Raw genomic sequence first — 91,512 nt, 5'->3', positions numbered from 1 at the left:
CAGGCAGCGGCCCTCGGGCCGCTGCCTGCGAGGCGACGGTACGTTTCTTCTTCATGATCGGCATATCCATGATTTCCATCCTTCATGATATGCCCCGCCCACGAAATTACGGATAGGTCCGGCCGATACCCACACTGTACGAGTGGCCGCCAAGCTTATCTGAAGACAGCGATAAAGATTCGCTACGTCTTGTTGATCATTTGGGTCGCGCCGATGACATTCCTGTTCTTCGTGAAAGCATTTCCCTGACTTTTCGATAGCGCAATAACCGCGTATCTCTGAGACGTTTGGGTGGACCGACCTAACCGTCATCCCACACAATCCGCCCAAAAATCGCCTTCAACTTCGCCCCCCTTACCGCATTCAACATCCCAGCATGCGCAACCCTCCCCGCCAGATGCGCCCGAAAATCCTCATGCCCCTCGCGATTCTGTGAACCCGGCCCATGCCTCACGCAGTTCGTCAGCACCGCCTTCAACGCATCAAACTCCGTCCGAGCAAGATTCGCATGACTGTTCACCACAACCCCCGCCAACTGCTGCCTTCCACCTCGCCGCATCACCCGCGTCTTCCTTAAATTAACCGCAAACCCTTCTTCAATAGCAATCGCCGCCACACGAATCTCAAGCCGCCGCGCCATCCGCGCGAGATCCTCCCCACCAGAAAACGCCAGATCATCGGCATACCGCGTATAAGTCGCCCCTAAAGACCGCGCCAACCCAGCCAGTCTCAGATCCAGCCGAAACGCACACAGATTCGCCAACGCCGGGGAAGTCGGCGCCCCCTGCGGCAAATGTCGGTTCCGATACCGCTGCCGTTCCTGCCAATCGATCCTGTCGCGCACATCCGGCGCCACCAGCCAACCACTCGGCACACGATTGGTACACAGCCCAGTCAACGTCCGCGCAACATTCACCGGATAACCCAAAGCACGTATCACGGAGTAAACGCGCCCTGCATGCACAGACGCAAAAAAATCCGTCAAATCAAAGCGAATCACAACCGCTTTACCCGCATGAGGCGCCGCGAACGTCACCGTATTCCGCCCACGTCGAAAACCATGCACAGCATCGTGAGCAGGAACCCGATCGAGCAAACCGTGAAGCACTTTCCTCTGCAAAGCCCGCAAACGCATTTTGGGCACTTCGATAATCCGACACCGACCGTCGCGCTTTTCGATCGCCTTGTACGAATAATGATGAAGCGGCGTCACCGCACTCTGCGCCGACACACGCCAGCGATCGGCAAACCAGTCCAGCTCGTCCGGCTCAACTTCGAGCCATGCAGCCAGATCACCAAGCGTCGGCAACTGCGGCAACGCCACGCCGTGCAACCAGGGCGGAGGCGGCCGCTGAACAGGCGGTCGAGGTAATACGCGCACAACCCGCGGCCGGCTCTCACCCCTCCAGGCCGAGACAAAACCCGTGTTCTCAGCAACAACCTTCGACAACTCTTTACTGTCGACGCTGTCCCATCGCGCGCCAAATCGCTTCGCAATCCCGCGCGCCAATCCATTCATCCAATCCGCGCGTTCGCCCAACACAAGTGTCATCCGTTCGACCATCGCGGCGGCCTCGGGCGGCCCGGCCAGCATGGCATCGGCGATCGCGTAGGTGACAAATTGCAGGGAAGATTGCGGCATAGAGCAGAGGTAGGGGCGGGCCAGCCAGTCAACGCGTCTTGTGCTGCGTGAGCTCGTTTGCGTAACGCGCAAGTCACGCTCATGCGACGAACTGCGGAGGCCATTCTGATCCACGGGGTAACCCCGTAGTGCCCGGGACGAATACTGCCCGTACCTTGGCAAGCTTGACCAGCCGACCCGCGAGTCGAAGATAAGCGACGCGGCCAGGCGCTGTCAACGCATTGGCACTACGAAACAATCTTTCGCGACAAAGTTTCACACAAGTGTCGATTGAACGACACGTGCACAAACATCCCCTCCGCTTGTTACCCTGTCATAACAAGCGACCTAGCCCACCGGCAAGGAGTCACCCACTTATCCACACCCCCCTCTGGACAACTTTTGTACAAGCCACCTGACACGTTGTGGGCGAAACTTTGATAAATCCGCGACCTCGCGCGGCGAATCAAAAGTTTTCCCTAGCTCCGCCTCGCTGTGCGCCCGCCCTCCGCAGGGTTATCGATTTCGCATCCCCTTGATCCGTAAGCGAAGATCCAGGTTATCCACAGAAAAGCAGGGTGCTTGTTAACTATTACTACGTATACATATACAAAGACTATAAAAACCAGAGAGGCATCCGGAAAGCACGCTGCGTAAACATGCACAAAGCGGACAGAACAAACAGAACCAGGCCAAAGCCCTCAAACCAACGGCAAACAAATCTCCGTCAGCAACTCCGCAGGCGCAGTCTCCTTCGGACTATTCAGATACTCCTCGAACACCGGCGCATCCGCAGCCTCACGCCCCGACTGCACGAGCCACGTCCCATACAACCACTCATAAGCCGCCCGCATATCGCTATACGGTCCCTTATGCCGCAACACCGCGTACTCCCCACCTTTCACATGCGCCACCGAAACCGGCGGACTCACCGTCACCGAAGCTTGCACCGGATGCGGCAACAACACCCCAGCCTTCGAGCGCAACTCATCCTCAGCAACAACTCCAGGATCATCGTAGTAAATCCCGATCATGCGCATCTGCCCTGCCAGCAAATTATGTTTCGCCAACCAGCCGAACAAGCCATCGAACGCCTTTCCGATCTGCATATACGACCCCACGTGATCCACCGACAAAACCTCCATCGGCTCAACGTGGTGAATCACCACTTCACGCATCGTCATTTGATCGTCTCCTGAAAGTGCCGGACGAAACCGGCTATGCGTACCCTGCTTGCGATACTGCGCCGGCGGGACGCCAAAAACCGCGCGAAATGTGCGGGAGAAAGACTGCAAGCTGCTATAGCCCGAACGCTCGGCAATTTCCGCGATCGGCATCGAGCCATTCGCCAGATATCCCGCCGCGCGATGCAGTCGCAAGCGCCGCACGGTTGTCGCGACCGTTTCGCCATACATCGCCTGATAGATGCGATGCCAGTGATACGGCGACATGCAGGCAAGCTCCGCCAACCGTTCGATATCCAGCGGTTCGTCGAGATGATCGTAAATATGGTCGAGTACGCGGCTCAACCGCGTTTCGTAGCGCGCCCGATTGTCCGACGGGTTCATGACTAAGTGGCCAATAAAGAGAAGATTGCCGAAGGGATGCGAACCAAAGTACCACGTCCCCATTTACCAAATCCTGCGAACATCGCCAAAGCACGGGTGAACGGAATTAAGCATCCGCTCACACAATCGCCCCCAAACTTTGCCGAATTTCGATAACACCTCGAATAATGGCTCACTACCATCGGCTGAAGCCTGTCCGCCCGTGCACCGCAAAGCCTTGCGGCGTCGAGCAAGCGGCAACATCAGGAGGGTCCGATGAAGTCAGAATCCAAAAGTCAGCACGTCGGTAAAGTCACGCATCTCGAGTTGAAGCAGACGCTCGGCACGTGGCAACTGTGGGGGATCGCGGTCGGACTGGTCATCTCCGGCGAGTATTTTGGCTGGAGCTACGGCTGGGCGAGCGCCGGCACGCTGGGCTTTGTCATCACGGCGATTTTTATCGCGGCGATGTACACCACCTTCATTTTCAGTTTCACCGAACTCACCACATCGATTCCGCATGCTGGCGGCCCGTTCGCCTACGCGCGTCACGCGTTCGGTCCGACCGGCGGTTATCTGGCGGGTGCGGCGACCCTGGTCGAATTCGTCTTTGCGCCACCCGCCATTGCGCTCGCGATCGGTGCATACCTGCACGTGCAGTTTCCGGGACTCGAACCGAAACACGCGGCCATGGGCGCGTATCTGGTGTTCATGGCGCTGAATATCGTCGGCGTGCAGATCGCCGCGGCCTTCGAGTTGTGCGTGACGCTGCTAGCGATCTTCGAATTGCTGGTGTTCATGGGCGTGGTGTCACCCGGTTTTCAGTGGTCGAACTTCACGAAAGGCGGTTGGTCCGGCGCGGACACGTTCAGCATGGGTTCGTTTCACGGCATGTTTGCCGCGATTCCGTTCGCCATCTGGTTTTTCCTTGCGATCGAAGGCGTGGCGATGGCTGCCGAAGAAGCCAAAAATCCCAAACGTTCGATTCCGATCGCCTATGTCGCCGGTATTCTGACGCTGGTGCTGCTCGCGATCGGCGTGATGGTGTTCGCAGGCGCCGCCGGCGACTGGACCAAGCTGGCGAACATCAACGATCCGCTGCCGCAAGCCATGAAATTCATCGTCGGTGAACATAGCGGCTGGATGCATATGCTGGTGTGGCTTGGGCTGTTCGGGCTCGTCGCGTCGTTTCACGGCATCATTCTTGGATACTCGCGCCAGATCTTCGCGCTGGCCCGCGCCGGTTATCTGCCGGAGTGGCTCTCCAAAGTGCATCCGCGCTTCAAGACGCCGCATCGCGCGATCATCGCGGGGGGCGTGGTCGGCATCGCCGCGATCTACAGCGATGAATTGATTCAGTTCGGCGGTCAGACGCTGACGGCGAACATCGTGACGATGTCCGTATTTGGCGCTATCGTGATGTATATCATCAGTATGTTGTCGCTGTTCAAGCTGCGCCGCTCGGACCCGAACATGGAGCGGCCATTCCGGGCGCCGCTGTTTCCGTTCTTTCCGGCGTTCGCGCTGGTGGCCGCGGTGATTTGTCTGGCTACGATGGTTTACTTCAATTTTCTGGTGGCCATCGTGTTCGCGATCTTCCTCGCGCTGGGCTACGTCTACTTCCTGTTGACGCGCCATCAACGCGAAGCAGCACCGTCGGACGCCTTGCTCGAAGAGTGACGGATCGAGCCGCTGCGTGAGCAGCGGCGATGGAGTCGTAAAGATGAGCTACACCGAGACAATCGGCAGCCGCACATATCGTTTCGCCGACCTGAAAACGCTGCTGGCAAAAGCCAGTCCGCAGCGTTCGGGGGACCAGCTCGCGGGCGTCGCGGCCGCGAGCGAGGAGGAGCGCGTCGCGGCCAGGATGGCGCTCGCGCAGGTGCCGCTGCGCGCGTTTCTCAACGAAGCGTTGATTCCGTACGAAAGTGACGAGGTCACGCGCCTCGTGATCGACGATCACTCGCCGCAGGCGTTCGCCGAGATCTCGCATCTCACGGTCGGCGATTTTCGTAATTGGCTGTTGAGCAGCACGACGGATGCCGACGCGCTCACGCGTATCACCGCCGGCCTCACGCCGGAGATGGTGGCCGCGGTCTCGAAGCTGATGCGCAATCAGGATCTGATCGCGGCGGCGCGTAAGCGTCCGGTGATTACGCGCTTTCGCAATACGGTCGGCTTGCCGGGCCACATGTCGGTGCGTCTGCAACCGAATCATCCAACCGACGATGTCAAAGGTATCGCCGCCTCAATGCTCGACGGTCTGATGTACGGTTGCGGCGACGCGATGATCGGTATCAATCCGGCCAGCGACAATCTCGCCGCGATCACCAGGCTGCTGCTGATGATCGACGACTTTCGCCTGCGCTACCAGGTGCCCACGCAGTCTTGCGTGTTGACTCACGTCACCAACACGATCGCTGCGATCGAGAAGGGCGCGCCGGTCGATCTCGTGTTTCAGTCGATCGCGGGAACGGAGAAAGCGAATGCAGGTTTCGGCATTTCGCTTGCGCTACTGCAGGAAGCATATGAGGCGGGTCTATCGCTGAAGCGCGGCACGGTTGGCAATAACCTGATGTATTTCGAAACGGGGCAAGGCAGCGCGTTATCGGCAGATGCGCATTTCGGCGTCGATCAACAGACGTGTGAGGTGCGCGCCTATGCCGTGGCGCGCAAGTTCAATCCGTTCCTGGTGAACACGGTGGTCGGTTTCATCGGACCTGAATACCTATACGACGGCAAGCAGATCACGCGTGCGGGTCTTGAAGATCATTTCTGCGGCAAACTGCTTGGCGTGCCGATGGGTTGTGACATCTGCTACACAAATCACGCCGAAGCCGATCAGGACGACATGGATAACCTGCTCACGCTACTCGGCGTAGCGGGTATCAACTTCATCATGGGCATTCCGGGTGCGGACGATGTGATGCTCAACTATCAAAGCACATCCTTTCACGACGCTCTTTACGTGCGCGACGTACTCGGCCTGCGCCGTGCACCGGAATTCGAAGAATGGCTGGAGTCGATGCAGATTACCGACGCACGTGGCGCGTTGCTGAGTGCCTCGCCGCATCAACCGTTGCTGGAAGGCGCGAATGACTGGATGGGCATCGTATGAGCGAATTCCTCGAAAAGAATCCATGGAATGCGCTGCGGCAGTTCACCAACGCACGCATCGCGTTGGGCCGCGCGGGCAACAGTTTGCCGACGGCGCCACTACTGGCGTTTAACCTGTCACACGCGCAAGCGCGCGACGCCGTGCATCATCCGCTCGATACAGACGTGCTGCACGAACAACTGCGCGCGCAAAACTTCAGCACGCTGGATGTGCACAGCGCCGCGCCTGATCGCGAGCATTATTTGCGACGGCCCGATCTCGGCAGGCGTTTAAGCGATGAGAGTCGCACAGCGCTTGTGCAACTCAAGGCTGAATCCTCCGACGTGGTCTTCGTGATCGCCGACGGCCTCTCGGCATTCGCCGCGTCGAAACAGTCGATCCCGCTGCTGCAAGCCGTCTGCGCAAAACTGGCTGACTGGAAGATCGGCCCCGTCGTGGTCGCGCGTCAGGCTCGCGTCGCGCTTGGTGATGAAATTGGCGAACTGCTCAATAGCAAACTGGTTGTAATGCTGATTGGCGAGCGTCCGGGATTGAGTTCGCCGGATAGTCTTGGCATCTACCTGACGTACGCGCCGAAAGTGGGTTGCAGCGATGCGCAACGCAACTGTATTTCAAACGTGCGGCCTGAAGGTCTTAACTACGAGTCGGCCGCACACAAGTTGCACTATCTGCTGACGCATGCCCGACGCCTGGGATTGACCGGCGTCGGCTTGAAAGACGACAGCGATGCACTGCTTGCGAGCGCGCCGGTAACGCCCGCAGTCAGCAGTAATCCGAACGAAGGCGTCACATAAAAACGCTAGGCACCCACCCGCTCCACCGGATGCGCTTCAAGCCACGCATTCTCAGCGTCCTCGAAGAGCCGCGAGCGCGTCAAAAATCGCAAGCCACTCGGCCGTTCCAAAGAGAACATCCCGCCATTGCCGGGCACCGCGTCGATGATCAATTGTGTGTGCTGCCAGTATTCGAACTGCGACTCGCTCATGTAGAACGGCACACCGGCAATCGCGCCGAGTTTCACATCGGACGAACCGACCATGAACTCACCCTGAGGGAACATCATCGGTGCGCTGCCGTCGCAGCATCCGCCGGATTGGTGAAATAGCACCGCCCCATGTTCAGCGCGTAGCTTCACGATCAATTCGACCGCGGCAGGCGTGGCGATCACGCGAGCCACTTCCTTCACATCAGCCATCACATGTCCTCGCTGAAAAATAGCGAGCCGCGCAATGCGGCCCGCCCGGACAGAGTCGTTACCGCTTAGAAGAAACCAAGCGGCTTGTCGCTATAGCTGACCAGCAGGTTCTTGGTCTGCTGGTAGTGATCGAGCATCATCTTGTGATTTTCGCGGCCGATGCCCGATTGCTTGTAGCCACCGAACGCGGCATGCGCCGGATACGCGTGATAACAGTTGGTCCACACGCGACCCGCCTGGATTTGCCGGCCGAAACGATAGGCACGCGTGCCGTCACGCGTCCATACGCCGGCGCCGAGGCCATAGAGGGTATCGTTGGCGATCTCGAGCGCTTCGTCTTCGTTCTTGAAGGTCGTCACGGAAACGACCGGTCCGAAGATTTCTTCCTGGAAGATGCGCATCTTGTTGTGGCCGCGGAACACGGTCGGCTTCACGTAGTATCCCTTGCTCAGTTCGCCGCCGAGCGTATTGCGCTCGCCGCCGATGAGACATTCAGCGCCTTCCTGCTTGCCGAGATCCACGTACGAGAGGATTTTTTCCAGCTGTTCCTGCGAGGCTTGCGCACCGATCATCGTTTTCGTGTCGAGCGGGTGGCCTTGCGTGATCGCCGCCACGCGCTTCAATGCGCGTTCCATGAAGCGGTCGTAAATTTTTTCGTCGATCAACACACGTGACGGGCACGTGCACACTTCGCCCTGATTCAGCGCGAACATCGTGAAGCCTTCGAGCGCCTTGTCGAAATAGCTGTCGTCTTCGTTCATCACGTCGGCGAAGAAAATGTTCGGGCTCTTGCCACCGAGTTCCAGCGTCACCGGAATGATGTTCTGGCTTGCGTACTGCATGATGAGGCGACCCGTGGTCGTCTCACCCGTGAAAGCGATCTTCGCGATGCGTTTGTTCGACGCGAGCGGTTTGCCGGCTTCGAGGCCGAAGCCGTTCACCACGTTCAGCACGCCCGGCGGCAGCAGATCGTGGATCAGTTCGAGCAGCACGAGAATCGAGGCCGGTGTTTGCTCGGCCGGCTTCAGCACGACGCAGTTGCCGGCAGCCAATGCGGGTGCGAGCTTCCACACTGCCATCAGGATCGGGAAATTCCACGGAATGATCTGGCCGACCACACCGAGCGGTTCGTGAAAGTGATACGCGACGGTGTCGTGGTCGATCTCGGAGATGCCGCCTTCCTGCGCACGCACGGCGCCGGCGAAATAGCGGAAATGATCGATGGCGAGCGGGATATCGGCAGCCATCGTTTCGCGTAGCGGCTTGCCGTTGTCGATCGTCTCGGCCACGGCGATGCGTTGCAGATTCGCTTCCATCCGGTCGGCGATACGGTTCAGGATGTTCGCGCGTTCGGTGGTCGACGTTTTACCCCACGCTGTTTTCGCGCGATGCGCGGCGTCGAGAGCGAGTTCGATATCGGCTTCGCGTGAACGCGGGATCGACGTGAACGGCTCACCGGTGATCGGCGATATGTTGTCGAAGTACTCGCCGCCCACGGGCTTCACCCATTCGCCGCCGATAAAATTCGCATACTGCTTTTTGTACGGGAATTCGGTAGTCAGAAACTGCATCTCTGCGTGATTCATCTGTGTGCTCCTCACATGATTGAATGGACTATATTCGGCGCGATATTTCGCTTGGCCGCGAGAAGCTAGAGCCAGAACTGTGCCAATGCACCGCGCTGGTGAGTGGTGCACGCGCAGCAGGCACGTCTGCGAGGCTGTGGCTCGCAGCATGGATCAGGGTGCCGAGGGATGAACGTTTCGTTTCTGACCAGTGTGCGCAGCGCTGTTCAGAAATTGAACAGGTTGTGAGCACCGGTTTGCGAGATCGTGGCAAAGTGAGAAGGAACCAAAGCGGCAATGCCGTTCGGCATGGGAATTGCCTTCCTTCTCGCCTCGATACTTCGTTTTCGCAGATCCGGTATGACGATTGAATTCCGCAACGACAGCCAGACAGCATCGACACATGCGCAACAGCCGAGTTTTTGCGTGCAGACCCGCGTCGCTTATGACGCCGACGAACAGGCTCGCAATCTCCACGGCTGGAACCAGACCTACGACCAACTGACGGCGGGCCGCTTCGTCGGCGGTTTGACGGAGCTGTGTGTCGATCACATGCAGGTGTTCGTCGAAACCACGAGCCATACGCTGCGGCAAACCTGCGAGGTGCAGAAGGACGCCTACTGGTTCGGCATTCCAATGTGCCCCGAGGGTTCCGGTCGGATCGACGGGCAGGTTATCGCGGACGATGCGCTCGCCGTTCGTCCGGGCGGTATCGAATTCGAATTACTGACCTCGGCGGGTTACGAGATTTTCGGCGTGGTGGTGAAGGGTGAGGTGCTGCGCCGATATGCGGCCGAAGTCGAACGCGTCGGTTTGGCCGATCGTTTGCCGGACATGGAAATCGTGTCGATCGGCACGGCTCGTAAGGCGCGCCTGTGCACCTCGCTGCGGCAGCTTCTCGATGACGGCGCGGCGAGCGGTGCGCCACTGTCCGCGTTCGCGCGCAATAATTTGCAGGCGTCGGTGCTGGCTTCGTTGTTCGACGTCGGCGCATTACCGTCCGATGAACTGATTGAAATGCCCACGCGTGGGCGCCGTCAGTCGATCGTGTCGGAGGCGCGAGAGTATGTGCTGGCTCATCGCGACCGCGCGATCAACGTGCCGGAGTTGTGCGAGCGTTTGCATGTGAGTCGTCGCACGTTGCAATACTGCTTTCAGGATGTGCTTGGAATGGCGCCCGCCACCTATTTGCGGACGATTCGCCTGAACGGCGCGCGGCGCGATTTGTGTAATGCGTCGCTTGCATCACGTTCGGTGCAGGATGTCGCCGCGGCGTGGGGTTTCTGGCATCTGAGCCAGTTCGCGACCGATTACCGGAAGCTGTTCGGCATGCGGCCTTCCGAGACGTTGAAGGCCGCGCCTGGCGCACACCTGCTCACGGGTGACCGCTCGTCTGCGCACTGAGGCGAGCCTCGCGCTATTTGCGCAGCAGCCGCAAACCGTTCGCCACCACCAGCAGGCTCGCGCCCACATCCGCGAACACGGCCATCCACATCGTGCCCAGACCCATCACCGTCAGCACGAGGAACACACTCTTGATGCCGAGCGCCAGTGTGATGTTCTGCACCAGCACCGAATGCGTCGCCTTCGAGAGACGGATGAACTGCGGAATCTTGCGCAGATCGTCGTCCATCAAGGCGACGTCGGCGGTTTCGATCGCGGTGTCGGTGCCCATTGCGCCCATTGCGAAACCAATATCGGCACGCGCGAGCGCGGGGGCGTCGTTGATGCCGTCGCCAACCATGCCGACCGTCGCGCCGTCTTTCGACCAGCCGTCCACGGCGCTCAGCTTGTCCTCGGGCAACTGATTGCCGCGGGCTTCCTCGATGCCGACTTGCTGCGCGATCGCGGCAGCCGTGTGCGGATTGTCGCCGGTGAGCATGGCGGCATGCACACCGAGGCGCTGCAATTCGGCAATGGCGGCGCGGCTTGTGTCCTTCACCGTGTCGGCGACGGCAAACAGCGCGAGCACGCGTTCAGCGTCCACCAGCATCACGACGGTTTTGCCTTGTGCTTCGAGCGTGTCCAGCCGCGCTTCGAGCGACGCCGAACAGCGCCCGAGCTCTTCGACCAGCCGATGATTGCCGAGCCAGTACGGCAAGCCGTCGATTTCGCCACGCACGCCACGGCCTGCGAGTGCCTCGAAGACATCGACCGTGGCACGGGTGACGCTGTCGTTTTTTGCCGCTGCGGCGATTGCCATCGACACCGGATGATCCGAACGACCCGCTAGGCTGGCGGCGAGTGTCCGGCAACGCACGACCTCGACGTCGGCGAGGATCTCGAACTCGGTTTGCACGGGTTTGCCGTGCGTGAGCGTGCCGGTTTTGTCGAGCGCGAGCCGGCTCAGCTTGCGGCCCTGCTCGAGGTAGGCGCCGCCTTTGATCAGGATGCCCTTGCGCGCGGCAGCCGCGAGGCCGCTGACGATCGTGACCGGTGTCGAGATCACCAGCGCGCACGGACAGGCGATCACCAGCATCACGAGTGCCTTGTAGACCCATTCGTGCCACTGTCCGCCGAGCAGCAGCGGTGGCAACACCGCGACCGCGAGTGCGGTCGCGAATACGATCGGCGTATAGACGCGGGCGAACTGGTCTACGAAACGCTGGGTCGGCGCCTTGGTGCCTTGCGCTTCCTCGACCGCGTGAATGATGCGTGCGAGCGTTGTGTTGCTGGCGGCGGCCGTGACGCGGTAGTCGAACGAGCCGGCCTGGTTGATCGTGCCGGCGAACACGGCGTCGCCCACGGTCTTGTCGACCGGCAGGCTTTCGCCGGTGATCGGCGCCTGATCGACGCTCGAACGGCCGGCGACGATTTCACCGTCGAGCGCAATCCGCTCACCCGGCTTCACGCGTACCACTGCGCCGAGCGCGATCGACTTGAGGTCCGTGAGCTGCCAGTTGCCGTCGGCCTGCTGCACGCTGGCCTGTTCGGGCGTGAGTTGCATCAGCCCTTTGATGGCGTTGCGGGCGCGGTCCAGCGATTTCGCCTCGATCAGTTCGGCGATCGTGAAGAGCACCATCACCATTGCGGCTTCCGGCCATTGCTGGAGGACCAGCGCGCCGGTCACCGCAATGCTCATCAACGCATTGATGTTCAGGTTGCCGTTGCGGATCGCCACCCAGCCCTTTCTGTACGTCGTGAGGCCGCAGGCGGCGATCGCTAGGATCGCCAGACCCGCAGCCAGCCAGGTGGAGGCGCCAAGCCAACTGGCCGCCTCTGAGCCCACCGCGGCGACACCGGCGAGCGCCAGCGGCCACCACGGTTTGGACGGCGCTTGAGGAGCGGCGGCTGGCGCGGCCGGGTTCGCGTCCGCCAGTTCAGGCGTGAAGTCGAGCGAACGGATTGCGGCGAGGATCGTTTCCAGTGCGTCCGGCGCGTGCACGACGGTGAGCACCCGCTGCATCAGGTTGAAGTCCATGCTGCGCACTTGCGGCATCCGGCTGAACTTCTTGCGGATCAGCGCCTCTTCAGTCGGACAATCCATCTGCATGATGCGGATTGCGGTGCGCCGGTCGTTGCCGACGGCTTCCGATTGCGGGAGCTTGACCGGTGCGGCGGCCGCGTGCGCCGTGCCGCAGCAGCCTGCTTCGGCGTGCCGGTGGGCTTGATGAGCATGCGCATGACCATGGCGGTGCGCTTCCCGGTCGTGAGCGTCGTCCTCCAAATGCTCGTGAGCATGCCCTTCGTGCCCGTGGGCACAGGCTTTGGCTTGTTCCGGGCGATCTGCTTCGGCGAGGTCGGCGTGTGGCATGGCTGGCTTCCTGGTTCGATTTGTGGTCTAGTAAACACCTTGAAGCCACTACAAGGTCAAGGCCGCAATCGGGAGGGTCCATGAAAATAGGCGAACTGGCGAAAATCGCCCATTGCACGACCGAAACCATCCGTTTCTACGAAAAAGAGGGCCTGTTGCCCGAAGCGGAGCGCACCGAGGCCAATTACCGCAGCTATACGGCGAAGCACGTCGAACGCCTGCGCTTCATCCGCAATTGCCGCGCGCTCGACATGACCCATGACGAAATCCGTGCATTGCTGCGTCTGACGGACGCACCGGCGGATGGCTGCGGCAGCATCAATGCCCTGATCGACGAGCACATTGCGCACGTCGACACGCGTATCGAAGAACTGAAGCAACTGAAAGTGCAACTGACCACGCTGCGCGAGCAATGCCACGGCGAACAGGCCGTTGAAGACTGCGGCATCGTCCAGGGTCTCAACGAGATGGACGTGAGCGCGACGCGGGTGCGGCATACGCATCTGGGTTGAAGCGCTCGGCCTGTGCTGACGGCGGCGCCGACCATGGCAGTGACGGCATTCACGGCTGGGCCATTGATCCGGCTCGCCCAATAAACAATCGAATCCTGTTGGAGAATCAACGTGTTTACCTGTAGAAACCAGCCCTGCGGCGAGCAGTGGGAAATGTCGGACGTCGTCATCAAGAATGAAGGGCAGGGACTTCTGTTCCGTTGCCCGATGTGCGGCGCGCGCAATTACGTCGAACGTTTCGACGGCGAAGATGGCTCGGTGCTGTACGAGCAGATCGAAGGCCGGCCCGCTACCGGCCCGATGGCCGAATAGTCCCTGGCCTTCGGTCCCTTCGGTCCCATCAGCCTCTTCAGTCGATAGCGAGCCCTCACCCTATGAACACTCCCACTCAAGCCGGCGCGCCGTTTAGCCAGCTACCGCTACCGCCCGCGACGCTCGCCAATCTGACGCAGCTTGGCTACGTCGAGATGACGCCGATTCAGGCCGCAAGCCTGCCGATCGCGCTCGCCGGCAACGATCTGATCGCCCAGGCGAAAACCGGCAGCGGCAAGACCGCGGCGTTTTCGCTGGCGCTGCTCAACCGCCTCGACGTGCGCAACTTCGCCGTGCAGGCGATGGTGCTGTGCCCGACACGCGAACTCGCCGATCAGGTCACGCAGGAAATCCGCCGGCTGGCGCGCGCCGAGGAAAACATCAAGGTGCTGACGCTGTGCGGCGGTACGCCGATGCGTCCGCAAACCGCCAGCCTCGAACACGGTGCGCACATCGTGGTCGGCACGCCGGGCCGGATCATGGATCACCTCGAGCGCGGCAGCCTGCCGTTGCAATCGCTCAATACGCTGGTGCTCGACGAAGCGGACCGCATGCTCGACATGGGTTTCTTCGACGATATCGCGACCGTCGTGAAGCAATGCCCGAAAGAGCGGCAAACGCTGCTCTTTTCCGCCACGTACCCCGACGGCATCGTCAAGCTGAGCCAGCAATTCCTGCGCAATCCGAAGGAAGTGAAACTCGCCGAGCGGCACGACAATACCAAGATTCGTCAGCGTTTCTACGAAGTGACTGAGGATCAGCGTCTGCATGCGGTGGGGCTGTTGCTGAATCACTATCGTCCGGTGAGCACGCTGGCGTTCTGCAACACCAAGCAGCAATGCCGCGATCTGCTCGACGTGCTGCGCGCGCAGGGTTTTCATGCGCTCGCGCTGCACGGCGAACTCGATCAGCGTGAGCGCGATCAGGTGCTGATCCAGTTCGCAAACCGCAGTTGCTCAGTGCTGGTCGCCACCGACGTCGCCTCGCGCGGCCTCGACATCGCGGAGCTCGAAGCGGTGATCAACGTCGACGTGACGCCGGACCCGGAAGTCCATGTGCACCGCATTGGCCGCACGGGGCGCGCCGATCAGGAAGGTTGGGCGCTCAGCCTCGCCAGCATGAACGAGATGGGCCGCGTGGGCAGTCTCGAACAGGCGCAAAAGCGGGAAGTCGAGTGGCACAAGCTAGCCGACCTCAAGCCCGCGAGCAATGAACGCCTGCTGCCGCCGATGGAAACCCTGCAGATTCTCGGCGGCCGCAAGGAAAAGATCCGTCCCGGCGACGTGCTCGGCGCGCTGACCGGCGAAGCCGGCTTCGCCGGTTCGCAGATCGGCAAGATCAACGTGACCGAAATGTCGACCTATGTGGCCGTGGAGCGCAGCATCGCGCGCGACGCGCTGCGTAAGCTCAGCGCCGGCAAGGTGAAGGGCAAGAAAGTCAAAGTCCGCATGATGGACGACGCCTGAGCGTCGGTTAGTCAGCTAGCCGGCTGCGACCGCCCGGTCGCAGCCGTTACTCTCGCATCACATTACGTCATACCTCGGCTGTTTTGCGCGCTTGCTGCGCGCTGCATTTTCTTCCGCTAAACCCCCGAATTCATTGCCATAGGCCGCCCCAGCGCCGTATTGCGCGAGCCATGACGTAAACGCATGCCGCGCATGACAAAGTTTCGATTGTGACGGTTCTTTGGCTGATGCCTAATCCATCAAACCGGATGGAGAAAGGGAGAACGCCTTATGCAGAGCGCCATGCAAGCCCGCTCGAAACTGCCTGACGTAGGCACGACGATTTTTACCGTGATCGGCCAACTGGCCGCACAGCACGATGCGCTGAACCTGTCGCAAGGCGCGCCGAATTTCGCGCCCGACGCAAAATTGGTCGAAGGTGTCGCGCAAGCCATGCGCGCCGGTCATAACCAGTACGCGCCGATGGCCGGCATCGCCGCGTTGCGCGAAGCGCTCGCTGACAAAGTCGAGACGCTGTACGGCGTACGCTACGACCCGTCAAGCGAAGTCACCGTGATCGCCAGCGCCAGCGAAGGCCTGTATTCCACGATCAGCGCGCTGGTGCATCCCGGCGACGAAGTGATTTACTTCGAACCCTCATTCGACAGCTACGGTCCGATCGTTCGCCTGCAAGGCGCGACGCCGATTGCGATCAAACTGTCGCTCACCGATTTTCGGGTGAACTGGGACGAGGTGGCCGCCGCGATCACGCCGAAAACGCGCATGATTATCATCAACACCCCGCACAACCCCACCGCGACGGTGTTCAGCGAAGCCGACATCGCGCGCCTGAAGGCGGTGACGCGCAATACCGATATCGTGATTCTGGCCGACGAGGTTTACGAACACGTGGTGTTCGACGGCGCCAAACATCAAAGCATGGCATGCGATGCCGAACTCGCGGAACGCAGCGTGATCGTGTCGTCTTTCGGCAAGTCATATCACGTGACGGGCTGGCGTGTCGGCTATTGTCTTGCCCCGGCGGCACTCATGGACGAAATTCGCAAAGTCCATCAGTTCATGGTGTTTTCTGCCGATACACCGATGCAGTACGCGTTCGTCGATGCGCTGGCCAATCGCGATAGCTACCTGGGTCTGTCCGCGTTTTATCAGAAGAAGCGCGATCTGCTCGCCCATGCGCTGCGTGAATCGCGCTTCGAGTTGTTGCCGAGCGAAGGCAGCTTCTTCATGCTGGCGCGTTTTCGCGGCTTCTCCGACGAAAGCGATAGCGATTTCGTGCTGCGCCTGATTCGCGATGCGCGGGTCGCGACGATTCCGCTGTCGGCGTTTTATACCGACGGCACGGATTCCGGCCTGATTCGGCTGAGTTTCTCGAAAGATGATGCAACCTTGATCGAAGGCGCCCGGCGCTTGTGTGAAATCTGATTTATCGAAAGAAAAGGGACCTGCTATGAATGTGCTTAAGCCTCTATTGGCGCTGGCCTGCGTATTGACTGCGATCGCCGCATCGCCGGCTGCTCTTGCCGCGGACACCTCGACGCTGCGTTTCGGACTCGAGGCGCAATATCCGCCGTTCGAATCGAAAGGGCCGAACGGTGAACTGCAGGGTCTCGACATCGACGTCGGCAATGCTGTTTGCGCCGCGGCGCATATGACGTGCAAATGGGTCGAAACCTCATTCGACGGTCTGATTCCCGCGCTGCAGGGACGCAAGTTCGACGCGATCAATTCGGCGATGAACGCGACCGAGCAGCGCCGTCAGGCGATCGATTTCACCACCGTCGTGTATCGCGTGCCGACGCAACTGATCGCGAAACGCGACAGCGGGTTGCTGCCGACGCCGGCGTCGTTGAAGGGCAAACGCGTAGGCGTGTTGCAGGCGTCGATCCAGGAAACCTTTGCGAAGACGCATTGGGAGCCGGCCGGCGTCATCGTCGTGCCGTACCAGGATCAGAACCAGGTGTACGCGGATCTCATGGCGGGCCGGCTCGATGCGACGCTCGTTCTCGCGCCGGCTGGACAGACAGGCTTTCTGTCGAAACCTGACGGCAAGGACTACGCGTTCGTCGGTCAACCGGTACGCGACGACAAGATTCTCGGCAGCGGTATTGCCTACGGGATTCGCAAGGGCGACACCGCGCTGCGCGATCAACTGAACGCGGCGATTGCGAAAGTCCAGGCCGACGGTACGGTGAAGACGCTGGCAGCGAAATATCTCGGCAATATCGACGTGAGCGCGAAGTAACCGCTCGATCGCGTTACTGACCGGGCGCGGTTGCCGCCGCGCCGCGGTTATGACGATCGACGCCGCGAAATTCATTCTCGGCGTCGATCATGCGACGCTTGAGCATCGGCACATTGTTCACCACGCGCAAGGTGGTGCGCATTGCGCTCAGCGCCATGCGTCCGACCACCGGCCGATGCAGTGCGCCGCTTGCGTCGAACTGCTTGCGCGATTCCGCGACCGCGTGGAAGCCGTAGCGGCGCATCTCCTCCTCGTAACCCGCGACCGCGGCGCGTCCCGACAGCTTGCCCTGTTGCGCATCGGCCAGACGTGAGGCGAGCAGCGCGGCATCGCGCAGCGCGGTGTTCGCGCCCACGCCGCGGCCCGGCGTCATCAGATGGACCGCGTCGCCCAACACGGTGACATTGGTGGTCGGCCATGCGTCGACGGGAACCGACGTGCGCACATCGACACTGAACGCGGTGGACGGATCCGACGCGCGAATCAGCGCGCGCAGATTCGGATGCCAGCCTTACTCCTGCCAGACAAAGACCGCCCATTTCGAAGCATCGAATCGAACTGAAAGCCGTTAGCTGCTGCGAGAAACAGTAGCAGCTGGCTTTACTTTACGAACGCCTTAGGTGCAACGCGCGCTCTCCATGTGCGCGAAGACGCGGCGAGCATCAAGCAGTGGCCGGATCAGCCGGGATAAAATCACTCGAAGCGAAAAGAGCGATCGTTTATTATTTGTTATCCTTTTTTTCGACCGAAATCAAACGCTCCGGTCTGACGTTAATCGCTTGTATGTCAACCCCTTCAAAGCTCGCGCGCGTTAGATCCGCAGCGGAAAATCCAGGCTTCTGTTTGAACTGGATGTGGTCGAGCCGCGCGTTCGACAACTTCGCGCCCTTGAAATTGGCTCGTGAAACCTCGGCACCCGTAAAATCAGCCCCGGTAAGGTCGGCATCAGAAAAATCCGCGTTCCGAAGTTTTGCATTCCGGAACGATGCCCGACTGAGATGCGCGTGCGTAAAACGGGCATTTTCAAGCTGAGCATTTGAAAAATCAGCCGAAGGAAAAATTCCTCCGCTTGCCGAAAACGAATAGGCTGTCACGTCTCTAAAATCTGCCTCTCGACCCACGGCACGTTCAAATGTGGCCAGATTCAATGCTGCTCCGCGAAACAGTGCATTTCCAATGCTACTCGCGTAAAAATCGGCCAAATCAAGCGTCTGCCTAGAAAAATCTATCCAGCCGAGTGAACGAAGTGGTAGCTCGGACTTGGGCCCCGTCCGTTGGGGCACAACGGAGCGCAGGAATGTTCCGAATGAATTACTCGCGACAAAGTCGAGACTAACAATAGTCTCGCAGGTAATCGCCAAAAGATGTGTAGTGACCAATAAAGCCTCCTTCGCATTTCTGGCTTGAGCAGCAAGCTCGCGATACGTCAAGGCCCGCAGCTTGCTCATGGGAAGATCACGGTTTATTGCATGAGAAAGTAGCGTTGCCATTTTCTCCAGCCATCTTTTTCGTAAGTCCGTGTCCTGCAGTGCAAACTCGCTAGATAGAAACTTTGAGATGTACGGAGTCAAGGCAGATGGACCCGTTAAACTGATCCAATGCTCCAGCGCTGCATCCAGATCCCAACCGTCATCGGGGTCGGATTTCCTCCGATCGAGTTGGATGCAGATTCGGTCAACACCTCGACGCAGCCGAAGCGCCGTTAAATATTCGCCAAAGCTTTTGTGCGTGAACACAAATGCGGCACGCCCTTCTGCTGAGCGATTATGTTGTCTAAAGAAAAAAGCCGCCAGTAGGCGAGTCACGCCGTATTCCGCACCTTCTCGGAAGATTTCGAGCAGCCCGCCAAGGCCGCTCTGTTCACAATGTCGCAGAATGTCGTCCACGGACGTTGATCGGCCATCACTGCTTTGCCATGCGGCCAAGCCAATTTCTTCTAAAATCCGACAAAAATCTGCTTTTTGCATTTGCGCGATCGGTCGATAAAGGCGGTGCTTCTCGTATCCGCGCTCATAAACTGCCGACAATAGATCCCCGTAGACATTATTAAGCGAGATCTCTTTGGAAAAATCGACCGATCCTCTATTGAAACTTAGAGCTACCAGGTAGCTTAACAACGGCTGAGACGTGATCTCGACCAGTTCGTCCTTGTTGAGCGCCTCAGGGAGCGTCGCAAAATTGCGACCTGTTAGCGTGGCATACTTACTCCACCATATTGCCCGGAGATCTGTATCCAGCAATTTCGTCGGATCGTGAAAGTCCTTTCTTTCATGTTGAGCTGTGAAATATGGGAGGATAGTTAAAACCTCGCCAGGCTTTCTGAACGAAGTCTCATTTTCCTGCACAACAAGCTCGCGGCCGCTTAGCAATGCCCTTAGCCGGAGATCACGTTGATTTCTTCGCATAAGCAAAAGCTCGACTGCGGCAACGAAGTCTTTCGCTACATTCCGGGCAGCAGCTCCTTGGCTGGCCAGTTCGTCTAGCCCGTCGAAAACGAGCAATAGATTTTCCTCGGCGGCCTTAGGATCGACGGGCGACGAGGAAAACGTCCCTTCATCGCGAAGGTAGGCACTCACCTCATCGGCCACGTCTTTCGTGGGATCGATTAGGTGGAGCGGTATATATAGCGGTTTGTATTTTCCATTCTCGGCGAGCTTCGCGCAAAATACTCGAAGGAATGAAGATTTTCCGCTCCCGGGCCCGCCACTGATAACGCGAAGTGCGTCGTCTTTGTCCGCGCTATCCAGCCATCGAGTTAATTCAGCATCAAGATCTACGGCAACTTTCGCATCTTTTTTTGGCTGGCGGGCGCCAATTTCAAGAGTTGGCGAGTGGCCATCCGAATCGCCTTTTACGACGGTGTACGCATGCAGAGGCACATATATTTGTGACAATCCAAACGGTTCGTTGAAAACATTTTCTTCGATCCGACGTCGCAGTTCCGAGAAGTAGGCGGACCACTCAGAAAGCCGCTCAAGCGCTCCATGAAACGGTCCATTCACGACATCGAATATGGCTTCGTAATCGGATCTTCTTGATTTCCACTCCTTATGTAGCGCGTAAACGAAATAGGACGGAAAGCGCGAAGATATCGATTCGGCAGCATAAGGCGCTGCGCCTATATCAATCAGCCATTGCGAAAGGATGGGAATATATTTCGAGACAACGTCTGACCGGTCGGGCGCTCGAAGAAAATCCGAGTTTATAATGACAGTGATATCGGAGAATGTTCCTTCGATAGCCGCGTTAAGCTGGCCCGCACTTTGCGCGTTTCCATCTGCGAGAAAATTGAGCGCGTCGAAAGCAAGATCATAGCTACCACGCGCCAGTGACCGCTCGATAAGCTTGTATGCCCGTTCGTCCGTCGTTGGTGCAATGTTTAACGCCCCCAGCGCGTCAACCACATCTATCGGTACATCGGTCACCTTGCCAGAGAGCGCATGGAGAACGCCTTTGCCTACCGCTTTAAGCAGTGGTGTAGTGTCGATTTTTATTCGTTTCCAAGTCGCGTCAGGAGGTGTGGCGACAACGTCATCTTGCTTCCCCGATTTCATTTTCTGGTCCCTTGGAGTTGTGATTTATCAGAGTATTGTATCGCCTCGCGTTGACTCATTGTCTTCTTGGTACCGCATCGGCGCATCGTCCTTCTCTTCTGCCGAGGACGCCGAAACAGCGTCGCACGTTATCGTTGGCCACTTCGACCTGCGCCAGAACCCGCTGCAAGACATTGTCCTCTGTGATGAAGGTCCAGCGATCCGGGCACTCAGTCAGCGACACTGCGGGGCTGCCGGCGGCTCGATGGATATGTGGCGACCATCGTTAAAGCGCGGCTTCTCGTAGAGTATTTTCGTCGTCACACTAGAACCCTTATAAGAGCCAGAGCATCGCGGCGCCCGGTGCGCTTGCGATCGATGTAACGATTGGTGTGACTATTGCGCCGATCCAATGACCGTTGATTTTTGTTCAAGATCAACGGCACTGCCGCGACGAGCGCAAGTGCGCAGTAAAAGCACCAGTATGAATCCGGCCACTACGGACAATACCTTGGTCTCGTAAGTCATTTGTATAGCTAAAACGTCGATGTCGGTTCAGGGTTTTCTGACATTCTTTCCGCCGCTTTGCGCGGATTGAAGTCGACACAGTCGTCACGCGACTAGGCGCGCCACGCTTCGCCGAGTAACAATCAAGGACGCTTACAGCAGCTCCCACAAGAGCAAGAAGCCAAGAGCGTTACTGTTATCCGTTCCGATCGCCGAGGCGGCCAGCGATACTGGTGCGCCGAACAGACTGGGCTGCACAGCGAGCGACGCTTTTCGTGTCAAAAAATGGTCAGCGGAGGCCGCATCGAGCCATGAAACGTTATCGAGGAATTAGGTGAGGTGGCTATGCGGTGCGCGACGAATCGGGCGGTTTCATGAACCCCTTTGGCGGGGAAGTCGGATTGCGCTAGCGCTATCAAAACGCGACGTCGGACACGGGACGGCGCTTGTTGGCTCGCGTTGACAAAATCGGGTTACACGGTGGTTACATGAACGCCAGAAAACAAAAAGCCCGGTCGCAGTGACCGGGCTAAGTGCTTGATTTCTTTGGTGGGGCGTGAGTGACTCGAACACTCGACCTACGGATTAAGAGTCCGCTGCTCTACCAACTGAGCTAACGCCCCCAACAGAAGCGAAATTATGCCGAAACTTTCCGAGATTGCCAAGCCCCTTTAGCAGATTTCTTAAAAATTCCGGAGCAGAGGGCCCCGTATCCGGAGCTCGTCGTCGTCAGGCGCCTTGAAGGCATAGGGATCACCGTCCCGGTATCATGTCGCGGATACCTGCCGCTCGAAGCCTCGCGCGGCGTTCGACCGGGGGACCGCCATGGATGACAAAGAGATTAACGAGTTGCTGGACCGCATCCTTGCGCCCTGGGTCCGTGCGCTCACGCTGACCCCGGTCAAGGTCGACGAAGAAAGCGCGACCTTGCGCCTGCCGTTTTCCGGCGGCCTGCGCCACTCGGGCGGTGTGATCTGCGGGCAAGTATTCATGGCGGCCGCCGACACGGCAATGATCGTCGCCATCTCGGCCGCGCTCGGCGGCTTCAAGCCGATGAGCACGGTGTCGCTCAACATCAGCTTCATGCGTGCGGTCCGTAACGGTGACGTTCTGATTACCGCGCGCGTGCTGCGCATGGGCCGCAATCTTGTGTTCGGTGAAGTCGAGTTATTCGACGAAGCCGGCAACATGGCCGTCCACGCCACCACCACCTACGCGCTGCTCGACTGAGGCCCAAAACGGGTTTGCAAGCTGTATTAGAGGAAAAAGCCAAGATGTTCGATCAGGTCGTATTCGCCGGCGGCGGCAATCGCTGCTGGTGGCAGGCGGGGTTCTGGGACGTGGTGCAGCCGGAACTGGCTATCCGCCCGCGCGTCATCACCGGCATCTCGGCCGGCGCCGCTACTGCGTGCATGCTTTACACGCGCGATTCCGACTGGGTCATGCGCTATTACGAAGGCGCGCTGCGCAACAATACGCGCAACGCGTACTGGGGCAATCTGCTGCGCGGCGAATCGGTTTTTCCGCATTACCGGATCTACCGGCAGGCACTACTGGACATCTACAGCGACAAATTCTCCACGCTTGCCGACGCGCCCGAAATCCGTATCGGCGTATCGCACCTGCCGCGCTGGCTCGGCGCGCGAAGCGCGGTCGCCGCCGGCCTGATTGCGTACAACATTGAGAAATACGTGCGGAAAACGCTGCATCCGACGCTAGGTCAGACGCTCGGTTTTCATCCGGAATTCGTGCGCGCGCAGGATTGCGCGACAGTCGAGGATCTCGCCGATCTGATTCTGCAATCCTCGAGTACGCCACCGTTCACGCCGGTTTTGCGACGCAATGGCCGGCCGGTGCTGGATGGCGGAATGGTCGACAATGTGCCGGTCGGTGCGCTCGACGCAGAAGCGCCCGGTAACGTGCTGGTCATGGTCACGCGTCTTTACCCGCGGCCGCAGATGTTCGTCGTGCCGCACGGTGTGCAGCAACGGCTGTATGTGCAGCCGTCGCGCAAGGTGCCGATTTCGAGTTGGGATTACACGAGTCCGTCGCAGATGGTGCACGCGTACAACCTCGGCCGAACCGATGGTGAGACCTTTCTCGAGCGTATGCCCGATCTGCTGGAAGCCGGCGCGCACGAAGCGCGCTGAGCCGTGATGGGCACCGGCGCCGCGGCGCCGAAGATTAACGCCGCCGCCCGCCCTGCAAGGCTTCCGGATTCGCGACGCTGGACGTATCGCCGGCGTCGAAAGCCAGAATGTTCTGGAACGCCGCGGTGAAATACAACTCGTAGCTCTCGCGTTCCACGTAGCCAATGTGCGGCGTGCAAATCACATTTTCCATGCGCAGCAGGCTGTAGCCCTGCAGAATCGGCTCGCTTTCGTAGACATCGATCGCGACCATCCCCGGACGGTTGTGCGACAGCGCGTTCACCAGCGCGTTTTCGTCGAGCAATTCAGCGCGGCTGGTGTTTACAAGCAATGCGGTCGGCTTCATCCGCATCAGATCTTCCTGCTTGACGATGCCGCGCGTGTCGTCGTGCAGACGCAGATGCAACGACAACACGTCGCTCTGCTCGAACAGCGCTTCGCGGCTCTCGGCCACGCTATATCCGTCAGCGCGCGCTGCTTCGCGCGAATGCTCGCGCCCCCAGATCAGCACGTTCATGCCAAACGCCTTGCCGTAGCCGGCAAGCAGGCGGCCGATCTTGCCGTAACCCCAAATTCCCAGCGTCTGGCCGCGCAATACCTGGCCGAGACCGAAGTTCGGCGGCAGCGCCGACGTCTTCAAACCGGACTGCTGCCAGGCCCCTTGCTTAAGGTTTGCTACGTATTGCGGAATCCGTCGCTGAGCCGCCATGATGAGTGCCCAGGTCAACTCGGCCGGCGCGATCGGCGAGCCGCTGCCTTCCAGCACGGCGATGCCGCGCTCGGTACAGGCCGCCAGATCGATGTGACTCGAGACCTTGCCGGTCTGACTGATCATGCGCAAACGCGGCAACTTGTCGAGTAATTGCGAGCTGATGCGGGTGCGTTCGCGAATCAGGACGAGGGCGTCGACTTCGGAAAGACGGCTCGCCAGTTGACCGAGACCGCGTACCGTGTTGTTGAAAACTTTGACCTCGTGGTCGGCCAGCAGTTGAAAGCAATCGAGCTTGCGGACGGCGTCCTGGTAATCGTCGAGGATGGCAATCTTCATGGTATGTGTCTTGCGACGCACCATAGCGGTGCGGAACGGAGTGTTATGCTGACTGTCCCACCATGTGACCCAGGTCACATGCCGGTCTGGCTGAATGCCTTACTGTAGAAGCTGCCGCGAAGAACGGAAGCGCCACGGTAAGGCCGATTGACATCGTTTTTAACAGTTTGTTGCGTGTTGAGGCAAGCCGCTTTACAGACGGTTGCAGACAAGCCGTCGGCAAAACGGTGTATCGGCGCCTCCGCGCAACGGGCTGTGTGGCCCACGATGACCTGCACAATACCGCGTCGGCTTGTAGAAATGCCGTCGCGACGAATTGAACGCCTCTCGCATGCAGCGTCTCTGGGCTTGTACCGTTTTTCTATTGCTTTCAAAACGGAGACAAGTCGATGAATCATCCCTCATTCGAAGGACAGCCCAACGTCGAGGTGTCCGCAGCGGCGCCCTCGTGGGTCAAGCACCGAAAATTGATCGACTGGGTCCAGCGCGTTGCCGCCATGACCAGGCCCGATAGGATCGTATGGTGCGACGGTTCACAGGAGGAATACGACCGCCTCTGCGCCCAGATGGTCGAGGCCGGCACCCTCAAGAAGCTCAATCCCGCCAAACGTCCCAATTCTTATCTCGCATGGTCCGATCCGTCGGACGTGGCGCGTGTCGAAGACCGCACCTTCATTTGCGCGCAGCGTCGTGAAGATGCCGGCCCCACCAATAACTGGATGGAACCCGCCGAAATGCGCGCGACGCTCGACGGCCTGTTCGACGGTGCCATGCGCGGTCGCACCATGTACGTTGTGCCGTTTTCGATGGGCCCGCTCGGTTCGCCGATCGCGCACATTGGTGTCGAGTTGAGCGACAGTCCGTACGTGGTGACCAACATGCGCATCATGACGCGTATGGGCCGCAAAGTGTACGACGTGCTGGGCGAAGAAGGCGAGTTCGTGCCGTGCGTGCATTCCGTCGGCGCGCCGCTCGCGGCGGGCGAGAAAGACGTGCCGTGGCCGTGCAACAAGACCAAATACATCGTTCATTTCCCCGAGTCGCGCGAAATCTGGAGCTATGGTTCGGGGTACGGCGGCAATGCGCTGCTCGGCAAGAAGTGCTTCGCGCTGCGCATCGCCTCCACCATGGGCCGCGCCGAAGGCTGGCTCGCCGAACACATGCTGATTCTCGGCGTGACGTCGCCGGAAGGGCGCAAGCATCACGTCGCGGCGGCGTTTCCGTCGGCGTGCGGCAAAACCAACTTCGCGATGCTGATCCCGCCGGAAGGCCTGAACGGCTGGAAAATCTCCACGATCGGCGACGACATTGCGTGGATCAAGCCGGGTAAGGACGGCCGCCTGTATGCGATCAATCCCGAGGCTGGCTATTTCGGCGTTGCGCCGGGCACGAGCGAGAAAACCAACTTCAACGCGATGGCGACGCTGAAGGAAAACGTCATCTTCACGAACGTCGCGCTGACGGACGACGGCGACGTCTGGTGGGAAGGCATGACCGACGAGCCGCCCGCGCATCTGATCGACTGGCAGGGCAAGGACTGGACGCCGGCGAGCGCGAAGGAAAGTGGGCGCAAGGCCGCCCACCCGAACGCACGCTTCACGGCGCCGGCCTCGCAGTGCCCGTCGATCGATGCCGACTGGGAGAACCCGGCGGGCGTTGCGATCGACGCGTTCATCTTTGGCGGCCGCCGTTCGACGACCGTGCCGCTCGTCACTGAAGCCCGCAACTGGGTTGAAGGCGTCTACATGGCGGCGACCATGGGCTCGGAAACCACCGCGGCGGCGGCGGGGCAGCAAGGCGTGGTGCGCCGCGATCCGTTCGCGATGCTGCCGTTCTGCGGCTACAACATGAGCGACTACTTCGGACACTGGCTGAAAACCGGTGAGCGTCTCGAGCAACTTAACGCCAAACTGCCGAAGATCTTCTGCGTCAACTGGTTCCGCAAGGGTCCGGACGGCAAGTTCGTCTGGCCGGGCTTTGGGGAGAACATGCGTGTGTTGAGCTGGATGGTGGGGCGCATCGAGGGCAAGGCGCAGGGCCAGGAGCATGCGTTCGGCGTGTCGCCGCATTATGAGGACATCGACTGGAGCGGCCTCGAGTTCAGCCGCGAGCAATTCCAGCAAGTGATCTCGGTCGACGACGCGGCCTGGCGCGACGAGCTTGAACTGCATGCCGAACTCTTTGATACATTGCAGCAAGGTCTGCCTCCTGCTTTGACCGAGGCAAAACGCGCGTTTGAAGAAAAACTCGCTGCGTGACTATGTGAGTCTTCACTTCGCATATCAACCGCCTTCGGGCGGTTTTTCTTTGCCATATCGCGCGGGAATCCCCATTTCTTCTGATTTCGCAATGCCGGGCCAACCTTTGCATCTGTTCGAACAAAAAAGACAGTGCAAGCTGCGGCGCAGCAGATTGTTTCCATTGCTGGAACAATCGCCGCTCATGCCCCACGCCGGGGAGCACAGTGGCACAAATATCGACAATATTTCGCCTTTCACGGGCAACTTCTGCACGATTTCGCGAGTCGTAGGAGAATTCCAAGTTCGCTTCACTGGTTTTCACTAATTGTCAGGAAGCTGTAACACGGCAGGAGTTGTCCCATGGATCATTTGCAGTCGATGCGAGTTTTCGTCAAAGTGGCGGATCTCGGCAGTTTTGCCCGCGCTGCGAGCGCGATGGATATTTCCAACGCAGTTGCCACCCGTCACGTTGCCGATCTCGAAGGCCGTCTTGGTACACGGCTGCTTAATCGCACAACCCGCAGCTTGTCCCTGACCGAATCCGGCCAGGTTTATCTCGAGCGTGCCCGTCAGATTCTCGACGAACTGGAAGACGTCGAGCAGATGGTGGTCGCGCGCAATCACGAACCCGTCGGCACGTTGCGAATCGTCGCGCCGGTGGTGTTCGGGTTACATAACCTTGCGCCCGTGTTGCAGACATACGCGGAGCGCTATCCGAAAGTCATCCCCGATGTCACGCTGGTCGACCGTCAGGTCGATCTGGTCGAAGAAGGTTTCGACGTGGGCGTGGTGGTCACCCGGCAGATGCGCAGCGCAAGCATTGTCACGCGGCGTTTGACCACGGGTTGCATGACGGTGTGTGCAACGCCCGCCTATCTGGAGAAGCACGGCACGCCGACGCGTCCTGAGCATCTGCTCGAGCATCCGTGTTTGAGCTTGCCCTCCGAATATTGGGGCGACGAACGTGTGTTCACGGGTTCCGAAGGCGAAGTGCGCGTACGTCCGTCTAACGTGATCGTGGCGAACAACACGGAAATGCTGCGGCAGTTTGCGTTGCTCGGTATGGGCATCGCGATTTTGCCGAGTTATCTGATTGGCCGCGACATGACGCGCGGCAGGCTCGTGCGCTTGCTCGGCGATTACCGTTTGCCGCAGGTCGAGATCAACATCGCGTATCCGAGCCGCCGTCACCTGCCGGCCAAGGTGCGTACGTTCATCGATCATCTGGTCGAGCATTTCAGCCAGACGCCGAACAGTCTGCTCGGCGAGCAGTGGATCAAGGACGGCCTTGAGAGGCCTGCCACGTCCACCGCGCCCGATGCCGTGGATCACATGCCACCGGAAGCGTTCGATGGCGCTGAGCCGCTGTCACGGCTGCTGGACAGCGAACTGTCGCCGATGCCGAAGACGTTGGCAAAGACGACGAATCGTCCACGGCCTACCGCCATATCGCCGCTGTAACTTATTTGGCCGACAAATAAAAAGGCGCAGTCACGGAAGTGACTGCGCCTTTTTTACTGGCAATTTCGGGAGCTGACCGGAAGCTGAGCGTGTTTCCGGTCACGCACTCCCGAGAATTACGACCCGGTTTTGCGGGCTGCCGTTTTCTTCGCGGGTGCTTTTTTGGCCGCTGCGGTCTTCGTAGCAGCGGCCTTGGTGGCGGGCGCCTTCTTCGCCGCAACCTTCTTGGTGGCAGGCACAGCCTTCACTGCGACCGATGCATCTTCGTCGTCCGACTCGGGCGCCGCCTTCGCTGCTGCCTTGGCCGCTGCGGTCTTCGCAGCCGTTTTGGCCGAAGGCTCTTTCTTCTCGAACTCGAAGCCGATCTTGCCGTCGTTCTGCTTGACGAGAAACGCCTTGAAGTTACGACCGGTACGCGACGACTTGAAGTTCGTCAGCAGATCAGTGCGTCCTTCTTCGAGCAATTTAGCCATCTGCTCGCGGGCGATTTCCTGCTGCAGAATGACCTTGCCCGAGCGGAAGTCACAAGTCTTCGGATTGGCGACCGAGTTCTCGCAGACATAGCTCATGCCGTGTTCGAACACGCGACCTTTGCACTTCGGACATGCGCCGACCGGCTGTTGATCGGAGAAGTCAGGCGGTTCACCGTCCTCACCACTCGAATCCTGACCGAAGTCGAATTCGAGCTTGTAGTTCTTGATCTCGTCGTCGAGCGAGAGCTTCAAGATCGCGGAGAACGGACGGCCCATCTTGCTGCGGAAGCCCGACAGCGGTCCGATTGTCTTGTTCTGCAAAAGCTCTTCAACTTCCGGAATTTCGAACTGACGACCGCCCGGAATCTTGGAGATTGAGAACTCGCATTTCGAGCACGCGAAGCGCCGGTAGTTTTCCTTCACCTGGCCGCCGCAATTCGGACACGGCGTCTGCAACGTCGCATAATCGCCCGGGATCGTGTCCGAATCGTATTCCTTCGCGCGCTTGACGATGGTCTGCGTCATGCGGGCGATTTCCTGCATGAACGCGTCGCGCGGCAGGTTGCCCCGCTCCATTTGCGAGAGTTTGTATTCCCACTCGCCGGTCAATTCCGGCGCAGTCAGTTCTTTCACACCGAGACCGCGCAGCAGGGTCATCAACTGGAAAGCCTTGGCGGTCGGGATCAGATCGCGGCCTTCGCGGACCAGATACTTTTCGCCGAGCAGCCCTTCGATAATGGCGGCGCGCGTGGCCGGCGTACCGAGCCCCTTGGCCGCCATGGCTTCGCGCAATTCGTCGTCTTCAACGAGCTTGCCCGCGCCTTCCATAGCCGACAGCAGCGTTGCTTCGTTATAGCGTGCGGGTGGTTTCGTCACCAGTTGCTGGGCGGCGATCTTGTCCGTCTTGACCTTCTCGTCTTTCTGCACCGGGACCAGGTTTGCGTCTTCACCGCCGATTTCGCGACCGTAGATCTGCAACCAGCCCGGCTCAACCAGCACCTTGCCTTCAGTCTTGAAGTGATGGCCGACCACTTCCGTGATCCGGGTCGTCACACGGAATTCGGCAGCCGGGAAGAATACCGACAGGAAGCGCTTCACCACCAGGTCGTAGAGCTTCTGTTCCGGTTCGGACAGATTCTTCGGCGCCTGCAGCGTGGGGATGATTGCGAAGTGGTCGCTGATCTTCGAGTTGTCGAAGATGCGCTTGTTCGGCTTCACCCAGCCCTTGTCCAGCACCTGCTTGGCAAACGGCAGATAGTTGTTGCTCTCCTTGAGCATGCCGAGCGTCTGCTTGACCGTATCCATATAGTCTTCCGGCAACGCGCGCGCGTCGGTCCGGGGATAGGTCAGCACCTTGTGCTTTTCGTACAGCGCCTGGGCAAGACCGAGCGTGTTCTTGGCAGAGAAGCCGAAGCGGCCGTTGGCCTCCCGCTGCAAGCTGGTCAGGTCGAAGAGCGCCGGCGACAGTTGCGTGGACGGCTTCGATTCTTCCGTCACCGTGCCAATCTGGCCGCGGCAGGCCGCGACGATCGTTTCGGCGGCGGGCAGCGCCCACAGGCGCGAATCGCGCTTTTCGGGGTCGAACTCGTCGCGCTTGAATTTCGGATCGAACCAGCGCCCCTCGTAGAAGCCGGCCGCGCAGACGAACTCCGCTTTCACTTCCCAATAATCGCGCGGCACGAAGCGGCGAATCTTTTCTTCGCGCTCGACCACGATCGACAGCGTCGGCGTTTGCACCCGCCCGACCGTGGTCAGGAAGAAGCCACCGCCCTTGCTGTTGAACGCGGTCATGGCCCGCGTGCCGTTGATCCCGACCAGCCAGTCCGCTTCGGAGCGGCAGCGCGCCGCATCGGCGAGCGGCTGCATTTCTTCGTCGCTGCGCAGACGGGCAAAGCCGTCGCGGATCGCGCCCGCCGTCATGGATTGCAGCCAGAGGCGCTGCACCGGCTGCTTGGCTTTTGCGTGCTGCGCGATCAGGCGGAAAATCAGCTCGCCCTCGCGCCCCGCGTCACATGCGTTGATCAGGCGATCGATATCTTTACGCTTGAGCAGCTTGGTCAGCACCTTCAGGCGCGACTCGCTCTTGGCGATCGGATTCAGATCGAAATGCGGCGGAATGACGGGCAGATTGGCGAAGCTCCACTTGCCGCGTTTGACTTCATAGTCTTCGGGCGCGGCGATTTCCAGCAAGTGGCCGACTGCTGAGGAAAGGACGTACTCGTCGCTTTCGTAGTATTCGTCATGCTTGGTAAAACCGCCCAAAGCGCGCGCGATGTCGTTCGCGACGGAAGGCTTTTCGGCGATGATCAGTGCTTTGGACATGACTCGATGTGAGGTTGGTAGATCCGGGTTGATGGCCTTGAGTGCGCTTTTGCCAGCGCGACCCTCGTTTGCGACCTTTGCGACCCAATAACGACCGCTTTATAGCACACGGCGCGAGAGCGGCGTGTCAAGTGCCATAAAAAGCGCGCCATGATAATTGCGCGCTCAGCAACCGTGCAAGCTGCGGAAAACGCGCCGTGTGCCGCTCGCAACGCCCGTGCCGCAAGGTTCAGCGGGCGGTGGCCACATTCACGCGACGGTCAGCGCGGGCCGCAGTTTGGGCGCGCCGCTGATGCCCGGCACAGCCGTCAGGTCGGACAACATCCGCTCCACAATCGCCGCCTGCGGCAAAACCGTGCCAAAAAAACGTGTCGTTACTGAGTCTTCGATCAGGATGGTCGGGAAATTCTCGACGTCCAGATCGTCGAAGCGGTCCGCATGGGTTTCGATGTCGATCCATGCGAAACAGATATCCGGATGTTTATCCGCCAGGCGGTTGAAGGCTTCCCGATAGTCGCGGCAGGTTCCGCACCACTCCGCGCACAGGCAGGCGACGAACAGCGTGTCGGGTTCGTTGACGCGCTCGGCAATCCGGTCTTGGTCGGTGTCGAGATTCAGCGCGGGCATGGTGGTTCCTTGCGTACTTTTATCAGGTGCTTTGGCGCGAATGTAGCATGGCCGATTCCAAATCGCGGTCAACCCTGGTCAATGCGGGGTCAGCCGAGGGTCGCCCGTGTAAAGCGGCCGCCGGGCAGCGCGGTCACGTGGCCGGCGAGTTCGAGTTGCAGCAGCGTGTTTTGTAATGCTGCGTCTCCCATCTCGGTGCGGGTGGCAAGAATTTCAAGCGTGGCGGGGGCGTGACCGAGTGCGTCGAGGAGTTGCAGCGCCTCGGTGCTCATGATTGGCTGTGTTTCTACTGACGATGCGGGCGCCGTAGCTGACCCCTGCTGGATCGCCATCGAGTGCGCCGCTGGCAAATCTCGCTGAATACCTTCCGACGTAGGCGTTTTGCGCGATTCAGGCGCGTCCGTACCGTTCCAGAGAGCCACCTGCTGGCCGGCGCCCTTCGCTGCCACAGGCTTGCCGAAACCCAACTCCTCCAGCACCTCGTCCGGCGTCTCCACCAGCTTTGCGCCCTGCTTGATAATCCGATGACAACCGCGCGACAACGGCGCATGGATCGAGCCCGGCAACGCGAAGATATCGCGCCCCATTTCATTGGCGAGACGGGCTGTGATCAGCGAACCGGAGCGCATTGCGGCCTCGACGATTACAACCCCGCTGACGAGGCCCGCGATCAGGCGGTTGCGTTGCGGGAAATTGGCGGCGCGCGCGGGCGTGCCGAGCGGCCACTCCGAAAGGATCGCGCCTTGCGCCGCGATCTGCCGCGCCAGCGCATGATGCGCGGCCGGATACACGAGATCCGCGCCGGTGCCGATCACCGCCACCGTGCTGCCGACACCTTCGAGGCCGCCCCGGTGTGCGGCGCCGTCGATACCCAGCGCCAGCCCCGACACGATAGTGACGCCCGCTTGTGAAAGCTCACGCGCGAAGCGCTCGGCGTCTTCGGCGCCCTGTGGGGTTGCGCTGCGGCTGCCCACCAGCGCGACCGCTCTGGCGTGCAGCAGATTCAACCGGCCCTTTATATATAGTAGCGGTGGCGGATCAGGCATGGTGAGTAACGCCGGCGGGTAGGCAGGATCATCGAGGGTCACCACATGGTTGCCGGACAGCTTGCGCCACGCGATTACCGCATCGAGTTGCGCGTCGAACTCCAGGCTGGGCGGTGTCAGTACAGCACGCGCCGCAGCTTCGCCTGCAACCCCGGCAAGGACCTCGAACGGTTGATTAAAAATCGCTTCCGGCAGTCCAAAAGCGCTCAGCAGTAGACGCAGCGCGGCGGGTTTCAGCCCTGGCGCAAGGGAAAGCCGCAGCCAGGCGGCGAGTTCAATATGGGTTGCGGGCAAGGTACGCATTGAGAGTCGATCCTCTTATAGCGCCAGCGGGCAGGCGGGCGCCATGCTAAAATTTTCATCATCCGAAATAACTGCAGCGCCGCGCCCACCCGCGCGGGCCCGTCGTTTAGCGCACGTGGCGCGTTGAATCGAACCGGTTCGACACCATCTATCGTCTGCGTAACGCGATGCGTCCACAACCTGGCCGAATGGCCAACGCTAGCCTTCCACCGGGCAGCGGCGCCTATAAAACACACTCAAGATCATGGCTTTACTCAACATCCTCAATTATCCGGACAAGCGGCTGCACAAGATTGCGAAGCCGGTCGAAGCGGTCAACGACCGCATCCGCCGGCTCGTCGCCGACATGGCCGAAACGATGTACGCCGCGCCGGGCGTCGGCCTCGCGGCGACCCAGGTGGACGTGCATGAACGCGTGGTCGTGATCGACGTGTCGGAAACGCACGACGAACTGCTCGCCTTCATCAACCCGGAAATCATCTGGTCGAGCAACGAAAAGAAGCTCTCGGAAGAGGGCTGTCTCTCGGTGCCGGGCATTTATGACAACGTCGAGCGCGCCGAGAAAGTGCGCGTGCGGGCGCTGAACGAAAAGGGCGAGACTTTCGAGATCGACTGCGAAGGCTTGTTGGCCGTGTGCATCCAGCACGAAATGGATCACCTGATGGGCCGCGTGTTCGTCGAGTACCTGTCGTCGCTGAAGCAGACGCGCATCAAGAGCAAGATGAAGAAGCTCGCCCACGCGATGTAATGCGCGTCCACCTCGCCTACCGCACCCGTTCATGAGTCATTCGTTGCGCGTCATCTTTGCCGGTACGCCGGAGTTCGCCGCGGCCGCGCTGGCCGCGATCCACGGCGCCGGTTTTCCGGTGCCGCTCGTGCTGACCCGGCAGGATCAGCCTGCAGGAAGGGGGATGAAATTACAGGCGAGCCCGGTCAAACGCTATGCGCAGGAGCATGGCATTGCCGTCGCGCAGCCGCCTTCGCTGCGTCGCGCCGGCAAATATCCGGCCGAAGCCACCGCTGCGATCGATCAACTGCGCGCCACGCCTCACGACGTGATGGTAGTGGCCGCCTATGGTCTGATCCTGCCGCAGGAAGTGCTCGATATTCCGCCGCTGGGCTGTATCAACATTCACGCATCGTTGTTGCCGCGCTGGCGCGGCGCCGCGCCGATCCACCGCGCGATCGAAGCGGGTGACGCCGAAACCGGCATCACCCTGATGCAGATGGACGCCGGCCTCGATACCGGCGCGATGATCTCCGAAGCGCGCACGCCGATTACAGACAACGACACCACGGCCGTCCTGCATGACCGCCTCGCGCAAGCGGGCGCCAGGCTGATCGTCGACGCGCTAACCGAACTGGAGCGCAGCGGCAAGCTGGCGGCAACGCCGCAACCGGCGGACGGCGTGACCTACGCGGAAAAGATCGGCAAGCACGAGGCTGCGCTCGACTGGCGCAAGCCGGCTGCGGTTCTCGCTCGCCAGGTGCGCGCGTTCGATCCGTTCCCCGGTGGCGTGGGTACGCTGGAAGGCGGTACGTCGATCAAGATATGGGCGGCGGTTCCGGCCGAGGCGCAAGGCGGCAGCGCGCCCGGTGTGATCGTGGACGTCTCTGCCGAAGGCGTCGTGGTTGCCTGTGGCGAGGGCGCACTGCGTCTCACGCAACTGCAAAAACCCGGTGGCAAGCGCTTGCCGGTGCGCGAATTCCTGGCCGGTGCGGCATTGGCGGCCGGTCAGCGTTTCCAGCTTCCCGAAGCAAAATAACCGAGTTGAACCTACCTTGAACATCGTCCATTCGGCCGATGTTCAGGAGCCCCGCCGCGAGCCTGTGGCGCGTTAGAATCCTCTATGCAACGGGCCGTGGGCAGGCCGTGTTTAGAGGATCCCCATGTTTGGTATCACCCATTTCGAGTTTTTCGTCGTCGCGGTCTTTCTGCTGAACGTGACCCCCGGTCCCGATACGGCTTACATCGTCGGGCGCAGCGTCGCTCAAGGGCGTGGCGCAGGGCTGATGTCCGCGCTCGGCATCTCCGCCGGCTGCTGTGTTCATTCGCTGGCTTGCGCGTTTGGCTTGACGGCGCTGCTGGCCGCGTCGGCCACCGCGTTCACGGTTATCAAGTTCGTCGGCGCTATTTATCTGATCTACCTCGGCGTGCGGCTGGTTTTCGCCAGGCCGGCGGCCGACCAGGCCGCGGGCGAAGCGCGCGGTGCCGGCACGCCAAAATCGCTGCGTCAGCTGTTCCTGCAAGGCTTCTGGACCAATGTGCTGAACCCCAAGGTCGTACTGTTCTTCGTGTCGTTTTTTCCGCAATTCGTCACAACCGGCAGCGACCATAAGGCGCTGGCGTTCCTCATGCTCGGCGTGGTCTTCGTCGTGATGAGCATGATCTGGAACAGTTTTGTCGCGTGGATCGCCGGCAGCGTGACCCGTCGTTTCTCCGGCAAGCCGTCGGTGAAGAAATGGCTGGACCGCGGCGTCGGCAGCGCATTCGTTGGCTTGGGCCTCAAGCTCGCCACTGCCTCAAGATGATTGAATTTTCCTCGCGCGCCCATATCTAACAATTCGCTTACAATCAGTCGCCGCGATCATGCGGTGCAGATATGAATCCGCGTTAGGGCAAGGAGTTGCAGACATGTTCAATTGGGTCAAAACCGCGATGTTGATGGCCGCGATCACGGCCCTTTTCATCGTGATCGGCGGGATGATCGGCGGGTCGCGCGGCATGACGATCGCGCTCGTGATCGCGCTTGGAATGAATTTCTTTTCGTACTGGTTCTCGGACAAGATGGTCCTGCGCATGTACAACGCGCAGGAAGTGGACGAAAACAGTGCGCCGCAGTTCTACCGCATGGTGCGCGAACTCGCCACCCGCGCGAATTTGCCGATGCCGCGCGTCTACCTGATCAACGAAGATGCGCCGAACGCGTTTGCCACCGGCCGCAATCCGGAGCATGCGGCTGTGGCCGCCACCACCGGCATCTTGCGCGTGCTATCCGAGCGCGAAATGCGCGGCGTGATGGCGCACGAACTGGCGCACGTGAAGCACCGCGACATCCTGATCTCCACGGTGTCGGCAACCATGGCGGGCGCCATTTCCGCGTTGGCGAACTTCGCGATGTTCTTCGGCGGCCGCGACGAAAACGGTCGTCCGACCAACCCGATTGCGGGCATCGCTGTTGCGTTGCTCGCGCCGATCGCCGGCGCGCTGATTCAGATGGCCATTTCGCGTGCCCGCGAATTCGAGGCGGACCGTGGCGGCGCGCAGATTTCCGGCGATCCGCAGGCGCTCGCCTCGGCGCTCGACAAGATTCATCGCTACGCGAGCGGAATTCCGTTCCCCACGGCCGAGCAGCATCCGGCCACCGCGCAGATGATGATCATGAATCCGCTGGCGGGCGGCGGCATTGCGAACCTGTTCTCCACGCACCCGGCTACCGAGGAACGTATCGCACGTTTGATGGAAATGGCGCGTACGGGGCGCTTCGAGTAACGGGCTCACAGGCCCGGCATCGCGACAGGCGAGTCCGCGGACTCGCCTTTTTTGTTTGATCTCTCGCCCCGGTCCGGGCTCCGCGGCTCCCGTCCCGCACCACGCTACAATGTATGTTGTTTGCGTTGCGCGCACCGCGCGGCCTGCCTTCGCCTCTTTCATGACTCCAAAGCCTTCTTCGCGTTCTGCTACTCCTTTGGCGCGCCCGCGCGAATCCCGTCTGTCGATATTGCACCTCGCGCCCGAATCGCTCGGTTTTGCGCTCGACTGCGCGGGCCAGGCCATCGGCGCCGTACGCCTCGGCGCGGCGTTGCCCGCCGCGCTGCAATCGGTATTCGTGTCCGCGCCTGAAGGCAGCGTCGCGGCCGCGCGCGGAGCCGTGCAGGACATCGCGTACCGCGCCATGCGGCGTCTCGGGACCGCCGAGTGGCTGATCGCGAAGCTGGTGAAGAAGGCGCCGCCGCCGCACGTCGGCCATGTGCTTACCTGTGCGCTCGCGTTGTTGATCGATGATGAAGCAAATGCCGCCTACACGCCGTTCACAGTCGTCGATCAGGCTGTGAGCGCCATCGCTGCACGCCGCGAGTTCTCGTTTGCGAAGGGTCTGGTGAACGCTGTGCTGCGCAGTTTCCTGCGCGAGCGCGAAACGCTGTTGAACGCAGCGCAAGCCGACGAAGTCGCACGCTGGAACTACCCGGTATGGTGGATCGACGCGGTCAGAGCCGCGTGGCCCGACGCCTGGCAAGCCGTGCTCGGCGCCGGCGACACGCAAGGTCCGCTGACGTTGCGCGTCAACGCGCGCCGCTCGACAGTCGATGCCTATCTGCAAGTGCTGCACGACCAGCACATTCGCGCGAGCCGGGCCGGTGAGTACGCCGTCAAGCTCGCGACGCCGATGCCGGTCGACCGTATCCCTGGCTTTAACGATGGCGTGGTATCCGTGCAGGACGCCGGCGCGCAGCTCGCCGCGCAACTGCTCAGCGTGCGTGACGGCATGCGCGTGCTCGACGCGTGCGCTGCGCCCGGCGGCAAGACCGGCCATCTGCTCGAACTCGCCAACTTGCAACTCGTGGCGCTCGAAAGTGACGCATCGCGCGCGCGGCGGATCGGTGAAAACTTGCTGCGGCTCAAGCTCGAAGCGGAAGTGCGTATCGGCGACGCGGGCACACCGGCAAAATGGCACGACGACATCGACCAGCCGTTCGATCGCATCTTGGCGGACGTCCCGTGTTCGGCCTCGGGCATCGTGCGGCGTCATCCGGATATTCGCTGGCTGCGCCGCGCGTCGGATATTCCCGCGCTGGTCGCCGAGCAGCGCCGCATTCTCGACGCGCTGTGGCCGCTTGTGAAGCCAGGCGGCGAGTTGCTCTATGTTACGTGTTCGATCTTTCCTGAAGAAGGCGAGTTGCAGGCACAGTGGTTTGGAAACAAGTATCAGGATGCGGTACGATTGGACGCGCCGGGGCAACTTTTACCTTCAGTTGCCCGCGCGCCCGCCGACACATCGGCCGGGTCCCATGCCGGAGATGTCGCTGAAGATAGCGCCGGCTCGAACTCAGACCACGACGGATTTTTCTACGCGCGCTTTCAGAAACGGTGACCATCAAACGCTTCTTCCCGCTTCGGCTCGCTGCCGTGCTCTGGATCGCGCTGGCCGTGTGGCTTGCCGTGCCGGGCGCGGCGTATGCCGATTCGATTGCGGTCCAGCGCGCCTCGCTGCAATCGGACAACACTGGCTGGAACCTCGACGCGCGTTTCGACTTCGAGTTGAACAGCAATCTCGAAGACGCCGTCAACAAGGGGATCCCGCTCTATTTCACAACCGACTTCGAACTGAGCCGGCCACGCTGGTACTGGTTCGACGAGCAGCCAGTCAGCGTGTCGCAGAGCATTCGCCTGTCGTTCCAGCCGCTCACGCGTGAGTATCGTGTGTCGAGCGTGTCGTCGGGTGGGTTGCAACTCGGCTTCAGCACGCTCAATGACGCGCTCGCCGTGATCAAGCACGTCACGTCATGGCATGTGATCGACCGCAGCCAGGTGCGTGTCGGGGAAACCTACAACGCGTCGGTGCGCATGCAGCTCGACATCGCGCTGATGCCCAAGCCGTTCCAGATCGACGCGGTGAATAACCGCGACTGGAGCCTGTCGTCGGATTGGAAGCGCTTTACCTTCACGGTGACCGAACGTGCTAAATAGAGTGCGCCGCGCCACCAGTGTGAGCAGCATCGTCGTGCGCGTGCTGGTGTCCACGGTCGCCGTGACGGCCGTGCTGCTGCTCGTGCTGCTGGCAGCGGCGAGCGCGAATACCGAGTTTTTCGACCGCTATTACCAGTGGCTGTACGCGGCCAACCTCGTGGTCGCGATGATCTTTTTGCTGGTGGTGGCGACGCTCGTCATCATCATCATCGCGCGGCTCAGGAAAGGTAAGTTCGGCACGCGGCTTTTAGCAAAACTCGCGTTTTTCATGGCGCTGGTCGGCGTGGTGCCGGGCGGCATCATTTACGTCGTCTCGTACCAGTTCGTCTCGCGCAGTATCGAGTCGTGGTTCGACGTGAACGTCGAGACCGCGTTGACGTCGGGTCTGAATCTCGGCCGCGGCATGCTCGACGCGTCGCTGTCGGATCTGCAGACCAAGGGCCGCTTGATGTCCGAGCAGTTGGCGAGCGCGGACGCCGCCGGCACGACACTGACGCTGCTGCGCCTGCGCGATCAGTTCGGCGTGCAGGACGCGACGATCGTCGAACCTACGCGCAGCATGTCGGGCGCGACGCCGGACATGCACGTGGTCGCGCAGGCGTCCGGCAATTACGCGACGCTGGTGTCGAACGACTTGCCCACGCCGCTGATGATCGATCAGGCGCGTGGCCGCGGCTATGCGGCGATCGAGGGTGAAGTCGACGGCGATCCGAACGCGCATGGCGGCAAGGGTGCGCTGCGGCTACGCGTCGTGCAGCGCATTCCCGATTCGAACGCGTCGCTGCTGCAGCCTACCGAACGCTTCCTGCAACTCACGCAGCCGGTGTCGCCCACGCTCGCGCGCAATGCCGACGCGGTGCAGCGCGCCTATCGCGAGTATCAGGAGAAGGCGCTGGGCCGCACCGGCTTGCGCAAGATGTATATCGGCACGCTGACGCTCGCGCTGTTCCTCGCCACCTTCATCGCGATGATGCTGGCGCTCGCGCTCGGCAATCAGCTGGCCCGGCCGTTGTTTCTGCTCGCGCAGGGCACCAAGGAGGTGACCGAAGGCGACTACACGCCAAAGCGCGAAATCAAATCGCGCGACGAACTGGGCTTTCTCACGCAGTCGTTCAATGCGATGACGCGGCAGTTGTCCGAGGCGCGCGCGGCGGTCGAGAACAACCGCATCGCGCTCGAGCATTCGAAGGCCTATCTGGAAAGCATTCTCGCGAATCTGACCGCGGGCGTGTTCGTGTTCGACCGGCAGTTCCGCCTCACCACGGCGAACCGCGGCGCTGAGCGGATTTTCCGCCAGCAGTTTCAGGAAGTGCTGGGCTCGGCACTGGAAAAGATCGGCGTGTTGAGCGAATTTGGCGGCATGGTGCGCAAGGCGTTTGCCGATCGCGAGGCCGCAAGCGGTGACGGTCACGACGATCGCGGCCACTGGCAGCAGCAGTTTTCGGTACAGGTGCCGGGTGAAACGGAGCCGCTCACGCTGCTTGTGCGCGGCGCGCGCCTCGTGTCCGCCACGGATCGCGACGCGGAAGACATGCAGACCTCCGGCTACGTGGTCGTGTTCGACGATATTTCGGACGTGATCTCGGCGCAGCGTTCGATCGCGTGGGGCGAAGTGGCGCGGCGTCTCGCGCACGAGATCAAGAATCCGCTCACGCCGATTCAGCTTTCCGCCGAGCGTTTGCAGATGAAGCTGGCCGACAAGCTGTCGCCGTCGGATGCCGACGTGCTGAAGCGCGGCGCCACCACGATCGTCAACCAGGTCGCGGCGATGAAGCAGATGGTCGACAATTTCCGCGACTACGCGCGTACGCCGCCGGCGGTGCTCGCCCATCTGCAGTTGAACGAACTGGTCAGCGAAGTGTTGACGTTGTACGGTATCGAAGAAGGCAAGGGCGCGATTCAGGTGGAGCTCGCTGACTTGCCGGCGATTCGCGGCGACGCGACGCAATTGCGTCAGGTGATTCACAACCTGCTGCAGAATGCACAGGACGCCGTGGCCGACGTCGAACAACCGCATGTGTTGCTCGAGACGAGGACAGTAGAATACGGAGACCCCGACGCGGAAGGCAAGATACGCGTCGCGGTGCGTCTAACAGTGTCGGATAACGGACCGGGCTTCCCAGCGCGTATCCTCACACGTGCATTCGAACCTTACGTGACAACCAAGGCCAAAGGTACAGGCCTGGGTCTTGCGATGGTCAAGAAGATCGTCGACGAACACGGTGCGCGCATCGACATTCGCAACCGCATGAGAGCGGGCGATGTGATCGAAGGCGCGCAGATATCGATCCTCTTCCTTCAACTGGCAGACGATGCCGCGGCACCTGGAGCAGGGCTGCGGCCGGCGCATGGCAATGCGTCGCAGGGAACGACAAAAGCAACAGTGCAGACAAGGGCAGCGTAAATGGCAACCATCCTGGTGGTAGATGATGAAATGGGCATCCGGGAATTGCTCTCGGAGATCCTGAGCGACGAGGGGCATGTCGTGGAGGCGGCGGAAAACGCGCAGGAAGCGCGCGAGTTCCGCTTGCGTCAGGCGCCGGACCTGGTGCTGCTCGACATCTGGATGCCCGATACCGACGGCGTGACCTTGCTCAAAGAATGGGCCGCGCAAGGGCAACTGACCATGCCGGTGATCATGATGTCCGGCCATGCAACCATCGATACGGCAGTTGAAGCGACCAAGATCGGCGCGCTCAATTTCCTCGAGAAACCGATTGCGTTGCAGAAGCTGCTGAAGGCGGTCGAGCAGGGCCTCGCCCGGGGCAATGCCGCAGCCGCTCCGGGCGGCGCGATCGCCACCAAGCAGGCGCTGCCGGTCAGTGCTTCGACCGTGGCGTCGGCGGCTTCATTGCCGACGCTGTCGTCGGATGGCATGGGCAGCGGCGCATTGGCCGCGCAAACGGCGTCGATCTCGTTCGACATCCCGTTGCGCGACGCGCGCGATGCGTTCGAGCGCGCTTACTTCGAATATCACCTGGCGCGCGAGAACGGCAGCATGACCCGCGTCGCGGAGAAGACCGGCCTCGAGCGCACGCACCTGTATCGCAAGCTCAAGCAGCTCGGTGTCGATCTCGGCAAGAACAAAGGGGAGTAACGGCCGTGTAACGCGTGCCGGGTCGGGCAAGCCAGATTTTTTCGAGAGGGGGCTTGCCGTGCTGCTGACCCTTTGATATCATTTCGTTCTTCGTTGGCCCGGTAGCTCAGTTGGTAGAGCAGCGGATTGAAAATCCGCGTGTCGATGGTTCGATTCCGTCCCAGGCCACCAGGATTCAGCCCCAGGAAATCGCAAGATTCCTGGGGCTTTTCCTTTTGTGGGCGTTCTCGTGGCGGCGTCGCCTGTGTGGTGCTGCGATGGGGCGTGCTCGGCGGCATTGTGCGTCGCGTGATAAAATCGCGCCAGTTCAAGGACTTGCGTGCGGCCGCGCGATTGGCGCGGCACTGCACCAGACATGTCTTTTCGTATCTCGAAGCTGGGCTTTTTTGTGCACGCTGCTGCGGCACGGCAGCGCTGCAACAGGTGCCGAATCCTTCGCCCGACGATTAACGGTATAAGCGCCCAGCGACTCTGCATGCGGAAGGCGCGGCCTATACTGCTTTGGGCCGGCAACAGTGCCGGCACGCGTCGCGCCGCGTTGCTTGCATGGCGCACCTCGCGCAGCGCGACGTGGCACTCATCATTCACGGAGTTTCACGGTGATCCGCAAAGACGCTAAACGTAGCGCTCTGGTGCTGTTTTCCGGCGGCCAGGATTCCGCCACGTGCCTCGCCTGGGCGCTCGAACGTTACGAAACGGTCGAGACGCTGGGCTTCGATTACGGCCAGCGGCACCGAGTCGAACTCGAATGCCGCGAAGGGTTTCGCAACGCTGTGGCACGGGCCTTCCCGGCGTGGGCCGAGCGCCTCGGCGAAGATCACATGATCGACCTGTCGGTGCTTGGTTCGATCAGCGATACCGCGATGACGCGCGAGATCGAGATCCACGCCACCGCCAACGGGTTGCCGAATACGTTCGTGCCGGGCCGCAATCTGATGTTCATGACGATCGCAGGCGCCATCGCGTATCGGCGTGGTTTGCAGGTGCTGGTGGGCGGGATGTGCGAGACGGACTTCTCGGGCTACCCCGATTGCCGCGACGACACGATGAAGGCCTTGCAGGTCGCGCTGAACCTCGGCATGGACACGCGCTTCCTGCTAGAAACGCCGCTAATGTGGCTCGACAAGGCCGACACGTGGCGTCTCGCGCACGAGTTGGGCGGCGAAGAACTGGTCGAGCTGGTACGCGTCGAGACGCATACCTGTTATGTCGGCGAGCGCGCCGAACTGCATGCATGGGGTTTCGGCTGCGGCGAATGCCCGGCGTGCCGTTTGCGCAAGCGCGGTTATGAAGCGTACCTGGCCGGCGAGAAGGTGACCGAGCCGGTCTGACGGTCTCACGGCAGTTCTGCTCGCGCGTTGCTCAGGCATGCGCAGCACAACAGGCAATTATTTTCAGGAACACAAGGCAGACAGCAGCATGACTTACGCGGTCAAGGAAATCTTCTACACATTGCAGGGCGAGGGCGCGAATGCCGGGCGTCCGGCCGTGTTCTGCCGGTTCGCCGGTTGCAATCTGTGGTCGGGCCGCGAAGAAGATCGTGCGGATGCCGTGTGCCGCTTCTGCGATACGGACTTTGTCGGCACTGACGGCGAGAACGGTGGCAAGTACCGTACGCCCGAAGAACTGGTGCAGATGATCGCGTCGCAATGGCCGGAAGGCGAGGGCGAGCGCTTCGTAGTCTGCACGGGCGGCGAACCGATGCTGCAGATCGATCAGCCGTTTGTCGATGCACTGCATGCCGCCGGCTTCGAAATCGCTATCGAAACCAACGGCTCGCTGCCGGTGCTCGAGACGATCGACTGGATCTGCGTGAGCCCGAAGGCCGACGCGCCGCTCGTCGTCACCAAGGGCAACGAACTGAAGGTCGTGATTCCGCAGGACAACCAGCGTTTGTCCGAGTATGCGAAGCTCGACTTCGAGTATTTCCTCGTCCAGCCGATGGACGGCCCGTCGCGCGAGCTCAATACGAAGCTCGCGATTGACTGGTGCAAACGCCATCCGCAATGGCGCCTGTCGATGCAGACCCACAAGTATCTGAACATTCCCTGATTTGCCGTGCTGACGATTACACGAAAACTCGAATTCGACGCGGGCCACCGCATCCCCGATCACCGCAGCCAGTGCCGTAATCTGCACGGCCATCGCTACGTGCTCGAAATTACGCTGCAAGGCGACCTGGTCGACACCGAAGGTGCGCCGGATCGCGGCATGGTGATGGACTTCGCCGACGTGAAGTCGCTCGCGGTCGAGCATCTTGTCGACAAATGGGACCATGCGTTTCTCGTCTACGAAGGCGATACGCAGGTGCGCGGTTTTCTGGAAACCATGGCGGGGCACAAGACCGTCGTGCTCGATCGCATCCCCACCGTTGAAAATCTTGCCGCTGCTGCGTTCGATATTCTCGCGAACGTGTACGACGCGCATTACGGCGTGAATCTGCGTCTGCACAAGGTGCGTCTGTTCGAGACGCCGAATTGCTGGGCCGACGTCGTCCGGGATTAAATCCGGGGCCGCGCGATTCAGCTTCGCGGCCCAACCCCCGCGTTATTGTCACGGTATGATCGCTCCGATAACCACACGGAGCGAGACATGCTGGTCACCGCATTGCGTCGCAGCAAGCAGTCAGGCCGTCAGGGCCCGGGCGTCGGCCGATACCGGCACGCCGGCATTGCCAACCGCGTTTCAGGCGAGGCGTCGCATCGCCATGGGGCGCGGCAATGAGCACCTTCACGAATCCTCTCAAACAACGTCTGAAAGAAGCGGACCCGCTGTTCGGCCTGTGGCTGTCGCTCGGTAGCGATTCCGCCGCCGAGGCGCTCGCGCACGCCGGTTTCGACTGGCTGCTGATCGACATGGAGCACGCGCCAAACGATAGCGGCGACGTCACCTCGCAATTGCGCGCGATCGCCGCCGCGCATCTGCCCAGTGAGCCGGTCGTGCGTGTGCCCGCCAGCGAGGCATGGCTCGTCAAGCGCGTACTGGACGCGGGCGCGCGCACGCTGATGTTCCCGAATATCGAAACCGCTGAAGAGGCGGCACAGGCTGTGCGTCTGACGCAGTATCCGACGGCCGATGCGCTCGACGGTCAGCGTGGCGTCGCCGGCGTGGTGCGGGCGGCGTCGTACGGCATGCGGCGCGACTACGTGCAGACCGCCAATGCGCAGATTGCGACCATCGTGCAGATCGAGTCGGCGCGGGGTGTGCAGGAAGTCGAAAAGATCGCGGCGACGCCGGGCGTCGACTGCCTGTTCGTGGGACCAGCCGATCTGGCCGCGAGCCTCGGCCACCTTGGCGATTCGAAGCATGCCGACGTGCAGGCGGCGATGGCGCGCGTCGTGAGTGCCGCCGATAAGGCCGGCATCGCCAGTGGAATTTTTGCCATGGACGCCGCGGGTGCGAAGCAGCATCGCGATGCCGGTTTTCGTTTTATCGCTCTGGCCGCCGACGTCATGTGGATGTTGCGCGCAACCCGTCAGGCGCTGCAGGAGGTGAGGACATGAAGGGGATGGTGCAGTGCGTCGCGGTAAGGCTGGCGTTCGTGGCGGCGTTGACGGTGAGCGCAACGACGTATGCGCAGGACAATCGCGTCGCAAAGTCGAACGATCCGGAGACGCAGACCGCAGTCGCCGATTACAACGCCGGCAATCTGGGCGCGGCGCTTACCGAGTTTCGTAAGGCGGCGGAGCACGGCAGCCGGCTTGCCGAGTTCAACTACGCAATGATGCTGCTCAACGGCGAAGGCGCGCCGGCCAACGTCGACGAAGGCAAGAAGTGGCTGCGCAAAGCCGCCGACGCCAACATGTCGCACGCGCAGTACGTGTACGGCAAGATGTACGACGACGGCGAGTTCGTCGGGCGCGATCCGGTCGAGGCGCACCGGTGGTTCCTGAAGGCTGCGCAGCAGGGACATGTGCAGGCACAACTCGCGCTGGCCAATCAGTTCCTCGATGGCCGCGGTACGACGCGCGATAACCGGCAGGCGTTCCTCTGGTACAAGAAGGCTGCGCAAGGCGGCGACATGACCGCGCAGTATGTGACCGGTTCGTTCTACGAGCGTGGTGGCGACGGCGTGGACAAGAATCTGAACGTAGCGCGTGCGTACTACGCGGCAGCGGCGGTACAGGGCGATCCGGCGGCGAAACTCAAGTATCAGGAACTGAGCGCGCAATTGCGGGATCAGAAGGAAGTGAAGCCGCAGTAAATGAAAAAAGGGGCGCTCCTGAGTGGAGCGCCCCTTTTGTTTATCCAGGCTTTATTGCGAGGTCCGCGGTGTTTTTTCGCCCGGTGTCTTGTCTGTCGGCGTTCAGCGCGGCAGCCGAAGCGCCACGCCACGCTAGCTCTGCATCAAGCGTTTCTGCCGCGCGATGCTCATGATGAGCCCAATCGCGACCCCCAGCGTGGTCAGCGCGGTACCGCCGTAGCTCATGAATGGCAACGGCACGCCCACCACCGGCAAGATCCCGCTCACCATGCCGATGTTGACGAACGCATAGGTGAAGAACGCCATGGTCAGCGATCCGGCCAGCAGCCGCCCGAATAGCGTCGCACCATTGGCCGCGATGTACAGCCCGCGCGCGATCAGCAGCATATAAAGCGTGAGCAACACGATGCCGCCCGCGAGACCAAACTCCTCGGAAAACACCGCGAAGATGAAGTCGGTGTGCTTCTCGGGAATGAACTCCAGATGCGCCTGGGTACCCTTGAGCCAACCCTTGCCGAGTGGGCCGCCCGAGCCGATTGCAATCACCGCCTGAATGGTGTGGAAGCCCTTGCCGAGCGGATCGGAGGTTGGATCGAGCAGCGTACAGATACGGTGCTTCTGATAATCGTGCATCAGCGGCCATTGCACTTCTGGCTGACAGATCTTGTCCTGGAACACCGCGATCGAGCCCACCGCGATCACGCCCGCAATCAGCACCGGCACGATCAGCTTGAAACTGAGGCCCGCGAAATAAATGACGAAGAAGCCGGCCGCGAACACCAGCACGGCGGTGCCAAGGTCCGGTTGTTTGGCGATCAGACCGACCGGCACGATCAGGATCACGAAGCCGACCAGAAAGTCGTACCAACGCATCACGCCTTCGCGGCGCTGATAGTACCAGGCAAGCATCAGCGGTGTAGCGATCTTCAGAATCTCCGACGGCTGGATCACCACGCCGACGTTGATCCAGCGCTTGGCGCCCTTGCGCGTGAGGCCGAACAGCGCCACCGCCACCAGTAACGCGATCCCGAACGTATAGAGCGGGACCGCGAAGCGCATCAGCGTGGTGGGTGGGACGTTGGCCAGCGCCCACATCAGCACGAACGTCAGCAGGATGTTGCGCAATTGGTCTTCCACTCGCCCGGGCATGTCCAGCGTCGCGCTGTATAGCGTGACGATGCCCACGCACAGCAGCAGAAACACGATCAGGGCGAGCGGCCGGTCAAAGCCCACGAACATCCGCTTGATGCGGTCGAGCCAGGCGCGCTTATCGAATTGCATGCCTTTCTCCTTACTCGTCGATGCCGCCGGAAACCGGCTGGCGTGGCGACGTAGGCTGAATACTGTCGTCCCGCGACGGCAGCGCCGCGGTCGGCGCCGGCTCGCTGGCAGGACGGGGTTTGTGCGGAACGCCGGATTTACGCGGCGCTGCGTTCTTCGCCGTGGCGGACGCCGGCACAGCCGCCGACGCGCCGAACGTGCTGGACGCCGAAGCCGCCGTCGCCGCTGACGACGCTGCCATCGGGGCCGATGCGGCCGCAGCAGCGGAAGCCGCCGCAGCCGCCGATGCCGCGCCCGGCATCGGTAGCGCGGTGAAGCCGGCCGCGATCTTGACCGGCTGCGCTGCGTCTTGCGGCGAGGCCGCGCCACCTACTTCCGGTGCGGATGCATCCTGGGTCGCCGAGGCCGCTGCCGCGACAGCCGCTGCTTCAGCGCCGGGCTTGTTCTTGCCGACCAGGTAGTAATCGAGAACACGACGCGCGATCGGACCGGCTGCTTCCGCACCCCAGCCGCCGTTCTCGACGATCAGTGCAATGGCGATTTTCGGTTGATCGACAGGCGCAAAGGCAATGAACAGCGCGTGGTCGCGCAGATGCTCGGCGATCGCGTGGCCTTTGTAGTTCGCGCCCTGCAGCGAGTAGACCTGCGCCGTGCCGGTCTTGCCGGCGGCCTGATACTGTGCCCCGATGAACACCTTCGACGCCGTCCCGTTTGTCACGACGCCTTCCATCGCGTGCTTGATGAAGTCGATGTCCGATTGCTTCACGGCAATCCGGTCGCTCGGATCGCGCACGACCGGGCGCGTCTCCTTGGTGATCGGGTTTTCGATGTCACGCACCAGGTGCGGCTTCATCACGATACCGTTGTTCGCGAGCGTGGCTGTGGCGTGCGCGAGTTGCAGAATGGTGAACGAGTTATAGCCTTGGCCAATGCCCAGACTGATCGTTTCGCCCTCGTACCAGCGCTGCTGCTCAGGCTTGCGATACGCTTTGCGCTTCCATTCCGTCGACGGCAGGATGCCGCGCGCTTCGCCTGAAATGTCGATGCCGGTGATCTGACCGAAACCCCACGGCTTCATGAAGTTGGCGATGTTGTTGACGCCCAGATCGTGCGCGAGCATGTAGAAATACGTGTCATTCGACACGACGATCGCGCGGTTCATGTCGACCCAGCCCTGGCCCGAGCGCACGTCGTTGCGGAACGTGTGGCCGCCGAACGTATACGACCCCGGATCCTGGAAGCCCCAGCCCGGCGTGCGCTTATGCAGCGTCAGCGCGGCGAGCGCCATGAACGGCTTGTAGGTCGAGCCCGGCGGGTAGGTGCCGTGCAGCGGACGGTTCAGCAGCGGATGGTCGGGCGAGTTGTTGAGCTCGTCCCAGGTCTGCTGATCGATGCCGTCGACAAACGAATTCGGATCGAAGCTCGGCGCGGACACGAACGCCAGCACGTCGCCGGTCGCCGGCTCGATCGCGACCAGCGCGCCGCGGCGGCCGGCGAAGGCCTGTTCGGCGACCTGCTGCAAGCCGATATCGATCGACAGTTCCAGGTTATTCCCCGGCGTTGCCTGCGTGCGCGACAACGTGCGCACAGGCCGGCCGCCGGCGGTTACTTCGACTTCCTCAAAACCGGTCTGGCCATGCAGCTCCGTCTCGTAGCTCTGCTCGACGCCGATCTTGCCGATGTAGTCAGTGCCCTTGTAGTTGTTCGCGTCCAGGCGCGGATCGTAATGATCCGGATCGCTGTCGTTGGCGTCGCTGGCGTCGTCGATACGATCCTGGTCGCGCTGTGAAATCCGGCCGATGTAGCCGATCACGTGCGCCGCGGTGGGCCCGAGCGGGTATTGGCGGAACAGGCGCGCGCGCACTTCCACGCCCGGAAAGCGGAAGCGTTGCGCGGTGAAGCGCGCGACTTCGTCGTCGGTGAGGCGGGTGCGGATCGGCAGGCTCTCGAAATTCTTCGAGTCTTCCTGTAGCTTCTTGAAGCGGCGCCGGTCGCGTGCGTCGATCGAGACCACGGTGGCCAGGTTGTCGATCACGTTTTCGAGCGTGTCGTTCAGCTTCGACGGGGTGATTTCGAGCGTGTACGCCGAGTAGTTCTTGGCCAGCACCACGCCGTTACGATCGGTGATGATGCCCCGGTTCGGCACGATCGGCGCGACCGAGATGCGGTTTTCGTCGGCTTGCAGCGAGTACTTGCTGTAGTGCCAGACCTGCAGCACCAGGAAACGGAAACCGATCAGCCCGAAGCAGACGAACACGAACACGCCCGCCGCCGCGACGCGCAAGCGGAACTTCGAGAGCTGTTGCTGAGTGTCCTTGAATTCGGTCATGCGATTCTGCAAAAGGCCGTGTGACGGCCATCATGAGTGTGCGCCCAAACCGGCCCGAACCGGGCGGCATGAACAGCGATGCGCGTCGAGCGGGTCGGATAAGCGTGTTCCATCGGAACGGCCGGCGGCCTCGATGCGTGATTAAATCGGCCGCGTATCGTCCGGGTCGGCCGGGCGGCGTTGCGGCATCAGCAGCAGGACGCTGGCGATCGGCCACAGCGCCGCTTCGACGAAGCCGTCGATCAGGTAACTCCAGCCCGGAAACGCCGCGCCCGTCAGCAGACGGATCACGAACGGCACCAGTTGCGCGACGACCAGCAGCGGCATCACCGCGAAAGTCTGCACGCCGAGCGACATCCACAGCACCCGGCGATGGATCGTAATCGCACCATACGACAACAACGTATACGCCAGCGCGTGCTCACCGAGCAGGCTGGCGTTGTGCACGTCCATCAGCAAGCCGAGAAAGAACGCGATGCCCATGCCCACTTTGCGCGGCTGGTGCACGTTCCAGAACAGCAGCACCAGCGCCACAAAGTCAGGCACGCCGGCAAGGCGCCCCCACGGCATCAGGTTCAGCAGGAACGCCGCAGCGAGGCTGAACGCGATGAAATACGGATTGACCGGCTGCAGGATGTATTGCGGACGGTTCATGGCTGTGCCCCCGGCGTGGCTGGCGGCTTCGTGTTCTTTTCAGCCTTTTCAGCGGCTGGTTTCTTTTCGCCGGCGGCTTTCTTCTCCGCGGCAGCGGTTTTGGCGGACGGCTTTTCCGCGGGTTTGGCGGGCGTGGCCTGCTTTTCCGCAGGCTTCGCAGCGGATTTATCCGCCGCAGCCTTGCTGTCGGCAGCCTTGCCGCCCTTCTTCGCTTTGGCGTCTTTCGCGGTCGTGGCCGCGTCGGGCTCTTCCGCCGGACGCGGCGGCACGTTGTTCTGATAGTGCAGCACTAGCAACTGACGCGCACCGCGCACGGGCGCAACCGGCAAGCAGATCACGCGTGCGAATGCCGTATCGGCCTGTTTGTCGACCCGCACGACCTTGGCGACCGGCAGCCCCGGCGGATAAACGTCGTCCAGGCCGCTGGTGACGAGTTCGTCGCCGGTTTGCACGTCGGCGCTGATCGGCACGAAGCGCAGATCGAGCGTGTCGCCCTTCGGCGTGCCGTAAATCACGCTGCGCAAGCCGGTGCGCACGATCTGCACGGGCACGGCCTGGTCTTTGTCGGTGAGCAGCGTTACTTCGGCTTGCAGCGGGAATACGCGCGTCACCTGCCCGATCACGCCGTCTTCGTTGACGACCGGCGAGCCGTCCTGCACACCTTGCTGGGCGCCGCGGCCGATCACGACTTTCTGCGTGAACGGATCGCGCGTGTCGTACTGGATTTCAGCCGGTAGCGATTGGGTGGTCGAGCGCTGCGAGAGTTGCAGCAGCGCGCGCAAATGGGTGTTCTCGGCGGCCAGTTCGGCGGCCGTATTGGCTTGCTGCGCGAGCTGAAGATCTTTGGCGCGCAGCTTGTCGTTCTCGCTGCGCAACGTGGCGCTGGTCACCGCCAGGTCGGCCGCGCCCATGAAAACGTCGCGCGGCACGAGGGCTGCGCGTTGCAACGGATAAAGACCCGCGCCGAGCACGCCGCGAACGATTTCGAGCGTTTTGAAGCGTGCATCGGAGATCAGCAGGGCCAGCGCGAGCACGACGAAAAACATCAGCCGTGCGAGGGCGGAAGGGCCTTGCTTGAACAGGGGCGGCGGACTGTATTCCATGGTCGCCGGGGGCGTGAGCGGTTGGGTGAGACGGCGGCGCGCTTGGGACGCGCGTTCAGCACGCGGAGGCTGGCAGGCCCAGCCAACGGCAAACCGGCCCACATGGGGCCGTTTGCCTGATCCGCGCTACTGACATGGAGACGGGCTCGCTTACTCGTACGAGAAGATGCTGCCCAGCTTGTCCATGCGTTCGAGCGCCATGCCCGAGCCGCGCACAACGCAGGTCAGCGGGTCTTCGGCGACGAGCACCGGCAGGCCGGTTTCTTCGGCGAGCAGGCGGTCCAGATCGCGCAGCAGTGCGCCGCCGCCCGTGAGCATCATGCCGCGCTCGGCGATGTCCGCGCCCAGTTCCGGCGGCGTTTGTTCGAGCGCGATCTTCACCGACGACACGATCTGGTTCAGCGGATCGGTGAGGGCTTCGAGAATTTCGTTGCTGGAGATCGTGAAGCTGCGCGGAATGCCTTCCGACAGATTGCGGCCCTTCACTTCCATTTCCTTGACTTCGGAACCCGGGAACGCGGAGCCGATTTCCTTCTTGATCGCCTCAGCGGTTTGTTCGCCGATCAGCATGCCGTAGTTGCGGCGGATATAGTTGACGATAGCTTCGTCGAACTTGTCGCCACCCACGCGCACCGAACCCTTGTACACGATGCCGCCGAGCGAGATCACGCCGACTTCGGTCGTGCCGCCGCCAATGTCGACAACCATCGAGCCGGTTGCTTCCGACACCGGCAGGCCGGCGCCGATTGCCGCAGCCATGGGTTCTTCAATGAGGTAGACCTGCGAAGCGCCCGCACCGTGCGCGGCTTCTTTAATGGCGCGGCGCTCCACCTGGGTCGAACCGCACGGCACGCAGATGATGATGCGCGGCGACGGCGAGAACATGCGCGATTCGTGAGCAGTTTTGATGAACTGCTTGATCATCTGTTCGGTGACGGTGAAGTCGGCGATCACGCCGTCTTTCATTGGGCGGATCGCCTCGATATTGCCAGGCACCTTGCCAAGCATCTGCTTGGCTTCCTTGCCGACCGCCTGAATGGTCTTCTTACCGTTGGGACCGCCTTCCTGGCGGATCGAGACCACCGACGGTTCGTCAAGAACGATACCCTTGCCACGCATGTAGATCAGCGTGTTGGCAGTGCCAAGGTCAATCGCCAGGTCGTTGGAGAAGTAGCTGCGCAAAAAACCGAACATTCAAAATCCTGTCTCGCTTGGGGCCGGCCCTCACAACGTATGCGCAGGGCGGCAGCGGAAAAAATAACAGCTTCAACCGGGCGGAAGCGGCGCCACAGGAACTTGAAGCTGCGAGGGAGTCTACCGGAGGCCGGTGCAAGGCCAGGACAGAAAAATCCGAACGATCTTTGGGAATTGTTCAGAAAGGCCTTGGTAAGTCGGTCCGGGTTTGGGTCGAACGCGTAATGATACCTTATAATTTTGGATGTTTTGAAGGAAACGGACGGCACTTTTTGCCGCCGCTGGCCCCTTTTTCGAGGTCTTCCTCCAGTGTCGTAACCCGCTGTCGCAGCATCGTTTTTCCCGCGCTGCGGCGGTCCACCACATTTTCCGGTGACTGCATGGCTCTGACCCTGACCGATGTTAAACGCATCGCGCATCTCGCGCGGCTCGAACTGGCTGATACCGAAGCCGAGCACACGCTTGCCCAGCTCAATGATTTCTTCGGCCTCGTCGAGCAAATGCAGGCGGTCGATACCACCGGCATCGCCCCGCTGGCCCATCCGATCGAGCAGATCGAAGACGTCGCGCTGCGTCTGCGTAACGACGCGGTGACCGAAACGGTCGACCGTGAAGCGTTCCAGCGCCCGGCGCCGGCCGTGCAAGACGGTCTGTACCTCGTGCCGAAGGTGATCGAGTAAGTGATCGACCAAGATTCGCGAATCAAGCCCAGGATAAAACGCAATGCATGAAAAAAGCTTGACCGAACTGCGTGCCGCCCTAGCGGCCAAGGAATGCTCCGCAGTCGAACTGGCGCAGCTCTATCTGAAGCGGATCGACGCGGCAAATAGCCTGAACGCCTTCATCCAGGTCGACGCCGACCTGACGCTCGCGCAGGCGAAAGCCGCCGACGCACTGCTTCACACCGGCCACGCCGGCCCACTGGTCGGCCTGCCGATCGCGCACAAAGACGTGTTCGTCACCAAGGGTTGGCGCTCCACGGCCGGCTCGAAGATGCTGTCGAATTACGAGAGCCCGTTCGACGCGACCGTGGTCGCGCGTTTGCAGAACGCCGGCATGGTGTGCGTGGGCAAGACCAACATGGACGAGTTCGCGATGGGCTCGTCCAACGAGAATTCGTACTTTGGTCCCGTGCAGAATCCGTGGGATCGTCAGGCTGTACCGGGCGGTTCGTCGGGTGGCTCGGCAGCGGCCGTGGCGGCGCGTCTCGCCCCCGCTGCCACCGGCACCGATACCGGCGGCTCGATTCGGCAGCCGGCGTCGTTTTCCGGCATTACCGGCATCAAGCCGACGTATGGCCGTGTGTCGCGTTACGGCATGATCGCATTCGCATCGTCGCTGGATCAGGGCGGTCCGATGGCCCAGACCGCCGCGGATTGCGCGACGTTGCTCAACGCCATGGCCGGTTTCGACGAGCGCGATTCGACCAGCCTCACGCGCGAAGATGAAGACTTCACGCGCTACATCGGCAAGACGTGGAAAGAAGACGGCGCGGACAAACCGCTCGCCGGTTTGCGCATCGGCCTGCCGAAAGAGTATTTCGGCGCAGGTTTGGCGGATGACGTGCGCGCCTCGATCGACGCCGCGTTGAAGCAATACGAAGCACTCGGTGCGACGCTGGTGGAAGTCTCGCTGCCGAAAACCGAGCTGTCGATCCCGGTGTACTACGTGATCGCACCGGCGGAAGCTTCGTCGAACCTGTCGCGCTTCGACGGCGTGCGCTTCGGCCATCGTGCCGCGGAGTATCGCGATCTGCTCGACATGTACAAGAAGTCGCGTGCCGAAGGCTTCGGTCCGGAAGTGAAGCGCCGCATTCTGGTGGGCGCCTATGTGCTGTCGCATGGCTATTACGACGCGTACTACCTGCAGGCGCAGAAGATCCGCCGCATCATCGCGCAGGACTTCCAGGAAGCGTTCAAGCACTGTGACGTGATCATGGGGCCGGTCGCGCCGTCGGTGGCGTGGGACCTCGGTGCGAAGGGCGACGATCCGGTGCAGATGTATCTGGCCGACATCTATACGCTCTCGGTGAGCCTTGCCGGTTTGCCGGGCATGAGCGTGCCGTGCGGTTTCGGCGCGGGCGCGAATGCACAGCGGCCCGTGGGTCTGCAGATCATCGGCAACTATTTCAATGAAGCCCGGATGCTGCAAGTGGCCGACGCGTTCCAGCGCGCGACCGATTGGCACCGCAAAGCGCCGGCAGGAGTGTGAGCACCATGACCAAGCAATGGGAAGTCGTGATCGGTCTGGAGACCCACGCGCAACTGTCGACCCAGTCGAAGATTTTCTCGGGCGCTGCCACCCAATTCGGCGCCGCGCCGAACACGCAGGCGTGCCCCGTCGATCTGGCATTGCCGGGCACGCTGCCGGTGATGAACCGCGGCGCCGTGGAGCGTGCGATCCAGTTCGGCCTGGCGATTGGCTCGACGATCGCGCCGCGCAGCATCTTCGCGCGCAAGAATTATTTCTACCCCGATCTGCCGAAGGGCTATCAGATCAGCCAGTACGAAATTCCCGTGGTGCAGGGCGGCCAGGTGACGATTCAGGTCCCGGCTAACGAAAAGGCGGGTACGGAAGCATACGAGAAGGTCGTCAACCTGACGCGCGCTCACCTTGAAGAAGACGCGGGCAAGTCGTTGCACGAAGACTTCGCGGGCATGACGGGCATCGACCTGAATCGCGCCGGCACGCCGCTGCTCGAAATCGTCACCGAGCCGGAAATGCGCAGCGCGGCTGAAGCGGTCGCGTATGCAAAGACGCTGCACACGCTGGTTACCTGGCTCGGCATCTGCGACGGCAACATGCAGGAAGGCTCGTTCCGTTGCGACGCGAACGTGTCGGTGCGCCCGGTCGGTCAGGCGGAATTCGGCACGCGTGCCGAAATCAAGAACCTGAACTCGTTCCGCTTCCTCGAAGAAGCGATCCAGTACGAAGTGCGCCGTCAGATCGAATTGATCGAAGACGGCGGCACGGTGGTGCAGGAAACGCGTCTGTATGATCCGGACAAGCGCGAAACGCGTTCCATGCGCAGCAAGGAAGACGCGCACGATTACCGCTATTTCCCCGATCCCGATCTGATGCCGCTCGTGATCGACGCGGCGTGGGTCGAGCGCGTGAAGAACGAAATGCCGGAACTGCCGGTCGCGATTCAACAGCGCTTCGTCACGCAATACGGCCTGACGCCGTATGACGCAAACGTGCTGACGTCGAGCAAGGCGATGGCCGCGTACTACGAGGCGGTTGTACTCAAGGTCGGTCCGGCGAATGCCAAGGTCGCGGCTAACTGGTTGATGGGCGAAGTGTCGTCGCAATTGAATCGCGAAGGCCTGGACATCGCGCAGAGCCCGGTTTCGTCCGCGCAACTCGCGTTGTTGTTGCAGCGTATCGCCGACGGCACGATCTCGAACAAGATCGCGAAGGAAATTTTCGTCGCGATCTGGGAAGAGAAGGCCACCGACGAAGCCGCCGCCGATCGTATCATCGAGGCGAAGGGTTTGAAGCAGATTTCGGACACCGGCGCGCTCGAAGCGATCATCGACGAAGTGCTCGCCGCGAATGCGAAGTCGGTTGAGGAATTCCGCGCCGGCAAGGAAAAGGCGTTCAATGCACTGATCGGTCAGGCGATGAAAGCCACCAAGGGCAAGGCCAATCCGGCGCAGGTCAACGAACTGCTGAAGAAGAAGCTGTCCTGAGTCGAAGCAATGTGACCGGTGCGAGTGCGTCGGTCATCGCGGGCTGTTGCCGGAAACGAAAGTGGGGCAACGGCCCGTTTCATTTGCGGGCGATGTTTTAACGCAGATCACGGAGTGTGTGAATGGCGAAGCAACCCGAACTCGACGATTTCCGCGTGCCGTATTTCGACGACGGCAAGAAGAACAACAAATTCTCACTCGACGCGTTCGACCCGTCCGCAAAACCTTTTTCGTCCGGTTCAAAAGATGCCGACCGGGCGCGCTTGTCGGAGATCGGCGCGATCCTCGACACGCAGCAGGAATGCCTGCACGCGCAACGGACACGGCGGGTGCTGCTGGTGTTGCAAGGCATGGATACGAGCGGCAAGGACGGTACGATCCGCGCGGTGTTTCATGAAGTCGATCCGCTCGGTTTGCGCATCGTGCCGTTCAAGGCGCCGACGCCTGTGGAACTGGCGCACGATTTTCTGTGGCGCGTGCATGCGCAGGCGCCCGCCGCCGGTGAGCTGACGATTTTCAACCGTAGTCACTACGAAGATTTACTGGTGCCGCGCGTGCTTGGCAATCTGGACGCCGAAGCATTCGAGCAGCGCTGTGGCCACATTCGCCAGTTCGAAAAGTTGCTAGCCGACAGCGGTACGGCCATTATCAAATGCATGCTGCACATTTCGAAAGACGAGCAGCGCGCGCGTTTGCAGGCGCGCATCGACGATCCGAACAAGCACTGGAAATTCGACGTCTCCGATCTCGAAGCGCGCAAGCAGTGGGACCAGTATCAGGCGGCGTACCGCGATATGCTGGCCGTGACGTCGACCGACTACGCGCCGTGGTACGTGGTGCCTGCCGATTCGAAGACGCATCGCAATGTGATGGTCGCCGAGTTGTTGCTGCGCACGTTCCAGGCGCTGAAGCTCGAATATCCACCTGCCAAAGAATCGCTGAAGGGCGTCAAGGTCGAATGATCCGGTGCCTTCGGCCCTTTGCTCCACAAACGAATTGAACATACAGGGAACGACATGTTGCGTGTGATTACCGCCAACCTGAACGGCATCCGCTCAGCGGCAAAGAAGGGTTTTTTTGACTGGTTCGGCGAACAGAAAGCCGATGTGCTGTGCGTGCAGGAAATCAAATGTTCGCAAGACGATCTGACACCGGAGTTCATGTCGCCGCACGGTTTCACCGGTTATTTCCAGCACGCTGTGAAGAAAGGTTATAGCGGCGCGGGCGTGTACACGCGGCATGAGCCGGATGAAGTGGTGATCGGCTTCGGCAGCGAGGAATTCGATCCGGAAGGGCGCTATGTCGAATTGCGTTTCGGCAAACTGTCGGTGATCTCGGTGTACGTGCCGTCGGGATCGAGTGGTGACGAACGTCAGCAGGCCAAGTTCCGCTTCATGGACGAGTTCATGCCGCATCTCGCCGAGTTGGCCCAGGAACGGGAAGTGATCGTGTGCGGCGACGTGAACATCGTCCACAAAGAGATCGACATCAAGAACTGGAAGAGCAACCAGAAGAATTCAGGTTGCCTGCCGGAAGAGCGCGAGTGGTTGACTAAGCTGTTTGACGAAGTCGGTTATGTCGACGTGTTCCGCACGCTCGACCAGCGGCCCGAGCAATACACGTGGTGGAGTAACCGCGGTCAGGCGTATGCGAAGAACGTGGGGTGGCGGATCGATTATCAGATCGCCACGCCGGGCATCGCCGGCAAGGCGAAACGCACCGAAGTGTTCCGCGATATCAAATTCAGCGACCACGCGCCGCTGACAGTCGACTACGACCACAAGGTCAAGAAGTAAGCATCAATTCGTGGCCGGCTTGCGGCGCGGGTGACCCATGCCGGCATAGTCCGGCAGTGCATCGACGCTCTTGCCGATGGCCTTCGCATAGAGCGGCAGCATATCCGGCAAGCGCTTGATGATGTCCTGACGCCGCGCCGGCGTGTACGGGTGCACGTAGATAAAGCCCTGATCGCGGTTGCTGCGCGTCGCCGTGGCCAGCTTGTCCCATAGCGTAACCGCGGCGCGCGGATCGAAACCGGCGCGCGAGGCAATATCGCTGCCGATTACGTCGGCCTCGGTTTCGTCGGTGTTCTCGTACCGCATCTCCAGCAGGCGCGAACCGATGCCGAGCGGCGCCGCGCCCAGATCGGCGAGCCCGAATAGCTGCGGGATCGTGCCGGATGAGTCGAGCTGGCTGGCTTGCAGTTCACCGAGCCGCTCGCGCGCATGCTCGCGCAGCGCGTGGGCGATCTCGTGACCGATTAGCATGCCGAGTTCGTTGTCGTTCAAACGCACGCGGTCGAGCAGGCCGCTGTACACAACGATCTTGCCGCCCGGCAGGCAGTACATGCGGATATCGGGCGAGCGCACCACTGCCAGATCCCACTTCCAGTTCTTTGCCCGCTCGTTCCACTTCAGCGAGTAGGGAATCATTTTGTCGATGATCGAACGCACCCGTGTGACGTGGGCGTCGGTGTCGCCGTACAGACTGTTCGCGTGTTCGGCGCCGTAGACGATCTCGTTGAACTCCTGAGCGGCTTGCGCCTCGAGCATCGGCGACGGGATCAGGTTGCGAAACACGAGGTAGCCGCCATAGCGCAACTGCGTGTTCGGCGCGCTGTAAGTCGGCGGGGCAGGGACGCTGGAGGTCGCCGCGGGCGTTCTTGCGGTCACCGGCGCCGGGGACTGCTGCGTGGAAGCTGGCGGCGCGGTGGCTGCGGGCGTACTGCCGGCGTTTGTAGCGCCGGTCGCGCCGGGTGCCGTCGATGTCGCGTTTTCGGAGCCCGCCGCGCCCACTGCGGACTTTGCCGCTGGCGTCGCCGCGGGTGCCGGCGAAGGCGACGACGTTGGCGCCGACGTTGATGACGGCGCGCTGGTGCCGGCCGCCGTCGCGGCCGCGGCGTACGCATTCGACGGCGCGCCGACCGTGAGGCTCGTCGCGCAACCGAGCGCCAACGCCGCGCGCAGCAGCGTGTGGCCAGACTTGGGCGAAGCAATGCCCGAGGCAGCCGATTTCGGGCGCACGAGGCGCTCTGAGTGAAGCACCGTCACGACCGGGTTCTCCACGGAGCGATGCGCAGCAGAAGCAGCATGCCGGGCAATGCCAGCGCGGTACACACGATGAAGTAGTCGAACCAGCCGATCCGCGCGACCACATAGCCGCTTGCCGCCGATGCCAGCGTGCGCGGTACCGAAGCCAGGCTCGTAAAGAGCGCGAACTGCGTAGCGGTGTAACGCGGGTCGGTGGTGCTGGCGATGTAAGCGGTGAAGGCCGCCATCGTCAGACCGGTAGCGAAGGTTTCGAGACCATAGACCAGCGCCAGCGCGACCGAGCGCGGATCGAGCTGCACCGTCCAGTCGATGCCGACTAGCGCGAGCAGCTTCGACGTACCCTGGCTCAGCCAGACAGCGATGTCATAGATCACGGCAAGACCCGGCGACGCCGGGCCAAGATGCGCAAGCCATGCAAAGCCGAGCGTGGACACCATCTGCAGGATGCCGAAGATCCACAGCCCGCGGCCGATGCCGATTTTCATCAGCCAGATTCCGCCGACAATCCCGCCCGCCAGACTCGCGCCGAACGCGGTGGTCTTGGCGATCACGCCGATCTGCGTGCGCGAATAGCCGATGTCGAGAAAGAACGACGTGGACAGCGTGGTCGCCATCGTGTCGCCGAGCTTATAAAGAAAGATGAAGCCGAGCACGAACAGCGCACCGCGCCAGCCGTCGCGTTGAATGAACTCGTGGAATGGCTCGATGATCGCGTCGCGCAGATTCTTCGGCGGCGTGCCGTGCACTTCGGGCTCGCGCACGACCAGCGTCATAACCATGCCAGGCAGCATGAATGCAGCGGTGACAATGAAAACGGTGGTCCACGGCAGATGGTCGGACAGAATCAGCGCCAGCGAACCCGGCACCAGCGCGGCGATCTTGTACGCGTTCACGTGCACCGCATTGCCAAGGCCCTGCTGGGTATCGCTCAACAATTCGCGCCGGTAGGCGTCGATCGAGATATCCTGGCTCGCGCCGAAGAACGCGACCAGCGCGGTCAAGGCCGCCACCGTCCAGATCGAATCGCGCGGCGACACGAAACCTAGCGTCGCAATCGCGCCCGCGACCAGAATCTGCGTGACCAGCATCCAGCCGCGCCGTCTGCCCGGACGCCAGCCCGGCAAACGCGGCACGTAGCGGTCCATCAGCGGCGCCCAGACGAATTTCCATGTGTACGGGAACTGGATCAGCGCAAACAGGCCGATTTCCTTCAGATTGACGCCTTCGGAGCGTAGCCAGGCCTGCACCAGATAGACGAGCGTGAACAGCGGCAGTCCCGACGTAAAGCCGAGAAAGACGCAGATCAGCATGCGCGTATTCAGGAACGCGCGCCAGCCGGGGTGTTCTTCGTGAGCGGTAAGTGCAGGCGCCTCGTGCGGCGGGTTCGACATGTGGATAAATGGGGTTAGCTTTTCTTGACGCGATAGACCGCAAGACTACCACGCCAGTTCACCCCCCACCGCACCACCTGGCCGTCATGGAGCACCACGCGGTCGAGAATCTCGATGCCGACCTCCGGTGCAAGCGCCTCGAAATCCTTGATTGTCAGTACCCGCACGTTCGGCGTGTTGTGCCACTGGTAAGGCAGCGACTTCGAGACCGGCATGCGGCCTTTCAGCACCGAGAGCCGGTGCGCCCAGTAACCGAAATTCGGGAACGAGACGATGCATTCCTTGCCCACCCGGACCGTCTCGCGCAGGATCGCAGCCGTTTGATGAATGGTTTGCAGCGTTTGCGACAAAACCGCGAAATCGAAGCTGCGGTCTTCGAACAGGCGAAGGCCGTCTTCCAGATTCTGCTGGATCACATTGACACCGTTTTGCGTCGACGCCAACACGCCGGCGTCGTTGATTTCGATGCCGTAGCCCTGCACGTCGAGTTCTTCGGTCAGCAGCGACAGCAAGGAGCCGTCGCCGCAACCCAGATCGAGCACGGTGGCGCGCGGTTCGACCCAGCGGGCGATTGCGCGGAAGTCCGGGCGCAATGCCAGATAATCGAGTGCTCGCTGGTTCATGCGTTCACCTCGTTTGCAATGCGTTCGTAGTAGGCGCGCATCAGGTTGTGATAGCGCGCGTCGTCTAGCAGGAAGGCGTCGTGACCATGCGGCGCGTCGATTTCCGCGTAGGTCACGGTGCGCTTGTGGTCGAGCAACGCCTTCACCAGCTCGCGCGAGCGGGCCGGCGCGAAACGCCAGTCGGTCGAGAAACTGGCGATCAGGTATTTCGCGGTGGTGTGCGCGACGGCGGCGGTCAGGTCGCCGTCGAAAGCCTTGGCCGGATCGAAATAGTCGAGCGCGCGGGTGATCAGCAGGTAGGTGTTCGCATCGAAGTAGTCGGCGAATTTATCGCCCTGGTAGCGCAGATACGACTCCACTTCGAACTCGACGTCGAAGTTGAAGTTGTACGCGTCCACCGCGCCTTCCGCGCGACGCAGCGAGCGGCCGAATTTCTCGGCCATGTCGTCGTCCGACAGATACGTGATGTGGCCGATCATGCGCGCGACGCGCAAGCCGCGCTTCGGCTTCACGTTGTGCGCATAGTAGTTGCCGCCGTGGAAGTCGGGGTCCGACAGGATCGCCGAGCGCGCCACTTCGTTGAACGCGATGTTCTGCGCGGACAGCTTCGGGGTGGACGCCACGACGATGCAATGGCCCACGCGGTCCGGATACATCATGCTCCACGCGAGCGCCTGCATGCCGCCGAGGCTGCCGCCCATCACCGCCGCGAAGCGCGCGATGCCGAATTCATCGGCGACGCGCGCCTGGGCGTTCACCCAGTCTTCCACCGTCACGACAGGAAAGGTCGCGCCGTACGGCTTGCCGGTAGCCGGATCGATGCTCATCGGCCCGGTCGAGCCGAAGCACGAACCCAGGTTGTTCACGCCGATCACGAAGAACCGGTTGGTGTCGAGCGGCTTGCCCGGGCCGACCATGTTGTCCCACCAGCCGATGTCCTTCGGATTGTCCGCGTACATGCCCGCCACGTGGTGCGACGCGTTGAGCGCGTGGCACACGAGCACGGCATTGCTGCGCGCGGCGTTGAGCGTGCCGTAGGTCTCGACCATCAGGTCGTAACCGGCCAGCGAGCTGCCGTTCTGCATGAGCAGCGGCTCGGTGAAATGCATTTTTTGGGGAGCGACGATACCGATCGATTCCATTCATCCCGCCATTTAACAGATACAGGGCGGCTAGATTGGCGTCGGCGAGGCACGGAGGCGAAACGATGTGCGCGGCTGACGACCTCTTTAGCCGCATTTATAGTGAACCGCGGGAAAGACGTTCCCGGCAGTTCGCGCGCCCGCAATCGAGTCAGCAAATCGGCGCGTGATACTACGTGTTCAGGTGTTCAAGGTGCTCTGGACAGCGCTCTCGGGTACTTCGGCGAGCCGCGGTCAGGCGCAAAGTATAGCGGAAAATTCCGCGCGGCAGCGTCGCGGGCGCCGCTGTGAACTCGCGCACCGCGCGGACTACTGAAGAATCAGCAGCAGTTGCGCATCGGCGTGTTCGGCGGGCTGCCGCGCAAAGCCACTGCGCACATACCGATGCCAGCGGCCGATGATGTAGCTCAGCAGCAGGCTCGCCCGGATCGCCGGATCGTAGCCTGGCGGCAGCGGGACCGCCTGTGCATTGGCGTTCGGGCTTGCGTTTTCACCTCCGCTTGCGTTCGCTTCCAGTTGCGCCACACGCAAACACTGCTTCAACGACGCCTCGACCCGTTCCAGCATCTGATTGACCCGTTCGGTCAGCCGTTCGTGTTCGCCGACCAGCGCTTCGCAGGTCAACACGCGTGTCATGCCGGGATTCTTCGCAGGGAAGTTGAGCAACATCAGCGCAATCGCGCGGGCCTGCAGCACGCCGTTGCTTTCCTTGTCGGCGATCTGGTTGATCAGGCCGAAGATGGTTTGCTCGATGAACTCGATCAGCCCTTCGAACATTTGCGCTTTGCTGGCGAAATGGCGGTACAGCGCGGCCTCCGAGACGCCGAGCCGGGCGGCGAGGGCCGCTGTGGTGATCTTTTCGCTCTTCGGCGCCTCCAGCATCGCGGCAAGCGTCTGCAGGATGTGCACGCGGCGCTCGCCCGGCTTCAGACGCGCCGCACGCGGGGCGGCCGGCTGGGTGGGTTCGTCTTCGGCTACGGCTTCGTCAGGCTTGTCGATCGGCTGCATGGCTGTCGTCCCGTCTGCTGTCCCTTCAATCGAACCGAGCGGGTGCCCAGTCTTAGCGATTTTAACGAACGAATGCATCGGTCGACATAGTGCGGCCGGCCGGTGCCCGGCAGACGCGTCGGGATGCCGTCCGCATGCGGTTTGCGCGGCAGATGACCGGTGATCCACACCGTGCGGATGCCGAGTTGCCGGTAGTTCTTCAGATGCGAACGCGTGTCTTCCACGAGGATCACGTCTTTGAGCGAGACGTGCGCGTCGCGCATCGCCTTGCGCAGCATCGCATGGTCAGGTTTGGCGCGCCAACTGCGGCGGTCGCGCATGTGTTCGATTGCGATCACCTGTTCGAACAGGCGCTCGATGCGCAGTTTCGCCAGCACCGCGCGTGCGTAGGCCTCAGGGGCATTGGTCAGCACGATCTTGCGGCCGGGCAGCGCCGCGACGAGCCGCGCTATACCGCGTTCGTGACGGATCATCGAACCGAGATCGGGGAACGTGTGGACGACTTTCAAAAAATCGTTCGGGTCGAGCGGATGATGACGGGCGAGGCCGAGCAGCGTCGCGCCGTAGCGTTGCGTGTAGCCGGTGCGCAGGCGGTTGGCTTCGTCGATGTCGACCTGCAACGCGTCGATGATGTACTGCGTCATGCCCTGATTGATCGCGGGGAAGATCGCGTGCGAGGCGTGATGCAGCGTGTTGTCGAGATCGAACAGCCAGACCGGACTGCCACCTGGGATGTGCGGACGACGGCGTCGGGAAGTGGGGGTGCGCATGATGGAGGACGCCGTTCAGGCGCAGGCAGTCGCTTCGCGTGGCGAACGCTGACGACGGTTCGCCACGCGCAGGGCGATAGAAAAGGAAGACGTGTCGTTGCGCCGGAGGGTGGCGCGTTGTGCGTCACAGCTGGGCGCGGCGGCGCTGCAACTGCACGGCCCACGCGGCACGCCTGGCTGGCGTACCGCGTGGGCCGGGTTTGAGGCAGGAATCAATGCGAGCGGATCATCGTGCCGAACGGCTGTTCGGTGAGAATTTCCAGCAGCACCGAGTGCTCGATACGCCCGTCGATGATGTGCACCGAACGCACGCCGCTCTTTGCCGCATCCAGTGCCGACGAGATTTTCGGCAGCATGCCGCCGGAGATCGTGCCGTCAGCGAACAGGCCGTCGATTTCGCGTGCCGACAGATCGGTCAGCAGATTGCCTTCCTTATCCATCACGCCCGGGATGTTGGTCATGATCACGAGCTTTTCGGCGTTCAGCACGACCGCCAGTTTGCCTGCAACCAGATCCGCATTAATGTTATATGACAGGCCGTCTTCGCCGAAGCCGATTGGCGAGATCACCGGAATGAAGGCGTCGTCCTGCAGCGCTTTCACGACCGCGGGATTGATCGCCTCGACTTCGCCCACCTGACCGATATCGACGTACTGGCCCGGATTGTCGCGATCCGGCATCTGCATCTTACGCGCGTGGATCAGGCCGCCGTCTTTGCCGGTCAGACCGACCGCGTGGCCGCCGAAGTGGTTGATCAGCGTGACGATGTCCTGCTGCACTTCGCCGCCGAGCACCCATTCGACGACTTCCATCGTCTCTTCGTCGGTAACGCGCATGCCCTGAATGAAGGTGCCCTGCTTGCCGATTTTCTTAAGCGCCTGGTCGATTTGCGGACCGCCGCCGTGCACGATGACCGGATTGATACCGACCAGCTTCAGCAGAATCACGTCGCGCGCGAAGCCTTGCTTCAGGCGCTCTTCCGTCATGGCGTTGCCGCCGTATTTGATGACCACGGTCTTACCGTGATACTGGCGAATGTAAGGCAGCGCCTCGGCCAGGATTTCAGCCTTCAGGGTGGGCGCGATCTGCGAAAGGTCAGGAAGCTCGGACATGGCGGCAGGCTCTGGCACGGAACAGTTAAAACAGGGCGAATTGTACAGGACTGGCGCGCTGCAACAGGGTTTTCGATACGGTCCCCGGTGACGGGCGGCGCGGGCTTTGCGCACTGCGCAACGTACGGCCTGGAGCTGCGACCGGCAAGCAAGCTTACCGCCGTTCGGGTGGCCCCGTGAATTGGCCGAATGGCCGACTGACGGGGGCCCGCGAGTCGTGGCATTATTTCCTGTGTTTCCTGATCCAGGCTGAAGCGAGATCATCCGGCCCTTATGAAATCGTCAGCGTCCCGCTCTGAAAGCAGCGCGCTTTGTCCGCGCTGCGGTCATGCGTTCGATTGCGCCATGCATGGGGTGCCATTCGACTGCTGGTGCCGTGAGATGCCGGCTCTGCCGTTAGACCGGCTGGAGCCGTCCGGCCGCTGCCTGTGCCCTGAATGTCTCGCCGCGGAGCTTGCACGGGCCGTGCACCCGGCGCCGGGTGCCGGTTTGCCTTGACGGCGGCGCGGAGCGGCTCCGGTAGTCGCGTTACGGTTTTATGTCGCGTGATGCCGGGCCGCGAGCGCGTCAAGATCGCGTGCAACGGTCTTCAGTGCCGGGTCCCACTGGCCGAATTGTGGTTGCCGGTAGAGCGTCGCGCTCGGATACCAGGGGCTGTCGGAACGGTCGAGCAACCAGACCCAATGCGGATTGACGTCCAGCAGGACCCAGGTGCGCTGGCCGAGCGCGCCGCTCAGATGCGCCACGGACGTGCAAACCGTAATGACCAGATCGAGCGCGCTGACAAACGCCGCCGTGTCGTCGAAGTTGGCGAATTCCGCGCTGTAGTCCGACATCGGCAGACCCGCTGCCCGCGCGGCCACGACGTCTGCGTCGGCACCCGGTTGCAGCGAATAGAACGCCACGTTCTGCATGTGGCCGAAATATTCCGCATAGCGCTCCCAGCCAACTCGCCGGAATGGATTGCGCTGATGGCCGGCGCTGCCGGTCCACACCAAACCGACCTTGAGTCTCGTTTCTTCGCCAAGCCTCTTTTGCCACGATTTGCTGGCTGCGATGTCAGCATGCAAGTACGGAATTTCAGCGGGGATGGTCTCTTCGCTTGTGCCGAATATCAAAGGCAAGCTGAGCAGCGGAATTTCGTAGTCAAACGGCGGCAAAGAGTCGACGCCGCCGCCAGCCGAATAACCGTCCACGTGATCGCCGAGGCTGCGAGCGAGCAGCCCACCCATTTGCGGAAACGAATTCCACACGAGGCGGCCGCCTTCGCGATGAACACGTGCGGCCAGCAGCGGGATATAGCGGCTGAATTGCAAGACGTCGCCCATGCCTTGTTCGCCCCACACCAGCAGTGTTTTGCCGACGAGCGACTCACCCCGCCAGGTCGGTGCGGGCATGACTGGGCGGAGGCCACCCAATTCAAGCGAGCCATCCCAGCGCGCTTCATGGGATAGCCAGCCGTGCGTGTAATCGCCGCGCACGAGTTGCAGCATGCCGAGATTGGAGCGCATGGCGGCATTGTTGGGTGCTAATACGCTGGCAGTTTTTGCGGCTTGCTCCGCCTCGTCCCAGCGTTGCGCTTCACGCAGCGCCAGCGCATAGTTGTTGTGCGCCAGCGGGCTATGCGGCGCGCATTGCACGGCTCGTGCGCCGGCTTCGAGCGCGCGCGGCAGATTCAAATTGACGCGCTGTGCCTGAGTGAGATTGATCCATGCGTCGCCGTGGTTGGGATCGTCAAGAACAGCACTTTCCAGTAGAGCGATCTGCTCGTTGAGATCGCCGCCTGTAAGTGCGAGGGCGCCAGCGAGATTGTTGCGCAACTGCGGAAAGGTTGGATTGATGGCGAGCGCGCGACGATACGGAGCGATTGCTTCGCCATGCCGATTGGTCATCTGCAGCACGTAGCCAAGGCGGAAATGGGCAAGCGCGCGATGGGGATCGAGTTGGGCAATAATGACGGCGAGTTCGATCGCGTCATTTTGACGATGTTGCTCGAGCAGCGTAGCGATGAGCGTTGCGATCGATACATCGTCGAGCGGATGAAGTTGTGCGGCGCTATCGAGCCACGTGGCCTCTGCTTGTGCGGTGCCGTTTTGTCTGGCTGCGGCAGCATGTCGCAGAAAAGTCAGGAAAGCTGATGAGATGGGCGTTGCGCTGTCAGAGGTAGGTAGCATGGAAGGCTTGAGGCGTTGCACGAACCGGTGATCACCGGCCGGCGCCGTGCAGCGCTATCGCAAAAATTCCATGTTAGCGGTGTGAGTTCTCGAGGTCAGTCGGACGAGTCCGAACAGGTAAACTAAAGTCATGCATCGTATAACCAACACCGGCCGCGTCAACCTCGGCCATCTGTTCTGGCTACGCAGCCTCGCCATCATCGGCCAACTGGTGACGATCGCGGTCGTGCAGATCTTCTACGGCGTGCACCTGCCGCTGCCCGCCATGCTGCTCGTGATTGCCCTCGAAGTGATCTTCAACGGACTCACATGGTGGCGTGTCTCGCAACAGCGGCCCGAGTCCAATCTCGAACTGTTCGGCCAGATCTGGGTCGATCTCGGCGCGCTGTCGGCGCTGCTGTTCCTCTCGGGCGGCACCACCAACCCATTCGTTTCGCTGTACCTGCCATCGCTCGCGATCGCCGCGGCCGTGTTGCCGTGGCAACTGATGGCGTGGCTCGCCGCGTTCGCCGTAGCCTGCTACGCAGTGTTGGGCTTCGATTCCGTACCGCTCAATCTCGACAATCCGGCGAATCTGTTCGACTACTATCGCGCCGGCATGTGGGTGAACTTCATGGTCAGCGTTGGCCTGATTGCATGGTTCGTCGCGCGCATGTCACGCGCTCTGCGACTACGTGACGCAGCGCTCGGGGATGCGCAGCAGCGCTTGCTTCACGATGAACGCGCCGTCGCGCTCGGCGTGCAGGCTGCCACGGTCGCGCACGAAATCGGCACGCCGTTGTCTACAATTGCGATGTTGTCCGAAGAATTGCGCGACGCCGCGCGAACCGATCAAGGCCTCGCGCCGTACAGCGCCGATCTGGAGTTGCTCGAACAGCAAATGACGCTCTGTACGTCTGCGCTTGCGCGGCTGCGTAGCCGTGCATCGACAACGACCAACCGGCAAGCGGTCGGCGAATGGCTCGAATCGTTTGCCGAGCAGTGGCGTTTGCGTCATCCGCATGTGAAGTTCGAGCGTATCGGCTTGCCGCCCGAGGGTGTCAGTCTTGACGATACGGTGGCCGTCAGTCAGATTCTTACGATTCTGCTCGACAACGCCGCGCGTGCGAGCCGCGATCATGTCACGCTGTCGTGCAAGCTTGCAGAGCGCGGCGATCAGATCGTATTCGAGGTATGCGACGCCGGTCCCGGCATTCCAGCCGCTTTGCGCGGATCGCTCGGCGCAATGCCGGTCGACAGCACACAGGGTGGACATGGCGTGGGTCTGTATCTGGCGTTTTCAGCGGCGGCACGTCTGAAGGGATCGATCGAGCTGGCCGACGTCAGTGAGATCAAGCCGCGTGGCACGCGTGCAGTATTGAGACTGCCGCTTGCCGCGCGCAAGTTATCAGGGGCGGGCCGTCAAGGCACTACGCCATCCAACACGGAGAAACAGGCATGAGCGATATGAATTTTCTGGTGATCGACGACGATGAAGTGTTCTCCGGCATCCTCGCCCGTGGTTTGACGCGGCGCGGTTATACGGTGGCCGAAGCGCACAACGCGGATGAAGCGATCAAGTTGGCGAACCAGCAGAAGTTCAGCCAGATCACAGTAGATCTGCATCTCGGCAACGATTCTGGCCTGACGCTCGTCGCGCCGTTGCGCGATTTGCAGCCGGACGCGCGCATGCTGGTGCTGACCGGTTATGCGAGCATTGCCACGGCGGTGCAGGCAGTGAAAGACGGCGCCGATAACTACCTGGCCAAGCCCGCCAATGTCGAGACGATTTTGTCGGCGCTGCAAAGCGAAGCGAGCGCTTTGCAGGCTGAAGAAGCGATCGAGCATCCCACACCGTTGTCGGTCGCCCGTCTGGAGTGGGAGCATATTCAACGTGTGCTCGCGGAACACGGCGGCAATATTTCGGCTACGGCGCGTGCGTTGAACATGCATCGTCGAACGCTGCAACGCAAACTGGCAAAGCGGCCGGTCAAGCAGTAAGCGCTGAGACCCGCCCGCGCTTGCGGGCTGTGAAGCATCAAGCAAAACGGGCCGTCTTTCTCAAGACGGCCCGTTTTTTTACGTCTCACGCGTGATCGGATCACGTGCGAGGCGTGTGGCTGTGACGTGGCGTCCACATCGACGCCGGTTTCGGTGTTACAGCACGTAGCGCGACAGATCCTCGTCTTCCGCCACTTCGTTCAATGCGCGATCCACATACGCCGCGTCGATCTGTACTGCCTTGCCCGAATGATTGCCGGCCGAGAACGACACTTCCTCGAGCAGCTTTTCGATCACCGTGTACAGACGGCGTGCGCCGATGTTTTCGGTTTTCTCATTCACCGAATACGCGATCTCGGCGAGACGGCGAATACCGTCGTCGGCGAATTCCAGGTGCACGTCTTCCGTAGCCAGCAGCGCCTGGTATTGCTTGACGAGGCTCGCGTCGGTCGACACCAGAATCGATTCGAAGTCCTTCACCGACAGCGAATCGAGTTCGACCCGAATCGGGAAGCGACCTTGCAGTTCCGGAATCAGATCGCTTGGCTTGGCCAGATGAAACGCGCCGCTCGCGATGAACAGAATGTGGTCCGTCTTGACCATGCCGTACTTGGTGTTGATCGTGGTGCCTTCGACCAGCGGCAACAGATCGCGCTGCACGCCCTGACGGGACACTTCACCGCCGCCCGCTTCGTTACGCGACGCAATCTTGTCGATTTCGTCGAGAAACACGATGCCGTTCTGCTCGACGTTCTGCACAGCCTTGGTTTTCACCTCTTCGTCGTTGAGCATCTTGCCGGCTTCTTCGTCGGTGAGGACTTTGAGCGCTTCCTTCACTTTCAGCTTGCGGCGCGTTTTCTTGCCGCCGCCGATGTTCGCGAACATCGAACGGATCTGCTCGGTCATGTCTTCCATGCCCGGCGGCCCCATGATGTCCATGCCCACTTGCGGCTGTTCGACGTCGAGTTCGATTTCCTTGTCGTCGAGCAGGCCTTCACGCAGACGCTTGCGAAAGGTCTGGCGCGTGGTGCTGCCTTCGTCGGCGGTATCCGTCGCGCTCGAACTCGCGCCGAAACCTACCGGCCGCGCGCTCGGCAGCAGGATGTCGAGGATGCGGTCTTCGGCCTGATCTTCCGCCTTGGTCCGCACTTTGCGCATTTCCGTTTCGCGCGTCTGTTTGACCGAGATTTCGATCAGATCGCGCACGATGCTGTCGACGTCGCGGCCTACGTAGCCGACTTCGGTGAATTTGGTGGCTTCGATCTTGATGAACGGTGCGTCGGCCAGTTTCGCCAGACGCCGCGCGATTTCGGTTTTACCGACACCGGTCGGTCCGATCATCAAGATGTTTTTCGGCGTGATTTCCTGACGCAGCGGGTCGGCAACCTGCTGACGGCGCCAGCGGTTGCGCAGCGCCACGGCAACCGCTTTCTTCGCGCGGCCTTGGCCGATGATGTGCTTGTCGAGTTCCGAGACGATCTCGGCAGGGGTCATGGTGCTCATCGTAGGTCCTTACTCGATCGTCTCGATGACGCGGTTATGGTTCGTATAGATGCACATGTCGCCGGCAATTTCCAACGACTTCTCCACGATCTCGCGCGGCGACAGTTCGGTGTTGTCGACGAGCGCCTTCGCGGCTGCTTGCGCGTAAGCGCCGCCCGAACCGATCGCGCAGATGCCGCCTTCAGGATCGAGTACGTCGCCGTTACCGGTAATGACGAGGGTGGTGGTGGCATCCGCGGCGATCAGCATCGCTTCGAGGCGGCGCAGCATGCGGTCGGTGCGCCAGTCTTTGGCCAGTTCGACGGCGGCGCGAGTCAGATTGCCCTGATGTTTTTCCAGCTTCGCTTCAAAGCGGTCGAGCAGCGAGAACGCGTCGGCCGTGCCGCCGGCGAAGCCGACCATCACCTTGCCGTTATAGATGCGACGGACTTTCTTCGCCCCGCCTTTCATGACGATGTTGCCCAGTGTGACCTGACCGTCGCCACCGAGCGCGACCTTGTCGCCGCGGCGCACGGAAACGATCGTCGTGCCGTGAAATTGCTCCATATGCGTTCCTCTTTGCAAAACGGGTAGGACGCGGTGGCGCACCACCACCGCATGAATCCTGTGAATCCGGAAGCGGACGGCGCGCAACGCTGAAACGATCAACCGGTTGGCGCGCGCTCGTGCAACGCATGTCCGACCTATTTTAGGGCGTGCGCGGTCATATCAAGAGCCGGCAAATGGCATAAGACAAAAACACGGATTCGGGGCGGGGGAGTGTGCGGAGGAGCACACAAAAGAAAAAAGGCGCACAGATCACCGTGCGCCTCTCGACGAAGCAGCTTAAAAAGGGCGCGGAGCCGAGGCCGCGCCGCAGGCGTTCAGTCGCCGAACAGCTTCTGGCGCAGTTCGCGGCGTTCCTGCGCTTCGAGCGACAGGGTGGCCGTGGGCCGTGCGAGCAGACGCGGAATGCCGATCGGCTCGCCGGTTTCTTCGCACCAGCCGTAATCGCCAGAATCGATGCGCGCGATCGATTGCTGCACCTTCTTCAGCAGCTTGCGTTCGCGGTCGCGCGTGCGCAGTTCGAGCGCATGCTCTTCCTCGATCGTTGCACGGTCGGCCGGGTCCGGCACGATTACTGTTTCGCGCAGGTTCTCGGTCGTCTGGCCGGCATTGCGGAGAATGTCCGCTTGCAGCTGTTCGAGCTTGTTCTTGAAGAAAGCGAGCTGATCCTCATTCATGTAATCCTTGTCGCTCATCTTCAGGATTTCGGCTTCAGTCAAGAGTCGTTTCGTCGTCATCTGGCTTGCTTCTTCAATGTGAGGCAAAACTCATACATAGTGCCCGCATTTTCGTATTGCCCGCAAAGGCGCCACGGGGGACGCTGAGCGCTGGCGGGCACGGACGGTGGGCTGTCGGTGACGCCGAGGCGCCTTGCGCTCACGCGCCGGGCGTCGTTACGCCGGACGTCGCTACGCCAATGCGGGGCCGAACTCCTCTGGAAACCGTTTCTCAATTGCTCCTGAGGCATTGCTTGCCGGCAGCGCGCCTTATCAGCTGTGCCAGCCGGCATTGTCGGCGTGATTTCCGGACAAGGTTTTCCGGCGCCGTTTCAGGCCCGGCGCGGACTACGCGCAGACCGGGCAATTCGTTGTCATTCTCCAGTGGGCACGTATTGTAACTGAATCACAATCCAGCACCGCAACTGGTGAAAATCCCCCGGCGGAGCACTGATATCCCGAAAATATAACGCGCGCACGACCAAAAAGCGATGGTCGTGCACGGTTTAATACAGCAGGGTTTTCACGTGTTTTTCACACAACCGACATTTCAGCGGGCTTTCGGCAGGCTTTTCGGTGTATTCCGCAGACAATTGCGTCCTTCGCGGGGCGTGCGCTCCTGATCGCGTAAGCCAACCCGCCTGCCGTGCCAAGCCAGCTCGGCTTGGCATGGGCAAAGCGTGAGGTTTACGCCAGGCAGGCGTCCAGGCCGTCGGTGATCAGGTCCTGCGGTAGTTCGATACCGATGAACACCATTTTGTTGGTCTTCTTTTCGATCGGCTGCCATTTCGCGGCCAGGTCGCTGCCCATCATCTGGTGGACGCCCTGGAACACCACCTTGCGGTCGACCCCCTTCATATAGAGCACGCCCTTATAACGCAGCAGGCGCTCGCCATAAATTTGCAGAATGCCGCCGAGGAAGTCTTCGAGCTTGTTCGGATCGAACGGACGGTCGCTGCGGTAGACGAACGATTTGATCTTGTCGTCGTGGTGCGCATGATGGTGATGCGCGTGGTCGTGACCTTCGTGGTCGCACTTGCCGTGGTCGTGATCGCAGTTTTCGTGATCGTGATCGTCGTGGCCGGCATGAGTGTGGCCGTGCTCGTCATGCGCGTGAGCGTGGTTGTGCGCGTGTTCGTCTTCAGCGAGGAAATCCGGGTCGATTTCGAGCTTCGAATTCAGATTGAAGCCGCGCAGGTCGAAGATTTCCTTGATGTCCGCTTCGCCGAAATTGACGACCTTGATCGCCGCGCGCGGGTTCATGTGCAGCAGGCGATGGCGCAGATCGTCCAGGTGTTTTTCGTCGACCAGGTCCGACTTGGTGATGAACAGGCGATCGGCGAAGCCGACCTGGCGCTGCACCACTTCATGCTCGTCCAGCTGGTGGTTCGCGTGCTTCGCGTCGACCAGCGTGATGATCGCGTCGAGCAGGAATTCGTTGGCGATCTGGTCGTCCATGAAGAACGTCTGCGCGACCGGGCCCGGATTGGCAAGGCCGGTGGTTTCGATCACGACACGGTCGAAATCCAGTTCGCCGGACTGTTTTTTCGCCGCCAGATCGCCCAGCACGCGCGACAGGTCGCCGCGAATCGTGCAGCAGATGCAGCCGTTGCTCATCTGGATGATCTGCTCGCTCGTGTCCTGCACGAGGATTTCGTTATCGATGTTTTCTTCGCCGAACTCGTTCTCGATCACGGCGATCTTCATGCCGTGCTTTTCGTTCAGGATGCGCTTGAGCAGGGTGGTTTTGCCGCTGCCGAGAAAGCCGGTCAGGATGGTGACTGGGATCATGGTGGTCGCCTGTATGTACGTGAATCTGTGCGTGATCGATTACTGCGCGAATTTACCGCCCAAAATTACCGCGCGGAATCCGCAGCGCGGGATTTGCAGCGAACGCGTCTGCGAATCCGGTTTGCCGGGCGCGGCAGCCTGACGGCGCGCAACCCGGTCTAGCCGGATATTGAAACATATCTGTCAAGCCGGCGCTGGCGGCGGGGGGAATCCCTTTCGCCGCGCGCGGGAAATAACTCTCAAGCTATGGGCAATCAGGCAATTTGCAACAGCAAACCCTTCAGATATTCGCCTTCAGGGAAGGCGGTGAGCAACGGGTGGTCGACTCCCGCGCCGAGGCGTTTGAGAATCCGCGCATCGACGCGTGCATCGGCCGCCGCGCCGGAGACGATTTTCTGGAACAGCTCCGAGTCGATCGCGCCGGAACAGGAGTAGGTGAACAGCAGGCCGCCCGGGCGCAGCAGCTTCAGGCCGGTCAGGTTGATGTCCTTGTAGGCGCGCGCGGCGCGGTCCACGTGTTCACGCGAAGGCGCGAATTTCGGCGGATCCAGCACGACCAGGTCGAAGCGCTCACCTTCGTCGTGGAGGCGGCGCAGGGTTTTGAACGCGTCGGCGTCGAGCCAGGTGGCGCGTTCGGCGTCGAAACCGTTGGCGGCCACGTTCTGTTGCGCGATCGCCAGCGCGTCACCCGACGAATCGATCGATACCACGCGCTTCGCCCCGCCTTTTAGTGCCGCCAGCGAAAAGCCGCCGGTGTAGCAGAAGCAGTTCAGCACATCGCGATCTTTCGCCAGTTCCTGCACCAGCAGGCGGTTGTCGCGCTGGTCGACGTAGAAGCCGGTCTTGTGGCCGTTACGCACGTCGACGTGATAGCGCACGCCGTTTTCGCTCGCAATCAGCGCTTCCGACGGTGCTTCGCCCGCCAGCACGCCGGTGATCTGCTCGAGCCCTTCCTTCTGGCGGATCGAGACGTCCGACCGCTCGTAGACGTTCGGGCAGCCGGTCGCGTCGACCAGCGCGGCGACGATCGCGTCCTTCCATGCCTCGACACCCGTGGCCATGAACTGGCACACCAACTGGCTGCGCTGGCCTGCGTCCTCGGCGACGTAATGGTCGACGATCAAGCCCGGCAGGCCGTCTGCTTCGCCGAAAATCAGCCGGACCGCGCCGGTGTTATGCACCATCGTTTGACGATGCGCGAGCGCGCGCTGCACACGGCGCTTGAAGAACGCGTGATCGATCGGCTCCATCTCGTCGAAGCTCCACACGCGCGCGCGAATCTGCGAATGCGGGCTGTAGGCCGCGCGCGCGAGGAACCGGCCGTCGTGCGCGCGTACCAGCACGGTCGCGCCGGGAGCGGGATTGCCGTCGACGCGATCGATCACGTTGGCATAAACCCACGGATGGCGGCGCAGCAGCGATTTTTCTTTCGACGGTTTGAGCGTAACGGTATTCATCAGGGTGTCAGCAGGAGCAATAGGCCGCGTGGACCAGGACGCACACGGCAGGTGAAGCAAAGAGGGAGACCGCAAGCCGCAAGTAGCAAGTAGCAAAACAACAGGCAAAGAGCGGAATCAGTCGCGTTTTTTGGCGCGCGGATGCGCCTGATCGTAGACATGCGCGAGATGCTGGAAATCGAGCGCGGTGTAGACCTGCGTGGCGGTGATGCTGGCGTGCCCGAGCAGTTCCTGCACGGCCCGCAGATCGCCGCTCGACTGCAGCACGTGCGTGGCGAATGAATGCCGCAACACGTGCGGATGCACGTTGGCCGGAATGCCGGCGACCAGCGCCGCGCGCTTCACCCGGTCACGCACGACATTCGGCGACAGCCGATTGCCGCGTGCCGACAGAAACAGCGGGTGCGGATCGTGTTTCACCATCTGATCGCGTACCGCGAGCCACGCATTCAAGGCCTCGAGCGCTTTGCTTCCGACCGGCACGATGCGGCGCCGGTTGCCTTTGCCGAGCACTTCGACTTCGGCGGAGTCGAGCTTGAGCCAGCCCGCGGAGCGGTAGCCGTCGGCATCGGCAAAACGGGCGTCGAGGCCGACCAGTTCGGACAGCCGCAGGCCCGACGAGTAGAACAGTTCGAGCATCGCGTGGTCGCGCAAACCTTCGGGCGTCGCGGCCGGCGGGCTCTCCATCAGGCGCGTGGCGTCGTCGACGGAAAGCGCCTTGGGCAGCGATTTGGCCTGCTTCGGCGCGCGTACGGTGGCGACCGGGTTGGCCGGCAGATCGACGCGGCCCGCGAACCAGCGGTAAAACGCGCGCCAGCACGACAGCCGATGGCTGATCGAACGGGCGGTCAGTCCGCCGGCATGAGCCCGTGAAACCGCGCCGCGAATATCGACGGCGGTGAGGCTTTCGAGCGGCCGGCCTTTGGCAAGCAGCTTGAGCTCTTCGAGTTCGTGGGTATAGCCGCGCAGCGTATGCGCCGACAGCCGCCGCTCATGTTCGAGATTCGACAGATAGGCGGCGATCGGGTCGGCGTCGGTCACGATGGCCTTTGCGGGATTGACGGCTCAGCGCGGCAGCAGGCGGCTCAGCGCCGCGCTCGTCAACGCGCCGATCTGAGTCAGGAAATCGGTGGCCATGCCGTCGTGGAAGCGGCGTGCGTCGGCCGAACCCATTACCAGCAGGCCGAAGGCAGATGCTTCCTCTTTGCCTTCGGGGTCGCGCAGCGCGAGCAGCGCAATCGACTCGGTAGCGTGCGCGGACTCGCCTGTACCCGTGCCGTCTGCGGACCCGTCGCCATTCACCGCCGAGACCGCCGGCGTCAGCCACTGCGCCGCTTCGAAGCCAGTATTCGCGCCACAGTACGGCGTGGTGAGGCTGTTCGCGAAGATGCGCACTTCTTCACCGACATGGCGTGCGAAATCGGCCTGCGCATACGGCTCGGAGACGTCCCATACGCGCAGCGCGGCTTGCGGCACGTCGAAAATATCGCGCAAGCCGCCGGAGATCGTACGCGGCAGCGCGTACGGATCACGCTCGGCCATCACGCGGATGGTCCAGCGATTGAATTTCGAGGCAATGCTGTCGTTTTCGTGACCGTAGCGCAGCAACTCGGCCAGACGCCGTTCGAGATGCTTGTTCTTGTCGCGCAGCATTTCCATCTGCCTTTCCTGCAGCGACACCGCGGCTTTGCCGTGTGGGTTCGCAAGCCGGATCGTCGCGAGCATTTCCGCGTGTTCGGCGAAGAATTCGGGGTTGGCGAGCAGATATTCGGCGACTTCGCGATCGTTCATGGTTTCGGCTAAAGGACTACGGGACGACGCCTTCGGGCGGCGCATCGGTCATGAGTTCAGTCGGCCGGTGAAAGCGCCGCTCGGTCCGGCTCTTCATCGGCCTGTTCAGCGGCCCGCTTCAGGCCGCGTGTCGGGTACTGCCTCGGCCGATCGCTCGGCCGTTAAGTCAGGTAATGCCTCGGGTGCTTTGCCGGCGCGGCTCAATCGGCCAGCTCGATCTCGCCTTCGAAAACGGTTGCCGCAGGGCCGGCCATGAAGAGCGGCGCGCCTTCTTGCGTGCTATCCCACGTGATGGTCAGCTTGCCGCCGTGCGTGTGCACCAGCACCGGCGCATCCAGCAACCCGCGGCGAATGCCGGCAGCGACGGCAGCGCACGCGCCCGTGCCGCACGCCAGCGTCTCGCCGGCGCCGCGCTCGTAGACGCGCAGCTTGATCTCGCTGCGGCCTACGATCTGCATGAAGCCCGCGTTCACCCGCTGCGGAAAGCGTGCATGCCGCTCGATCACCGGGCCTTCGACGAGCACCGGAAAATCTTCGACGTCGTCGACCACTTGCACCGCGTGCGGATTGCCCATCGACACCACCGAAATCCAGCGCGTCACGCCGTTCACGTCGAGCGGCCAGAGCGTGTCAGCACCCTCGCGGCGGCCTTCGAGGCCTTTGGCGGCGAACGGGACGCGCTCCGGTTCGAACACGGGCGCGCCCATATCGACCAGCACTTCGCCGTTTTCCTGCATGGTCAGCTGAATGGTGCCGTTCTGTACTTGCACGCGCACACTGCGCTTGTCGGTCAGGCCGCTGTCGCGCACGAACTTGACGAAACAGCGCGCGCCGTTGCCGCAGTGCTCGACCTCGCCGCCGTCGCAATTGAAGATGCGATATCTGAAATCGACGCCGTCCACGGTAGGCTTTTCGACCAGCAGCAACTGGTCGGCACCGACGCCGAAATGCCGGTCCGCGAGCGCGCGCACCTGCGCCGGCGTCAGGTTGACCGGTTGGGTGTAGCCGTCGAGCACGACGAAGTCGTTACCCGCGCCGTGCATTTTGGTGAATTTCAGTTTCATCACGCTATTGTAAGTGACGCGCTTGCAGGTGGGCCGGACAGCGCTTTATTTGCCACCTTATCTGTCATTTTATTTCCGTGTTCCGACGCTTTTTGAGAGCCGTTCAGTACACGCTCGGCTCGCCCGGCGGACGGGTCTTGAAGCGCTTGTGCACCCAGTAGTACTGCTCGGGCATCAGCGGGATCTGCTCTTCGAGGAAGGCATTCATACGGCGCGCGTCGGCGTCGTCGTCGCCGGTGGGGTAGTTTTCCCAAGGCTTGAACACCTTCAGCCGATAACCCTTGTAGTTCGGCAGCACTTCGCCGATGAACGGCACCACCTGCGCATGCCCGACCTTCGCCAGACGGCCGACCGCGGTCAGCGTGCAGGTGGGCACGCCGAAAAACGGCACGAACGTGGAATTACGCGCGCCGTAATCCATATCCGCGCCGAGCATCACCGGTTTGCGATCGCGCAGCCAGCGCAGCACGATGCGCGCGCTGTCGGCACGGCTCGCCATATCGGCGCCGAAACGTGCGCGCGCCGCTTTGGCGACTTCTTCGAGCTCAGGGTTCGACATTGGCTGATACAGCGAACCGCATTGACGCTTGAGCGAGTAATTCAGAAAGATCGAGCCCGCTTCGATCCCGACGAAGTGAAAGCCGAGGAACAGCGTGGGCGGTAGATCCGGGTCGGTGAGGTCGATCTCGCTGTCGAGCTGGATCAGCTTTTCGAGCTTTTCCGCCGAGCCGAACCATTGCACGCTGCGTTCGACGTAACTGCGGATCGCATGCCGGAAATGCTTCTGGGCGACCTCTTCGCGGCGCGCGCGATCCCATTCGGGAAAGCACAGTTCCAGGTTGATATGGACGATGCGCTTGCGCCGGCTCGGGACCTGGTAAAGCAGCCAGCCGAGTCCATCGCCCAGGCGGGCGACGAAACCATACGGCAACAATGCAAATAATTTCAGCAGCCCGATTGCGAGCTTCGCGCCATAGCGGCTCAGCATGCGGCACCCCGCAACGGGGCGCCTTGCAGGGCTGTATTCAGGAAAGCGGAAAGATGGACGTAATACCGCACGCGTGGGCACTCTGTGACAATCAAAGGAAGTCGCTATAATAAGGGCTTCGCCGAGTTAATAGACAACTTGCGGGGCGAAGCTGGCAGGCGCGATCCATGGGATATGCGTCCGCCGGTAAGGTAATCCGCTAAAGCGTCGCCGCTTCAAGGCTCCCGAAGCTGGCTACGTGAAACTCAACCGTAACCACATAACAGGAGTCTGCAACGTGGCAAACGACTATCTTTTCACCTCCGAATCCGTTTCCGAAGGCCATCCCGACAAAGTCGCGGATCAGATTTCGGACGCCATTCTCGACGCTATCCTCGCGCAGGACAAATATTCGCGTGTCGCAGCCGAAACGCTGTGCAACACGGGTCTCGTCGTGCTGGCCGGCGAAATCACCACGACGGCGAACGTCGACTATATCCAGGTCGCGCGCAACACGATCAAGCGCATCGGCTACGACAACACCGACTACGGTATCGACTACCGCGGCTGTGCCGTGCTGGTGGCGTACGACAAGCAATCGCCCGACATCGCCCAGGGCGTGGACCGCGCGCACGACAACAACCTCGATCAAGGCGCCGGCGACCAGGGCCTGATGTTCGGTTACGCGTGCGAAGAAACGCCGGAACTGATGCCGTTGCCGATCCATCTGTCGCACCGTCTGGTGGAGCGTCAGGCGAATCTGCGCCGCGACGGCCGTCTGCCCTGGCTGCGTCCGGATGCGAAGTCGCAGGTCACCGTGCGCTATGTCGACGGCAAGCCGCATGCGATCGACACGGTCGTGCTGTCCACGCAGCACTCGCCGGACATCGATCTGGCCACGCTGCGCGAAGCCGTGATCGAAGAAGTCATCAAGACGACGCTGCCGGCCGATCTGATCAAGGGCGACATCAAGTTCCTGGTGAACCCGACTGGCCGGTTCGTGATCGGCGGCCCGCAAGGCGATTGCGGTCTGACGGGCCGCAAGATCATCGTCGATACGTACGGCGGCGCTGCGCCGCACGGCGGCGGCGCGTTCTCGGGCAAGGATCCGTCGAAGGTCGACCGTTCGGCGGCGTATGCCGGCCGTTATGTCGCGAAGAACATCGTGGCGGCCGGTTTGGCGTCGCGTTGTCTGATCCAGGTCTCGTACGCAATCGGCGTGGCTCAGCCGACTTCGGTGATGGTGAATACCTTCGGCACGGGCCGCGTGTCGGATGCAACGATCACGAAGCTTGTGCAGGAGCATTTCGACCTTCGTCCGAAGGGCATCATCCAGATGCTCGACCTGCTGCGCCCGATCTACGAGAAGAGCGCGGCTTATGGTCACTTCGGCCGCGAAGAGCCGGAATTCACGTGGGAAGCCACGGACAAGGCTTTGGCGCTGGCTGAAGCTGCCGGTACCGAACCGGTCGCCGCGCTCGCCTGATAAGCACGAGAGCGATCCGCTTCAGTAAAAAACCCCGCCGGCGCAAGCCGTGCGGGGTTTTTTTATTGCATCTTCAGCGGCTCATTTAGCCTTGATTCACCGGCTCGCAAACGCGAACGCGAACCATCCGGAACTGCCACTCGTCGACATGCGGCGCGGCCGGCGGCTCGTGTTTTGGGGCGCGGCGACCGGTGCGCGGCGCGGCGCGGAGAGGCGCAGCGGCGTCGGTTTGCGCAGCAGCGTGCGCAGCGAGAAGCGCCGCGAACTGCCTTGCAGGCGCAACGCCGAGAAGAACGTATGGAACCACGTGCGAATGCCGTCGACCGCTTTGGCTTCGCGCCATTGTTCGCCCAAGGCGCGAGTGCGGGTGGCATGGTGACGCAGCGCGCGAACCACGTGGCGGCGTGCCGGACGCGCCGCTTTCAGCGCGGCGCGGGTAAGACGGGTGCTCAGAAGAGTATGCATGGCTTCACAAGTAGGCAACGTGTCGCGCGAAAGAGCGTGCGCCATAAAGAGCACCAAATGTGCCAATGGCGGTGTCGCGATGAACGGCGCGAAAGCCTGGAATTCGGGGGAAAAGGGCACGGATGACGGCGGAGCCGGTCAGAACGGCGCTTGCGCGCCGCAAAAGTGCGGGAGTAGCGATCAACATACGCGCAGGCTACACGTGAATCGTGACGCCAGAAAGTCGGTTTTTACCCTGCGATTACGGGTTTTTACGGGTCATAGCGATGTGCGCGCTAACAGGGTCGCGCCCTTTGCGGGCGGTTTTCGTGCACGTCTGCCCTTAGCAGGTGCCGGGCAAACCGCCGGCGCGCGTGAAAGTAGTGCGTAAGGCGTGCCCGGAGCCTTGATTTTGCAAAGGCGAAACAGCACGGTCCGATCGCGCCCGTTTTACAATCGAGCATCAGCCAGTCGAAAGTAACGGAACACCATGTCACTTCATTCGAAGAAAGAGCAGATTCAAACGTTGCGGGAGCAAGGATTTGTCGTTGTGCCTGGATTGGTGTCGCCGGAGCGTTGCGGCGAACTGAAGCAGATTGCCGAGCGACAGTTGCAGGAGGCGGCGGCGCCGATCGAGTTCGAGGCGGATCTTCGTTATCCGGGCGCACCGGAATCGAAGCATGCGCCGGGCGGCCACACGGTTCGCCGGCTGCTGGATGCCTACGGGCGCCATCCGCAATTTGCGCAATGGGCAACCGCGCCGGAAATTCGCGGCTGGATGGAGTTGTACTTCGGTGAGGAGCCGCGCTTATCGCGGGCGCATCACAATTGCATGATGACCAAGCACCCGGCCTATGGCAGCTTGACCGGCTGGCATCGTGACGTGCGGTACTGGTCGTTCGAGCGTGACGATCTGGTGTCGGTGTGGCTCGCGGTGGGGTCGGAGACGGTCGATAACGGCGCATTGTGGCTGGTGCCGAAGTCGCATAGCGTCGCGTTCACGTCCGAGCGCTTCGACGAGGCCAAGTTTTTCCGCTCCGATCTGGAGGAGAATCAGGCGTTGATTCGCACCGCGGTTTCGCCCGAACTCAAGGCCGGAGACGTGGTGTTCTTCCATTGCAACACGCTGCACTCGGCTGGCAAGAACATCAGCGATCAGGTGAAATTCTCTTTGGTGTTTACCTATCACGGGGCGAGCAATGTGCCGCTTCCGGGGTCCCGTTCGGCGGCCAAGCCTGAAATTGCCTTTTAGGTTTTTTGCCTTGCGCGGCGCGGAGCTTCGCCGATCCCGCACCGCGCATCCAAGCGGCGCTTTACCGCTTGCGGCCCGAGACAGCCACGCCGGTCAGGCCGGCGATGGTAGCGATAACGCCCCCCACAATCAGCATGATCGCCTTATTGGTCGGCGACCCGGTAAATACGCGAGACACCTCGCTGCTGACCGAATTGAATGCCTGCCCGCCGAAATACAACAACACGACACCGCCGACTATCAGCGCGATTGAAATCGCCTTCACCATGAACCTGCCCCTATCGATAAGCTTTGATCGGCCAAAGTGTAGGGGAGCCGCAAGCCGCCGTCCATCCCGCATAGTGGGTGTGTGCAGGGTGCGCGGCGATTGGCTACCATAGCGATCTGGCCTCACCGCTATCCGAACATAAAACCTGCACGCCTCCCGCAGTACGTGATGAACCCTCCACGCCCCTGATTGCCGGGCGACTTCACCATCAAGGACACTAGCAATGGCTTACGAAGCAGCTTCAGAACGCTATTCGGACATGCAATACCGCGTCTGCGGCAAGTCGGGTCTCAAACTGCCGGCGCTGTCGCTGGGCTTGTGGCACAACTTCGGCGATACCACGCCGATTTCCACGCAGCGCGATATCCTGCGCACGGCCTTCGACCTGGGCATCACGCACTTCGATCTTGCCAACAACTATGGCCCTCCGTACGGCAGCGCCGAAACCAATTTCGGCCGCCTCTTCAAAGACGACTTCAAGCCGTATCGCGATGAACTCCTGATCTCGTCGAAAGCGGGTTGGGACATGTGGCCGGGTCCGTACGGCCAAGGCGGCGGCTCGCGCAAATATGTACTGGCGAGTCTCGATCAAAGCCTGCAGCGCATGGGTCTCGACTACGTCGATATCTTCTATTCGCATCGTTTCGATGCCGATACGCCGCTCGAAGAAACCGCCGGTGCATTGGCGAGCGCGGTGCAGCAGGGCAAGGCGCTGTACATCGGTATTTCGTCATACTCGGCAACCAAGACCCTCGAAATGGCAAAGCTGCTTGCCGAGTACAAGGTGCCGCTGCTGATCCATCAGCCGGCGTACAACATGCTCAACCGCTGGATCGAACGCGAGCTGCTGGACACGCTCGAAAAGGTCGGCGCGGGTGCCATTGCGTTCACGCCGCTCGCGCAAGGCTTGCTCACGGGCAAATATCTGAACGGCGTGCCCGAAGACGCGCGCGTCAACAAGCCGGGCGGCGGTTCGTTGAAGCAGGAGCATCTGAGCCCGGAAAACATCGAGCACGTGCGCAAGCTCAACGACATCGCGCAGCGTCGCGGACAAAGCCTCGCGCAGATGGCGCTCGCGTGGGCGCTGCGCGATCCGCGCGTGACGTCTGTGCTGATCGGTGCAAGCCGCGCGGAGCAGGTGCGTGAAAACGTCGGTGCGTTGAAGAATCTCGCGTTCTCGAAGGACGAGTTGGCGGAGATCGACCGTTACGCGACCGAGGGCGGCATTAATCTGTGGGAGAAACCGTCGACGGATCAGGCAATCTGATCGCACGGCGTTTGATGTCGCAGAAATAGAAAAGCCGCCCGTGAGGCGGCTTTTCTGTCGATGCTTTCGGGCACACGCGTTTCCCGCGCAGTGGCCGAAACGACTGCGTTCAGTCGACCGAACCATCGGCGAAGCGTAGAGGCCGTCTTCGCCGGTCCGCGCTAAACCAGCGCAGGCAAGCCCTCAACCAGCACGACCGCGAACACCACGCCGAGCAGCGCGCCTAGCACCCGCAGCGCGTTGTGACGCAACTCCGTTTTGCAGGGAAGCGCGCCGACAAATAACGCGCCGGCAAGCGCCATCGGAATGACCAGAATGAAATCGCCGATCGTGAAGTAGGTCGTCATACCCGTCTCCTTATTTAATACTGGCGCGGGCAGTGGCTCTGTTTGCTGGAGTCATGGCACTGCCGACGCTCGATTCGAGTATAGGCGACGGTTAGATCAACATAACAACGCTTGCGGCGCTGCAGCGCTGCTCTCGCACGCTGCGGAAGCCCGGCGCGACAAGGGCTCGGGCGATTGGCGCGGCGCAGCAAAAACACCGCAAAAAATGAAGTATTTGCTTACACAGGGCTTACTTTTTAGCCGGTTCGATGCACACCGAATGCTTTTTCGCCTAGCTCGGAGCTGTTCCGTACGAACTCTTTAAGCGCTGGCCCATGCGGCATCCGAGCCCGGGTTCATGGAGCCGATCAGCGGTGCTCTGTCACGCGGCGGTCCGTTCGCGTTGACGCAAACGCGTGGCGGCAACGATGCCGATAACGAGCAGCGCTCCCACCAATCCAGCGACCCCGTCCCAGCCAAAACCGGCCCACACATGGCCGCCATAAGAGCCGACGACGCTCGAGCCGATGTAGTACGCAAGCAGATACAGCGCGGCTGCTTGCCCCTTCGCTTCTTTCGCGAGACGTCCGACCCAGCCACTCGCCACCGAATGTCCGGCGAAGAAACCGAACGTCACGCAGGCGATCCCGATTGCAATCGCCGTGATCGGATGGAGCATGGTGAGGGCGAGTCCGAGCGCCATCAGCAGCAAACTGGCGGTCAGCACGCGCGCCCGGCCGAACATGTCGGCCATGCGTCCCGACGACGGCGAGGCCACCACGCCCGTCAGATACACGACGAAAATCGCGCCGATCTCCGTCTGACTCAACAGATAGGGCGGCGCGAGCAGCCGGTAACCGATGTAGTTGTACAGCGTGACGAAGCTGCCCATCAGCACAAAGCCGAGCAGAAACAGCAGAGGCAGACCAGGCCGCGTGAATTGCTTGAGCAGGGCGGTGCGATGATGAGCAAAGCCGAGCCCACGACGCGGCACAAAATGGCGCGACGGCGGCAGCAGCGCGCGAAACGCGAGCATGGAGAGAATGCCGAGCACGCCGATCGTGCCGATCGCCACGCGCCACGAAAACAGATCCGCGACGACGCCGGTAATCACGCGCCCGGCCATCCCGCCGATCGCGGTGCCGCCGACGTACAGCCCCATTGCAAGACCGAGTCCGTCGGGATGCACTTCTTCAGCGAGGTAGGCCATCGCAACGGCGGGCACGCCGCCGAGCGCGAGGCCTTCGAGCGCGCGCAACACGAGCAGTTGATGCCAATGCGGTGCGATCGAAACAGCAATCGTCAATAGCGCGGACAGCGTGAGCGACGCCGTCATCAGCTTGTGACGGCTCCAGCCTTCCGAGACGAAACCGGCCACGAATATCGCGAGCGCGAGCGCGGCTGTGGTCAGCGAGAGCGACAGGCTGCTCTGTGCCGGCGTCACGCCGAATGCGCTCGAGAACGCGGGCAATAACGGTTGCACGCAATACAGCAGCGAGAAGGTGGCGTAACCGGCGAACAGCAGCGCGATGCTGGCGCGCCAATAGGCACGCGTGCCGCGTTCGAGATAAGGCGTGTTGGAGGGTTCAGGCACGGCGGTGGAGCTGGAAGAAGCAGATGAAGCAGGAACAGCCGAAGTAGCAGTCCGGTTGGATTCCGGCGATGCGGTCACGAAACAATCTCCTCGGGGAACGCAAAGTACACAAAGGAGTTAAGGATACGCTGAAAAAGCTATGCGGGTGCGCGCCGTGCGACGACCCCGCACGTGAATATTCGCGCTTCGCGATCACGACAACAGTGGCCGCATGATTTTGAAATATCGCCCCGTCAGGGTTTATGATGGCCTCATTACGACGCATGACGTCCAGAGCACCGGTCGGGCGCGCCGTAATGGGATGGGGCGAAACGACGGGTTAACAGCTTCGGGTTCGCGCTCTCCATGGCCCCGCAAAACGGGAACAATGACTCAGACCTCTCACGCGTCTTACGCGCAGCAGATTGGGTGCGTACGCAACGTTATTGGCGAAGCGGCGCTTTTATCATCACCTTGACCGGCGAGGAAACCATAAAGCCGGCTATGGGAGAAACGGGGAAACATCATGCAAATCGGTTCCATTGTCCGATCGGTGCATATCGCCGTGCCGCAAGGCGCACGCGGGATCGTCATGCGCATTCTCGGCGACATGGCAATGGTGGCCTGGTATGCCGGCGAGCCCGGCACGTCAGAGCATCTGAATACTGAACCCTTTTTCCTCGAAGATTTGATCGATACGGGCGAGCAGGTGCGTCCGGCGAGCGCGCAGGTGCATTGAGACTAGTTGGTTTGAGTTCGATTCATATCGTTGCCACGCCGTAGTCATGCCGTTGCAACAGGCAGTCAACCGCAAGGTGTGCCGACACCCTCGTCTTTGACGGCGGCGCGGCGCACAATGCGGACATGAACGACGACAATCTCGACTCACAGGACGGCGCCGATAGCGCCGTCCCTTTCGCCCGGCTCAAGCCGGAAATCGTGCTCGACGCGCTCGACAGCGTGCTCAGCAGCGTCGGTGTGTACACCGACGGCCGCATGCTCCCGCTCAACAGCTATGAAAACCGCGTGTACCAGGTGGGCGTGGAAGATGGTCCGCCGGTGGTCGCCAAGTTCTATCGTCCCGAGCGTTGGACTGACGCCGCCATTCTCGAAGAGCACGCATTTGTCGCCGATCTCGCCGCGCGCGAGATTCCGGCGGTGCCCGCGCGTGTTTTCGAAGGCCGTACGTTGCATACCTTCGACGGTTTCCGTTTCTCGATCTTCGAACGCCGCGGCGGCCGCGCGCCCGATCTGGACCGGCGCGATACGCTCGAATGGTTGGGGCGTTTTATCGGCCGCATTCATGCGGTCGGACAGACCCAGAACTACACCGAACGTCCCACGCTCGACATCAACACGTTCGGCTACGAGCCGCGCGATTTCCTGCTGTCGCACCGCTTCGTGCCTGACGACGTGCGGCCCGCATGGGAAACCGTGGTGAATCTCGCGCTCGAAGGCGTTGAGCGCGCCTTCGAGCGTGCCGGCGATATTCGCATGTTGCGAATGCACGGCGATTGTCATCCGAGCAATGTGTTGTGGACCGACGCGGGCCCGCATTTCGTCGACTTCGACGACAGCCGCATGGGTCCGGCGGTGCAGGATTTGTGGCTGCTGCTGCCGGGCGAACGTGTCGAGGCTTCGCGGGCGTTGGCGGATCTGCTCGCCGGCTATGAAGACTTCTGCGACTTTGAGCCGCGCGAACTGTATCTCGTCGAAGCGTTGCGCACGCTGCGGCTGATTCACTATCAGGCGTGGCTTGCGCGCCGCTGGGACGACCCGGCATTTCCGGCGGCCTTTCCGTGGTTCAACACCCAACGTTATTGGGAGGACCGCATTCTCGAACTGCGCGAGCAGCTCGGCGCGATGCAGGAAGGGCCGCTCTGGCCGGTTTGAGCGATTGCGTTTCTACGGCGCCTGTGACGCCACGCTCGACGATTCCACCAGCGTCGATTTGACGATCACTTCGGCGCGCACGTCGCGCCCGATTGCTTCGATCGCGGGGCGCATCTTCGCGAAGTCGTCGGGCGTGCAGACGTCGCTGTCGAAATGCGTGGTGCCGTCACGCGCCATCGTCACCACGTTGCCCAGCGGATCGAACGTGTACTGCGATTGAAAATCGACGTAGCGGTCTTGAGTCCGTTTTGCTTCCGGCATGTCGAGCACGTGGAAATTCGCCGGCAATTCAATGCGCGCGCGTTCATGCAACGCCAGGTTGTGACAGACGAACGGCTGCGTGCGCTGCCGTTCGCCAAGCCAGTAGCGTGTATCCGCGTCCAGGCCGCCGGCCAGGCTCGTCAGCGCCGGAATCGATGCCGCCGCGCCCGGCACCACGAGACTTTCGAGCGTGCCTTTCATCGTGATCGTCAACGGGCCGTCGGCTACGCTGAGATCGTTGGTGGTCAGCGTAGCCGTGCCGCGCAGGTTCGCGCTGCGCAGTTCCGCCTGGATCGATTCCTCACGTTGCGCGGGTGTCTGCGCGCGCAACATCGCGCGTGCCTGTTCGGCGGTGGCACCCGATGCCTCCAGCCGGTACGTGAAGCTTGCCGAGCCATCGGGCTCGACCTTGATCGACAGATCGGTGCTGCGCATCGTCAATGCGGTGGCCGGCGTTTGCGCCACCACTCCCTGATTGACGAGAACGGTAGGCCGGTTCATATCGGACCACGGCAGAAAACCGAATTCGACATTCGACGCCGTCGAGTCGGCGTATTGCTGCAGATCGGGCAGCCATGTGATGGCGTGATTAATGACGCCGTAGCCCGGCACGCTGGGCAGCGTATAGATCGAGCCGCTGCTGATCAGAGCCGGCTCATTGCGAACGCCGACTGCGTCGAGCAGCGCGCCGTATAACGCCACATGATCCTTGCAGTCGCCGTAGCGGTTCGCGAGGATCGCGCTGGCGCTGTGCGGCACCACTGAACCGCGCCCGACATAGATCGCCACGTAGCGGACGTTGCGGCGCACCCAGTCGTACAGTGTCTTGGCCTTGTCGCGCGGAGTGCGGTCGTGCGCGGTGAGGTTTTGCGCAAGACGCGTGACGGTGACGTCGTGCGTGGTCGCATCGGAGGACGATGCCTTATAGCTGGCGGCGAACGTGGCGTAGTCCGGAAAGGTCGAGACCATCAACCGGTCGCCATACGATACGTACGCGATCGAGCCGCGCTCGAGCCGGCTGAAATGCGCCTTGTCGTAACGATATTCGTAGCGCGTACGGCCCTCGCGCGTGACCGGTTGCAGCGCTGTGAAGCCACGCGCGTCGGCGTAAAGCGGCTTGTCGGAGGGCAGGTCGTAGATGAGGCGGAAGTTACGCGTCGGCACGAGATCGGGCGGCGTGAAGTCGCTGAACTCGCCTGGCACAAGCGGCTGCTTCTGCGTTTTGCGATAGCTGAGGTGCACCCGCGCGCCGGGCTCGACGGCGGGGAACACGATCACCTTTTCCTGGATGTCCTGAAACATCGGCGCATTGAATGAGCGCGCTTCCTGCACGTCGCGAATCTGGTCGGGTTGCACGTCGTGGCGCACGCCGTCGGCGGTGATCGTGTACGCCTCGAGGATCTGCACGTCGGCCATATTCCGGTTGAACCAGACGTACTGTTGCGCCACTCGCGCGACACCGGCTTCGCTGTTCACGCGCAGCGTCATCGGATCGAGCTTGGAGAAGGAGCCGTCGGCGTTGACTGTGAAGGTCTGCGTTTCGCCCTCGTTGGTATAGGGATCCTCCAGTCTCGCCGTGATGCTCGCGTTCGCGACGTGAGCGCAGGCAAGCCAGGCGAGGGACGCGAGACAGATCCAGGAGACGAGGCGCATGGCAGGCGGGCATCCGGAAGGTGACGGGATCGCTGCCTAGAGTCGGGTTGCGAGGCCCGGATGTCAAGCGGATGCCGCGCATTGCGATTGAGCAAATGCCTCAACTATGTAATGATATCCATTCTCAATTGAAAGGTATCGCCAGCTTTCTGTCACATTTCTCCTCCTCTGTGACTGCCAGCCAGCCTCTCAGCCGGACGACCTGGACCGCAAGCCGGGTTTGTCCGGCCCTTCCTTTCAACTTTCCGTTGTCGCTGATGTGAGCGCGCGCAGCCGTCGCGCGTCGCCGTTGGTGAGGGGTTAACTTGTTGCGCCTGGAGTCTGGATGTGAATGCGCCTGATTCGATCGATATGAAGCCTGCTGTTGGCGAGGGCACGCAGTACACGGCTCATAAGCCGGAGCGGGGTCATCGCCTGCTGGACGATGCCGAGCAGGCGACGCGACGCCAGCGTTCGCGGCGGGCGAATTTCATCAAGTGGTTGCGCAAGGTGCACGGCTGGGTTGGGTTGTGGGGTGCGGTATTGGGGTTGTTGTTTGGGGTTACGGGTTTTTTGCTGAACCATCGGGCGGGGCCGTTGAAGGTGTCCTCGGGTGAGCCGCAGGTTGAGGAGATGCAGATTCCTGTGCCGCAGAAAAAGCTGGGTTCGCCAATGGAGATGGCGAAGTGGCTCAAGGGCGAGTTGAAAATCGATGGTAAGCCGGGGCGGATGAAGCGTGAGCCGGCGCATCCGGTGGCGTGGGGTGATCACAGCACGATGCAGCCCGAGTTCTGGCAGGTCGGGATTTTTGGGCCTACTCAGAATGTGCAGGCCGAGTATTGGGTTGGGAATGGGTTCGTTGCGGTGAAACGTACGCAGAACTCGTTTCTCACTACGATGAATAATTTGCACCGTGGCGTGGGGTTGAGTGTTGGGTGGGTTTTGTTGATCGACACGATCGCGGGTGGGATGATTTTGCTTTCTTTGACTGGTGTTTTGCTGTGGACTGAATTAAATAAGCGGCGTGTTGTGGGGGTGGTGTTGGTGGGTGGGTCGGTGGTTGCTGCTGTGGTTTGTGGATTGCTGTAGGGGCTGGTTTTTTTTTGCCTGTTCGGCGGGTTTGTTGTTGGTCTGGTTCTTTGGCCTTTCCTTGTTGTGTTAGTGGTCTATTAGCGTTGCCCCTGTGCGGGGCGGCACTTACTTTCTTTGCCGCCGCAAAGAAAGATAAGCAAAGAAAGCGGCTTCAAACCGCCAGCTCATAAGCGGGTCCCCCGCGCAGCCACGGTAGTGGTGCATCTGGAATCTGTCGCCTCGCACACTTCGCCCTGGTGACAAGGCAGTCATACCTCCGGCGGCGCTGCGCGCGCCGATACCCGGTTCAAAAAACCATCAGGTATGCGAAGCGTCGGCCAGGTTTCCCTGGCAGACCCGTCCGCGACGCACGTAGTGCGGAGTGGGAGCTGATGAGTCCTTTGTCAACGGCGCGGAGTGCGCGAGGGCACGGATTCCAGATGCACCACTACCGTAGCTGCACGGGGGACCCGCTTAAGAATTAGCGGTGTGAGCCGCTTTCTTTTGCCTACTTTTCTTTGCGGCAGGCAAAGAAAAGTAGGTGCCGGAACCTGTCCGCATTTTTGTGTGCGAGGCGGTTAGCGGAGTTACCCGCGTGCGTTGGTAAAACGCTCTCCAAACAGAATCGCGAACTGGTTCATGGCTGAGGACCAGTCGAATGCCGCC

The 91,512-nt window shown here is 61.4% G+C and carries 80 protein-coding genes and 2 tRNA genes; 43 read left to right on the top strand and 39 right to left on the bottom strand.

Going from position 1 to position 91,512, the window contains the following annotated elements:
* Window positions 1–301: 301 nt before the first annotated feature.
* Both AC57B6_RS12710 and AC57B6_RS12705 read right to left on the bottom strand, forming a co-directional pair.
* The gene (locus tag AC57B6_RS12710; RefSeq protein ID WP_496421457.1) at window positions 302–1,642 is read right to left on the bottom strand and encodes a reverse transcriptase family protein; all 1,341 of its coding nucleotides are present in this window, start codon (window positions 1,640–1,642) and stop codon (window positions 302–304) included.
* A 680-nt stretch (window positions 1,643–2,322) separates the two neighbouring features.
* Complete coding sequence (locus AC57B6_RS12705) at window positions 2,323–3,189, bottom strand: AraC family transcriptional regulator (protein WP_496421456.1); 867 nt, start codon at window positions 3,187–3,189, stop codon at window positions 2,323–2,325.
* A 255-nt stretch (window positions 3,190–3,444) separates the two neighbouring features.
* Between AC57B6_RS12705 and eat the strand changes: the two genes are divergently transcribed.
* The 3 genes from eat to eutC are packed head-to-tail and all read left to right on the top strand — an operon-like array spanning window position 3,445 to window position 7,080.
* Complete coding sequence (gene eat, locus AC57B6_RS12700; RefSeq protein ID WP_496421455.1) at window positions 3,445–4,848, top strand: ethanolamine permease; 1,404 nt, start codon at window positions 3,445–3,447, stop codon at window positions 4,846–4,848.
* A gap of 43 nt (window positions 4,849–4,891) precedes the next feature.
* Window positions 4,892–6,286: an ethanolamine ammonia-lyase subunit EutB gene (locus AC57B6_RS12695; RefSeq protein ID WP_496421454.1), complete on the top strand. Its 1,395-nt coding sequence runs from the start codon at window positions 4,892–4,894 to the stop codon at window positions 6,284–6,286.
* A complete protein-coding gene (gene eutC, locus AC57B6_RS12690; protein ID WP_046567174.1) occupies window positions 6,283–7,080 on the top strand; it encodes an ethanolamine ammonia-lyase subunit EutC in 798 nt (265 codons plus the stop codon). The genes AC57B6_RS12695 and eutC overlap by 4 nt, the downstream gene beginning before the upstream one ends.
* A 5-nt stretch (window positions 7,081–7,085) precedes the next feature.
* Here the strand turns inward: eutC and AC57B6_RS12685 are convergent, their stop codons facing one another.
* Window positions 7,086–7,481 carry a DUF779 domain-containing protein gene (locus AC57B6_RS12685; RefSeq protein WP_496421453.1) on the bottom strand — a complete coding sequence of 132 codons (396 nt, stop codon included), beginning with the start codon at window positions 7,479–7,481 and terminating at the stop codon, window positions 7,086–7,088.
* Between the two features lie 65 nt (window positions 7,482–7,546).
* A complete protein-coding gene (gene adh, locus AC57B6_RS12680; protein ID WP_028197686.1) occupies window positions 7,547–9,067 on the bottom strand; it encodes an aldehyde dehydrogenase in 1,521 nt (506 codons plus the stop codon).
* 339 nt (window positions 9,068–9,406) lie between these two features.
* On the opposite strand from adh, the gene AC57B6_RS12675 reads away from it, so the two are divergent.
* Window positions 9,407–10,450 (top strand): helix-turn-helix domain-containing protein, encoded by a 1,044-nt coding sequence (locus tag AC57B6_RS12675; protein ID WP_496421452.1) that lies wholly within the window; start codon window positions 9,407–9,409, stop codon window positions 10,448–10,450.
* Window positions 10,451–10,463: 13 nt separating this feature from the next.
* Here AC57B6_RS12675 and AC57B6_RS12670 read toward each other — a convergent pair whose 3' ends face one another.
* Window positions 10,464–12,800 carry a heavy metal translocating P-type ATPase gene (locus AC57B6_RS12670; RefSeq protein ID WP_496421451.1) on the bottom strand — a complete coding sequence of 779 codons (2,337 nt, stop codon included), beginning with the start codon at window positions 12,798–12,800 and terminating at the stop codon, window positions 10,464–10,466.
* A gap of 80 nt (window positions 12,801–12,880) precedes the next feature.
* Here AC57B6_RS12670 and cadR point away from each other — a divergent pair, with 80 nt between their 5' ends.
* From cadR to AC57B6_RS12645, 5 genes are all read left to right on the top strand, one after another.
* Complete coding sequence (gene cadR, locus AC57B6_RS12665; protein ID WP_028197689.1) at window positions 12,881–13,312, top strand: Cd(II)/Pb(II)-responsive transcriptional regulator; 432 nt, start codon at window positions 12,881–12,883, stop codon at window positions 13,310–13,312.
* A 111-nt stretch (window positions 13,313–13,423) separates the two neighbouring features.
* On the top strand, window positions 13,424–13,624 hold the full coding sequence (locus tag AC57B6_RS12660) for a hypothetical protein (protein ID WP_028197690.1): 201 nt from the start codon (window positions 13,424–13,426) through the stop codon (window positions 13,622–13,624).
* A gap of 62 nt (window positions 13,625–13,686) precedes the next feature.
* The gene (gene dbpA / locus AC57B6_RS12655) at window positions 13,687–15,090 is read left to right on the top strand and encodes an ATP-dependent RNA helicase DbpA (protein ID WP_028197691.1); all 1,404 of its coding nucleotides are present in this window, start codon (window positions 13,687–13,689) and stop codon (window positions 15,088–15,090) included.
* Window positions 15,091–15,360: 270 nt separating this feature from the next.
* Window positions 15,361–16,515 carry a pyridoxal phosphate-dependent aminotransferase gene (locus tag AC57B6_RS12650; RefSeq protein ID WP_028197692.1) on the top strand — a complete coding sequence of 385 codons (1,155 nt, stop codon included), beginning with the start codon at window positions 15,361–15,363 and terminating at the stop codon, window positions 16,513–16,515.
* 25 nt (window positions 16,516–16,540) lie between these two features.
* Window positions 16,541–17,335, top strand: a complete 795-nt coding sequence (locus AC57B6_RS12645; protein ID WP_028197693.1) for an ABC transporter substrate-binding protein — start codon at window positions 16,541–16,543, stop codon at window positions 17,333–17,335.
* A 13-nt stretch (window positions 17,336–17,348) separates the two neighbouring features.
* On the opposite strand, the gene AC57B6_RS12640 is transcribed toward AC57B6_RS12645, so the two are convergent.
* The 3 genes from AC57B6_RS12640 to AC57B6_RS12630 all read right to left on the bottom strand — a co-directional run bounded on the left by AC57B6_RS12640 (window position 17,349) and on the right by AC57B6_RS12630 (window position 21,998).
* A complete protein-coding gene (locus AC57B6_RS12640; RefSeq protein ID WP_496421450.1) occupies window positions 17,349–17,780 on the bottom strand; it encodes an FAD-dependent oxidoreductase in 432 nt (143 codons plus the stop codon).
* 277 nt (window positions 17,781–18,057) lie between these two features.
* Window positions 18,058–20,889 (bottom strand): pentapeptide repeat-containing protein, encoded by a 2,832-nt coding sequence (locus tag AC57B6_RS12635; RefSeq protein WP_474632674.1) that lies wholly within the window; start codon window positions 20,887–20,889, stop codon window positions 18,058–18,060.
* 1,033 nt (window positions 20,890–21,922) lie between these two features.
* A tRNA-Lys gene (locus AC57B6_RS12630) sits at window positions 21,923–21,998 on the bottom strand.
* A 202-nt stretch (window positions 21,999–22,200) separates the two neighbouring features.
* Between AC57B6_RS12630 and AC57B6_RS12625 the strand changes: the two genes are divergently transcribed.
* Both AC57B6_RS12625 and AC57B6_RS12620 read left to right on the top strand, forming a co-directional pair.
* On the top strand, window positions 22,201–22,605 hold the full coding sequence (locus AC57B6_RS12625) for a PaaI family thioesterase (protein WP_028197697.1): 405 nt from the start codon (window positions 22,201–22,203) through the stop codon (window positions 22,603–22,605).
* A 44-nt stretch (window positions 22,606–22,649) separates the two neighbouring features.
* Entirely contained in the window at window positions 22,650–23,525 is an 876-nt protein-coding gene (locus AC57B6_RS12620; RefSeq protein WP_252888623.1) for a patatin-like phospholipase family protein, read from the top strand.
* A gap of 34 nt (window positions 23,526–23,559) precedes the next feature.
* Here the strand turns inward: AC57B6_RS12620 and AC57B6_RS12615 are convergent, their stop codons facing one another.
* On the bottom strand, window positions 23,560–24,573 hold the full coding sequence (locus AC57B6_RS12615) for a D-2-hydroxyacid dehydrogenase family protein (protein ID WP_028197699.1): 1,014 nt from the start codon (window positions 24,571–24,573) through the stop codon (window positions 23,560–23,562).
* A 389-nt stretch (window positions 24,574–24,962) separates the two neighbouring features.
* Between AC57B6_RS12615 and AC57B6_RS12610 the strand changes: the two genes are divergently transcribed.
* Genes AC57B6_RS12610 through AC57B6_RS12600 form a run of 3 tightly spaced genes read left to right on the top strand, consistent with a single transcriptional unit; the run spans window position 24,963 to window position 28,274 of the window.
* Entirely contained in the window at window positions 24,963–26,831 is a 1,869-nt protein-coding gene (locus tag AC57B6_RS12610; protein ID WP_496421449.1) for a phosphoenolpyruvate carboxykinase (GTP), read from the top strand.
* On the top strand, window positions 26,809–27,138 hold the full coding sequence (locus AC57B6_RS12605; RefSeq protein ID WP_253045533.1) for a hypothetical protein: 330 nt from the start codon (window positions 26,809–26,811) through the stop codon (window positions 27,136–27,138). The genes AC57B6_RS12610 and AC57B6_RS12605 overlap by 23 nt, the downstream gene beginning before the upstream one ends.
* A 35-nt stretch (window positions 27,139–27,173) precedes the next feature.
* Window positions 27,174–28,274, top strand: coding sequence for a LysR family transcriptional regulator (locus AC57B6_RS12600; protein WP_106352130.1), 1,101 nt, complete (start codon window positions 27,174–27,176; stop codon window positions 28,272–28,274).
* A 116-nt stretch (window positions 28,275–28,390) separates the two neighbouring features.
* Here AC57B6_RS12600 and AC57B6_RS12595 read toward each other — a convergent pair whose 3' ends face one another.
* The 3 genes from AC57B6_RS12595 to dprA all read right to left on the bottom strand — a co-directional run bounded on the left by AC57B6_RS12595 (window position 28,391) and on the right by dprA (window position 33,045).
* Window positions 28,391–31,069, bottom strand: a complete 2,679-nt coding sequence (locus AC57B6_RS12595) for a DNA topoisomerase III (RefSeq protein ID WP_496421448.1) — start codon at window positions 31,067–31,069, stop codon at window positions 28,391–28,393.
* A gap of 249 nt (window positions 31,070–31,318) precedes the next feature.
* On the bottom strand, window positions 31,319–31,696 hold the full coding sequence (locus AC57B6_RS12590) for a thioredoxin family protein (protein ID WP_028197703.1): 378 nt from the start codon (window positions 31,694–31,696) through the stop codon (window positions 31,319–31,321).
* A gap of 89 nt (window positions 31,697–31,785) precedes the next feature.
* Window positions 31,786–33,045, bottom strand: a complete 1,260-nt coding sequence (dprA, locus tag AC57B6_RS12585) for a DNA-processing protein DprA (protein ID WP_496421447.1) — start codon at window positions 33,043–33,045, stop codon at window positions 31,786–31,788.
* 244 nt (window positions 33,046–33,289) lie between these two features.
* Here dprA and def point away from each other — a divergent pair, with 244 nt between their 5' ends.
* From def to AC57B6_RS12510, 15 genes are all read left to right on the top strand, one after another.
* The gene (gene def / locus AC57B6_RS12580; RefSeq protein WP_496421446.1) at window positions 33,290–33,793 is read left to right on the top strand and encodes a peptide deformylase; all 504 of its coding nucleotides are present in this window, start codon (window positions 33,290–33,292) and stop codon (window positions 33,791–33,793) included.
* A 31-nt stretch (window positions 33,794–33,824) separates the two neighbouring features.
* Window positions 33,825–34,811, top strand: coding sequence for a methionyl-tRNA formyltransferase (gene fmt / locus AC57B6_RS12575; protein WP_496421445.1), 987 nt, complete (start codon window positions 33,825–33,827; stop codon window positions 34,809–34,811).
* Window positions 34,812–34,935: 124 nt separating this feature from the next.
* Window positions 34,936–35,577, top strand: a complete 642-nt coding sequence (locus AC57B6_RS12570) for a LysE family translocator (protein WP_028197707.1) — start codon at window positions 34,936–34,938, stop codon at window positions 35,575–35,577.
* 103 nt (window positions 35,578–35,680) lie between these two features.
* Entirely contained in the window at window positions 35,681–36,538 is an 858-nt protein-coding gene (gene htpX, locus AC57B6_RS12565; protein WP_030102538.1) for a zinc metalloprotease HtpX, read from the top strand.
* Window positions 36,539–36,698: 160 nt separating this feature from the next.
* Entirely contained in the window at window positions 36,699–38,138 is a 1,440-nt protein-coding gene (gene rsmB, locus AC57B6_RS12560) for a 16S rRNA (cytosine(967)-C(5))-methyltransferase RsmB (protein ID WP_252888626.1), read from the top strand.
* Window positions 38,135–38,734: a DUF4390 domain-containing protein gene (locus tag AC57B6_RS12555; protein WP_028197755.1), complete on the top strand. Its 600-nt coding sequence runs from the start codon at window positions 38,135–38,137 to the stop codon at window positions 38,732–38,734. The genes rsmB and AC57B6_RS12555 overlap by 4 nt, the downstream gene beginning before the upstream one ends.
* Window positions 38,724–41,138, top strand: coding sequence for a sensor histidine kinase (locus AC57B6_RS12550; RefSeq protein ID WP_030102541.1), 2,415 nt, complete (start codon window positions 38,724–38,726; stop codon window positions 41,136–41,138). Before AC57B6_RS12555 ends, AC57B6_RS12550 begins: the two co-directional genes overlap by 11 nt.
* Window positions 41,139–41,831: a response regulator transcription factor EsaR gene (gene esaR / locus AC57B6_RS12545; RefSeq protein WP_496421444.1), complete on the top strand. Its 693-nt coding sequence runs from the start codon at window positions 41,139–41,141 to the stop codon at window positions 41,829–41,831.
* A 95-nt stretch (window positions 41,832–41,926) separates the two neighbouring features.
* Window positions 41,927–42,002: transfer RNA gene (locus AC57B6_RS12540), tRNA-Phe, on the top strand.
* A gap of 428 nt (window positions 42,003–42,430) precedes the next feature.
* Window positions 42,431–43,162, top strand: a complete 732-nt coding sequence (gene queC, locus AC57B6_RS12535; RefSeq protein WP_028197713.1) for a 7-cyano-7-deazaguanine synthase QueC — start codon at window positions 42,431–42,433, stop codon at window positions 43,160–43,162.
* An 88-nt stretch (window positions 43,163–43,250) separates the two neighbouring features.
* Window positions 43,251–43,883, top strand: a complete 633-nt coding sequence (gene queE, locus AC57B6_RS12530; protein WP_144193386.1) for a 7-carboxy-7-deazaguanine synthase — start codon at window positions 43,251–43,253, stop codon at window positions 43,881–43,883.
* Between the two features lie 9 nt (window positions 43,884–43,892).
* Complete coding sequence (queD, locus tag AC57B6_RS12525; protein WP_096335795.1) at window positions 43,893–44,336, top strand: 6-carboxytetrahydropterin synthase QueD; 444 nt, start codon at window positions 43,893–43,895, stop codon at window positions 44,334–44,336.
* Between the two features lie 87 nt (window positions 44,337–44,423).
* The gene (locus tag AC57B6_RS12520; protein WP_256737800.1) at window positions 44,424–44,555 is read left to right on the top strand and encodes a hypothetical protein; all 132 of its coding nucleotides are present in this window, start codon (window positions 44,424–44,426) and stop codon (window positions 44,553–44,555) included.
* Entirely contained in the window at window positions 44,552–45,334 is a 783-nt protein-coding gene (locus tag AC57B6_RS12515; protein ID WP_028197716.1) for an HpcH/HpaI aldolase family protein, read from the top strand. Before AC57B6_RS12520 ends, AC57B6_RS12515 begins: the two co-directional genes overlap by 4 nt.
* A complete protein-coding gene (locus tag AC57B6_RS12510) occupies window positions 45,331–46,035 on the top strand; it encodes a tetratricopeptide repeat protein (RefSeq protein WP_144193387.1) in 705 nt (234 codons plus the stop codon). The genes AC57B6_RS12515 and AC57B6_RS12510 overlap by 4 nt, the downstream gene beginning before the upstream one ends.
* 132 nt (window positions 46,036–46,167) lie before the next feature.
* Here AC57B6_RS12510 and rodA read toward each other — a convergent pair whose 3' ends face one another.
* From rodA to AC57B6_RS12485, 5 genes are all read right to left on the bottom strand, one after another.
* Complete coding sequence (gene rodA, locus AC57B6_RS12505) at window positions 46,168–47,316, bottom strand: rod shape-determining protein RodA (protein ID WP_028197718.1); 1,149 nt, start codon at window positions 47,314–47,316, stop codon at window positions 46,168–46,170.
* A gap of 10 nt (window positions 47,317–47,326) precedes the next feature.
* Window positions 47,327–49,645, bottom strand: a complete 2,319-nt coding sequence (gene mrdA, locus AC57B6_RS12500; RefSeq protein ID WP_496421443.1) for a penicillin-binding protein 2 — start codon at window positions 49,643–49,645, stop codon at window positions 47,327–47,329.
* Between the two features lie 141 nt (window positions 49,646–49,786).
* Window positions 49,787–50,299 carry a rod shape-determining protein MreD gene (mreD, locus tag AC57B6_RS12495; protein ID WP_028197720.1) on the bottom strand — a complete coding sequence of 171 codons (513 nt, stop codon included), beginning with the start codon at window positions 50,297–50,299 and terminating at the stop codon, window positions 49,787–49,789.
* Window positions 50,296–51,402 carry a rod shape-determining protein MreC gene (gene mreC, locus AC57B6_RS12490; RefSeq protein ID WP_496421442.1) on the bottom strand — a complete coding sequence of 369 codons (1,107 nt, stop codon included), beginning with the start codon at window positions 51,400–51,402 and terminating at the stop codon, window positions 50,296–50,298. The genes mreD and mreC overlap by 4 nt, the downstream gene beginning before the upstream one ends.
* A gap of 150 nt (window positions 51,403–51,552) precedes the next feature.
* A complete protein-coding gene (locus AC57B6_RS12485) occupies window positions 51,553–52,596 on the bottom strand; it encodes a rod shape-determining protein (RefSeq protein WP_004189550.1) in 1,044 nt (347 codons plus the stop codon).
* 380 nt (window positions 52,597–52,976) lie between these two features.
* On the opposite strand from AC57B6_RS12485, the gene gatC reads away from it, so the two are divergent.
* The 5 genes from gatC to AC57B6_RS12460 all read left to right on the top strand — a co-directional run bounded on the left by gatC (window position 52,977) and on the right by AC57B6_RS12460 (window position 58,084).
* Window positions 52,977–53,276 carry an Asp-tRNA(Asn)/Glu-tRNA(Gln) amidotransferase subunit GatC gene (gene gatC / locus AC57B6_RS12480; protein ID WP_030102549.1) on the top strand — a complete coding sequence of 100 codons (300 nt, stop codon included), beginning with the start codon at window positions 52,977–52,979 and terminating at the stop codon, window positions 53,274–53,276.
* A gap of 43 nt (window positions 53,277–53,319) precedes the next feature.
* Window positions 53,320–54,807, top strand: coding sequence for an Asp-tRNA(Asn)/Glu-tRNA(Gln) amidotransferase subunit GatA (gatA, locus tag AC57B6_RS12475; protein WP_028197723.1), 1,488 nt, complete (start codon window positions 53,320–53,322; stop codon window positions 54,805–54,807).
* Between the two features lie 5 nt (window positions 54,808–54,812).
* Entirely contained in the window at window positions 54,813–56,288 is a 1,476-nt protein-coding gene (gatB, locus tag AC57B6_RS12470; protein ID WP_028197724.1) for an Asp-tRNA(Asn)/Glu-tRNA(Gln) amidotransferase subunit GatB, read from the top strand.
* A gap of 122 nt (window positions 56,289–56,410) precedes the next feature.
* Complete coding sequence (locus AC57B6_RS12465) at window positions 56,411–57,250, top strand: PPK2 family polyphosphate kinase (RefSeq protein ID WP_030102552.1); 840 nt, start codon at window positions 56,411–56,413, stop codon at window positions 57,248–57,250.
* A gap of 54 nt (window positions 57,251–57,304) precedes the next feature.
* Entirely contained in the window at window positions 57,305–58,084 is a 780-nt protein-coding gene (locus AC57B6_RS12460; RefSeq protein WP_028197726.1) for an exodeoxyribonuclease III, read from the top strand.
* Between the two features lie 3 nt (window positions 58,085–58,087).
* On the opposite strand, the gene AC57B6_RS12455 is transcribed toward AC57B6_RS12460, so the two are convergent.
* The 7 genes from AC57B6_RS12455 to argB form a co-directional block, all read right to left on the bottom strand.
* Window positions 58,088–59,311, bottom strand: coding sequence for a M48 family metallopeptidase (locus tag AC57B6_RS12455; RefSeq protein ID WP_496421458.1), 1,224 nt, complete (start codon window positions 59,309–59,311; stop codon window positions 58,088–58,090).
* Between the two features lie 23 nt (window positions 59,312–59,334).
* Complete coding sequence (locus AC57B6_RS12450) at window positions 59,335–60,729, bottom strand: AmpG family muropeptide MFS transporter (protein WP_153134239.1); 1,395 nt, start codon at window positions 60,727–60,729, stop codon at window positions 59,335–59,337.
* Between the two features lie 14 nt (window positions 60,730–60,743).
* The gene (metW, locus tag AC57B6_RS12445; RefSeq protein ID WP_028197728.1) at window positions 60,744–61,352 is read right to left on the bottom strand and encodes a methionine biosynthesis protein MetW; all 609 of its coding nucleotides are present in this window, start codon (window positions 61,350–61,352) and stop codon (window positions 60,744–60,746) included.
* Window positions 61,349–62,494: a homoserine O-succinyltransferase MetX gene (metX, locus tag AC57B6_RS12440; RefSeq protein ID WP_046567132.1), complete on the bottom strand. Its 1,146-nt coding sequence runs from the start codon at window positions 62,492–62,494 to the stop codon at window positions 61,349–61,351. Before metX ends, metW begins: the two co-directional genes overlap by 4 nt.
* Window positions 62,495–62,803: 309 nt before the next feature.
* Window positions 62,804–63,502, bottom strand: a complete 699-nt coding sequence (gene slmA / locus AC57B6_RS12435; RefSeq protein WP_030102555.1) for a nucleoid occlusion factor SlmA — start codon at window positions 63,500–63,502, stop codon at window positions 62,804–62,806.
* A complete protein-coding gene (locus AC57B6_RS12430) occupies window positions 63,469–64,272 on the bottom strand; it encodes a pyrimidine 5'-nucleotidase (RefSeq protein ID WP_028197731.1) in 804 nt (267 codons plus the stop codon). The genes slmA and AC57B6_RS12430 overlap by 34 nt, the downstream gene beginning before the upstream one ends.
* Window positions 64,273–64,484: 212 nt before the next feature.
* Window positions 64,485–65,384, bottom strand: coding sequence for an acetylglutamate kinase (argB, locus tag AC57B6_RS12425; RefSeq protein ID WP_028197732.1), 900 nt, complete (start codon window positions 65,382–65,384; stop codon window positions 64,485–64,487).
* Window positions 65,385–65,657: 273 nt separating this feature from the next.
* Here argB and AC57B6_RS12420 point away from each other — a divergent pair, with 273 nt between their 5' ends.
* Complete coding sequence (locus tag AC57B6_RS12420) at window positions 65,658–65,882, top strand: cysteine-rich CWC family protein (RefSeq protein ID WP_081833147.1); 225 nt, start codon at window positions 65,658–65,660, stop codon at window positions 65,880–65,882.
* Window positions 65,883–65,920: 38 nt separating this feature from the next.
* Here AC57B6_RS12420 and AC57B6_RS12415 read toward each other — a convergent pair whose 3' ends face one another.
* A complete protein-coding gene (locus AC57B6_RS12415; RefSeq protein ID WP_496421441.1) occupies window positions 65,921–67,558 on the bottom strand; it encodes a tetratricopeptide repeat protein in 1,638 nt (545 codons plus the stop codon).
* A gap of 130 nt (window positions 67,559–67,688) precedes the next feature.
* Between AC57B6_RS12415 and AC57B6_RS12410 the strand changes: the two genes are divergently transcribed.
* Window positions 67,689–68,999 (top strand): ATP-binding protein, encoded by a 1,311-nt coding sequence (locus AC57B6_RS12410; RefSeq protein WP_252888630.1) that lies wholly within the window; start codon window positions 67,689–67,691, stop codon window positions 68,997–68,999.
* A complete protein-coding gene (locus AC57B6_RS12405) occupies window positions 68,996–69,538 on the top strand; it encodes a response regulator transcription factor (protein ID WP_028197735.1) in 543 nt (180 codons plus the stop codon). Before AC57B6_RS12410 ends, AC57B6_RS12405 begins: the two co-directional genes overlap by 4 nt.
* Window positions 69,539–69,694: 156 nt before the next feature.
* Here AC57B6_RS12405 and hslU read toward each other — a convergent pair whose 3' ends face one another.
* The 9 genes from hslU to AC57B6_RS12360 all read right to left on the bottom strand — a co-directional run bounded on the left by hslU (window position 69,695) and on the right by AC57B6_RS12360 (window position 79,394).
* Window positions 69,695–71,041 carry an ATP-dependent protease ATPase subunit HslU gene (hslU, locus tag AC57B6_RS12400; RefSeq protein WP_028197736.1) on the bottom strand — a complete coding sequence of 449 codons (1,347 nt, stop codon included), beginning with the start codon at window positions 71,039–71,041 and terminating at the stop codon, window positions 69,695–69,697.
* Window positions 71,042–71,050: 9 nt separating this feature from the next.
* A complete protein-coding gene (gene hslV, locus AC57B6_RS12395; protein WP_028197737.1) occupies window positions 71,051–71,587 on the bottom strand; it encodes an ATP-dependent protease subunit HslV in 537 nt (178 codons plus the stop codon).
* Between the two features lie 317 nt (window positions 71,588–71,904).
* A complete protein-coding gene (gene dksA, locus AC57B6_RS12390; protein ID WP_012431412.1) occupies window positions 71,905–72,324 on the bottom strand; it encodes an RNA polymerase-binding protein DksA in 420 nt (139 codons plus the stop codon).
* Between the two features lie 666 nt (window positions 72,325–72,990).
* Window positions 72,991–74,094 (bottom strand): CobW family GTP-binding protein, encoded by a 1,104-nt coding sequence (locus AC57B6_RS12385; RefSeq protein WP_183798775.1) that lies wholly within the window; start codon window positions 74,092–74,094, stop codon window positions 72,991–72,993.
* A gap of 254 nt (window positions 74,095–74,348) precedes the next feature.
* Window positions 74,349–75,551 carry a class I SAM-dependent rRNA methyltransferase gene (locus AC57B6_RS12380; protein WP_028197739.1) on the bottom strand — a complete coding sequence of 401 codons (1,203 nt, stop codon included), beginning with the start codon at window positions 75,549–75,551 and terminating at the stop codon, window positions 74,349–74,351.
* A gap of 117 nt (window positions 75,552–75,668) precedes the next feature.
* Window positions 75,669–76,592 carry a tyrosine recombinase XerC gene (gene xerC, locus AC57B6_RS12375; RefSeq protein WP_028197740.1) on the bottom strand — a complete coding sequence of 308 codons (924 nt, stop codon included), beginning with the start codon at window positions 76,590–76,592 and terminating at the stop codon, window positions 75,669–75,671.
* A gap of 24 nt (window positions 76,593–76,616) precedes the next feature.
* On the bottom strand, window positions 76,617–77,342 hold the full coding sequence (locus AC57B6_RS12370) for a DUF484 family protein (protein WP_496421440.1): 726 nt from the start codon (window positions 77,340–77,342) through the stop codon (window positions 76,617–76,619).
* Window positions 77,343–77,542: 200 nt separating this feature from the next.
* Complete coding sequence (gene dapF, locus AC57B6_RS12365) at window positions 77,543–78,406, bottom strand: diaminopimelate epimerase (RefSeq protein WP_028197742.1); 864 nt, start codon at window positions 78,404–78,406, stop codon at window positions 77,543–77,545.
* Window positions 78,407–78,509: 103 nt separating this feature from the next.
* On the bottom strand, window positions 78,510–79,394 hold the full coding sequence (locus AC57B6_RS12360; RefSeq protein WP_028197743.1) for a lipid A biosynthesis lauroyl acyltransferase: 885 nt from the start codon (window positions 79,392–79,394) through the stop codon (window positions 78,510–78,512).
* Window positions 79,395–79,671: 277 nt separating this feature from the next.
* Here AC57B6_RS12360 and metK point away from each other — a divergent pair, with 277 nt between their 5' ends.
* Window positions 79,672–80,859, top strand: coding sequence for a methionine adenosyltransferase (gene metK / locus AC57B6_RS12355; RefSeq protein WP_496421439.1), 1,188 nt, complete (start codon window positions 79,672–79,674; stop codon window positions 80,857–80,859).
* A 96-nt stretch (window positions 80,860–80,955) separates the two neighbouring features.
* On the opposite strand, the gene AC57B6_RS12350 is transcribed toward metK, so the two are convergent.
* Window positions 80,956–81,324: a hypothetical protein gene (locus tag AC57B6_RS12350; protein ID WP_028197745.1), complete on the bottom strand. Its 369-nt coding sequence runs from the start codon at window positions 81,322–81,324 to the stop codon at window positions 80,956–80,958.
* Between the two features lie 469 nt (window positions 81,325–81,793).
* Between AC57B6_RS12350 and AC57B6_RS12345 the strand changes: the two genes are divergently transcribed.
* Complete coding sequence (locus AC57B6_RS12345; protein WP_028197746.1) at window positions 81,794–82,555, top strand: phytanoyl-CoA dioxygenase family protein; 762 nt, start codon at window positions 81,794–81,796, stop codon at window positions 82,553–82,555.
* A 61-nt stretch (window positions 82,556–82,616) separates the two neighbouring features.
* On the opposite strand, the gene AC57B6_RS12340 is transcribed toward AC57B6_RS12345, so the two are convergent.
* Window positions 82,617–82,823: a DUF3185 family protein gene (locus AC57B6_RS12340; RefSeq protein ID WP_028197747.1), complete on the bottom strand. Its 207-nt coding sequence runs from the start codon at window positions 82,821–82,823 to the stop codon at window positions 82,617–82,619.
* A 223-nt stretch (window positions 82,824–83,046) separates the two neighbouring features.
* On the opposite strand from AC57B6_RS12340, the gene mgrA reads away from it, so the two are divergent.
* The gene (gene mgrA, locus AC57B6_RS12335) at window positions 83,047–84,090 is read left to right on the top strand and encodes an L-glyceraldehyde 3-phosphate reductase (RefSeq protein WP_028197748.1); all 1,044 of its coding nucleotides are present in this window, start codon (window positions 83,047–83,049) and stop codon (window positions 84,088–84,090) included.
* 161 nt (window positions 84,091–84,251) lie between these two features.
* Here the strand turns inward: mgrA and AC57B6_RS12330 are convergent, their stop codons facing one another.
* Window positions 84,252–84,437 (bottom strand): hypothetical protein, encoded by a 186-nt coding sequence (locus tag AC57B6_RS12330; protein WP_006050504.1) that lies wholly within the window; start codon window positions 84,435–84,437, stop codon window positions 84,252–84,254.
* Window positions 84,438–84,798: 361 nt separating this feature from the next.
* Complete coding sequence (locus tag AC57B6_RS12325) at window positions 84,799–86,088, bottom strand: MFS transporter (RefSeq protein ID WP_406867816.1); 1,290 nt, start codon at window positions 86,086–86,088, stop codon at window positions 84,799–84,801.
* Between the two features lie 427 nt (window positions 86,089–86,515).
* Here AC57B6_RS12325 and AC57B6_RS12320 point away from each other — a divergent pair, with 427 nt between their 5' ends.
* Together AC57B6_RS12320 and AC57B6_RS12315 are read left to right on the top strand one after the other, a co-directional pair.
* Window positions 86,516–86,728 carry a hypothetical protein gene (locus AC57B6_RS12320; protein WP_028197750.1) on the top strand — a complete coding sequence of 71 codons (213 nt, stop codon included), beginning with the start codon at window positions 86,516–86,518 and terminating at the stop codon, window positions 86,726–86,728.
* A gap of 125 nt (window positions 86,729–86,853) precedes the next feature.
* Complete coding sequence (locus tag AC57B6_RS12315; protein ID WP_028197751.1) at window positions 86,854–87,882, top strand: serine/threonine protein kinase; 1,029 nt, start codon at window positions 86,854–86,856, stop codon at window positions 87,880–87,882.
* A gap of 12 nt (window positions 87,883–87,894) precedes the next feature.
* Here AC57B6_RS12315 and AC57B6_RS12310 read toward each other — a convergent pair whose 3' ends face one another.
* Entirely contained in the window at window positions 87,895–89,796 is a 1,902-nt protein-coding gene (locus AC57B6_RS12310) for a DUF3857 domain-containing transglutaminase family protein (RefSeq protein ID WP_496421438.1), read from the bottom strand.
* Between the two features lie 327 nt (window positions 89,797–90,123).
* Between AC57B6_RS12310 and AC57B6_RS12305 the strand changes: the two genes are divergently transcribed.
* Window positions 90,124–90,864: a PepSY-associated TM helix domain-containing protein gene (locus tag AC57B6_RS12305; protein ID WP_496421437.1), complete on the top strand. Its 741-nt coding sequence runs from the start codon at window positions 90,124–90,126 to the stop codon at window positions 90,862–90,864.
* Window positions 90,865–91,512 lie beyond the last annotated feature (648 nt).

The sequence above is a fragment of the Paraburkholderia sp. BGA-UO-ETr-F12 genome (genome assembly GCF_059567945.1).
This window is presented reverse-complemented; position numbering and strand designations above follow the sequence as displayed.

Coding starts and splice junctions, on each gene's coding strand:
- eat (WP_496421455.1), top strand. CDS start 3,445: ATGAAGTCAGAATCCAAAAGTCAGCACGTCGGTAAAGTCACGCATCTC.
- mreD (WP_028197720.1), bottom strand. CDS start 50,299: ATGAACCGTCCGCAATACATCCTGCAGCCGGTCAATCCGTATTTCATC.
- AC57B6_RS12515 (WP_028197716.1), top strand. CDS start 44,552: ATGAGCACCTTCACGAATCCTCTCAAACAACGTCTGAAAGAAGCGGAC.
- AC57B6_RS12485 (WP_004189550.1), bottom strand. CDS start 52,596: ATGTTCGGTTTTTTGCGCAGCTACTTCTCCAACGACCTGGCGATTGAC.
- AC57B6_RS12385 (WP_183798775.1), bottom strand. CDS start 74,094: ATGATCCCAGTCACCATCCTGACCGGCTTTCTCGGCAGCGGCAAAACC.
- AC57B6_RS12645 (WP_028197693.1), top strand. CDS start 16,541: ATGAATGTGCTTAAGCCTCTATTGGCGCTGGCCTGCGTATTGACTGCG.
- AC57B6_RS12650 (WP_028197692.1), top strand. CDS start 15,361: ATGCAGAGCGCCATGCAAGCCCGCTCGAAACTGCCTGACGTAGGCACG.
- AC57B6_RS12415 (WP_496421441.1), bottom strand. CDS start 67,558: ATGCTACCTACCTCTGACAGCGCAACGCCCATCTCATCAGCTTTCCTG.
- hslU (WP_028197736.1), bottom strand. CDS start 71,041: ATGAGCACCATGACCCCTGCCGAGATCGTCTCGGAACTCGACAAGCAC.
- argB (WP_028197732.1), bottom strand. CDS start 65,384: ATGTCCGAGCTTCCTGACCTTTCGCAGATCGCGCCCACCCTGAAGGCT.
- AC57B6_RS12405 (WP_028197735.1), top strand. CDS start 68,996: ATGAGCGATATGAATTTTCTGGTGATCGACGACGATGAAGTGTTCTCC.
- AC57B6_RS12635 (WP_474632674.1), bottom strand. CDS start 20,889: ATGAAATCGGGGAAGCAAGATGACGTTGTCGCCACACCTCCTGACGCG.
- AC57B6_RS12595 (WP_496421448.1), bottom strand. CDS start 31,069: ATGTCCAAAGCACTGATCATCGCCGAAAAGCCTTCCGTCGCGAACGAC.
- AC57B6_RS12320 (WP_028197750.1), top strand. CDS start 86,516: ATGCAAATCGGTTCCATTGTCCGATCGGTGCATATCGCCGTGCCGCAA.
- AC57B6_RS12420 (WP_081833147.1), top strand. CDS start 65,658: ATGAAATCGTCAGCGTCCCGCTCTGAAAGCAGCGCGCTTTGTCCGCGC.
- gatA (WP_028197723.1), top strand. CDS start 53,320: ATGCATGAAAAAAGCTTGACCGAACTGCGTGCCGCCCTAGCGGCCAAG.
- dapF (WP_028197742.1), bottom strand. CDS start 78,406: ATGAAACTGAAATTCACCAAAATGCACGGCGCGGGTAACGACTTCGTC.
- metW (WP_028197728.1), bottom strand. CDS start 61,352: ATGAACCAGCGAGCACTCGATTATCTGGCATTGCGCCCGGACTTCCGC.
- adh (WP_028197686.1), bottom strand. CDS start 9,067: ATGAATCACGCAGAGATGCAGTTTCTGACTACCGAATTCCCGTACAAA.
- dprA (WP_496421447.1), bottom strand. CDS start 33,045: ATGCGTACCTTGCCCGCAACCCATATTGAACTCGCCGCCTGGCTGCGG.
- slmA (WP_030102555.1), bottom strand. CDS start 63,502: ATGCAGCCGATCGACAAGCCTGACGAAGCCGTAGCCGAAGACGAACCC.
- metX (WP_046567132.1), bottom strand. CDS start 62,494: ATGGAATCGATCGGTATCGTCGCTCCCCAAAAAATGCATTTCACCGAG.
- AC57B6_RS12370 (WP_496421440.1), bottom strand. CDS start 77,342: ATGAACGATCGCGAAGTCGCCGAATATCTGCTCGCCAACCCCGAATTC.
- mgrA (WP_028197748.1), top strand. CDS start 83,047: ATGGCTTACGAAGCAGCTTCAGAACGCTATTCGGACATGCAATACCGC.
- AC57B6_RS12380 (WP_028197739.1), bottom strand. CDS start 75,551: ATGAATACCGTTACGCTCAAACCGTCGAAAGAAAAATCGCTGCTGCGC.
- AC57B6_RS12615 (WP_028197699.1), bottom strand. CDS start 24,573: ATGAAGATTGCCATCCTCGACGATTACCAGGACGCCGTCCGCAAGCTC.
- htpX (WP_030102538.1), top strand. CDS start 35,681: ATGTTCAATTGGGTCAAAACCGCGATGTTGATGGCCGCGATCACGGCC.
- mreC (WP_496421442.1), bottom strand. CDS start 51,402: ATGGAATACAGTCCGCCGCCCCTGTTCAAGCAAGGCCCTTCCGCCCTC.
- AC57B6_RS12330 (WP_006050504.1), bottom strand. CDS start 84,437: ATGACGACCTACTTCACGATCGGCGATTTCATTCTGGTCATTCCGATG.
- AC57B6_RS12620 (WP_252888623.1), top strand. CDS start 22,650: ATGTTCGATCAGGTCGTATTCGCCGGCGGCGGCAATCGCTGCTGGTGG.
- rodA (WP_028197718.1), bottom strand. CDS start 47,316: ATGCAATTCGATAAGCGCGCCTGGCTCGACCGCATCAAGCGGATGTTC.
- AC57B6_RS12460 (WP_028197726.1), top strand. CDS start 57,305: ATGTTGCGTGTGATTACCGCCAACCTGAACGGCATCCGCTCAGCGGCA.
- AC57B6_RS12670 (WP_496421451.1), bottom strand. CDS start 12,800: ATGCCACACGCCGACCTCGCCGAAGCAGATCGCCCGGAACAAGCCAAA.
- eutC (WP_046567174.1), top strand. CDS start 6,283: ATGAGCGAATTCCTCGAAAAGAATCCATGGAATGCGCTGCGGCAGTTC.
- cadR (WP_028197689.1), top strand. CDS start 12,881: ATGAAAATAGGCGAACTGGCGAAAATCGCCCATTGCACGACCGAAACC.
- AC57B6_RS12695 (WP_496421454.1), top strand. CDS start 4,892: ATGAGCTACACCGAGACAATCGGCAGCCGCACATATCGTTTCGCCGAC.
- AC57B6_RS12625 (WP_028197697.1), top strand. CDS start 22,201: ATGGATGACAAAGAGATTAACGAGTTGCTGGACCGCATCCTTGCGCCC.
- AC57B6_RS12345 (WP_028197746.1), top strand. CDS start 81,794: ATGTCACTTCATTCGAAGAAAGAGCAGATTCAAACGTTGCGGGAGCAA.
- esaR (WP_496421444.1), top strand. CDS start 41,139: ATGGCAACCATCCTGGTGGTAGATGATGAAATGGGCATCCGGGAATTG.
- gatB (WP_028197724.1), top strand. CDS start 54,813: ATGACCAAGCAATGGGAAGTCGTGATCGGTCTGGAGACCCACGCGCAA.
- queE (WP_144193386.1), top strand. CDS start 43,251: ATGACTTACGCGGTCAAGGAAATCTTCTACACATTGCAGGGCGAGGGC.
- fmt (WP_496421445.1), top strand. CDS start 33,825: ATGAGTCATTCGTTGCGCGTCATCTTTGCCGGTACGCCGGAGTTCGCC.
- AC57B6_RS12465 (WP_030102552.1), top strand. CDS start 56,411: ATGGCGAAGCAACCCGAACTCGACGATTTCCGCGTGCCGTATTTCGAC.
- AC57B6_RS12685 (WP_496421453.1), bottom strand. CDS start 7,481: ATGGCTGATGTGAAGGAAGTGGCTCGCGTGATCGCCACGCCTGCCGCG.
- AC57B6_RS12310 (WP_496421438.1), bottom strand. CDS start 89,796: ATGCGCCTCGTCTCCTGGATCTGTCTCGCGTCCCTCGCCTGGCTTGCC.
- AC57B6_RS12705 (WP_496421456.1), bottom strand. CDS start 3,189: ATGAACCCGTCGGACAATCGGGCGCGCTACGAAACGCGGTTGAGCCGC.
- AC57B6_RS12315 (WP_028197751.1), top strand. CDS start 86,854: ATGAACGACGACAATCTCGACTCACAGGACGGCGCCGATAGCGCCGTC.
- AC57B6_RS12600 (WP_106352130.1), top strand. CDS start 27,174: ATGGATCATTTGCAGTCGATGCGAGTTTTCGTCAAAGTGGCGGATCTC.
- gatC (WP_030102549.1), top strand. CDS start 52,977: ATGGCTCTGACCCTGACCGATGTTAAACGCATCGCGCATCTCGCGCGG.
- AC57B6_RS12350 (WP_028197745.1), bottom strand. CDS start 81,324: ATGCATACTCTTCTGAGCACCCGTCTTACCCGCGCCGCGCTGAAAGCG.
- AC57B6_RS12410 (WP_252888630.1), top strand. CDS start 67,689: ATGCATCGTATAACCAACACCGGCCGCGTCAACCTCGGCCATCTGTTC.
- AC57B6_RS12610 (WP_496421449.1), top strand. CDS start 24,963: ATGAATCATCCCTCATTCGAAGGACAGCCCAACGTCGAGGTGTCCGCA.
- dksA (WP_012431412.1), bottom strand. CDS start 72,324: ATGACGACGAAACGACTCTTGACTGAAGCCGAAATCCTGAAGATGAGC.
- AC57B6_RS12450 (WP_153134239.1), bottom strand. CDS start 60,729: ATGTCGAACCCGCCGCACGAGGCGCCTGCACTTACCGCTCACGAAGAA.
- rsmB (WP_252888626.1), top strand. CDS start 36,699: ATGACTCCAAAGCCTTCTTCGCGTTCTGCTACTCCTTTGGCGCGCCCG.
- AC57B6_RS12510 (WP_144193387.1), top strand. CDS start 45,331: ATGAAGGGGATGGTGCAGTGCGTCGCGGTAAGGCTGGCGTTCGTGGCG.
- AC57B6_RS12430 (WP_028197731.1), bottom strand. CDS start 64,272: ATGCGCACCCCCACTTCCCGACGCCGTCGTCCGCACATCCCAGGTGGC.
- AC57B6_RS12710 (WP_496421457.1), bottom strand. CDS start 1,642: ATGCCGCAATCTTCCCTGCAATTTGTCACCTACGCGATCGCCGATGCC.
- AC57B6_RS12570 (WP_028197707.1), top strand. CDS start 34,936: ATGTTTGGTATCACCCATTTCGAGTTTTTCGTCGTCGCGGTCTTTCTG.
- hslV (WP_028197737.1), bottom strand. CDS start 71,587: ATGGAGCAATTTCACGGCACGACGATCGTTTCCGTGCGCCGCGGCGAC.
- AC57B6_RS12340 (WP_028197747.1), bottom strand. CDS start 82,823: ATGGTGAAGGCGATTTCAATCGCGCTGATAGTCGGCGGTGTCGTGTTG.
- mrdA (WP_496421443.1), bottom strand. CDS start 49,645: ATGACCGAATTCAAGGACACTCAGCAACAGCTCTCGAAGTTCCGCTTG.
- dbpA (WP_028197691.1), top strand. CDS start 13,687: ATGAACACTCCCACTCAAGCCGGCGCGCCGTTTAGCCAGCTACCGCTA.
- AC57B6_RS12520 (WP_256737800.1), top strand. CDS start 44,424: ATGCTGGTCACCGCATTGCGTCGCAGCAAGCAGTCAGGCCGTCAGGGC.
- AC57B6_RS12590 (WP_028197703.1), bottom strand. CDS start 31,696: ATGCCCGCGCTGAATCTCGACACCGACCAAGACCGGATTGCCGAGCGC.
- def (WP_496421446.1), top strand. CDS start 33,290: ATGGCTTTACTCAACATCCTCAATTATCCGGACAAGCGGCTGCACAAG.
- AC57B6_RS12675 (WP_496421452.1), top strand. CDS start 9,407: ATGACGATTGAATTCCGCAACGACAGCCAGACAGCATCGACACATGCG.
- AC57B6_RS12360 (WP_028197743.1), bottom strand. CDS start 79,394: ATGCTGAGCCGCTATGGCGCGAAGCTCGCAATCGGGCTGCTGAAATTA.